The 113,794-nt window shown below is 58.8% G+C and carries 109 protein-coding genes (2 of these 109 running past the window's edge); 46 read left to right on the top strand and 63 right to left on the bottom strand.

Going from position 1 to position 113,794, the window contains the following annotated elements:
* Positions 1–416, top strand: the 3' portion of a protein-coding gene (locus tag JOE34_RS02555) for a hypothetical protein (protein WP_003392770.1). Its footprint begins 37 nt before the window's first position; only the last 416 of its 453 coding nucleotides appear in the window; the start codon falls outside the window, past its left edge; it ends in the stop codon at positions 414–416.
* Between the two features lie 212 nt (positions 417–628).
* Here the strand turns inward: JOE34_RS02555 and JOE34_RS02550 are convergent, their stop codons facing one another.
* The 4 genes from JOE34_RS02550 to JOE34_RS02535 form a co-directional block, all read right to left on the bottom strand.
* Positions 629–1,810, bottom strand: coding sequence for a glycoside hydrolase family 10 protein (locus JOE34_RS02550; RefSeq protein WP_003392769.1), 1,182 nt, complete (start codon positions 1,808–1,810; stop codon positions 629–631).
* A 219-nt stretch (positions 1,811–2,029) separates the two neighbouring features.
* Positions 2,030–3,325: a glycoside hydrolase family 68 protein gene (locus tag JOE34_RS02545; RefSeq protein ID WP_032661026.1), complete on the bottom strand. Its 1,296-nt coding sequence runs from the start codon at positions 3,323–3,325 to the stop codon at positions 2,030–2,032.
* An 11-nt stretch (positions 3,326–3,336) separates the two neighbouring features.
* Complete coding sequence (locus JOE34_RS02540) at positions 3,337–3,522, bottom strand: Com family DNA-binding transcriptional regulator (RefSeq protein ID WP_003317600.1); 186 nt, start codon at positions 3,520–3,522, stop codon at positions 3,337–3,339.
* Between the two features lie 510 nt (positions 3,523–4,032).
* On the bottom strand, positions 4,033–4,473 hold the full coding sequence (locus JOE34_RS02535) for an MEKHLA domain-containing protein (RefSeq protein WP_003347002.1): 441 nt from the start codon (positions 4,471–4,473) through the stop codon (positions 4,033–4,035).
* Between the two features lie 485 nt (positions 4,474–4,958).
* On the opposite strand from JOE34_RS02535, the gene trpC reads away from it, so the two are divergent.
* Positions 4,959–5,759 carry an indole-3-glycerol phosphate synthase TrpC gene (gene trpC / locus JOE34_RS02530; RefSeq protein WP_003317813.1) on the top strand — a complete coding sequence of 267 codons (801 nt, stop codon included), beginning with the start codon at positions 4,959–4,961 and terminating at the stop codon, positions 5,757–5,759.
* Between the two features lie 129 nt (positions 5,760–5,888).
* Here the strand turns inward: trpC and JOE34_RS02525 are convergent, their stop codons facing one another.
* The 7 genes from JOE34_RS02525 to JOE34_RS02495 all read right to left on the bottom strand — a co-directional run bounded on the left by JOE34_RS02525 (position 5,889) and on the right by JOE34_RS02495 (position 14,614).
* Positions 5,889–7,508, bottom strand: a complete 1,620-nt coding sequence (locus JOE34_RS02525) for a methyl-accepting chemotaxis protein (protein WP_024663906.1) — start codon at positions 7,506–7,508, stop codon at positions 5,889–5,891.
* Between the two features lie 264 nt (positions 7,509–7,772).
* Positions 7,773–8,765 carry a LacI family DNA-binding transcriptional regulator gene (locus tag JOE34_RS02520; RefSeq protein WP_003392762.1) on the bottom strand — a complete coding sequence of 331 codons (993 nt, stop codon included), beginning with the start codon at positions 8,763–8,765 and terminating at the stop codon, positions 7,773–7,775.
* 67 nt (positions 8,766–8,832) lie between these two features.
* Positions 8,833–10,347 (bottom strand): glycoside hydrolase family 32 protein, encoded by a 1,515-nt coding sequence (locus tag JOE34_RS02515; protein WP_209995088.1) that lies wholly within the window; start codon positions 10,345–10,347, stop codon positions 8,833–8,835.
* On the bottom strand, positions 10,344–11,489 hold the full coding sequence (ugpC, locus tag JOE34_RS02510) for a sn-glycerol-3-phosphate ABC transporter ATP-binding protein UgpC (protein WP_024663908.1): 1,146 nt from the start codon (positions 11,487–11,489) through the stop codon (positions 10,344–10,346). The genes JOE34_RS02515 and ugpC overlap by 4 nt, the downstream gene beginning before the upstream one ends.
* A 27-nt stretch (positions 11,490–11,516) precedes the next feature.
* Positions 11,517–12,359 (bottom strand): carbohydrate ABC transporter permease, encoded by an 843-nt coding sequence (locus JOE34_RS02505; RefSeq protein WP_003392758.1) that lies wholly within the window; start codon positions 12,357–12,359, stop codon positions 11,517–11,519.
* Positions 12,356–13,318: a sugar ABC transporter permease gene (locus JOE34_RS02500; protein WP_003392756.1), complete on the bottom strand. Its 963-nt coding sequence runs from the start codon at positions 13,316–13,318 to the stop codon at positions 12,356–12,358. The genes JOE34_RS02505 and JOE34_RS02500 overlap by 4 nt, the downstream gene beginning before the upstream one ends.
* A gap of 21 nt (positions 13,319–13,339) precedes the next feature.
* Positions 13,340–14,614: an ABC transporter substrate-binding protein gene (locus JOE34_RS02495; RefSeq protein ID WP_024663910.1), complete on the bottom strand. Its 1,275-nt coding sequence runs from the start codon at positions 14,612–14,614 to the stop codon at positions 13,340–13,342.
* A 167-nt stretch (positions 14,615–14,781) separates the two neighbouring features.
* On the opposite strand from JOE34_RS02495, the gene JOE34_RS02490 reads away from it, so the two are divergent.
* Positions 14,782–16,359 (top strand): carbohydrate porin, encoded by a 1,578-nt coding sequence (locus JOE34_RS02490; RefSeq protein ID WP_057445014.1) that lies wholly within the window; start codon positions 14,782–14,784, stop codon positions 16,357–16,359.
* A gap of 77 nt (positions 16,360–16,436) precedes the next feature.
* Here the strand turns inward: JOE34_RS02490 and JOE34_RS02485 are convergent, their stop codons facing one another.
* The 3 genes from JOE34_RS02485 to JOE34_RS02475 are packed head-to-tail and all read right to left on the bottom strand — an operon-like array spanning position 16,437 to position 18,594.
* Positions 16,437–17,453, bottom strand: coding sequence for an SMP-30/gluconolactonase/LRE family protein (locus JOE34_RS02485; protein WP_050511471.1), 1,017 nt, complete (start codon positions 17,451–17,453; stop codon positions 16,437–16,439).
* Between the two features lie 20 nt (positions 17,454–17,473).
* Complete coding sequence (locus tag JOE34_RS02480; protein WP_032661040.1) at positions 17,474–18,043, bottom strand: hypothetical protein; 570 nt, start codon at positions 18,041–18,043, stop codon at positions 17,474–17,476.
* A 56-nt stretch (positions 18,044–18,099) separates the two neighbouring features.
* The gene (locus JOE34_RS02475) at positions 18,100–18,594 is read right to left on the bottom strand and encodes a DUF1440 domain-containing protein (protein WP_003317801.1); all 495 of its coding nucleotides are present in this window, start codon (positions 18,592–18,594) and stop codon (positions 18,100–18,102) included.
* Positions 18,595–18,727: 133 nt separating this feature from the next.
* Here JOE34_RS02475 and JOE34_RS02470 point away from each other — a divergent pair, with 133 nt between their 5' ends.
* The 3 genes from JOE34_RS02470 (at position 18,728) to JOE34_RS02460 (ending at position 20,737) form a co-directional block, all read left to right on the top strand.
* The gene (locus JOE34_RS02470; protein WP_032661043.1) at positions 18,728–19,648 is read left to right on the top strand and encodes a LysR family transcriptional regulator; all 921 of its coding nucleotides are present in this window, start codon (positions 18,728–18,730) and stop codon (positions 19,646–19,648) included.
* Between the two features lie 157 nt (positions 19,649–19,805).
* Positions 19,806–19,961, top strand: a complete 156-nt coding sequence (locus tag JOE34_RS02465; protein WP_003317799.1) for a hypothetical protein — start codon at positions 19,806–19,808, stop codon at positions 19,959–19,961.
* A gap of 104 nt (positions 19,962–20,065) precedes the next feature.
* The gene (locus JOE34_RS02460; protein ID WP_010415660.1) at positions 20,066–20,737 is read left to right on the top strand and encodes a haloacid dehalogenase type II; all 672 of its coding nucleotides are present in this window, start codon (positions 20,066–20,068) and stop codon (positions 20,735–20,737) included.
* 32 nt (positions 20,738–20,769) lie between these two features.
* On the opposite strand, the gene JOE34_RS02455 is transcribed toward JOE34_RS02460, so the two are convergent.
* The 9 genes from JOE34_RS02455 to JOE34_RS02415 form a co-directional block, all read right to left on the bottom strand.
* Positions 20,770–21,213: a YetF domain-containing protein gene (locus JOE34_RS02455; protein WP_003317797.1), complete on the bottom strand. Its 444-nt coding sequence runs from the start codon at positions 21,211–21,213 to the stop codon at positions 20,770–20,772.
* Between the two features lie 14 nt (positions 21,214–21,227).
* Positions 21,228–21,755 carry a hypothetical protein gene (locus JOE34_RS02450; RefSeq protein WP_024663915.1) on the bottom strand — a complete coding sequence of 176 codons (528 nt, stop codon included), beginning with the start codon at positions 21,753–21,755 and terminating at the stop codon, positions 21,228–21,230.
* A gap of 193 nt (positions 21,756–21,948) precedes the next feature.
* Entirely contained in the window at positions 21,949–23,091 is a 1,143-nt protein-coding gene (locus JOE34_RS02445; protein WP_003423119.1) for a M20 family metallopeptidase, read from the bottom strand.
* A 12-nt stretch (positions 23,092–23,103) separates the two neighbouring features.
* The gene (locus JOE34_RS02440; protein ID WP_024663916.1) at positions 23,104–23,859 is read right to left on the bottom strand and encodes a glutamine amidotransferase; all 756 of its coding nucleotides are present in this window, start codon (positions 23,857–23,859) and stop codon (positions 23,104–23,106) included.
* Positions 23,856–24,971, bottom strand: coding sequence for a phosphotriesterase-related protein (locus JOE34_RS02435; RefSeq protein WP_024663917.1), 1,116 nt, complete (start codon positions 24,969–24,971; stop codon positions 23,856–23,858). Before JOE34_RS02435 ends, JOE34_RS02440 begins: the two co-directional genes overlap by 4 nt.
* Positions 24,968–25,987, bottom strand: coding sequence for an ABC transporter permease (locus JOE34_RS02430; RefSeq protein WP_010415637.1), 1,020 nt, complete (start codon positions 25,985–25,987; stop codon positions 24,968–24,970). The genes JOE34_RS02435 and JOE34_RS02430 overlap by 4 nt, the downstream gene beginning before the upstream one ends.
* Before the next feature lie 14 nt (positions 25,988–26,001).
* Entirely contained in the window at positions 26,002–26,778 is a 777-nt protein-coding gene (locus JOE34_RS02425; RefSeq protein ID WP_209995087.1) for an ATP-binding cassette domain-containing protein, read from the bottom strand.
* A gap of 10 nt (positions 26,779–26,788) precedes the next feature.
* Entirely contained in the window at positions 26,789–27,733 is a 945-nt protein-coding gene (locus tag JOE34_RS02420) for a substrate-binding domain-containing protein (RefSeq protein WP_003347042.1), read from the bottom strand.
* 258 nt (positions 27,734–27,991) lie between these two features.
* Positions 27,992–29,005, bottom strand: coding sequence for a LacI family DNA-binding transcriptional regulator (locus tag JOE34_RS02415; RefSeq protein ID WP_010415627.1), 1,014 nt, complete (start codon positions 29,003–29,005; stop codon positions 27,992–27,994).
* Between the two features lie 457 nt (positions 29,006–29,462).
* On the opposite strand from JOE34_RS02415, the gene JOE34_RS02410 reads away from it, so the two are divergent.
* The 4 genes from JOE34_RS02410 (at position 29,463) to JOE34_RS02395 (ending at position 34,177) form a co-directional block, all read left to right on the top strand.
* Positions 29,463–29,711, top strand: coding sequence for a hypothetical protein (locus JOE34_RS02410; RefSeq protein ID WP_209995086.1), 249 nt, complete (start codon positions 29,463–29,465; stop codon positions 29,709–29,711).
* Positions 29,711–31,819, top strand: coding sequence for an NUDIX hydrolase (locus tag JOE34_RS02405; RefSeq protein WP_209995085.1), 2,109 nt, complete (start codon positions 29,711–29,713; stop codon positions 31,817–31,819). Before JOE34_RS02410 ends, JOE34_RS02405 begins: the two co-directional genes overlap by 1 nt.
* Positions 31,820–31,924: 105 nt before the next feature.
* Positions 31,925–33,208, top strand: coding sequence for a cellulase family glycosylhydrolase (locus tag JOE34_RS26095; protein ID WP_348635365.1), 1,284 nt, complete (start codon positions 31,925–31,927; stop codon positions 33,206–33,208).
* Between the two features lie 165 nt (positions 33,209–33,373).
* The gene (locus tag JOE34_RS02395) at positions 33,374–34,177 is read left to right on the top strand and encodes a type III effector HopAI1 (RefSeq protein ID WP_010415618.1); all 804 of its coding nucleotides are present in this window, start codon (positions 33,374–33,376) and stop codon (positions 34,175–34,177) included.
* A gap of 94 nt (positions 34,178–34,271) precedes the next feature.
* Here JOE34_RS02395 and JOE34_RS02390 read toward each other — a convergent pair whose 3' ends face one another.
* The 13 genes from JOE34_RS02390 to JOE34_RS02335 all read right to left on the bottom strand — a co-directional run bounded on the left by JOE34_RS02390 (position 34,272) and on the right by JOE34_RS02335 (position 46,093).
* Positions 34,272–35,348: a chemotaxis response regulator protein-glutamate methylesterase gene (locus JOE34_RS02390; protein WP_003423093.1), complete on the bottom strand. Its 1,077-nt coding sequence runs from the start codon at positions 35,346–35,348 to the stop codon at positions 34,272–34,274.
* Positions 35,311–35,844 carry a chemoreceptor glutamine deamidase CheD gene (cheD, locus tag JOE34_RS02385; RefSeq protein WP_010415611.1) on the bottom strand — a complete coding sequence of 178 codons (534 nt, stop codon included), beginning with the start codon at positions 35,842–35,844 and terminating at the stop codon, positions 35,311–35,313. The genes JOE34_RS02390 and cheD overlap by 38 nt, the downstream gene beginning before the upstream one ends.
* Positions 35,841–36,650 carry a CheR family methyltransferase gene (locus JOE34_RS02380; protein WP_010415609.1) on the bottom strand — a complete coding sequence of 270 codons (810 nt, stop codon included), beginning with the start codon at positions 36,648–36,650 and terminating at the stop codon, positions 35,841–35,843. The genes cheD and JOE34_RS02380 overlap by 4 nt, the downstream gene beginning before the upstream one ends.
* Positions 36,651–36,659: 9 nt before the next feature.
* Positions 36,660–37,199, bottom strand: coding sequence for a chemotaxis protein CheW (locus tag JOE34_RS02375; RefSeq protein ID WP_010415607.1), 540 nt, complete (start codon positions 37,197–37,199; stop codon positions 36,660–36,662).
* A gap of 36 nt (positions 37,200–37,235) precedes the next feature.
* The gene (locus tag JOE34_RS02370) at positions 37,236–38,891 is read right to left on the bottom strand and encodes a methyl-accepting chemotaxis protein (RefSeq protein WP_010415605.1); all 1,656 of its coding nucleotides are present in this window, start codon (positions 38,889–38,891) and stop codon (positions 37,236–37,238) included.
* A 30-nt stretch (positions 38,892–38,921) separates the two neighbouring features.
* The gene (locus tag JOE34_RS02365) at positions 38,922–41,027 is read right to left on the bottom strand and encodes a chemotaxis protein CheA (protein WP_209995084.1); all 2,106 of its coding nucleotides are present in this window, start codon (positions 41,025–41,027) and stop codon (positions 38,922–38,924) included.
* A 46-nt stretch (positions 41,028–41,073) separates the two neighbouring features.
* Entirely contained in the window at positions 41,074–41,364 is a 291-nt protein-coding gene (locus tag JOE34_RS02360; protein WP_074956035.1) for an STAS domain-containing protein, read from the bottom strand.
* A gap of 23 nt (positions 41,365–41,387) precedes the next feature.
* Positions 41,388–41,756 carry a response regulator gene (locus JOE34_RS02355; protein WP_002553206.1) on the bottom strand — a complete coding sequence of 123 codons (369 nt, stop codon included), beginning with the start codon at positions 41,754–41,756 and terminating at the stop codon, positions 41,388–41,390.
* A 9-nt stretch (positions 41,757–41,765) separates the two neighbouring features.
* Positions 41,766–42,980, bottom strand: a complete 1,215-nt coding sequence (locus JOE34_RS02350) for a methyl-accepting chemotaxis protein (RefSeq protein ID WP_170963882.1) — start codon at positions 42,978–42,980, stop codon at positions 41,766–41,768.
* 438 nt (positions 42,981–43,418) lie between these two features.
* A complete protein-coding gene (locus JOE34_RS02345) occupies positions 43,419–44,717 on the bottom strand; it encodes an NAD(P)/FAD-dependent oxidoreductase (protein ID WP_209995083.1) in 1,299 nt (432 codons plus the stop codon).
* Positions 44,718–44,812: 95 nt separating this feature from the next.
* Complete coding sequence (locus tag JOE34_RS26090; protein WP_327188337.1) at positions 44,813–45,049, bottom strand: DUF3094 family protein; 237 nt, start codon at positions 45,047–45,049, stop codon at positions 44,813–44,815.
* A complete protein-coding gene (locus tag JOE34_RS02340; RefSeq protein WP_003317783.1) occupies positions 44,934–45,467 on the bottom strand; it encodes an MOSC domain-containing protein in 534 nt (177 codons plus the stop codon). The genes JOE34_RS26090 and JOE34_RS02340 overlap by 116 nt, the downstream gene beginning before the upstream one ends.
* Positions 45,464–46,093 (bottom strand): DUF1780 domain-containing protein, encoded by a 630-nt coding sequence (locus tag JOE34_RS02335; RefSeq protein ID WP_003345130.1) that lies wholly within the window; start codon positions 46,091–46,093, stop codon positions 45,464–45,466. The genes JOE34_RS02340 and JOE34_RS02335 overlap by 4 nt, the downstream gene beginning before the upstream one ends.
* A gap of 127 nt (positions 46,094–46,220) precedes the next feature.
* On the opposite strand from JOE34_RS02335, the gene JOE34_RS02330 reads away from it, so the two are divergent.
* The 3 genes from JOE34_RS02330 (at position 46,221) to JOE34_RS02320 (ending at position 49,016) form a co-directional block, all read left to right on the top strand.
* Positions 46,221–46,688: a hypothetical protein gene (locus JOE34_RS02330; protein ID WP_057405993.1), complete on the top strand. Its 468-nt coding sequence runs from the start codon at positions 46,221–46,223 to the stop codon at positions 46,686–46,688.
* A 290-nt stretch (positions 46,689–46,978) separates the two neighbouring features.
* Positions 46,979–48,451, top strand: a complete 1,473-nt coding sequence (locus JOE34_RS02325; RefSeq protein WP_074997850.1) for a tetratricopeptide repeat protein — start codon at positions 46,979–46,981, stop codon at positions 48,449–48,451.
* A gap of 106 nt (positions 48,452–48,557) precedes the next feature.
* Positions 48,558–49,016, top strand: coding sequence for a hypothetical protein (locus JOE34_RS02320; RefSeq protein WP_010415567.1), 459 nt, complete (start codon positions 48,558–48,560; stop codon positions 49,014–49,016).
* A 132-nt stretch (positions 49,017–49,148) separates the two neighbouring features.
* Here the strand turns inward: JOE34_RS02320 and yacG are convergent, their stop codons facing one another.
* The 5 genes from yacG to pilB are packed head-to-tail and all read right to left on the bottom strand — an operon-like array spanning position 49,149 to position 53,763.
* Positions 49,149–49,358 carry a DNA gyrase inhibitor YacG gene (gene yacG, locus JOE34_RS02315; RefSeq protein WP_002552020.1) on the bottom strand — a complete coding sequence of 70 codons (210 nt, stop codon included), beginning with the start codon at positions 49,356–49,358 and terminating at the stop codon, positions 49,149–49,151.
* Positions 49,355–49,978, bottom strand: coding sequence for a dephospho-CoA kinase (gene coaE / locus JOE34_RS02310; protein WP_010415561.1), 624 nt, complete (start codon positions 49,976–49,978; stop codon positions 49,355–49,357). The genes yacG and coaE overlap by 4 nt, the downstream gene beginning before the upstream one ends.
* On the bottom strand, positions 49,975–50,847 hold the full coding sequence (locus JOE34_RS02305; RefSeq protein ID WP_010415559.1) for an A24 family peptidase: 873 nt from the start codon (positions 50,845–50,847) through the stop codon (positions 49,975–49,977). The genes coaE and JOE34_RS02305 overlap by 4 nt, the downstream gene beginning before the upstream one ends.
* 1 nt (position 50,848) lies before the next feature.
* Positions 50,849–52,066: a type II secretion system F family protein gene (locus JOE34_RS02300; RefSeq protein ID WP_010415557.1), complete on the bottom strand. Its 1,218-nt coding sequence runs from the start codon at positions 52,064–52,066 to the stop codon at positions 50,849–50,851.
* Between the two features lie 2 nt (positions 52,067–52,068).
* Positions 52,069–53,763, bottom strand: a complete 1,695-nt coding sequence (gene pilB, locus JOE34_RS02295; protein WP_010415555.1) for a type IV-A pilus assembly ATPase PilB — start codon at positions 53,761–53,763, stop codon at positions 52,069–52,071.
* A 226-nt stretch (positions 53,764–53,989) separates the two neighbouring features.
* Between pilB and JOE34_RS26040 the strand changes: the two genes are divergently transcribed.
* Positions 53,990–54,421 carry a prepilin-type N-terminal cleavage/methylation domain-containing protein gene (locus tag JOE34_RS26040; protein WP_010415553.1) on the top strand — a complete coding sequence of 144 codons (432 nt, stop codon included), beginning with the start codon at positions 53,990–53,992 and terminating at the stop codon, positions 54,419–54,421.
* Positions 54,422–54,672: 251 nt separating this feature from the next.
* On the opposite strand, the gene JOE34_RS02285 is transcribed toward JOE34_RS26040, so the two are convergent.
* Positions 54,673–55,023, bottom strand: a complete 351-nt coding sequence (locus tag JOE34_RS02285) for a helix-turn-helix domain-containing protein (protein ID WP_010415551.1) — start codon at positions 55,021–55,023, stop codon at positions 54,673–54,675.
* A gap of 154 nt (positions 55,024–55,177) precedes the next feature.
* On the opposite strand from JOE34_RS02285, the gene gstA reads away from it, so the two are divergent.
* Positions 55,178–55,798, top strand: a complete 621-nt coding sequence (gene gstA, locus JOE34_RS02280) for a glutathione transferase GstA (protein ID WP_010415549.1) — start codon at positions 55,178–55,180, stop codon at positions 55,796–55,798.
* A gap of 96 nt (positions 55,799–55,894) precedes the next feature.
* Here gstA and JOE34_RS02275 read toward each other — a convergent pair whose 3' ends face one another.
* Complete coding sequence (locus JOE34_RS02275; protein ID WP_010415546.1) at positions 55,895–56,440, bottom strand: DUF1523 family protein; 546 nt, start codon at positions 56,438–56,440, stop codon at positions 55,895–55,897.
* A gap of 119 nt (positions 56,441–56,559) precedes the next feature.
* On the opposite strand from JOE34_RS02275, the gene JOE34_RS02270 reads away from it, so the two are divergent.
* The 13 genes from JOE34_RS02270 to JOE34_RS02210 all read left to right on the top strand — a co-directional run bounded on the left by JOE34_RS02270 (position 56,560) and on the right by JOE34_RS02210 (position 68,116).
* Positions 56,560–57,558 carry an ATP-grasp domain-containing protein gene (locus JOE34_RS02270; protein WP_010415543.1) on the top strand — a complete coding sequence of 333 codons (999 nt, stop codon included), beginning with the start codon at positions 56,560–56,562 and terminating at the stop codon, positions 57,556–57,558.
* 54 nt (positions 57,559–57,612) lie between these two features.
* Positions 57,613–58,752: a trypsin-like peptidase domain-containing protein gene (locus JOE34_RS02265; protein ID WP_032661074.1), complete on the top strand. Its 1,140-nt coding sequence runs from the start codon at positions 57,613–57,615 to the stop codon at positions 58,750–58,752.
* 66 nt (positions 58,753–58,818) lie between these two features.
* Complete coding sequence (locus tag JOE34_RS02260; protein WP_032661078.1) at positions 58,819–59,952, top strand: phosphoribosyltransferase domain-containing protein; 1,134 nt, start codon at positions 58,819–58,821, stop codon at positions 59,950–59,952.
* Positions 59,945–60,703, top strand: coding sequence for a haloacid dehalogenase (locus tag JOE34_RS02255; RefSeq protein WP_016567164.1), 759 nt, complete (start codon positions 59,945–59,947; stop codon positions 60,701–60,703). The genes JOE34_RS02260 and JOE34_RS02255 overlap by 8 nt, the downstream gene beginning before the upstream one ends.
* On the top strand, positions 60,696–61,790 hold the full coding sequence (locus tag JOE34_RS02250) for a cysteine protease StiP family protein (protein WP_010415526.1): 1,095 nt from the start codon (positions 60,696–60,698) through the stop codon (positions 61,788–61,790). Before JOE34_RS02255 ends, JOE34_RS02250 begins: the two co-directional genes overlap by 8 nt.
* Entirely contained in the window at positions 61,790–62,740 is a 951-nt protein-coding gene (locus tag JOE34_RS02245) for an HpcH/HpaI aldolase/citrate lyase family protein (protein WP_032661081.1), read from the top strand. The genes JOE34_RS02250 and JOE34_RS02245 overlap by 1 nt, the downstream gene beginning before the upstream one ends.
* Entirely contained in the window at positions 62,741–63,487 is a 747-nt protein-coding gene (locus tag JOE34_RS02240; RefSeq protein ID WP_003317765.1) for an HAD family hydrolase, read from the top strand.
* A gap of 46 nt (positions 63,488–63,533) precedes the next feature.
* The gene (locus JOE34_RS02235) at positions 63,534–64,127 is read left to right on the top strand and encodes a TerD family protein (RefSeq protein ID WP_010415514.1); all 594 of its coding nucleotides are present in this window, start codon (positions 63,534–63,536) and stop codon (positions 64,125–64,127) included.
* Positions 64,124–65,335, top strand: a complete 1,212-nt coding sequence (locus JOE34_RS02230; RefSeq protein WP_209995082.1) for a TerD family protein — start codon at positions 64,124–64,126, stop codon at positions 65,333–65,335. Before JOE34_RS02235 ends, JOE34_RS02230 begins: the two co-directional genes overlap by 4 nt.
* A gap of 51 nt (positions 65,336–65,386) precedes the next feature.
* Positions 65,387–65,836 carry a tellurite resistance TerB family protein gene (locus tag JOE34_RS02225; RefSeq protein ID WP_003317761.1) on the top strand — a complete coding sequence of 150 codons (450 nt, stop codon included), beginning with the start codon at positions 65,387–65,389 and terminating at the stop codon, positions 65,834–65,836.
* A gap of 26 nt (positions 65,837–65,862) precedes the next feature.
* Positions 65,863–66,897, top strand: coding sequence for a TerC/Alx family metal homeostasis membrane protein (locus JOE34_RS02220; protein WP_003345106.1), 1,035 nt, complete (start codon positions 65,863–65,865; stop codon positions 66,895–66,897).
* 27 nt (positions 66,898–66,924) lie between these two features.
* Complete coding sequence (locus tag JOE34_RS02215; protein WP_003317758.1) at positions 66,925–67,500, top strand: TerD family protein; 576 nt, start codon at positions 66,925–66,927, stop codon at positions 67,498–67,500.
* 37 nt (positions 67,501–67,537) lie between these two features.
* Positions 67,538–68,116, top strand: coding sequence for a TerD family protein (locus tag JOE34_RS02210; RefSeq protein WP_003317757.1), 579 nt, complete (start codon positions 67,538–67,540; stop codon positions 68,114–68,116).
* A 223-nt stretch (positions 68,117–68,339) separates the two neighbouring features.
* Here the strand turns inward: JOE34_RS02210 and JOE34_RS02205 are convergent, their stop codons facing one another.
* Complete coding sequence (locus JOE34_RS02205; RefSeq protein ID WP_209995081.1) at positions 68,340–69,416, bottom strand: TIGR00266 family protein; 1,077 nt, start codon at positions 69,414–69,416, stop codon at positions 68,340–68,342.
* Positions 69,417–69,463: 47 nt separating this feature from the next.
* Positions 69,464–70,312 carry a carboxylating nicotinate-nucleotide diphosphorylase gene (gene nadC / locus JOE34_RS02200; protein ID WP_003392665.1) on the bottom strand — a complete coding sequence of 283 codons (849 nt, stop codon included), beginning with the start codon at positions 70,310–70,312 and terminating at the stop codon, positions 69,464–69,466.
* A 354-nt stretch (positions 70,313–70,666) separates the two neighbouring features.
* Between nadC and JOE34_RS02195 the strand changes: the two genes are divergently transcribed.
* The 3 genes from JOE34_RS02195 to ampE all read left to right on the top strand — a co-directional run bounded on the left by JOE34_RS02195 (position 70,667) and on the right by ampE (position 74,529).
* Positions 70,667–72,922: a DUF1631 domain-containing protein gene (locus JOE34_RS02195; RefSeq protein ID WP_209995080.1), complete on the top strand. Its 2,256-nt coding sequence runs from the start codon at positions 70,667–70,669 to the stop codon at positions 72,920–72,922.
* A 206-nt stretch (positions 72,923–73,128) separates the two neighbouring features.
* The gene (gene ampD / locus JOE34_RS02190; protein WP_003414880.1) at positions 73,129–73,677 is read left to right on the top strand and encodes a 1,6-anhydro-N-acetylmuramyl-L-alanine amidase AmpD; all 549 of its coding nucleotides are present in this window, start codon (positions 73,129–73,131) and stop codon (positions 73,675–73,677) included.
* 15 nt (positions 73,678–73,692) lie between these two features.
* Complete coding sequence (gene ampE / locus JOE34_RS02185; protein ID WP_003345100.1) at positions 73,693–74,529, top strand: regulatory signaling modulator protein AmpE; 837 nt, start codon at positions 73,693–73,695, stop codon at positions 74,527–74,529.
* A gap of 35 nt (positions 74,530–74,564) precedes the next feature.
* Here the strand turns inward: ampE and JOE34_RS02180 are convergent, their stop codons facing one another.
* Both JOE34_RS02180 and cra read right to left on the bottom strand, forming a co-directional pair.
* Complete coding sequence (locus JOE34_RS02180; protein ID WP_209995078.1) at positions 74,565–75,365, bottom strand: TatD family hydrolase; 801 nt, start codon at positions 75,363–75,365, stop codon at positions 74,565–74,567.
* Entirely contained in the window at positions 75,362–76,357 is a 996-nt protein-coding gene (cra, locus tag JOE34_RS02175) for a catabolite repressor/activator (protein ID WP_122336216.1), read from the bottom strand. Before cra ends, JOE34_RS02180 begins: the two co-directional genes overlap by 4 nt.
* 354 nt (positions 76,358–76,711) lie before the next feature.
* On the opposite strand from cra, the gene ptsP reads away from it, so the two are divergent.
* Genes ptsP through JOE34_RS02160 form a run of 3 tightly spaced genes read left to right on the top strand, consistent with a single transcriptional unit; the run spans position 76,712 to position 82,278 of the window.
* Complete coding sequence (ptsP, locus tag JOE34_RS02170; RefSeq protein ID WP_074910309.1) at positions 76,712–79,582, top strand: phosphoenolpyruvate--protein phosphotransferase; 2,871 nt, start codon at positions 76,712–76,714, stop codon at positions 79,580–79,582.
* Entirely contained in the window at positions 79,582–80,523 is a 942-nt protein-coding gene (gene pfkB, locus JOE34_RS02165) for a 1-phosphofructokinase (protein WP_003392655.1), read from the top strand. Before ptsP ends, pfkB begins: the two co-directional genes overlap by 1 nt.
* A 12-nt stretch (positions 80,524–80,535) precedes the next feature.
* On the top strand, positions 80,536–82,278 hold the full coding sequence (locus JOE34_RS02160; RefSeq protein ID WP_032661087.1) for a PTS fructose-like transporter subunit IIB: 1,743 nt from the start codon (positions 80,536–80,538) through the stop codon (positions 82,276–82,278).
* Between the two features lie 39 nt (positions 82,279–82,317).
* Here JOE34_RS02160 and JOE34_RS02155 read toward each other — a convergent pair whose 3' ends face one another.
* From JOE34_RS02155 to dksA, 12 genes are all read right to left on the bottom strand, one after another.
* Entirely contained in the window at positions 82,318–83,496 is a 1,179-nt protein-coding gene (locus tag JOE34_RS02155) for an acetyl-CoA C-acetyltransferase (RefSeq protein WP_209995077.1), read from the bottom strand.
* Positions 83,497–83,603: 107 nt separating this feature from the next.
* Positions 83,604–84,470: an oxygenase MpaB family protein gene (locus JOE34_RS02150; protein ID WP_032661089.1), complete on the bottom strand. Its 867-nt coding sequence runs from the start codon at positions 84,468–84,470 to the stop codon at positions 83,604–83,606.
* Between the two features lie 383 nt (positions 84,471–84,853).
* A complete protein-coding gene (gene pgi / locus JOE34_RS02145) occupies positions 84,854–86,518 on the bottom strand; it encodes a glucose-6-phosphate isomerase (RefSeq protein ID WP_010415413.1) in 1,665 nt (554 codons plus the stop codon).
* 253 nt (positions 86,519–86,771) lie between these two features.
* Positions 86,772–87,623 (bottom strand): pantoate--beta-alanine ligase, encoded by an 852-nt coding sequence (panC, locus tag JOE34_RS02140; RefSeq protein WP_017278626.1) that lies wholly within the window; start codon positions 87,621–87,623, stop codon positions 86,772–86,774.
* Positions 87,620–88,420: a 3-methyl-2-oxobutanoate hydroxymethyltransferase gene (gene panB / locus JOE34_RS02135; RefSeq protein WP_003423024.1), complete on the bottom strand. Its 801-nt coding sequence runs from the start codon at positions 88,418–88,420 to the stop codon at positions 87,620–87,622. The genes panC and panB overlap by 4 nt, the downstream gene beginning before the upstream one ends.
* A gap of 228 nt (positions 88,421–88,648) precedes the next feature.
* Complete coding sequence (gene folK / locus JOE34_RS02130) at positions 88,649–89,155, bottom strand: 2-amino-4-hydroxy-6-hydroxymethyldihydropteridine diphosphokinase (RefSeq protein ID WP_003317735.1); 507 nt, start codon at positions 89,153–89,155, stop codon at positions 88,649–88,651.
* Positions 89,148–90,551: a polynucleotide adenylyltransferase PcnB gene (locus JOE34_RS02125; protein WP_003345072.1), complete on the bottom strand. Its 1,404-nt coding sequence runs from the start codon at positions 90,549–90,551 to the stop codon at positions 89,148–89,150. Before JOE34_RS02125 ends, folK begins: the two co-directional genes overlap by 8 nt.
* 698 nt (positions 90,552–91,249) lie before the next feature.
* Positions 91,250–92,683, bottom strand: a complete 1,434-nt coding sequence (locus JOE34_RS02120; protein ID WP_004415163.1) for a sigma-54 dependent transcriptional regulator — start codon at positions 92,681–92,683, stop codon at positions 91,250–91,252.
* A gap of 22 nt (positions 92,684–92,705) precedes the next feature.
* Entirely contained in the window at positions 92,706–95,660 is a 2,955-nt protein-coding gene (locus tag JOE34_RS02115; RefSeq protein WP_004415167.1) for a sensor histidine kinase, read from the bottom strand.
* A complete protein-coding gene (locus JOE34_RS02110) occupies positions 95,644–95,820 on the bottom strand; it encodes a hypothetical protein (RefSeq protein ID WP_002552060.1) in 177 nt (58 codons plus the stop codon). The genes JOE34_RS02115 and JOE34_RS02110 overlap by 17 nt, the downstream gene beginning before the upstream one ends.
* A gap of 98 nt (positions 95,821–95,918) precedes the next feature.
* Complete coding sequence (gene gluQRS / locus JOE34_RS02105; RefSeq protein ID WP_209995075.1) at positions 95,919–96,806, bottom strand: tRNA glutamyl-Q(34) synthetase GluQRS; 888 nt, start codon at positions 96,804–96,806, stop codon at positions 95,919–95,921.
* Between the two features lie 698 nt (positions 96,807–97,504).
* A complete protein-coding gene (gene dksA, locus JOE34_RS02100; RefSeq protein ID WP_003317723.1) occupies positions 97,505–97,945 on the bottom strand; it encodes an RNA polymerase-binding protein DksA in 441 nt (146 codons plus the stop codon).
* A 348-nt stretch (positions 97,946–98,293) separates the two neighbouring features.
* On the opposite strand from dksA, the gene JOE34_RS02095 reads away from it, so the two are divergent.
* Positions 98,294–99,466 carry a pyridoxal phosphate-dependent aminotransferase gene (locus JOE34_RS02095; protein ID WP_209995073.1) on the top strand — a complete coding sequence of 391 codons (1,173 nt, stop codon included), beginning with the start codon at positions 98,294–98,296 and terminating at the stop codon, positions 99,464–99,466.
* Positions 99,466–100,179: a DNA/RNA nuclease SfsA gene (gene sfsA, locus JOE34_RS02090; RefSeq protein WP_003345056.1), complete on the top strand. Its 714-nt coding sequence runs from the start codon at positions 99,466–99,468 to the stop codon at positions 100,177–100,179. The genes JOE34_RS02095 and sfsA overlap by 1 nt, the downstream gene beginning before the upstream one ends.
* A gap of 30 nt (positions 100,180–100,209) precedes the next feature.
* On the opposite strand, the gene JOE34_RS02085 is transcribed toward sfsA, so the two are convergent.
* On the bottom strand, positions 100,210–100,539 hold the full coding sequence (locus tag JOE34_RS02085) for a Rieske (2Fe-2S) protein (RefSeq protein WP_003345054.1): 330 nt from the start codon (positions 100,537–100,539) through the stop codon (positions 100,210–100,212).
* 241 nt (positions 100,540–100,780) lie between these two features.
* Here JOE34_RS02085 and deoC point away from each other — a divergent pair, with 241 nt between their 5' ends.
* Entirely contained in the window at positions 100,781–101,566 is a 786-nt protein-coding gene (gene deoC, locus JOE34_RS02080) for a deoxyribose-phosphate aldolase (protein WP_003392637.1), read from the top strand.
* Between the two features lie 356 nt (positions 101,567–101,922).
* Here the strand turns inward: deoC and JOE34_RS02075 are convergent, their stop codons facing one another.
* The gene (locus tag JOE34_RS02075; protein ID WP_003317715.1) at positions 101,923–102,267 is read right to left on the bottom strand and encodes a pentapeptide repeat-containing protein; all 345 of its coding nucleotides are present in this window, start codon (positions 102,265–102,267) and stop codon (positions 101,923–101,925) included.
* Positions 102,268–102,367: 100 nt separating this feature from the next.
* Positions 102,368–103,906, bottom strand: a complete 1,539-nt coding sequence (locus JOE34_RS02070; RefSeq protein WP_024661340.1) for a bifunctional aminoglycoside phosphotransferase/ATP-binding protein — start codon at positions 103,904–103,906, stop codon at positions 102,368–102,370.
* Positions 103,907–104,036: 130 nt separating this feature from the next.
* Here JOE34_RS02070 and mrcB point away from each other — a divergent pair, with 130 nt between their 5' ends.
* From mrcB to JOE34_RS02055, 3 genes are read left to right on the top strand one after another with little or no spacing between them, the layout of a single operon-like run.
* The gene (mrcB, locus tag JOE34_RS02065) at positions 104,037–106,358 is read left to right on the top strand and encodes a penicillin-binding protein 1B (protein WP_003427455.1); all 2,322 of its coding nucleotides are present in this window, start codon (positions 104,037–104,039) and stop codon (positions 106,356–106,358) included.
* Between the two features lie 17 nt (positions 106,359–106,375).
* The gene (locus JOE34_RS02060; protein WP_251007349.1) at positions 106,376–107,107 is read left to right on the top strand and encodes a hypothetical protein; all 732 of its coding nucleotides are present in this window, start codon (positions 106,376–106,378) and stop codon (positions 107,105–107,107) included.
* Positions 107,107–107,436: a YqcC family protein gene (locus JOE34_RS02055; protein ID WP_010415321.1), complete on the top strand. Its 330-nt coding sequence runs from the start codon at positions 107,107–107,109 to the stop codon at positions 107,434–107,436. Before JOE34_RS02060 ends, JOE34_RS02055 begins: the two co-directional genes overlap by 1 nt.
* A gap of 11 nt (positions 107,437–107,447) precedes the next feature.
* Here JOE34_RS02055 and JOE34_RS02050 read toward each other — a convergent pair whose 3' ends face one another.
* Entirely contained in the window at positions 107,448–107,864 is a 417-nt protein-coding gene (locus JOE34_RS02050) for a DUF4124 domain-containing protein (protein ID WP_010415317.1), read from the bottom strand.
* A gap of 397 nt (positions 107,865–108,261) precedes the next feature.
* On the opposite strand from JOE34_RS02050, the gene JOE34_RS02045 reads away from it, so the two are divergent.
* The 6 genes from JOE34_RS02045 to msrQ all read left to right on the top strand — a co-directional run.
* Positions 108,262–109,986: an acetolactate synthase 3 large subunit gene (locus JOE34_RS02045; protein ID WP_003317709.1), complete on the top strand. Its 1,725-nt coding sequence runs from the start codon at positions 108,262–108,264 to the stop codon at positions 109,984–109,986.
* Positions 109,987–109,988: 2 nt separating this feature from the next.
* A complete protein-coding gene (ilvN, locus tag JOE34_RS02040) occupies positions 109,989–110,480 on the top strand; it encodes an acetolactate synthase small subunit (protein WP_002552075.1) in 492 nt (163 codons plus the stop codon).
* Positions 110,481–110,527: 47 nt separating this feature from the next.
* Positions 110,528–111,544, top strand: coding sequence for a ketol-acid reductoisomerase (ilvC, locus tag JOE34_RS02035; protein ID WP_003427449.1), 1,017 nt, complete (start codon positions 110,528–110,530; stop codon positions 111,542–111,544).
* 146 nt (positions 111,545–111,690) lie between these two features.
* A complete protein-coding gene (gene pssA, locus JOE34_RS02030) occupies positions 111,691–112,536 on the top strand; it encodes a CDP-diacylglycerol--serine O-phosphatidyltransferase (protein WP_003317706.1) in 846 nt (281 codons plus the stop codon).
* A 69-nt stretch (positions 112,537–112,605) separates the two neighbouring features.
* Positions 112,606–113,619: a protein-methionine-sulfoxide reductase catalytic subunit MsrP gene (msrP, locus tag JOE34_RS02025; protein ID WP_010415271.1), complete on the top strand. Its 1,014-nt coding sequence runs from the start codon at positions 112,606–112,608 to the stop codon at positions 113,617–113,619.
* Positions 113,619–113,794: the start of a protein-methionine-sulfoxide reductase heme-binding subunit MsrQ gene (msrQ, locus tag JOE34_RS02020; RefSeq protein WP_010415268.1), read on the top strand. Its footprint extends 457 nt past the window's final position; only the first 176 of its 633 coding nucleotides appear in the window; its start codon is at positions 113,619–113,621; its stop codon lies beyond the right edge, outside the window. Before msrP ends, msrQ begins: the two co-directional genes overlap by 1 nt.

The following is a 113,794-nucleotide window of genomic DNA, read 5'->3' as shown; positions in this document are numbered from 1 at the left end:
CCTCGGTGGATGGTAAAGAACTGACGGTTAGCTTCGGCCAGCCCACCATTAAGCAAGTGCTGCATTACCGTAAAATGTACGACAAAAAACCGTTCCCCGATGCCGAAATTTATTACTACGATAATGGCACTTACAAACTGATTTCGCAGGGTGAAAACCACTATGGCGTTTACTCCATAGAGGGCAATGTAGATGAGGAAACTTTCACTGTGCGTTTCATTTCTCTGCCTTCTAGCGACTGGGGGAATAAAACGGCCTTTCATCAGTTGACGTTCGTTCGTGGAGACAAGCAAAATATATTCATCCAGAACGCGATTGTTGGTACCGGCGAGGCCCTTGCCCAGCAGAACGGCACTTATACCCAGGAAAAAAATACCGTCACAAATCCGGTGTCTACCACGTGGAAAAATAAATAATCTTCATGGAGCGTCTAGTCGTGGAGCTACGTCTATATCCAGCTGCCAGGAAAATTCACCATGACATCCGTTGCGCATCTCTCAAGAATGGAAACTTGAGGACGATTTCAACGAACGGTTGAGCCAATATTGCCTGTATTGAGCGGGCGAAATCCATTTTAAAAAAGCCTTATTACAAGGGCTTCCCCATTGCGCAGAAGCCCAACAAAAAATTAGACGTCGGTCCAGCGACGCTTCAGGTAGTCAACCACCTGCTGAGTCTGTGAGGCCCGCAGAAATATATGTCGAAAAAACATGCACCCGGACACCTCAGCCAGAGAATCATTCAGGTCAAGCTGACGGGTCATTTCAGGCACGCCTCCCTCAACCGTCCAGTCGGGCTCGGCTGCTGATGCCGTTCCCACTTTATACAGAGCCATACCAATATATAACGCTGTGCCGGTACCCCTCACGGTATCCGCCCACCACTGTGTGATGACGTCATAGCGGGCAACCTCCCGGGCAAACGGCCAGTAGACCTGCGGGGCGATATAATCAATGATGCCGTCAATGACCCATTTTCGCGTGTCTGCATACGCGAAATCGTAATTAGGTGCACCGGCCTGCGTATCAGACCCCAGCGGGTCGTTAGATTTATTCCGCCAGACGCCTGCCGGACTGATACCAAACAAGACATCCGTGTTAACGGCGGCTATTTTTTTATGGCATGCATCAACCAGCGAATACGTGTTATTCCGTCGCCAGTCGGCCTTTGTGGTAAAGGTCGTATTGTAGGTCTGGTAGGTCGCATCATCATTGAGCAGGGAATCTGCGGATTCATAATAAAAGTAATCGTCGAACTGAATGGCATCAACATCGTATCGAGTGACAATTTCTTCAACAATACGACTCACCCACGCCTGAACTTCAGGTATGCCGGGATTGAGCACAAAGCGCTTCGCTGATGTTCCTGTCCATTCCGGATGCAGTTTAAACACACTGGCCGGCGAGTCAGAGGATGAGTTATTCAACTCTTCTATTGTGGCATCACTGGTGTTCATTGATACGCGGTACGGGTTCACCCATGCGTGCAGCTCAATATGACGAGCGTGTGCCTGCTCAACAGCATAAGCCAGTGGGTCGAAGCCGGGATTTTTCCCGAGCGTCCCCGTCAGGTATTTCGACCATGGAAGCAGGTCTGATGCGTAGAATGCATCTGCGCAGGGAACAACCTGGAATATAACCGCAGTCATTTTCATGGACACAATGTCATCAAGAATGCGGGTCAACTCTTCTTTCTGTGTACTGACACGTACAGCCTCATCAGTGATGGCCAGAGATGAGACTGACGGCCAGTCAAGATTCGTAACGGTTGCGACCCAAGTCGCCTTGAGATTTTTCTTCGCGGTCGCCATTGCGGCTTCTCCTTTGTGCTGGGGTCTGAGGAAACGAAATACGCTGTCCATGCATGGGCATTTTGAAATGCCTGTTCATTAACGAGTACGACACCTTCCAAGACGCTGGTAGGTAACCATGGCCGAGCAGATCATCGCGATGAGCGAGTTGCTGGGCTGAACGCCTGAAGAACGCCTGCTTGCACAGGCGTTCTTCAGGCATCGTACGTGGACGGCGTGTCAGCTCAGTTGCACGTCTTTCATCGCAGGAATGTAACCGTAGTCATATTCTTCCTGCACGAACGAGCGATCCCCCTTCAACAGGATTCTCACCGTCGGCGCCTCGGTGCCGCCGATACGATAATCCTCACCTTCGGTGGGCACGCTGTCGATGAATGAAGTCACCAGGCCGTTCGGCATGACGCAGTGGGAATACGTCTGGAAAGGCTGCTCGGGCGGATTGCCGAGCACCAGGCCGGAAGCGTTCATTGGCCGGTACGGGCCGAACAAATGTTCGCCGACAAAACCGTAGACACCGTCTGGTCCTGTAATACCATCGGCATACGTAAACTTGTGACTGATGGTGAACAAGTAATACTTGCCGTCCTGAAAGACATAGTGCGGGCGCTCGGTCTGATCGTTCACGCCGACGGCTGTCACCAAGGGCGGAAGTATTTCCCACTCTTCACCCGTGAGATCTTTTGCGACCGCCAGGCCGATACAACCTACCTGGAATCTGGCCCCTCCCACGTCTTCATGACCTGGTGGCACAGGACCCAGTTCGACACTCCCTACTGTGTGCGAACCGCGTTCACCGGCGACGTTGCCTTCAAACACCATATACAACTTACCGTCATTGGGATCAATGAACGGGCTGGGGTCGCGAAAGTTCCAGGTCGAGTTCTGCGCTTCGGTTTGATAATAGGTGCCGTCGGCCTCGAACAGCTTTTTGACCTGGGTAAAGTCTTTCAACTCCACGCCCTGATCGGACGTCACAATACGGCCACGTACTTTGGCGATCGCTGCGCCGGGTGTGACGCAGGTGTAATAAAGATCAATATCGCCTTTGTCATTCAACAGTATGGGGGTGCCCGCCCACTCTCGGGTGGTGGGCGATACACCCTCGGCCATTACGCGACCACCAAAGATCCAGTCCTTGCCGGTACGCGAGTACCAGTAGCACATGCGTGCACGGCCATGACGATCTTCCCAGTCACGCTTGATGTCATAACGGCCATTGGCGTCGAGGTATTGCGGATCATTGGGGTGACGGTCAGCCGTCAGGGTCAGGATGACCGACCAGCCGTTGACCGAAACCACCGTGCCATCCAGTTCGCGCAGCGGCATGGTGTCCCAGATGAATACCGTATCACTCATGACAGGAAAGTCCGCACTGACCAGTGGCTGCGTGGTGGTCGGATCATTTTCATTGACCTTCAGCGCATCGGCGCGGGACCAGACAGTGGGAGCGTATTTGATGTTACCTGCTAGAGGACTATTTTTGTGCTGGATTACAGCAGAGCTGCTATTGGACATAATTGATACCTTTAAATAGCTTTGGGAGGCAGCAGCGACGCTGCTGTACCTCTTTCGCTCAAAGGCGATAACTCGAGGCTCGCGGCCTTCACATGATTCAGCGTCCCGCAGCGGGGGCACTTGATTTGGAGTTCGGTGTAGTCACCCATGCGAGCCAGCAGCTTCTTGCACTGTCCGCATCGGTAGTCTTTCAACATTTGCACGGGTCTCCTTGTATTTCGCCCAATGAAAAACCCCGCCGAGGCGGGGTTTGGGGTGGATCGCAATGTATCGGTTGGCGCTGTTAAAAAGCCCGTATCCGATGGCTGCCCTGAGGCGCAAATCGCATATCGTGGTGTCTTTTTACCCGCATCCGGAAAGTCTGGAAAGAAGCACTTTTGGGGAAGGTCGAGTTTGGCCGGAGTTCAACAAGAGTTCGACCACAGCTGCGCAATCGACCCGGATAAACGGTGCGAGACAGCGCTTTGATTGGAGGCGCGGTGCTTCAGGCGTGTACAAAGTCAGTTGATTCCAGAGCACGGGCGCAGCCATGAATGAAACGACCAGTTTGAGGTGATCGGACGTTTGACGGGGGATAAATCTGCACTGGAAAGCGGGGACTTCTGCGTCATCGAATCGGCAGGATGGAGCGTGGGGTGATGCTTCTGGACAAGGTGGTTGGTCAGGTTGTCTGCTCGAGCATGAGCAGACAACCATTCCGAAAAACCTTAATCCACAACGCCAATACGCTGCTCATCCGGCCAGAACAACGCGGCTTGCCCGCACGCCTGGCCCTGCGAATTCAATAAGGTCCACACCACACCTGCGTAGATCATGAACGGTTGATTATTCGCATCCACTCGCCAGCCGCTGTAGCCCTCAGCGATGCCATTGGCGGTGACTTGCTCCAGCAATACCTGACGCTGAGCACGATCGAGCTCCGAGGCGCTGAAACGTGAGGGCATGCCGATGAAACTGTCGCGCGGGTACTTGAAGCATTGCAGCGCGCATTCGTTCACGTAGGTAAAGCGCGGGTCCGTGGCGCCATCGTGGGCCAACAGGCTATAGGGAGCTTGTGTATGCAGCCAGGTGAGGCGTTGTTGCGAGTCCAGTTGCCGAGGGGACGGCAGTCCGTGGCCGGTCCAATGTCGGTAGCTTTCATCGAGCATCTGTATGAACTGTTCTTGAGACACCTGTCACCTCGCATCGTCAGTTGGAAACGTTTGCCCTTTGGTTGCCCACCATAGCGCGCGCAAGATCGCCACGATGCTGCCGGCCTCGTCGCTGCTCTTGGCCGCCAGGGGTGTAATCAACGAGCACGCAAAGAAAGCTTTTATTAGAGACTTTATTTTTGAGACAGTACGCTATATCCAGGCTGCAACGGTAAGTTGATGTTGTTTTGCCATCTTGGTCGCCTGGCTTCAATGAAGGAGTACATTACCGAGGAGCGTATGCTCTGGGTTTACATCATAATCCATTATGATATATTTAGAGTGCATGATATTTAAAGATTGATAAATTAAATTTAATTGTTATTTGTCGGTCAGTGAAGGTAGTCTGGTTTGAATGTTGCCAGAGGGCAAGGATGAGCGTTCTTGCGTCAAGCACCACAGGGATTAACGTAATAAACTGCCCGCTAATATGAGTGACTGTCATGAGTGATATTCTAAACAAAATAAAACATTACAAACTTCAAGAAATAGAGGCGGCGAAAGCTGACTTGCCATTCAGCCGCCTTGAACAGCGTGCCCTCGAACAGTCCAGCCCACGCGGTTTTTATAAAGCACTGAAAGCAAAGGAGCAGCAGGGTCTGATAGGCTTAATTGCAGAAATCAAAAAAGCCAGTCCATCAAAAGGTCTGATTCGCGAAGACTTCAACCCTCCTGAACTGGCGAAGGCTTATGAAACCGGTGGCGCCGCCTGTTTATCCGTTCTGACCGACACGCCAAGCTTCCAGGGCTCGCCGCAGTTTCTCATCGATGCGCGAAACGCTTGCGCCCTTCCTGTGTTACGAAAAGACTTCATGTTTGATACGTATCAGGTGTATGAGGCACGTGCCTGGGGCGCGGACTGCATATTGCTGATCATGGCCTCATTGAGTGATGACCTGGCTGCCGAACTTGAAAGTGCGGCCATGACGCTGGGGATGGACGTCCTGGTAGAAGTGCATGACGAACATGAAATGGAGCGTGCGCTCAAACTGTCCTCCCCGCTGCTCGGTGTCAATAACCGTAACCTGCATACCTTCGAAGTAGACCTCGGCACAAGCGAGCGACTGGCATCCATGGTGCCCGCAGGCAAGCTGCTGGTCGGTGAAAGTGGCATCGGCAACCATAACGATTGCCTACGACTCAAAAAATCCGGCATTACTACCTTCCTTGTCGGCGAAAGCCTGATGCGTAAAGAGGATGTTACTGCGGCGACAAGAACACTGCTGACCGGCAGTGCTGACTGACACGTATTAAGCTCCAGGCTCAGAGGAGCGGTTGTGCGCTCCTCTGACGAGTCATGTAGGCAATTGATTTGCCCTGAATGCTGTGGAATCAGTATCCACAGCATTCCGACCTGAAGCAGTAGAAACGCTTTAAAGCGAAAACCTCGCCACCAGCTTGTTCATGTCTGCAGCAAGTACTGAGAGCTCGGAACTGGCCGCCGCTGTCTGATTGGCCCCCGTTGCACTCTGAATGGAAAGATCGCGGATACTCATCAGGTTGCCGTCGACCGAGCGGGCGACTTGCGCCTGTTGCTCCGATGCAGTCGCAATCATCAGGTTCATTTCGTTGATTTCATTGATCGCTTTCGCGATCAGGGTCAGCGCTGCTCCGGCTTCATGAGCGATGGTGAGTGTGCCATCGGCCTGATCGCAACTTTCGCTCATGGCCTTGGTGGCCTGTGCAGTGCCCGTGAGGATGTCGCCAATCATTTTCTCGATTTCCTGAGTCGAGGTCTGAGTGCGATGTGCCAGCGCTCTGACTTCATCCGCCACCACTGCAAAACCGCGTCCCTGCTCACCTGCCCGGGCCGCTTCGATGGCCGCGTTCAGGGCCAGGAGATTGGTTTGCTCCGCAATCGTACGAATGACTTCCAATACCTTGCTGATGTCCTTGGACTGTACGGCCAGACGCTCTACATCGACACTGGTGCTCTGCACGGTCTTGCTCAGTTTCTCGATGGCGTCGACCGTGCTGGTGACTCGCGCTGCGCCGGTGCGGGTTGATTGATCAGAGGCTTTGGCTGCATCCGAGGCAGCGGCAGCATTACGCGCGACCTCATCAACCGCAGCGGTCATCTGGTTGACGGCGGTAGCTGCCTGATCGATTTCGTTATTCTGGCGCAGCAAACCTCTGCTCGACTCTTCGGTGACCGCATTCATTTCCTCGGCGGCGGACGCCAGTTGAGTGGATGAATCGCCAATCAGCCTGATCGTATCGCGCAGATTGTTTTGCATCACCTGGGTAGCGCGCATCAGGTCGGAGAATTCGTCTTTGCCCGTGACGGTAATCACGCTGCGCAGATCACCCTTGGCGATGGTGTCGTTGACCCGCAGCATGTCGCGCAATGGTGCAACGATACTTTTGGTAAACAGCACGGCCAGCACAATCGTCGCCAGCGTCGCGGCTGCAATAATGAAGATCACAAACGTCAAACCACTTTGGTACGACGCCTCGGATTCTTTTCCTGAGTTTGCGGCCTCGTCAATGTTCATTTGAACAAGTCCGTTTACAGCGTCGTCGAGAAGACGGGTAACAGGAGTGACGTTGGAGCTCAGGTAGGCCAGCGCTTCGTTGGCTGCGTTTTTACGGATAAGTGCAGTCACCTGATCGAATGCAACCAGTGCTTTATCGGTGTTTTCAGACACGGCCTTGAACAGTTGTCCTTCTTTATCGCTGGCGACAAACGGGGCGTAAAGGGCTACCTGCTTTTTCAACTCTTCGCTCAGCGAAGCGATCATGCCGGTCGTAGTGGCCATGTCCTGCGGATTGGTCTGGGACAGCATTCGGCGGACTTCCAGTCTCAGGCGCAACATTGAGGCATTGATCCGGTCGGCAACCACCACGCTGGCCAATGCGTCGTCTTCAAGGTCTCTGGCGGTCTCGCGAATGTCTCCCATTTTCCATACTGAAATCCCCCCCAAGGCGACCAATAGGAGCGCAATAAACATAAAGCTGAGTGCTGCGCGTGCAGATACTTTCAGGTTTCTCATTGCCACTGACCTCCTTGTAGAATTTATTTTTACGGTTTTAGAACTATCGGCGACTAAGGGTTTTACTTGAGGGTGGAGAGGTTAGTTGATTTATTAGTTGTGCGCCTTTTTGTGTTCTTGATTTTTTAGTGCGCTATTTTGGGGCGAGAGTTTATATAAGTGAGGGATGACTACAGCTTTCTTAATTTGAGCTATTCGTCAGCAGAAGCTTGAAAAATAAGGAAAAAGCTAAACTGTTAGGGTGGCCGGACGCCCACCCTTCAATCATAACGATTCTCTGACCACCAGTGGGCAGTCCACCGGCTGGGAGCCCGATACGTCAAGGCTGTCGATCAAGTGCCGGGCGGCGTTGCGACCGATCTCGTAATACGGCAGTTGCACCGTGGTCAGCGCAGGAATGAACAGCTCGGCGATGCCGATCATGTTGTCATAACCCAGTACGGCGACATCGCCAGGGATTTTCAGGCCTTGGCCCAGCAGCAGCTGGTAGGCACAAAAGGCAATGCGGTCATTGCCGCAGATCAGAATGTCGAACTGCGGACGGCCATCCAGCATGTGCCGGGCAAGGATGGTGGCGGTTTCCCAATAGGCGTCATGCTCGGACAGGTTGTATTGCAAGAGTTCGTCGCCAGCCAGACCGAATGCCTCGCAGGCACGCTGCATACCCGCTTGGCGGATTTCCCAGGCCAGGCTCTGTTTTGGCAGGTTGATGAACAGCGGGCGTCGATAGCCCTTGCTGAACGCGTGGTGCAAGGCACGGTACTGACCGGTTTCGTCGTCCGGCACATAACTGACCAGGCTGCTGTCATCGGCTACGCAGTTGGCGAGCACCAGCGGTTTGCTCTTCAAGCGCTGGGGGATATTCACTTTGCGTAAGCCCATGGCACTGAAGATCAACCCGTCGGGGCGGTGCGACAGCATCAGGTCGATGTTCTGGTCGGTGGGCGGGTTGCTTAGCAGGTTGAGGATAAATACGTTCCAGCCTGCCTGCTGCGCGGTCTGTTCGATGGACAGCAGCAGCTCGACCGCGAACGGCGTGGTTGCGGTGTCCAGGGCGAATACGCCGATGGTTCGTGTCTGCAGATTGTCGCCGCGAATCCTGCGAGCCGACAGGCTGGGTACGAATTGAAGCTCATCGATCGCGTTGCGCACTCGCTGATACGTCTCGGGGCTCAGTTTTCCCGGATCATTGAGCGCCCGAGATACCGTCATCAGAGACACACCGGCCAGTTTTGCAACGTCTTTAACTGAGGTCATGCGAGGCGGGGCCTGTCGGGTTGACTGATGATTATCATGCTACAGAGACCTGATTTTTTTCGCGACTTCAATGATTTACCGACAGGTATCCCGAGGAGAGTTGCCATGCGTCGGCAATGCAGACTCGGCCTCCGGTTCCATTGGCAATAAGCTTCACCCCCAGGCTGTCGGTCTGTGGATAAAGGCGGCTGCTGAAGCTGAAACTGCCGTTTTGCTCGAACACCTCAATGGATGAGCGATCAAGGAAGATCCGCAGTTCAAGCCGGTCCTGTTGTGGATCTATCGCTACGCTGCGCTGACCGCTGACGTGGGTACCCGACTGATCTCGGTCCAGGACCAAACGTTTTAGCGCCGCATCGTAGTAAAGCAGAGTCTGCTCCTGGCCATCCTGACTGCAGCGCAATGCCACGCCCAGGTGACCTTCGGTACAGTCGAGCAGGTCCAGATGCACGTGGATTTCCAGCATGTCGCCGTGTATGTCGGCCAGCCACTGGCTACCGGCTTCGCTCCACCAGGGAGTGCCTGGCAGTGACTCGTTGCGCAGCGCTGTCAGCTCGCGTGCGGGTTGTACGCAGAGGCGATTTTCGCGCACTTCAAGTTCTCGCGGCAGGCCGAGCATGCCGCGCCAGTGATGCGCTTCGGTTGGGGTCGGGCTCTCCCACATGTCGACCCACGCCCACAGCAGACGTCTGCCATCGGCAGCCACCAGCGTCTGCGCCGCATAGAAGTCGTGGCCGCTGTCTAGCTCGATAAAAGGCCCGCCGGTGAACTGCCATTGACTGTCGACCTGGCCCACTCGATAGCCGGTGTGGAACCTGTTCAGTCGTTCGTAGCGCAGTGCCGGCATGCCCTGGGGGGAGTAAAGCAGTATGTCGCGTCCATTGAGGCCAAACAGGTCCGGGCATTCCCACATATAGCCGTCGCCTTCGGCGCCTGTGGACACATAGCTGACGAATTCCCAAGCGTGCAGATCCGTAGATCGATAGATAGGCAGCAGCGGTTTGTCACCCAGACGTGCGCCGGCAATCAGGTACCAGTGGCCATCCTGTCGCCAGACCTTCGGGTCACGGAAATGAATCATCTCGTCTTGCGGCGGGGTGTCGATGACGGCGCCGTGTTTGACAAAACTGATGCCATCGGTGCTGGTGGCCAGGCACTGCACCTGACGGATAAAACGCTCATCGCCCACTTCACCCAGCCACGTGTGCCCGGTGTAGATCAGTGCCAGGGTATCGCCACACACCACTGCACTGCCGGAAAAACAACCGTCCCGGTCGAAGTCATCACCGGGTGCCAAGGCAATGGGCAGGTGCTGCCAATGGACCAGATCGGCACTCTTCGCATGGCCCCAGTACATCGGGCCCCATTTCGCGTCGAACGGGTGGTGTTGATAGAACACATGATATTCGCCACGAAAGAACACCACCCCGTTGGGGTCATTCATCCAGCCTGCCGGCGGGGCCAGGTGGTAACCGGGCCGATAATCGTGGGCGAGCTGCGACAGGCCCTCTTCCAGCGCATGGTGCGCGCGTTCGAGGGCGGGGGACATCGGGTTGCTCATGGCATTCACGGAAAAACTCATAGGGTGCCTGCTTGTACGAGGTGCGGTGTGGTGCCGGGTGTCAGGTGTTGACTGGCGTCTGTGTGGCGCTTCAGGGCCAGGCCATCGGCGTCGAACAGGTGCAGGTTGCTGTCGTCGAATTGCAGCGCGACCTGGTCGCCCACCTGCCAGCCGGCCTTGGCATCGCAGCGACAAATCAAGGGCTCGCTCGCCCCGGTAGCCAGGTGCACATAGACCTCGCTGCCCAGGTATTCGACACCGGATACCGTGACGCCAACGCCGTTGTTCGCAGCATTGAGGGTGATGTGCTCCGGGCGAACACCCAGGGTCAGTTGCGCATCCTCGGTCAGATTCGAGCTGTCGAAGGGCAGGGATTTCATGCCCAGTGCCGGGATATCGATCAGGCTGTTGCGACCCGGTGCCTGCAAGCTCACGGGCAGAAAATTCATTCTCGGCGAGCCCAGAAAACCGGCGACGAAAAGGCTGGCAGGGCGCTCGTAGAGTTCGCGTGGTGAGCCGACCTGTTCGACCTGACCGCCGTTGAGCACAACAATCTTGTCCGCCAGGGTCATCGCCTCTACCTGATCGTGGGTGACGTAGATCATCGTCGAGCCCAGCCGCTTGTGGAGCCGGGCGATTTCGTTGCGCATCTGAACCCGCAACGAGGCGTCCAGGTTGGAGAGCGGTTCATCGAACAACAGGATGTCCGGTTCCCGCGCCATGGCTCTGCCCATGGCCACACGCTGACGCTGCCCGCCGGACAGTTCCCGGGGCTTGCGCTGCAGCAGTTTGTCCAGTTGCAGGATCTGCGCGGTTTTCAGCACGCGTTCGCGCAGGCTGCTTTTTTCCGTTTTGGCCAGCTTGAGGCCAAAACTGATGTTGTCGTAGACGCTCATGTGCGGGTACAGGGCGTAGGACTGAAAGACCATACCGACACCACGCTCGCGTGGTTCCAGGTCATTGACCCGTCGTCCGTCGATCAGCAGGTCGCCAGCACAGATCGAATCCAGTCCGGCGATCAGGCGCAGCAGTGTCGACTTTCCGCAGCCCGAAGGGCCGACGAACACAACGAACTCACCTGCAGCGATCTCCAGGCTGACGTCGCGCAGAATACGCGTACCGCCCAATTGCTTGTTGATGTTGGCTAGCTTCAATTTCATCACGATGCTGTTCCTTGTCAGTTGTGTGCATCAACCTTTCAACGCGCCGGCAGTGAGGCCGGAAACGATGCGGCGCTGGAAGATCAGCACCAGAATCACCAGTGGGACGGTCACCAGCACCGACGCCGCCATCAACAGACCCCAGGGCAATTCGTGGGAGCTGCCACCCGAGATCAGGGCGATGGCGACCGGGACCGTTCGTTGCGCGTCTGTCAGGGTGAAGGTCAGGGCAAACAGGAACTCGTTCCACGCGGCAATGAACGCCAGCAGGCCGGTCGTGACCAGTGCGGGCCACAGCAACGGCAACAACACGCGGGTCAGCGTGACCCAGGGCGATGCGCCATCCATGATTGCCGCTTCTTCCAGTTCATGTGGCAGTTGCCCCATGAAGGTGGTCAGCACCCAGACGGTGAAGGGCAGGGTAAAAATCGTGTAGCTCAGGATCAGCGCCCACGAGGTGTTGTACAGACCCAGTGCGCGGATCACTTCAAACAGTCCCGACAGCACCGCGACCTGAGGAAACATCGAGACGCCGAGCACCATCATCAGCACCGTGCCGCGCCCTCGGAACTTGACCCTGCCCAAGGCATAGGACGCCGTCAGGCCGAGGAACAGCGCCAGCACCACCACACTCAGCGCAACCACCAGTGAGTTGGCGATGGCCTGCAGGAATGAAGCCTGGCTGAGGACCGCTGCGTAATTGGAGAAGTCGGCTTCGGTGATCCAGTAGCTCACTTCAAACAAGGCGCTGGACGGTTTCAGCGAGGTCAGGACGGCGTAATAGAAAGGGAAGATCGCGTACAGCAGCACGACCCCGACCAGGCCCCAGAAGGCCAGGCGCAGCAGCGCTTTCTTCAGTGTGCGCAGGTTCATGAGCGCACCTCCAGCTGGCGACGTCCGAGGTACAGGTAAAGCATGGCAATCACGGCCACGACCAGAAACAGCAGGGTGGAGGCGGCGCTGCCGTAGCCGACGTCCTGGAATTCCACCAGGTGCTGGCGGGCATAGACCGACATGCTCATGGTGCTCGAAGAGTTGGAGGTCAGTACGTAGATGACGTCGAAGACCCGCAACGAGTCGAGGATGCGAAAGATCGCGGCGACCAACAAGGCGGGCATCAGCAACGGCAAGGTGACACGCCAGAACACCCGCACCGGATGAATGCCGTCGACCCGGGCGGCTTCGTAACAATCGCTTGGCAGCATCTGCAGTGCCGCGAGCATCAGCAGGGTGACAAAGGGCACGGTCTTCCAGACGTCGACAATGATCACTGCCCACATCGACAGGTCCGCATCTGCCGTCCAGGCCAGCGGCGCGTCGATCAGGCCCAGGCCCAGCATCATGTGGTTGATGATGCCGAACTGGTCGTTGAGCATCCATGACCAGATCTTCGCCGAGACGATGGTCGGAATCGCCCACGGGATCAGAATCAACGCACGCACCAGCGCGCGGCCGGTGAACTTGACGTTCAACAGCAGCGCCACCATCAGTCCCAGAACCATTTCCAGCCCGACCGACACCACGGTGAAATGCAGGGTGTTGCGCACCGCGTTCCACCATTGCGGATCGACCAGAACGCCAGACCAGATGACGCCGTCGTAGAGCAGATAATTGCTCAGGCCCACGAATGAGCCACTGCCGGTATCCGACAGATCGGCGTCGGTCAGGCTGAACCAGAATGTGCGCAGCAACGGCCAGGCCGCCACCAGGACCAGGCACACCAGCATCGGCGTCAGAAACAGCCAGGCGGCGCGTAGCCTGCGACGTTGTACAGGCGTTTCCCGGGTGACGAGTTCTTCGTCTCCGGGGTAGTCGGTAGAAGAGACAGGCATGTTGATTTCCTTACGTGTGGCTTACCAGTTCCGGCGTTTGATGCGGGTCAGTTCGCGTTCCAGTTCGACCAGTGCCTGATCGACCGGTATATCGCCCGCCAGCACGCTATGCACCCGATCGAAGAATGCGTTGGAGACGCGTGGGTAGCCGTTGGCCGTGATGGCGGCGGGGCGCATGACCCCGTTGCTGAGGATGCTGTGCAACTGGGGGTAGTAAGGCATCGCCGCGAGCAACTCGGGGTCGGCATACAGGGACTCGATGACCGGGTTGTAGGCACCTGCCAGGGCACGCTGTTTTTGCTGTTGGGCGCTGGTCAGGTAGGCAACCAGTTCTGCCGCAAGTTTGGGGTTGCGGCTGTAGCGCGAAACCGCCAGTCCCCAGCCGCCGAGCGTTGAAGCGTGGGTGCCGTTCGCGCCGCCACTGGGCAGGGGCGCGACGCCGACCTTGTCTTTTATCGCGCTGTCCTTGCTTTGCACCAAGGCCCAGACGTAAGGCCAGTTGCGCATGAACAGCGCATTTCCCGACTGGAATACGCCGCGGCCTTCTTCCTCGGTGTAATTGAGGACGCCGGGCGGGGAGATGTCGCCGACCCAGCTTTTGGCCAGGGTCAGCGCGACTCGTGAGGCCTGGCTGTTGACCACGATGTCTCCGCGCGGGTTGACCAGTCCGCCGTCCGGCTGGCTGCTGATCCATTCCAGGGCGTTGCACGTCAGGCCTTCATAGGCGCGCCCTTGGAACACGTAGCCCCACATAGTGGCGTTCCCGGCATCGCGTTCGGCTTTTTGCACCTTTTTGGCAGTAGCGGTCATGTCCTCCCAGGTTTGGGGGACCGGCTGTTGGTACTTGTCGAGCAGATCCTTGCGGTAGTACAGCAGCCCCGAATCGGTAAACCAGGGCATCGACACCAGCCGGCCGTCGACGGTGGCGTTGTCCACCTGGGCCTGGAAATAGCCTTGTGTCGCAGTCGCCGGAAGCAGTTCGCGCAGGTCCGTCAGGTGTTTGGCGAGCATTCCCGGCCACACCATGTCGATTTGAATGATGTCGATGTCGGTGGACTGGGCACTGAGGATCTGCTGGTAGAACGACAGGCGCTCGGTCGCAGAGTTAGGCGTGGATACCACCTGAACGTTGTTGCCGGTCTGTTTCGACCAGCTATCGACTGCCTCCTTGCACAGTTGCAATTCAGCGCCGACGGCCCCGCACGAGATCGTCAGATCGGCTGCGTTCGACAGCGCAGAAAAACCGGCAGACAGGGTGAGCAGCGCGGCGGGAAGAAGAGATTTCAGCTGTTTCATAGAGCCCTCTTTATTTTTGTTTTTATAAAAGTTAACGTTAACATCGTCAATGTAGCAGCGTATTTTCGATGTGGCACCCTTTTTTCTTCGATTTGCACAATTTTTCGCTGAAGAGAAAAGGCTCGGCCAACGTCACGAAAACAATAAAAACAAAACAGGAAGTCCACATGCAGAACGCATCAAGATGGCTACTCGCAGGGGTACTCGGTACGTCGACAACCGTCGCCCAGGCCGCGACGCTGGAAGAGCGGATGGCCGCATTTGAAGCCCGGGCCAGCGCTGCGGAAAAACGTGCAGCCGCAGCCGAACAGCAGACCCAGGCGCTCGCCCGGGAGCTTCAGCAACTCAAGCTCGCCACCCCCGCTGTGCAGGCTGCCGCGCCCACTTCCACGCCGACTGTGGCAGCCAGTCCCCAGCCCGCTCTGGATGATCGCGTGGCAAAACTCGAAGCCCGCCAGCAAAGCATGGAGAAGCCAAGCGGTGCCGGACACCTCACCGACGGGTTCAGCTTCAAGGGCTATGCTCGCTCCGGTCTGTTGATCAACGACGGTTTGGGCGGCGGTCGCGGCGGGCCTTATACAACCCCCGCAGGTTCGGTCGGTGGAGCAGTCGGGCGTCTGGGTAACGAAGACGACACCTACATGCGCTTCGATCTGTCGAAAGAAATCTATGCGCGGAACGGCACACGCTCCAAGTTCACCGTCTCCATCGCCGATGGCGTTGAAAGCTACAACGACTGGACGGCTACCGAAAGCAAGCTGAACGTGCGTCAGGTATTTACCGAACTCGACCACATCGCCGCCTTCAAGGGTAATTCGGTGTTCGAGAACTCCACCCTGTGGGCCGGCAAGCGCTTCGACAGGGATAATTTCGATATCCACTGGCTGGACTCGGACGTGGTCTTTCTGGCCGGGACCGGTGGCGGTATCTACGATGTGCAGATGACCAAGGACTGGCGCTCGAACTATTCCCTGATCGGACGTAACTATGGAGATTTCAGTGAGGGCGGCGTCGATGCCGATGTGGAAAGCTACATCCTGACCTCCAACCAGTTCTTCGACAATGGTCAGTGGCAGTGGATGTTCAACGCCATTGGCGCAAAGAAAAACGACGTCGGTACGCGCACCAATCAAGCCGGTTTCGCACCCGCAGATTCAGGCTTGCACACCATGTTGGCCAATCACCAGAAGGACTTTTTCGGCCGCGAAGGCTTCTTCAAGACCGCGTTGCTCTATGGGCAGGGCCTGGGTGCACAGGTCAAGGACATTGGCTCGGATGGCGAACTGCTCGACGACGCCCGCGCGTTGCGTCTGGCCATGTATGGCGAGACGCCTATCGCGCCGGGATGGCGCATCGGACCGAGCCTGCTGGCCGAGCAGAGCAAAGACCGCTATGTCAAAGGCGACGACTACCGCTGGCTCACGCTGAACATGCGCCTGGCCAACGAGATCAACAGCAACTTCGAGATGGCCTACGAACTGAGTTGGCAAACCATGGACCTCAACCCCCAAGGCTACCTGCAACGCAATGCGGTCGACGGTAACTTCTGGAAGTTTACGGTTGCGCCGACCTTCAAGCCGGACATGGGTGACCTGCTCACGCGTCCCGAACTGCGAGTCTTCGCAAGTCTCATGAACTGGTCTTCGGACCTGGACCGCTACAGCACGACCGGCAACTTCGGCAAAAGCGACTTCAACGCCGGTGGTGTTTGGCAGTTCGGCATTCAGATGGAGACCTGGTTCTAGACATCGTATTCAAAGCCCGGCGCCGTGTGCCGGGCTTTGAATCGGTCTACTGCTACCCAATGAGCATCGAGGCAGTCTTACTGACCCGCAACGCTCTTCGTCACCTCCACCCTGAGCACCTTGTTGGCAGCGGTAATGTACGCCCAGCTTGTCTGCTCGCTGGAGCAGAACGTCAGGTTGCTGGTATCGGCAGCCGAGACCAGCAGTTTGCCGAGTGGCTTGCCTGCTGCGGAAAACACCTGAATACCTTCCTTGCTGCTGCTCCACAGATTACCAAGCGCGTCGACTGCGATCCCGTCAGGGATGCCGGGCTCGATGTCAGCGAACACTTTGCCGTTGATCAAGCGACCGTCGCGCACCTGATAGACCATGATTCGATGTGCCAGCTTCTTGTTGGTGAAGTCGTGGGCCATTTGTGAGTCGGCCACATAAAGCAGCTGTTGATCCGGCGAGAAGGCCAGGCCGTTGGGTGAGTGGACTTCGGGGGTGTCGAGCCGGGTGATTTCCCCGGTGTCGGGTACGTAGCGATAGATGAACTCGCCGCCTTGCTCGGGCTTGCCGCCATAGCCCTCGCTTTTGCTCAGCACCCCGAAGGTGGGATCGGAAAACCAGAGAGCGCCGCTCTTATCCGCCACGACATCGTTCGGGCTGTTCAGCCGTTTGCCCTGATAGGTGTCGACCAACGTATGCCACTCACCATTGAGCTCCTGCCGCACGATGCCACGCTTGCCATGCGAGGCCGCCACCACTCGGCCCTGGCCGTCGAGCGCATGCCCGTTTTGAAAGTCGGCCTTCTCCAGCCAGGTGGACACGCCGTCCTTTGCTTGCCAGCTGCTGACTTTGTTGGCCTTGATGTCACTCCAGATCAAACGGCCATCGGCCAGGCACAGCGGGCCTTCTGCCCACTTCGCCTGATCGGTCAGCAGCTCGACGCGGGCCTGGGGGGCAACCAGTTGATTGAAGGCTGGATCGATAACCACTTGCCGAACAGGGGCGACGGCGTCGGTTGCGCCTGCTGAACCTGCGGCCAGGAGCGCACCGCCCAATAACCATGAGGAGGGGCGCAGAAAGTATTTTTTACCGGTCGGTTTCATGTGTTCAGGTCCGTAGGCGATCAATAGGCACAGCTGCCGTTGGTACGTTTGTCAGCCGCACCCGGTTTAAGTTTGATGATCAGTTGAACATTGGGTTGATCACCCACGGTGCGCGTCAGGTGGCCTACACGCTCGTCATCCGGACGCGGCCGGGACCGGGTGTCGGCATTGAACTGCATCTCTCCCGGCCCTTGCACCAGCACACTGCCATCGGTGGTTTCCACTGACCATTGCCCCTGCAGGGTGACGACCCATTGTGGCCCCGGCGCGTGGTGCCAGTTGCCGACGTATCCCACCGGCAGCACCGCGTAGGCGATGCTCTCAATATCGTCAGGGGAGACGCCAACCCATTGCGGCGCGGCTGGCGGGGCATAGCTTTTGAACTCCAGGCCTTCCAGGCGGCAGTGGCCCACATGCGTGGCACCTTTTTCGTCAGCCCACAGCGTGGCATACGAAACAGGCGGTTGCAGTTGACCGTTGCTGTGAGTCATTTGCGTAGACTCTTTCGGCACCGATTTCACGTCGGCATTGGCACTCGCCATGCCCGCGCAGGCGGCGCAGGCCAGAGCCAGTGTGTATAGAGATTTCATCGGGTCACTCCGTTTACAGGGAAATTCCATGTGTCTGTCGCAAGGCAGCGCGCTGCTCAGGCCGGTCGGGTGTGAGGCAGCCAGCGCTGCTGCAAGTCCCGCCGTATGACTTCGATCACCCACATCCACAGCAAGTGCCCGAACGTTTCAGACAGCAACTCCGACGCGGGCAGCTCCCACAGCGGCGGTGCCCAATGAAACGCTGGCAGGATGACGCCGTGAAACCCCAGGGTCATCAACAGGCCGAAACCCAGACCCTGCCACAGGGCTGTGCGCGGATACCTGAGTACCAGCAGGCAATAGAACATGGCGAAGAAGATGGAAAAGCCATGGTGGACCAGAGCACTGCCGTAATTCACCACATGCTCGGAATACACATAAGTCAGCTGCTGAGCGTTGATGCCCAGCGAATCAAGCATCTCCACGGGCGGGACCGGGCGGTCCGGCGTGCGAGGCGGGAAGGGTATTTCCGTGCCCCATTTGATGAAACTGGAAACATTGCCCCCGACAAAGCCGGCCAGTGCGGCGACACCATACGCTCGCGTGTTCAAATCAGCGCCCCTTCTTCGATAGACCAGGCTGTGAGCGACCTCGCCCCTAGCCGTTGAACCATGAAGTATGTGCAACGCTCATTTATTTGTAACATACTAATTTTATAGCTCATTGATACTAAAAAAATATCAGATGATTGATTTGAAATTGATGCGTCAGTACGTGGTGGTCGCTGAAACCTTGAATTTTCGCAAGGCCGCGCAGCGCTTGAACATGTCACAGCCGCCCCTGAGCGTTGCGATTCGTCGTCTGGAAGAATGTCTGGGCGTGCAGTTGTTGCAGCGCAGTACGCGCTCCACGCAATTGACCGCCGCGGGCGTTGTGTTTCTGGCCGAGGCGCGGCAGACGCTGTTGCAGGCCGAACGGGCCTGTGAAATGGCACGTCGCTCAGCGGCAGGCATGATCGGTACGATTCGCCTGGGCTTTGTCGACAGCGTGGTCGATGGTTTACTGCCGGCGCTGCTGCGTCGCTATCAGGCCGCGAACCCGAACGTCGATATTCAACTGCAGGAGGCCACCCCACCCGAGCAGCTTGAAGGCCTGCGCAATGACCGGCTGGACGTCGGCATTCTGGTGTTGCCGGTCATCGACCCGGGCAACATCCAGATCGAGCCGTTGTTCGAGGACCGCATGGTTGCGGTGCTGCCGCAGGATCATCCCTTGGCCGAGCAGACATCCATCGGTCTTGCGGCGTTGGCAGACCAACCCTGGATTCTGTTCGCCCCGCATCATGGCCCGGGCATGCACTCGCACATTCTGCTGGCCTGCGCCAGTGCAGGCTTTACCCCTCGAGTCGTGCAACAGCCTCGCCAGATGCAGACCACGGCTGCGCTGGTGGCTGGGGGAATGGGCGTGGCGCTCATGCCGCAGCGCTATGCCCGACGACAGCCGGGGCGGTTGGCCTGTCGTGAGCTGACGGGCCCGGGTACACCTGTCGCCTATGTGCTGGCGCTGGCGTATCGCGAGCTGTCTCCGTGTGCGCAGTCCTTGCGCGAAGTGATCATGGAGCTGGTTCAGTCGCCGGCGTTCAAGCTGGCGTCCGCCGAGTCATGACACCGTCGCCTGGGCTCAGGCCCAAACCCGCTATTCGCATGCCGGTTCAAATGCACTGAACGCCTTGCTACGCCCTGACTCCAAATCTTGCCCCGGCGCTCAAACCCAAGCATCACGTCGATGGGTGTTCGAATCCTCTGCCAATCAAGGAATTCCCATGACCGATCCACGTAACGTTGCCCACGACAAAAAAGTCCAGCAAGAGAAAAAGAACCACGGCGAAGAAATCGCGCCGAATGCCGAGCATGCGCCTCAGCCAGGCATGAAGCCGGCACTCAAGCATGATGATGACGAGCAGGAAGAGCAGGCGTAAGCCAGTGATCTGATCGTGACCTTTGGCGGTGCTGGCTGATGTCAGCATCCGCTGGGCGCCGCCTTCGAGGTCAGCACTTCAGGCAGGCAACAGGGGCTCATAGCATGCTCAAACACATCATTTTTGACGTAAACGAGACGCTGCTGGATCTGGCCGCGCTCGACGCTTTCTTCGAGGGACTGTTCGGTGACAGCCGTTTGCGCACCGAATGGTTCCTGACGCTGCAAGAGTGCTGGATGACCAACACCATAACCGGCCAGTACCAGGCGTTTGGTGATCTGGCGCAGGGCGCTTTGAGAATGGTTGCCGCACGGCACCAGGTGGAAGTGGGCGACGATCAGTGCAAAGCCCTGGCTGCCGGCATCAAATCTCTTCCTGCGCACAAGGACGTTCATCAGGCACTGCAGTTATTGAACGACAACGGATTTGTGCTCATTGCCCTGAGTAATGGCGCGCTGGAGGCGCTGCAGCAACAGCTCGAATTTGCAGGGTTGACCGACTGCTTCGAGCACATCATGGCAGGCAGCGAAATCAGTCAATTCAAGCCAGCCGCGGCAACCTACCAAATGGTCGCACAGCGCCTGGGCATCGCCACCGATCAGATGATCATGGTCGCTGCGCACGCCTGGGACATCGCCGGGGCTGCCAAGGCCGGGTGTCGCACCGCGTTTGTCGAGCGTCCGGGAAAGGTGCTCAACCCGATCGGCACCCAGCCTGACTTGATCGGTAAAGATGTTCAGGATGTCGCCATTAAACTCTGCGCAGGTAAGTTTTAGCGCTGATTCGCGAGTCGTCCTCAAGCCGTCCCTTATTTAAAGGGGATGACCGATATCTCGCCATTCCTTTCAATGATCGCGTACCTGATGTCCTTCATCTCCACGATCCCTTGCGTGGTTCGTGCTGCCTCCATCACATCTGATTCACTGATGCGCGCCTCTCTCATCCGTTTGGTCAGTGGCTTGCCGTCTTCCACGATCACAGTAGGGCCGCCATCCAGAAACTTTGCCAGCCGCTTCGATCGACGTTTGGCCAGGGAAAAGCCGACGTCTATGGCGATAAGCGTGGAGATGATCAGTATCGCGTTAGTCACCGAAAAATCATCGCCCAGCAGCGCTTGCTGAGTGGCCTCGCCAATGATCAGCAACAAGACAAAATCGAAGGTGGTGAGGTCGGTAAGGGAGCGGCGTCCGGCAACACGAAACAAGACCATCAAGACAAAATAAATCGCTGCTGCTCTGAGCACGGCATCCATAAATCGCTTTCTCTCTACGGGTAGATAAACCTGGGCATCGGCAGCGTTTCGCCACCCAGCATATGCATTTGCCCTCGGTACAGTCCCACCCCGTTACTGCGAACAGTCAGGTACAAAGTGGCTAAACCGTCCCTGTCAGCCTGCATCGGAATGACCAGATCACGGCCTTCGCTGTGAAGGGGCGCAGGCTGGGGATTAAGTTTCTCGATCGACACGCCTTCGAGCAGCCCACTGCCAACGACCAGATAACGCATTTCGGAGGGGGCGCCTTTGGACGTGACAATCATATCGTCCTGACTGCCGTTGCGGCTGAAACGCTCGTAGCTCACCTGCAGTTTGCCGTCTGCCGTTTGAGGCTCGACCTGGCTCAACGGCCCTTTGGAAAACAAGCCGGCCAGGGTCAGCACTATCAGTACAATCAGGCCTGCCCAGCCGATGCGCTCAAAGCGCCAGACTCGACGCTGCTGCGCCATATCTTCCTGGACGGGATATGACCGGCTGCGGAACTCATGGTCGTCCGCCTCATCACCGCGTAGTGCCATTAACGTGCTGTCCATTAGGGAAATTTTGTAGGCACCTTATTACGCGTTCACCCCGTCCGCTGTCCAGAACGGTTTACATCCTTGTCATGGCTATGGCCGTTCCGGGTGAGTGGCCGCCTTGCGCAGCCGGTTCGAATGTGAGTCGAGCGAATGCCGACGAGGAGGGCTATGAAGGGCTGGTGAGAGTCTTGCGTCAGTCGTTCATCGGCGCGTGCATGGCTGTCCAGTCTTCGATCAATCCGGCATACAGCTCGACGCATTGGTGGAGTTTGTCGACTTCACAATACTCATCGACCTTGTGCGCCATGCTGGGCTCTCCCGGACCGAGAATAAGGGTGGGCGGATAGCCGATGGCGGGGAGCAGCACCGCGGCATCGGTAAAGTAGGGCACCGCCTTTTCCTCCAGAGGGGCGTCATGCAAGGCCTGACAGCGTGCAAAAACCTGCTGCACCCACGGCTCGTCGGGGCTGGCACAAATACCAGGCAGATCAATCAGGGTGCTCAGCTCCGCGCGGCTGCCCAGATGGGCCGCCAGCCGTCCGCGAATTTCATCGTGGTCCAGATTCGGTGCAGTGCGCAGGTCCAGGGTGAACGCTGCGTAGTCCGGCACCGAGTTGATGTTCAGGCCGCCGCTGATAGTGCCGACGTTCAGCGTCGGCTTGCGCATGAGTGGATGTGCAGGGCCTACTTCAAAGGTCTGCGCGCGGCCAATGTGTTCGGCGGCCAGGTAGATAGCGTTCACGCCTTCTTCCGGCATGGCGCCATGGGCCGTCAGGCCATGGCTGGCGCAGCGCAGCCATAACGCGCCTTTGTGCCCGAGTATCGGGTAGTTGGCCGTCGGCTCTCCGATCAGCAGTGCGCCCAGCTCACCGAGCAAATGGGGCGCGTCACTGCACAGGGCCTTGGCGCCGTCACAGCCGGTTTCCTCTCCGCCGGTGAGTATCAGCCGAACGCCGGGCCCGCGCCGAATGGAATCACGGCTGCGCTGGCAGGCCACGATGAAGGCGGCAATGCCCGCTTTCATGTCGCTGGACCCTCGCCCGTACAGCCGGCCATCGACGATCTCACCGGCAAACGGCGAGTGACTCCAAATGGCATTGCCGAGCGGTACGGTATCCAGGTGGCCGGTGAACCCCAGCGGTTTGCCGTGTCCGTCGCCCTCAAGCCAGGCGACCAGATTGAAACGGCGCTCACCGAAACGCTGCAGCTCGCAGACAAACCCGTGGCGGGTCAGCTGTTCGGCAAGAAAAGCCGCACACGCTTCTTCATCGCCCGGCGGGTTGAGGGTCTGGAACGCCAGCAGGGCTCGGGTCAGGGCTATCGGGTCATCAAGCATCGGAGCCTCCGGTCAGGTGCGGCGAGTCAGCCAGTCCAGGCTGTTGATCCAGAAGCGGCGATAGCCTTCCCAGTCGAGAAACGCTTCTGGCAGCCAGTGTTCGGAAAGGTCGCTGGTCCACGCCAGAGTGCGTCCGGCACCGACCTCACGCGCGGCGAGCAGCGGGTGCTGAGAGCCTTCGACGGTGGCCAGCAATTGAGCTTCGGGATGCAATTCAACTTCGTTGTAGCCAAGCAGGTACGGCCATTCGCCGCCCAGGCCTTGCAGTATCGGGTGACCACTGTTGATCTGCGGCAGAAAGCCTTCCGGCACTTCGACACGATCGTCGTAAGGCAGGCAGCGCACGGGCAAGACTTCCTCGACAGGCGTTCCGCGGTAGCGTGCGCCGCCGTTGATGCCTTGAAAGCTGAAGTAGCCGCCGACCATCATCAATGCGCCGCCCTGCAAAACGTACTCGCGCAGGGCTTTGAGCCGGTTGGGTGTACGCTTGCCACGCAGCCAGGTGTCCGGGTGCAGCAGCAGGGTATTGGCACCGATGTCGGAGAGGATCACCGCCTGATACTGACTGAGTGCTTCAACTGTGGCCGGAAAGTCGGTCTGGGCCTGATCGGCGCACATCTGCGTGATTTTATAGTCGCTGTCTGCCATCGCCGCGAGCAAGCGCCGCGCGCCATTGTGCGCAGTGACGCTGTCGAACTGATCGAAGCCTTTGATGTGGGTTGACGTGCTGACCCATGATTCGCCAGCCAGCAATACGGACTGTTTCATGACGTTGCATTCCTCTGCGATGAAAAAGGAGCCTGGAAGCCGCGCTGGAAGACCCGGCGCGGGTTGTCGATCAAAAGGTTTTCGAGCTGTTCACCGGTAACGCCATGACGGCGCAGGCGCGGGACAAAGTGTTTCAGCAGGTAGCCATAACCATGGCCGCCGTAACGGGTCAGCATGGTTTTCAGAAAGACGTCCTGAGACAGCAGCACCTGCGAGCCGAAGCCGTGCTCGATCAGGGCGACGATGGCCCGTGCGTTTTCTTCATCGCTGGGCGACTGTGCGTGCTCGTCGGCGAAGTAGTAACCCATGCCGATCATGTCGTATTCCAGAAACGCGCCGCGTGCCGCCAGCGCATGCTGATAGGCAGGGTCGCTGTGGCTCGGGTTCATGTGGCACAGCACTGTGTGGCGCAGGTCGGCGCCTTCTGCCTCAACGATGTCCAGTACCCGGTGGCCGAGACGCTCCCAGCCAGGCAGATGCACCGAGAGCGGCACGCCGGTCGCGGCACTTGCACGGGCTGCGGCGCGCAGTGATTTCTCTTCGTCAGCCGTGAATGCGGCAGAAACACCAATCTCACCGATCAGGCCGGCAATCACCTCCGGCTTCTCTGCACCGCCGCCCACGTCATGAATGATCTGCTCCGTCAGTTGTTCAACCGAGCGTTCGTGCACGTAATGCGGGTGCGAGGGCTCCAGATAGAAACCGGCACCCATGATGATGTTCAGGCCGGTCAGACGGGAAATCCGCTGCAAGGCCTGCGGGTCGCGGCCGATGCCCAGATTGGTCGGATCGACCACCGTTTCCCCGCCCAGCGCCCGGTACTTCAGCAGTTCTTCGCACGCGAGGTCGACATCGAACAACTGACAATTGTCGCGGCTGACCAACGGGTTCATGTGCAGCTCGCCGAGCAGTTCGATGCTCACCGGGCGCTCGGCCAGGTGCCGTTCGCCGCAGCAACTGGGTGCGACCCATTTGCCCGAAGCGTCGAGCAGAATGTGTTCGTGCATCAGGGTGACGCCAAGACGCTCGACCGGCACTGGCCCCAGCACGGTCATGGCATGGCCGCTGTCGACGCCGAGGGGCAGGGGGGAAGGATGACGAAACAGGCTCATGCTCCAGCCCTCCCGAGTGGGCGGCCGGTACGTAGAATGCGCGTGTTCAGCCAGATCGCCAGCAGTACGATCAGGCCCGTGGCGATTTGCGTGTAAAACGGTGAGACGTGGGCCAGAATCAGCCCGTTCTTGATTGCAGCCATGGTGAGCACCCCTAACAGTGTGCCGACAATCGTGCCGAAGCCACCGAACAGGCTGGTGCTGCCGAGGACCACGGCGGCAATCACTTCCAGTTCGAAACCTTCGCCCTGATTCGAGGAGCCACTGCCCAGCCTGGCCGTGACGATCATGCCGGCCAGGGCGGCCGCCATGCCACTGAGCATGTAGACCCGCAGCAGCACACCGCGATGATTCACCCCGGCGCGGCGCACGCTTTCAGCGTTGGCACCGATGCTCGTGAGGTAGCGGCCAAAGCGCATTTTGCCGAGCACCAGCACCCCGCCCAGTGTGACCAGCAAGGCCAGCCAGGCGGTCAGCGGCACGCCGAGAAACCAGCCGCGCCCCAGGGCCAGAAACGCCGTTTCCTCGCGTGGAACGGGGATCGAATAGCCTTGCGTCAGCAGCATCGCCAGGCCACGAATAATGGTCAGGGTGGCCAGGGTGACGATAAAGGCCGGGATGCCCGCGTAGGCGATGAAGTAGCCGTTCAGCGCGCCGATCATCGCGCCCACAGCAAGCCCGCCGAGCAGAACCAGCGGCCAGGGCAGGTGCCAGGCGTTGAGCGCCATGGCCGCCAGCGCACCGACCAGCGCCAGGGTCGAGCCGACCGACAGGTCGATGCCGCCGGTGGTGACCACCAGCGTCATTGCCACCGCGACAATCAGCAACGGTGCGTTTTGCCGGATAACGTTGAGCAGGTTGGCGCCGCTTAAAAAGTTATCGGTCACCAGCGCGAACAGCACAAAGCACAGGGCGAAAAACAGGCCGATGCTGACCACGCCGGGAAAATCGTGCAGCAGGCGCTTGAACAGCGACTGCGGCAGAATGCGTTGGCGCGTGAGATCGAGCGTTTTCATGGCGTCATATCCTTTCAGGCGCTAGCGGAGCGGGCAGTGAATTTATGCCCGACGATGAGTTCGACGACCTCGTTGAGGTCGGTGTCGGCGATCCTTCGCTCGGCCAGATTGGCGCCGTCATACATCACCATGAGGCGGTCACAGACCAGAAACAGGTCCTGCAACCTGTGGGTGATCAGAATCACGCTGACGCCTTGGCGGCTGATGGTACGAATCAACTCCAGCACCGCTTCGACTTCGGCTACCGCGAGGGCCGCGGTGGGCTCGTCCATGATCAGAACCTTAGGGCCGAAGGCGGCCGCACGGGCAATCGCAACGGCCTGGCGCTGGCCACCGGAAAGGTGTCGTACCTGCGCGCGGGTATCAGGAATGGTGATGCCCAATGCTTCGAGAATCTGCCGAGCTTCGTGGTGCATGCGCGTCTCATCGAGCAACGGCACGCCGAGCACGCGGCGCATCGGTTCGCGGCCCATGAAGAGGTTTCCGGCCACATCGACGGTGTCACACAGCGACAGGTCCTGATACACCATCTGGATATGGCAGCGCTGCGCATCTGCCGGGCCGCTGAAACTGACTTCCTCGCCATCGATGGTGATTCGTCCGCTGGTCGGTAACTCCGCACCTGACAGGATCTTGGTCAGCGTGGATTTGCCTGCGCCGTTGTCGCCCACCAGCCCCAGCACTTCACCGGGCTGCAACAGCAGATCGACACCGCGTAACGAGGCTATCGAGCCGTAGTGTTTGGTGATGGCACTCATCTGTACCCGAGGCACTTCGCCAGGCGTCTGCATGCTGAGCCCCTTATTTGAATTCGGCGCGATAGGCTGCCAGGTTGGCTTTGGTCACCAGCGTGACGGGAATACTCTGTTCGCGAGCCACGGTCTTTCCGGACAACAGCGCCAGTGCCGACTCCACCGCCGTCTTGCCCATGGCCTGCGTGTTCTGTTGCACCACCACCGCGACAGAGCCGTCATCCAGACCCTGCACTGCCTGAGAGGACAGGTCCCACCCGAAAATCCTGACCCGCTCGCCGGCACCTTGCGACACGCTCGCGGCAACCGAGCCAATCAGGGCGGGTTCGCCAGTGGCATAAATGATCTGCAGATCAGGGTTGGCGGTCAGCAGGTTTTCCGCCGCAGCCTGGGCGGTGTCCTGCACATTGTTACCGTCGACGGTATTGACGATCTTCGCCTGGCTCGCGGTCTTTGCCAGACCCTCGCGGAAGCCGTCCAGACGCAGATTCTGCACATAAGAGCCGAGGGCTCCGACCACGCCGATGCTGGCCTTGCCCGCCAGTTCGCGGTTGATGTATTCGCCGGTGTACTGGCCGATCTGTCGGGCTGCCTCGCGGTTATCCACGCCGACCTGCACGGCATTGTCACCATTGATCACAGCGTCGATTGCCACCACCGGGATTCCCGCCTGCGCGGCTGCGGTGACTGCCGGCTTGATACCGTTGACGTCGATGGCGCAGACCAGAATCGCGTCGACCTTGTCCTGGATATAGGCCTCGATGGCGTCGTTCTGGGCTGACGGGTTGTCATTGGCGTTGAACACCACCAGCTCTGCTCCGGCAGCTTTCGCCGCAGCCTGTGCGCCTTGAGTAATCTGGGTGAAATACAGCGCCTGTTGGTTGACCTGTACCAGAGCCAGACGTTTGCCGGTCTGGGCCTGAATGATGGGTGACAACGCCAAGGCCAAAACAACGCCGAGGGTCAGGGTGAAACGCTTGCTCAAACGCAGCATTGCCATCCTCCTAGCCTGATTGCCGGTGTGGCAAATCAGATCGGTAAACCGGTTTACCAGTCGTCTCAAAAAAAAGACAAATGAGCTTTGTCTTCAGGTTTAAGAACTGGAGAAAGCAGATTGTGTGCCATTTTTTTCGTGACGCCTTCCAGTGACCATACATCCTTGATGCGCCACAGTTTTCCGCAATCATCGGCTTTTCAGGAGGCAAACGGCAGTGCACTGATTTAATGCCGGGTGTTACTGGTTGCCCCGCAATCAGTCACTGCGCGTTGCTACCGTACCCCGGCAGACCAGCTCTACGGGTACGCGCACGACGTCCTGCGCACAGTCGCCGCCCGTCATTCGCTGCAGCAGTTGCGCCACACCGAGACGGCCAAGCTCTCTGGAGGATTGGCGGATGGTACACAGCGGCGGGGTCAGCAGGCTGGCGTAGACGGCGTCGTCGAAACCCACCAGCGACATGGCATCGGGCACGCTGATATTACGCTCACGCAGGACATCGAGCACGCCCAGGGCGATGAAGTCACTGGCGGCGAAAATCGCCTCCGGAGGGTGGGGCAGGGCGAGTAGCTGAGCGGTTGCGATACGCCCGAACTCACGGCTGTAATCCCCGAAGCACTGGTATTCCGGCACCTCTGCGATGCCCGCCAGCGCCAGCGCCTCCCGGTAGCCTGCATAACGTTCGCTGGCACTCATCAAGGCCGACGGCCCGGACACATGAGCGATGCGTCGATGTCCATGGCGGAGCAGATAGTCAGTCGCCAGTCGACCGCCCTGATGGTTGTCGGCGAAGACTTTGGGCTGCGACGTGCCGGGAACATCTTCGTCGAGCAGAATGATATTGCGGTAGCTCATCAGCTGGCTGGCCAGCGTGCCGTCATCCGGGCGGTTGCTGACCAGTAGCAAGCCATCGACGTTACGTGAATCCAGCCAACGCACAAACGTGCTTTCGCGCTCAAGCAGGTTGCGGGTGACACACAGCACCAGGTTGTAACCATGTGCGGACGCCTCTTCCTCGGCCGCGTCTGCCAGCTCGGCAAAAAACGGGTTGGCGATGTCCGGCAGCACCAGACCAATGGTCTCACTGCCGCCTTTGCTCAGGCGCCGGGCCAGACTGTTGCCCCGGTAGTCCAGCGCCTTGATCGCCGTATCGATACGCTTCGCGGTCTCCGGCGGCAGGCTGATGCTTCGGTTCAGATAGCGCGACACCGCAGCCTTGGAAAGACCTGCATGGTTGGCAACATCCTTGAGCGTTACGGGTCTGGTCATGGCGGTCGGCTTTGATGCCTGAAAAACGAAGCATTGAAGTGAAGTGCCGGTATCTTCTCATGCGTGCCCGAACAGCCCGACGATTTTCTCTGCGGGTTGCGTCGAAAAAATCCATGTGGGGCGTTGGTCCGCCAGCTACCGTTGACTTTTTGCACGGTTGCGACACGCTCTGCTGGAGCGAATGTGTGTCGTTTTGAGCTGTTGGTACGTAACTAACTATGGCGCATTATTTATATGTTGTCGTATGACTTATGTCTGATCACTTCACATACTACGGTCACGCAAGTAGCCCAGGTATTTCTTGCATTGGCTTTAAGACATTCGCCACGAATGTGATCACTTACAGTGATAGTTCTCCATTAAAGAAGCCCCTCTTGTGTGCTTAATGGAACCGCATAGCACACTGCGACACTCAGTTACTCAATTTTCCAGTAAATGCGGGCGATGAGTGTTTGCGATGAATGCCATTCAGCCAATTATAAGCGCTGCTTATTTTCAATATTCTCTCGGTGATAGCAACTGGCTGCTTTCTGGGGTCTCTTCATTATCAGCAGGCTTTATCCATGATTGGATCAACCCGAAAAGTGGCTATGTGCCTTGTGAGTATCGGCTGATGGCGTTCGAGTCTGATAACAGTCCTGATGCCTATCACTCCAAGGACGAATGTTCATCGCGTGCCCCAAGACGAACGCTCAGGAGGGCTTAATGATAAATCCCGTAAAACACAACTTCAGTCACCTTGGGTTTTCAAACGCTCAAAGTACCTCGGCACTGGGGCCTGCCAGTAATAAAGTGCCCAACTTTGTTTCGCGAGGGCGAGGCAAGGGAGTTCCAGTGGAGGAATTCAATACTGCCGAAGAGTGTCGTTTGGCGGGTCGGCAGGACAGCGTACTGGATTCGATAGACGGCAAAGAGTTCATGCGACTGCTGCAGAAGTACACGGCCTCTGAAACAACCGAAGAAGAATTTGCGGACCTGAGGGCCTCCATACCGCGCTACTCCATTGAGTTGGCCAAGTCGGATCACCCTAAAGTGCTTTATCGGGGGATATCTCTGGATGATGAGGCGGCGTCGCTGTTACTGAATACCTCCAAGGGTTACCGCAGTCGCGAAATAGCCCATGGTCTTATTCACGGCCTGCGCGTGGTTAAAGGCGTTTACACCGCGACTGGGGTGGCCAGCGCCTCGACAGTGTCAGCCGTTTCGCAAGGCTTTGCGCTGGTGAACGCGAACAGGAAAAAAGAAACACCGGTTCTTTTTGTACTGAAAGCGATGCCTGCCGTTCCCGCGCTCAACCACAGTGGTGCAAAGGGTGTGACACTCAGTGAGAGCCGGTTGCCGTTATCGGTGGCCAGCAAGAGTGAACATGAAGTCATTCTGGATATCACCAACCGGTACGAAATTACGCAGGCTCGCCGGAGCGGTGAGTTCATTGTCGTCGACATGACGGTTTTAGGGCGGTCCAAGAGGGGAGGTGAATTCGCCCTCGTCGAGACTGACAAATGGAAACAACTCTCTGGCGCCAAGGGCTCTAATCCAGGTGGATTGTTTCAAGCGCCCAATGGCGTTAAGTGGTATGTAAAAACCAACCCGTCTGCCAATAGGCTTCGAAACGAGGTGCTTGCCTCCAGGCTGTACCGTGCCGCAGGAATCGATGTTCCTGACATAGAACTGGCGTCCCGCAAAGGCAAGCCCGCACTGATTTCAAAACTGATAGTAGGGAACCCGAAAGACCTCGATACGCTGGCAAAAAATAGCCAGTTGAAGTGCGGCTTCGCGGTGGATGCCTGGCTGGCGAACTGGGATGTCATCGGTCTGACGGGGGACAATGTCATCTTCAATCACCGTAACAAACCTGTGCGCATCGACCTTGGCGGTGCGCTGGTCTTCCGCGCCCAAGGGGAGCACAAGGGTAATCAGTTCGGTACCACGCCCATGGAGCTGGTCACGATGCTGTCTCGTGAAGACAATTCGTCCAGTCGTGCCTTCCGGAAAATCGAGCGTAATGACATCCGCGAGGGTATTGCAGCGATAGAAAAAATACCGGACGCGCGTATTGCAGCACTGTGCGCAGAACACGGTCCTGGCAATCACAGCGAACGCGTTGAGCTCGGCAAGAGACTGATCAGTCGAAAGAAGTGGCTTGTCGATATGAAGCAGACGCTTCCTTATATTCATCGCCAAAAGAACGAGCGCGGCGATGTTGTCACTGTTAAAAAACCCACGTCACCCAGCGCGGTGGATACGTGGCGTGATCGATACGCAACAGCCGTTTTTGTACCTCACAGCGCTGTCCGTGGCAGCATGAACAACCTGCCGTTCAGATCATTTACACCCCCGAACACGATGGATGGCTGGCGCCGATTTACAACCCGGGCGGTCAACTTCACAGAGCCGGAATTCAAGCGTTCTCCGCACCTTGCTCCCGCCAGTGGAGCGATCATTTTTGAGCCCGACGGCAGGGTATGGATCACCGAGCCGACCAATCACCCGTTCGGCGCAACGCACGCTTTTCCCAAGGGAAAGCAGGAAGCCGGTCTGAACTTGAGGACCAATGCGCTCAAGGAAGTCTACGAAGAGACGGGGCTTCTGGTGGAATTCCACGGCTTTATCGGTGACTACGACCGAACGACATCCCGTACTCGTTATTACCTTGCCAAACGCATAGACGGCACACCGTCCGACATGGGTTTTGAATCTCAAAGCGTCAAGCTGGCAAACATTACCGAGGCCAAAAGACTGCTACCCAACGCCGTGGATATTGCCATCTTGCGAGACGCAGAACAGGCTTATCTAAAGGGCCCTTTCAAATGAATTTCATCTGCTTGAACGCGGAAAGACGATAAAGAGGATTTCTGAAACCCTGCACAAAACCCCGTTCACCCAAACGCGTCACCTCCACAAAAAAGGAGTAATGAAATGAGCATGAATACCTCTGTAAGCAACAACAGCCCGGGGTGGTCGCCTGTCTCACCGGGCGACCAGGCTCCGAGTCCGGACTATTCAGGTAAATCGTCGAGCAATGCCGTGCACTTTCTTCCTCCGGAAAGTACCCAGCGCTCGCCGAACACGGTGAGTTGGGGGAATGGCGCGCCGACAACCGCCACCACCGGGAATGGACGAGCAGGAGGGGGCGATCAAAGTGACTTGATCGAGGCGTTGACGACGCTGATTCAGGCGCTGCTGAAACGCTTGCTCGGTGATTCTTTCGCAAGTAACTCTTCTGCAAATAACCCTTCCGAGAACCCGTCCCCTGCTTCGTCCGGGCCAGGTCGGGCTTCTGCTTCTTCCGGCGGTGCTGCCAGTTCGACGCCAGACTCAGGACTGTCTGAGCAGCCAAATCAAGCCCAACCGTTCAATAACACTGGCTTGGGTTCTCATGGCGGCGCGAATACGGTTCCTGACCGGATTGCGTCTCCTGAGGCAGCGCAAAAAATGGTCGAAGATGTGAAAAATGCCGGAGGGGAAACACTTCGCATCCAGATGACCCATGACCAGATCAATGACCCGGCGCAAATGGCCAAACTCAGGGCGATGGTCGATGCCGGCGACAAACAAGGGGTCAAGATTCAGTTTACGTTTCGTGACAACGCCAATGGCGGTGGTGGCAATGTCTTGTCCGGCGACAAGCTCAAACAAGCCGCCGACGATGTCAAAAACGTGGTTTCTGCCCTTGGACACCATCCGAGTTTTGTACTCGATACGTTCAATGAGGGCGGCAAGAGTGCCACTCAAGGTTGGGCCGATATGCAGAGCACGTTGATCAAGTCAGCCCGCGACGCAGGTTACAAAGGCGACATCGTTCTGGAGGACAGCAATTGGGGTGGTGGTCTGACAGCCGGCGGGGAAAGCGGACTGGTCAAATACGCTGATCAGTTGAAAGCCGCCAACGGCAGCAACAACCCTGGCCTGATCGGCAGCATCCATGAGTACGCCAGCGGTGCCGATGCCTCCTCACGTTTGTCATCGGAGATCAAGGCGCTTACGAGCGCGGGCTTCAAGCCGCAAATCGGTGAAGTCGGTAACGCCAACTGGACCGGAGGCGGTAACTTCGAACAGCGCGACGGCGCCAACCAGGCCGTGAAAGACAACATGGGCGCCCTGAAAGCGGCCGGCGCCGATGTGCTGCCATGGATGGACCAGTTCGAGAACGGCAAGATCAAACACGATGTCGGTTTCTCGAAAGGCGATCAGTTTTCCTGATCCTGTTTCATGGAACCTGATTTGTCTGTTGACCACTCAGCGGGCAGCTATCTGTGAGGTCGTCAACGACCAGTGCAGAGCGGCGAGTTGGAGAGGTTGCACAGATGCTGCGCTGTCTGCGCAACCCCCTTTTTTCATGACCGATAAGTAGCAGGTATAAAAGCTATGCCTATCAACAGACCCGCCTTCAATTTAAAACTCAATACGGCCATTGCCCAGCCGACTTTGAAGAAGGATGCAGGTGCGGAATTGCACCGTTTGAATCAGAGCGAAGTGCGTGCCAACACACAGACACGTTTTGCCGTTAATCACCGTGCCCCCACTTATGACGTCGCGCAAAGCGCGCTGGGTGAAAATCACGGTGGCTGGACTGCCGCCAATCATTTCAAGATGACGGGGTCTGAGGTCTTCATCCATATGGATCGCCTGGAGCCGAACTGCAAGGGGGAGTTTGCCGGAGACAAGATCCACCTCAGCGTTGCACCTGAGGATGTACCGGATGCATTCAATGCGATAGGCAAAATACTGCAGGCGAGCGACAGCCCGGTTGACTCGTGGAAAGTGACTGACATGAAATGCCTGCAAGCAGAGATGCCGGCGGCAAAGCAGCGCGTGGCGCTGGGCGCTCAGTTCACGATCTACGCCAAGCCCGACCGTGCAGACAACACCTACAGCCCAGAGTACATGGGCAAAATGAGGGGGATGATCAGCAGTATCGAACAGGAGCTGAGCGCCGCCGGTGTAAGGCAGAGCAGCCATCGCCCGGACTCCGATGTCTCCCCGGGGCACTGGAGCTATGCGTCTTATCGCAATGAGCATAAAAGCAACAGATCAGGCACTTCCAATCAGCACAGGAACCTGGAGGCCGAGCCTTTTTTTCAGTTGGTCTCATTCTCTGACGGGGCTTCAGGGTCATCCAGGTCCAGCGCTGGCCATCAGGCTTTGCTGACACCATCGTGGGCCCGATAAGGCTGTTTTTCTGAGCGCTGCCGTGCGCCCGGGGTTTCTGTCGTGAAACGTGGGTGTCGAAAGAAACGCTGGCTGCACGGCTACAGCTTCGGGTTCACCGGTGCAGGATCGCCTGATGAATCTCCTGCAGCGGAATGATCCGCTGCGCCGCGTTCAGTTTGATCGCTTCCTTGGGCATGCCGAACACCACGCAGCTGGCTTCGTCCTGAGCCACTGTCGCGCTGCCGGCGTCGAGCATTTCCTTGAGCCCGCGTGCGCCGTCGTCGCCCATGCCGGTCATGATGATGCCGGTGGCGTTCTTGCCGGCGAATTTGGCCACCGAACGGAACAGCACGTCCACCGAAGGACGATGGCGGTTGACCAGCGGGCCGTCGATGACCTGGACGTGGTAGTAGGCGCCGCTGCGCGTGACCATCATGTGTTTGCCGCCGGGGGCGATCAGTGCGAGGCCGGGCAGGATGCGGTCGTTGTTTCTGGCCTCGCGCACCTCGATCTGACTCAGGCTGTTCAGGCGTTCGGCGAACGATGCGGTGAATTTCTCCGGCATGTGCTGGACGATGACCATGCCCGGGCACACGCGAGGCAGGGCCGTAAGCACCGCTTCGAGTGCCTGTGTACCGCCTGTCGAGGTGCCGATGGCGACGATGCGTTCAGTGGTCTGCGCCATGGCATGGCCGCTGGCAGCCGGCAGAATGGCATCGGCGGTCAGTTTGCTGGCCGGGGTCAGCACCGGGGCGGCGGTGCGCTTGCCGAGGTTTCTGACGTTGGAGTTGGCTGCTGCGCGTACTGCGGCAACCAGCTCGGCAGCCGAATCGATGAGGAAGTTCTTCAGGCCGGTGGTGGGCTTGGTGATGATTTCCACCGCCCCGGCAGACAGCGCCTGCAATGAGGTTTCCGCGCCTTTCTGAGTCAGCGACGAGCAGATCACCACCGGTGTCGGCCGCTCGCTCATGATCTTCTTGAGAAAGGTGATGCCGTCCATGCGTGGCATTTCCACGTCCAGCACAATGACGTCCGGCCATTCCTGAGCGAGCTTGCTCATGGCGAATATCGGGTCTGACGCCGCACCCATGACATGAATGTCGGGGGTATCGTTGAGAATGGCCACCAGTACCTGACGAACTACAGCCGAATCATCGACCAGCAGTACGCTGATTTTTTTGTTTGGCATCTTTTTCCATTGCTTCCATTGGTTGGTGCCTGACCCATACGTTTCCGTCCCACAGGTCGAAGATGATGCTGCGATGGCCGGTGCTGCCCAGGTCCTGAGCCATCAGTTTCAGACGGTTTTGTTCGGCCAGCGCAAGTGCCGCGTGAACGTTGCTGGCAGCGACGTTCTGCATGTGCGGGTCATGGCGATGAGCTGGAAACATTTCGCCACCGCCGAACAGCTTGACCTGATATTCCTCCGGCAGGGTGCCATTGGCCAGCGCATGGCGAATGAGTATTTCCATCGCTTCGTCAGCGTACTTGCCGTCCAGTGGCTGATGCCTGCGTATGCGCCCGGGCAGCATGAAGTGGCACATGCCGCCAATACGCCGCCACGGGTGCCAGAAGGTAATCGCCACGCATGAACCCAGCAACGTGCGCAGGCGGGTCGGCCGGGTCTGAAAGACCACTTCGCCAGGCCCGAGTACTATTTCGGCGACACCCACAGGCGTGTTCATGGTTTGCGGTAAATCGAAGGGGAGACCATTTTCAACATGTCATTTATACCGTTCAGGCTTTCTGAGTGGCTGATGATGAAATAGCCTCCTGGCTTGAGACGCGGAATCAACCGCGCGACCACTTTGCTTTTGGTTTCCTGATCGAAATAGATCATCACGTTGCGCAGGAAAATGACGTCGAACTCGCCCAGATCGGGCAGGGTGTCATTGAGATTGACCTGCACGAAACTGACCCGGCTGCGCAACGACTTGTCGATCAGAAAGGTCCCTTCCTGGCGACCTATGCCTTTCAGACAGTATTTGAACAGCAAAGGTTGCGGCAACGTTTCGGTGCGCTCCAGAGGGTAGTGCCCGCTGCGCGCTTTGCTCAGCACGCGGGTGCTGATGTCCGAACCGACCACTTCCCAAGGCGTGGTGCCCAGTTGTTCGGCCAGAGTCATGGCCAGGCTATAAGGCTCTTCGCCAGACGAACTGGCGGCGCTCCAGATACGGAACATTTTGCCGTGTGTGACCTTGGGCAGCACCTGCTGACGCAGAAAATCGAAGTGCTTGGGTTCGCGGAAGAAATACGTTTCGTTGGTGGTCAGCAGGTCCAGCGCTACTTGCAGCTCGCCGTTGCGCTGATCGTTCATGATCAGCTTGAAATACTCGCCATAGCTGTCCAGTTCGTAATGCTTGAGACGCTTGAACAGACGGCCGGCGACCAGCGCTTTCTTGGCCAGCGTCAGTTTGATGCCCGCAGCGTTGTACAGCCAGTTCTGGAACTGGCCGAATTCGCGATCGGTGAGCGACGCTGTATCAGGCATGTGCAGACCTCACGTCGCGTCGACGTCGGTCGGCAGCGACTGGCTTGCCTCGGCCAGGCTGGACATTTCATCGATGGACAACACGCGGTCGACCTCAAGAACGATCACGAACTTGCCGTCGACCTTGGCCATGCCGCTGATGAAGTCGGCGCGAATTCGCGCACCGAAGTTCGGCGGCGGCTCGATCTGCGACGCCGGAATCTCCAGCACCGCCGAGACATTGTCGACCAGCAGGCCGATGTCCTGCGGCTGGCCGTCCTCGCTGTTGGCCTCGATGATGATCACGCACGAGCGCCGGGTGATGGCCGAGTTCTGCCGCCCGAAACGCGCCGACAGATCAACCACCGGCACCACCGCACCGCGCAGGTTTATCACCCCGCGCACGAAGGCGGGCATCATCGGCACCACTGTCAGGCTGCCGTACTCGATGATTTCCTTGATGCCCAGAATGCCGATGGCGAACATCTCGCCACCGAGCATGAAAGTCAGGTACTGCGCCTCTTCTTCGACCGTCGCTGCGGCCTGCCGAGTCGTGACCAATGAGCCCATGTCGTTCTCCCCTGGAGTCTCTATCGAAGCCGGCAATCAGAAACGGGTAAATTCCGATTCGTCCGGTGCGCCCGCCATGCTTTGCGCAAATGCCTTGCGCGGAGCCTGTTGCGGTGGCCGCGGAGGCTGACGGTTCGGGCTGTTGCGGCTGTCGAAAGTAGCGCTCTGTGCGACGGCCCTTGGCGATGCGTCGAGGGTGAAGAAACTCATGGCCTGTTGCAGTTGTTCGGCCTGGCTGCTCATTTCTTCCGCAGTAGCCGCCAGTTCTTCGCTGCTCGATGCGTTTTGCTGGGTGACCTGGTTGAGCTGGGTCATGGCAGTGTTGATCTGCGCCACACCGGCTGCCTGCTCCTCCGACGCGGCACTGATTTCCTGCACAAGGTCGGAGGTCTTGTTGATCGAAGGCACCATCTCGTCCAGCAACTTGCCGGCCTTCTCGGCCATGTCCACGCTGCTCGACGACAGCTCGCCGATTTCCTGCGCGGCCACCTGGCTGCGTTCGGCCAGCTTACGCACCTCGGCGGCCACTACTGCGAAACCCTTGCCATGTTCGCCGGCACGGGCGGCTTCGATGGCGGCGTTGAGGGCGAGCAGGTTGGTCTGGTAAGCGATGTCATCGATGATGCTGATGCGCTGGGCGATTTTCTTCATCGCCACGACGGTCTGCTGCACCGATTCGCCGCCATCGGTGGCTTCCTTGGCGGCCTTGCTGGCCATGCCATCGGTGACTTTGGCGTTCTCGGTGTTCTGGTTGATGCTGGCGCTCATCTGCTCGACCGATGCGCTGGTCTCTTCGACACTGGCGGCCTGCTCGCTGGTGGCCTGGCTCATCGACTGCGCGGTGGCGCTGACTTCTTCCGAGGCGCTGGCCAGGTTGTCGGCGGCGTTACGCACTTCGCCGATGATGTGCGACAGCTTGCCGACCATGTTGCGCATGGCGTTGAGCACCATGCCGGTCTCGTCCTTGGAACCGTGGCCGATGTGGGCGTTGAGATTGCCCTCTGCCAGTTGCTCGGCGGCCGTTGCAGCCTCCTTCAGCGGGCGGGAAATGATCCGGGCGATGAACAGCGCCAGACCCAGGCCGATCAGCAAGGCTGCAATCAGTACCACGATGATCGAGATGCGTGCGTTTTCGTACAGCTTCGTGCCCTTGTCACCCGCGACAGTCGCACCGGCGTCGTTGAGCTCGACCATTTTTTGCAACTGGCCGGTCAATTCGTCGAAATGCGTTTTGGAATCGCCCTTCAGCATCGCTCGTGCCTGGGCTTCGAGGCCCTGACGGGACATGTCGAACAACTCGCTACTGCTCTTGAGGTACGCAGCCCATGTCGCTGTAGCGCTATTGAACAACTGGCGATCCTCATCACTGACCACCAGCTTGTCATAGGTGGCCAGGCGGGTTTCGAACTGTTTGCGAGCGTCCGCTGCTTCAAGCTCCATCTGTGCCTTTTCCTGGGCGGTGTCGGCTGCAATGTGGCGGTTTTCCTTCAGGCGATAGTTGGCCGCGAAGAAGCGCATGCCCGCGGCCGCACGCATCGACGGCATCCAGTTTTCCTTGATGTCCTGAGCGGCCTGGTTGACCTGGCCGAGCTGGAGGATGGCAAAGACTCCCATGGCCGCGGTCAACGCCAGAACCACCAGAAACGAGGTAATCAGCTTGGTGGAAATCTTCAGATCGTAGAACCATTTCATTGAAGTAACTCCTTGGGAATTGCGAATCCGTCAGCGAGAAGTGGGCAACAGGGATTGAGGCGCCTGGGTCGAGCGGGCCTCCATGTGTACGATCTGGTTGAGCAGGGCAGGTATGTCGAGAATCAACGCCACCGCACCACTGCCCAGGATCGTCGAGCCGCTGATGCCGCGCAGCGCGCCGAACAGCTTGCCCAGAGGTTTGATAACGGTTTGGAACTCGCCAAGCAGCTCGTCGACCACCAGCCCGGCCTTGTGCTCGGCGTAACGCACCACCACCACGTTCTGGCGCCTGGCGGCGGGGCCTTCATGATTGAAGTGGTCACGCAGGTAGACCAGCGGCAGCACTTCGCCACGCAGGTCCAGGTAGCCGCTGTCGCGGGTCAACTGCCGGTTGTGTTCGTCCAGCTCGATGCATTCCTGCACCATGTCCAGCGGGATCACGTAAGTCGACTGATCGATACCGACCAGAAAACCGTTGATGATCGCCAGCGTCAGCGGCAGGCGGATGCGCACGATGGTGCCCTGACCGGGCTGGCTGTCCAGATCCACCGTGCCGCGCAGCAAGGTGATGTTGCGCTTGACCACGTCCATGCCGACACCCCGCCCCGAAAGGTTGGTGACGGCCTCGGCTGTGGAAAAGCCGGGTTCGAAAATCAGGTTGTAGATTTCCTGATCGGTGAGGCTTGCGCCGGCCGCCACCAGTCCGCGTTGCTGGGCCTTGTCGAGGATGCGCTCGCGGTTGAGTCCGGCCCCGTCGTCGGCGATTTCAATGACGATGCTGCCCGAGTCGTGGTACGCGTTGAGGCTCAAATGACCTTTGGCCGGTTTGCCTGCCGCGCGACGTGCTTCGGCGCTCTCGATGCCGTGATCCATGGAGTTGCGCAGCAGGTGCATGAGCGGGTCGCCGATCTTTTCGACGACGGTCTTGTCCAGTTCGGTCTCCGCACCATTGATGATCAGGTCGATGTCCTTGCCCAGTTCCTGGCTGACATCGCGCACCACACGGCGGAAGCGATTGAAGGTGTCGCCGATGGGGATCATGCGCAGGTGCAGCGCGCCATCCAGGATCTGCTCGACCAGCCCCGATACGGTGGAACTGGCCTCCTGAAGCGGGTCGTTGTCGCACGACTTGGCCAGCAGGCTGGCGCCGGCGCTGGCAATGACCAGCTCGCCGACCAGATTGATCAGCTCGTCGAGCTTGTCGGCGTTGACGCGCACATAGCGGCCATCCTTGTTTTTCTGCTCGCTGCCCGAAGACGGGCGTTCTACAGCGGTTGCCGTTGCCGGCGTACGTGGCACTGCGCGCTGATCGCCCAGCAGTTCGCCGCTGGCCACTATAGGGCTGTGCTCGTGCTGCGAGACCAGTTCGGTGCCGGTGGGCTCGACGGGGGTTGGCGTCTCGTTCACCGCGGTGATTTCCACGGCGCAGTCTTCACGCACGAAATCGAAGACTTCGTTGATCGCGGCGTGCCCGGCAGCAGAGCGGAAATCGATCTCGAAACCCAAGTGGCAGGATTCCGGGTCCCACGCCTCAACTGCTGGAATACTGTCGGTTACCGTCGTGACCTGGACCATCTGCCCCAGGGTATTGAGATAGCGCAGGAACGACAGTGGGTCCATGCCGTTGCGAAACACATCCACGCCAAAACGTAGCGAGATATGCCAGAGCACTTCGGCTGACGGTTCATCATCACTGACGACCGACGCGCTCGCGCTGTCAGCGGCCCCGGCGCTGGCCGGTGCCTGGAAGACCTGCAACGCCTGACGCAGCGCTGCCTCGCGCTCCAGTGCAGGTTGCTGCATCTGCTGGCCACGGCTGGCGACCACGTCGATCAACTCAAGCATGTGATCGCCGGATTTGAGCAGCACGGCGATCAGCTCGGCGTTTACCGAAACGCTGCCTTCACGCAGACGATCCAGCACGTCTTCGACGATGTGAGTAAAACTGACGATAGGCGTCAGCCCGAACAGTCCGGCCGAGCCTTTGATGGTGTGCGCTGCGCGGAAAACCGCGCCGATCGCGTCCTGGTCGCCGGGCTCGCTTTCGAGTTGCAGGAGGGATTCCTCCATCGCCTGCAAAAGCTCACGCGCTTCAACGATAAACGTCTGCTGTGCCTGATCGAGATTAATACTCACGATGACTTCCTTGATCGATCACTGGGCAGTACTGCAAATGGACGCGCTACAGCACCACACCCGGATTACATAACTCGAAGGTTTCGCTGACCGCCTTGCTTTGCCCGGTCAAATGCAGCGAAGTCCCGGTCTTGCCGGCTTCGCGCTGAATCACTGCCAGCAGTTGCAGGCCGGCGCCGTCCATCTCGGTGACCTGTGAAAGATCAACCTCCAGGCGTGCCGCAGCGCCGATCTGTGGCAATAGCCTGGCGGCCAGTTCGGTCACGGTGTAGATCGTCAACTCGCCGTCTATCTGCACGCGTGTAGTGTCGGTAGCGTTTTCGTCTGGCGTGGGCATGCTGGCCTCCATGGGCCTGGGTCTCAGGGCAGGATGAGCTTGGAAACCGCTGCGAGCATTTGTGCCGGCTGAAACGGTTTGACGACCCACGCCTTGGCGCCTGCGGCCTGACCTTCGGCTTTTTTCGATTCCTGGGATTCGGTGGTCAGCATGATGATGGGCGTGAACTTGTAGCTGGCCAGCTTCTTCACTTCCTTGACGAAAGTGATGCCGTCCATGTTCGGCATGTTCACGTCGCTGATGATCAGGTGCACCTTCTGCCCGGTGAGCTTGCCCAGTGCATCCTTCCCGTCACAGGCTTCGATAACGTCGTATCCGGCACTCTTCAGCGCGATACCGACGACTTGCCGGACGCTGCTTGAATCGTCGACCACCAATACACTCTTAGCCATGATTTACTCCTAGAAAAACGTGATTTCCTGCGAATCCTGCTGTGCTGCCGATTCACCTCGGTGAGTGCGACGTTGCTCGTCGGTCGCGTAGGTGGACTCCATGCGCGCCAGCCATTGCCGGGCGTCGATGGCGACCGCCTCATCAGGGGATTGGCTGGCTTGCAGCAGGTGCGCGTGCAACGAGTCGATGTTGTCGCGTACGTGGGCGAGAATCTGGCTGACCCGGTCCTGAAACTGCAGGTTCACCAGGACCTCAGTCATTTCGTCGCGAATCCCGTAGCTCTCCTGCTTGAGCAGGTCGGCGGACTCGGCCAGGCGACCGGTGATGCTCTGGAAGCGCTCCAGAACGTTCTGAATGCTTTGTTCGGAAGCGGCCACCGAATGGCTGTCCTGATCGGCACCGCTCGATGCGGCCTGCACCAACTGGGTGATGGCGTTGTTGATGATGTCGACCTTGGCGGACATCTGCTGACCGGTTTCGCTGGATTTGCTCGACAGGCTGCGCACCGCATCGGCCACCACGGCAAAGCCACGGCCCGCCTCACCGGCACGCGCCGCCTCGATGGCCGCGTTGAGGGCCAGCAGGTTGGTCTGTGCGGCAATCGCTGCAACGTCGGCGGCCATGGTGCGCAATTCGCCGGTATAAGCGGTGAGGCTGCGGACCTGGGAGAGCGTCTGGTCGCGGCTGGCCTGAGTGGATTTGAGCGAGTCGATTACCCGGCTCAGTTCGCTGTCACTCTGCGACAACACTTTCAGCGCACCATCGGCGTTCTGACCGTCCAGTTCACCGGCAGCGTGCTGCGACGCCTGCACGGTTTCCTGCAGGCGCTCGGAAATGCCCATGAAACGCGTGCTCAGCTCGACAATCGCGGTTTCGGTCTGCTGGCGCGAGCTCTCGACCTGCTTGGCCCAGATCGGCATGGCACCTAGGAGGATCTCATTGAACTGGGCGTTGGATGCCATGGCGCTGCTTTGTGCGCTATGCGCCTGGTGATGATCCAGCGCCTGAGCCACTGCGCGGCGCACTTCGTTCTGCTGTGAACGGGCAGCCCAGGCACAGGTGCCGAGACCGATCGCCAGCAGTACAGCGCACGCCACCAGATTGGCCGTACCCGTGCCGAACTGCGTGAGAATCCAGGCAATGGCGGGTATGACGGGAATGAGTGAGAACCAGACGAAACGCGGATGATTTTGTGCAGGAGTACTACTGGATTGATTCGACATCATGGGTTCGATCCCTGAACAGTGCAGCGTTGTACACGACCCAATGGTTATCTGCGCGCCGCAGACAAACTTGATACCAGTACGAGAGCCTTCCGTCCGATTGCTTGGCGCACAACCCGATCCTGTTAAAAATAGCGGGTATTCGGGGCACCGCAAGTCGGCGCAGCAAACGCGTTGGCAGAACAGCCGAATTCACTTGGGAGAGGACGCAGAGCGTCCAGAACGGCATGCGACGCAGAGCGCCGCACGATAGTGAGGTGATCGCTCCTCACGCTCCAGCGTGGGCATGCGTTTCACGACGCTCTGCGTCGTCAAGAGGACGCAGAGCGTCCAGAACGGCATGCGACGCAGAGCGCCGCACGATAGTGGGGTGATCGTTCCTCACGCTGGAGCATGGGCACGAGAGTGCTCTCCCGTGCACTTCTCGTCTGGCGTGTCTTAGTGCAGCTTCATCCGCGGCTCGGTGCCTTTGCCGATCTTGCTGCCCAGCATCAGCATCAGGGTACGGAAAGTGCCGTACAGCGCCATCTGGTGCATGCGGTACAGCGACACGTAGAACATCCGCGCCAGCCAGCCTTCGAGCATCACGCTGCCCATCAGGTTACCCATCAGATTGCCGACGGCCGAGAAGCTCGACAGCGAGATCAGCGAGCCGTAGTCCTTGTAGGTGTACTCAGGCAACGTCTTGCCTTCGATCCGCAAGCGCAGCGACTTAACCAGCAACGACGCCTGCTGATGGGCGGCCTGAGCGCGGGGCGGGACATTGCGGTCGGTGCCTTTTTGCGGGCAGGCCGCGCAGTCACCGAAGGCGAAGATATTTTCGTCACGGGTGGTTTGCAGCGTCGGCAGCACTTGCAACTGATTGATCCGGTTGCTTTCCAGACCATCCAGTTCATGCAGGAAGGCCGGGGCACGAATACCTGCCGCCCAGACCTTCAGGCTGGCCGGAATGACCTGCCCGGTAGCGGTGATCAAGCCATCAGCCGTCACTTCACTGACTGCTGCATTGGTCAGCACCGTCACGCCGAGTTTTTCCAGCGTCTTGTGCACTGGCGCGCCGATGCGCTCGGGCAGCGCGGGCAACACCCGTGGGCCGGCTTCGATCACCGTGATGCGCAGGTTTTCCGGCTTGATCTGACCCAGCCCGTAAGCCGCCAGCTCATGCGCCGCGTTGTGCAGCTCTGCCGCCAGCTCGACACCGGTTGCACCGGCACCCACGATGGCCACGGTGATTTCCTGCGCGCTGTCGGCCCGACCGGCGTGGGCGCGCAGGTAGTGGTTAAGCAGTTGCTGGTGAAAGCGCTCGGCCTGCTTGCGGCTGTCGAGAAACAGGCAGTGCTCTGCCGCGCCCTTGGTGCCGAAGTCGTTGGTGGTGCTGCCCACGGCGATGACCAGCGAGTCGTAACCCAGGCTGCGTGCCGGAACCAGTTCTGCGCCGTTTTCATCCAGCGTCTCGGCCAGATGAATCTGGCGGCTGGCGCGGTCCAGACCGGTCATGCGCCCGAGTTGAAACTGAAAGTTGTTCCACTTGGCCTGAGCCACGTAGTTCAGCTCGTCCTCATACGAGTTGAGCGAACCGGCAGCCACTTCGTGCAACAGCGGTTTCCAGATATGCGTCAGGTTGGCATCAACCAGCGTGACACTGGCCGTGCCTTTCTTGCCCAGGGTCTTGCCCAGACTGGTAGCCAGCTCCAGACCGCCAGCGCCTCCGCCAACGATAACAATACGATGCGTCATAAGGATTACTCGGAAGGTTTAAGGAATTCGGGGGGAGCTCGATCTTCGCGAGCGCAAGGCAGCTCATAGCGTCAGAAGGCTCAATAATGGGTTCATCACGACACTGTCCGGGGCAGGAGCGGCCTGCGCTCGACTGGATGCCGGTGTGCCTGAAGGTACTCTTCGACACACCTTTGCGGTTCCGGGTTCAGGTGTCTGCTCAATTTATCCGTTGTCTCAGGCGTGCTGTCGGGCAGGGGGCCAGGGGTCGGTGATTTCCAGCGGCTCGACCTGCAGCGTGTCGTCCAGGCGGATGATTCCGCTTTGTAACACTCGCGCGGTGATTCCACCATGCCCGCGCACCGCCTGGAACGTCCCGTGACCAAGACGTTGCTCAAGTCGCGCACACGGCTGACACCAGCCGGTGGTTTCGAAAATCGCCTGACCGATCCGGAAACGTCGATTCTTCAGGCTGAACAGGTTGATGCCACTGATCACCAGATTGCGCCGCAAATCCTGCGGCACGATGGGATTATCCGCCGCGCGGTTCAGCAACGAGCCAACCACCGCCAGATGTTCCCACTGGATCAACGTCACCTGCCGCGCATTGCGCGGGCCGGGCCGCGAGTGATCGCCGGTCAGACCTGCTTCACGACGTGCTTCCACGGCATCCAGCTCGATCATCTCGACCCGCGATTGCGGACGCACGCCTATCCAGCGCACACGACCTTGTTGCGGCACATCGGCCAGCAGTTCCTGCAAGGGGCTCATAAACTGATTCCAACATCGAAAACGACACTGCGCCCCAGATTGGTACGCAGAAAATCCGGAGCGCCGGGATGCGCGAACAATACCCGAGCGAAGGTCGGCCCCACCAGCGACAACGAACGCCAGCCCTGACGCAGGTACTCGGTCGGTGGTGGAAAGTGACTGTTGAGGTCCAGCACCTCGCGCTTGAGGCTGGCGAAGGCGATGATATCCAGCCCGCCCAGATCAATGCCGCGTTCGCGATAGTTGGTGGATTTCTTGCGCAGGGTAGGGGCGAGTCGGTGCAGCAGTTCAGAGGCCGGAATGCGCTTAGGCTTGGCCTCCCGACGTACCAGCTGGCTCAACGAGAACGCGCTTCGTCGTCGCGCCAGCTCCTCGCGCCACTCGTCATTGAGACGCCGACCCTCATCCAGCACGAAAAACACCTCGAAGCGCCCGTCACGAAACAGCACATCCGGCGGCTCCTGACTGGCAGGCGTGAAGTCCTCATTACGATGCGCAATGTTCAGCCCCTGCAACAGGCGCTGACAAACCCAGCGCTCACGCTCCCACTTCCGCGCATTGGAAAGAAAGGCGTTGGCTTGTTCGGCCTGGATCGTCAACAGGCGCAGGTAGTCTGAGTCATCCATAGGGCCAAGCTTAGCGTTCAAGTTGCCATGACTGGAAGAGTGAATGCAGGGGTGTAGACTGGCAATTCATTTTTTGATCGCTTGCGATAAATGTCCGCAGGCGCTGCTTTATATCGAGGATCGACCTGTGAAGCTCCTGCCCATCCTGCTGCTGGCCTTGCTGCCCCTCACCGCCAATGCGCTGCAAGTCGGTGAGCGTCTGTCTTCCTGGACACTGCTCGATCAATATGACCAGCCGTACACCCTGAACAACCAGACACAAACCCTGCTGGTCGCACGCAGCATGGACGCCGCCAAGCTGGTTAATGCCGCCCTTCAGGACAAGCCAAAAGGCTTTCTGGAATCACGCCATACGGTGTTTGTCGCTGACATCCAGAAAATGCCAACCATCATCGCCAAAATGTTCGCCATCCCCAAAATGCGCGATTACAGCTACCGCGTGATGCTTGATCGAGACGCGCGCATCGTGCCGCAGTACGCAGGCGATGACGATAAAGTGCTGTGGTTACAGTTGCGCGACGGGCAGTTGGTCCGTCAGCAGCAGTTTGGCAGTGCTGAGGCGTTGAGGGCTGCGTTGGAGAAGCCTCAATTTTGACTGCGTGCTTGCGCAGTTACTTATACATGTACTGCGTTGGGGCAGATTCAGGTCGGTGTCAGAGCATGGGTTAGATAAGCCTGCCTGATCTGGGGTCGAGCATTCATAGGGCGCTTGCTCAACACTCAAGGCGACGGTTATGAAAATAGACTGTGCCGCTTTCAGTTTTTTTGCCGTATGTATAGCGCATGTTAGATTTCCATTCGGTCGCCTAAAGCTTTTCTGTCCTGTGCCGAAGGCATGAAAAGCCAGTCAAATGGTACTCAAAATATGCATTCGGGAATTGGATATTGAAAGCTAATGCACTCTTCGCCGGGCTTTTACTTTTTTGTCTTTCAGAGGGCGCATTGGCATCAATGCAGCAAGGCCTGAATGCGTACAATCAAGGACTGTATCAGCAAGCATTTTCTCTCTTCCAAAAGGAGGCTGCAAAAGGCAATGCTCAGGCCGAGTACTACATCGGGTTGCAGTATGAGGAGGGGAAAGGTGTATCCAAAGATGCGATAAAAGCCTTTGAGAATATCTCTGCCGCCGCACAGCAGCGGCTGGTGCTGGCTCAATACCGGTTAGGTTTTTTTTATGAAAACGGTGTTGGCACAGCTGTAAATCTAGCAAAGGCTGCTGAGTTTTATAAGGTCGCTGCGGAGCAAGGTTTGCCTGCTGCACAGTCCCGATACGCACTTATGCTTGGCGAAGGAAGAGGCGTAGAAAAGGATGAAGCGTCAGCGGTTGGCTTCATACAGCGTGCCGCTGACAGTGGTGATGCCGAGGCGTTGAATATTCTGGGTGTGGGATACATCGAAGGTCGTGGTGTCGACCGTGATGCGGCCAAAGGTTTTCGCTTTCTTAAATTGGCAGCCGAGAAGGGCAACCTCCTTGCGCAACGAAACCTGGCTAAAAGCCTCGCGGAAGGAAAGGGCGTCGAGAAAGATGAGCATGAGGCATTTAAATGGTATGAAAAATCTGCTGCCGGAAACGACCCTATAGGTCAACTGGCGCTGGGCCAAGCCTATGAGTATGGCGCAGGTGTAGAAAAGGACTATGAGAGCGCACTTGCTTGGTACCGGCGTAGTGCTTCAAATGGCTATGCCCCTGCGCAGTACAAGATCGGATATTTTTACAACGTTGGCAAAGGGACAGCGACGGACTACAAGGAGGCTCGTTATTGGCTTAGGCTCGCAGCAACTCAAGGGCTTGCCGTTGCGCAGGCGGATCTGGCAAGTCTTTTTGAATCAGGCCGTGGCGGTGCTGTTGATAACGCCACAGCTGCAAAGTGGTACCGATTAGCGGCTGCTCAAAATATGCCGCGTGCTCAGTATCAGCTTGCGCGCATGCTGAAAGAGGGGCGTGGTGTCGAACGTAACTATGCAGAAGCGCTGCTGTATTTTCGTGCGCTCTCTGCAGAGCGAATTGCCTATGCGGAAAACGAGTTAGGCAACATGTACAAACATGGTTATGGTGTTCCCCAGGATTACTCGAAAGCCATGGACTGGTACTGGAAAGCAGCGGAGCAGGACGACGACGCCGCTTTCGCGAACCTCAGCTTAATCTATGAGAAAGGTTTGGGCGTTTCGAAAAATTCAGTGATTAGCTATGCCTTGATGAAATGCGCGTCTAGCATCAATCCTGACAGCAAGGTCTACAAGGACGCGATAGATAAGGTTTCGGAGGAGATGGATCCCGAGAAGGCTATGGATAGAGACAGACTGTCGCACGAGGTTTGTAGAGTCAAGAGTGTTGCTGTTGATAACTATCTGAAATAGGCTTTTGTTTGCGCAGTTTATTAGCGAGCTGGTAGGAGCGTCATACTGTTCTGAAAAGGCTGGTGTGGTGGTAAAGGCGAAATGATTCTGGAACAGGGACCTGACAGTGCTCATTTTGGGTTTGGCGGTTTATGCGTTGGGCGGTGTAGGTCTTTATTATTTGGCCGGGCAGTTAATAGCTGCGGGTGAGGCAATGGATGCCATGTATGCCTGGGTTTTTCTCGACGCGGGAGTTCAGATATCGGTCTATCAGTTTACTTGCTTTGTGTGGTCGACAGTATGTCACGCTTGCTGGATGGCACTTTTCTCACGACGGGGTGTGGTGTGGGTGGAGCGTATAAAATTTTCAAACGTCGTTTATTTGTTTTTTAGAGTGCTCGGTTATTTGTTTTTCTGTCTTTTTATTCTGGGTATTGTTGGCGTGGGGGTTGCCAAGAGGCCATTTTCTGACTTTCATCAATTCTTTTCCATACTGGTTCCCTGTCTTTTGCTGGGCGGCTGGGTTTGGTCTGCACGAGATCTTCTGATTGCGGTTTCTGGGGGCAAGCAAAGGGACGTCAGGTGAATATACCCTCGAGAGGTTGAACACAGCCGCTTGGAGTCAGGCGACTGTGAGACAGCCTTCGTGAGCAATTCGGATCGTCGCTCCAGTCACTCGTCCGTTGGCAAGAAACAGAGTTGTCTGGGACTGCGTCGATCAATGCCCCCTATGCGGAGCCTCCAGATCACCCGAGAACAACTCATCCTCGGCATCCGGGCTCACCGGAATTGCATGCTCTTCAGAAGCCCAGGCCCCCAGGTCGATCAGTTTGCAGCGCTCGGAGCAGAACGGGCGGCTCGGACTGGCTGCGCTCCATTCCACCGGGGCGTCGCAGGTTGGGCATTGAACGGTCATTGGTTGGCTCATGATTGGCCTCCACGCAAAGTAAGGTAAAAGTGGTGCAGCCGCTCGACTTCGCTGGTGAGCCAGGCGTGATCGCGGTCGTTGACCAGCACATCATTGGCATGACGCAGGCGGTCTTCACGCTGGATCTGCACCTTGAGAATGGCTTCGACCTGCTCCTGGCTGGAGCTGTCGCGCAGCATGGTGCGTTCTATCTGCAGGTGCGCCGGAGCATCGATCACCAGCAGCCGCTGAACCATGCGGTATTGCCCGGACTCGACCAGCAGTGGTGAGACCAAAATGGCATACGGCGACTTGGCCTTGGCCAGATGGCTGACGATTTCCTGATTGATCAGCGGATGCAGCAGCGCTTCCAGCCAGCGCCGCTGCTCAGGGTTTTCGAAGATCAGCTTGCGCAGCGCGCCACGATCCAGCTCGCCGCTGGTCTGCAACACGCCGTTACCGAAGTGCGCCGCTATCTGCTCCAGCGCCGGGCGCCCGGGCTCGACTACCCAGCGGGCGGCATGATCGGCATCCACAGTGTCGACGCCAAGGTCGCTAAAACACTTCGCCGCTGCACTTTTACCGCTACCGATGCCGCCAGTCAGGCCAAGAATCCAGGGTTTTTCATCAGGGTGAGTCATCTGAAACCGGCAAACTGCATGTAAGAGTCGGTTATTTGACCACCCCAGAGCAAAGCGATCCACCCCGCAATGGCCAGATAAGGACCAAAGGGGATCGGCGTACCGCTTTCGACCCTGCGCACACGCATCATGATCACCCCAAGCACCGCGCCCACCAGCGACGATAACAGGATGGTCAACGGCAAAATCTGCCAGCCGCCCCACGCGCCCAGCATGGCCAGCAACTTGAAGTCGCCATAACCCATGCCTTCCTTGCCGGTCACCAGCTTGAACAGCCAGAACACCGACCACAGCGCCAGATAGCCGGCCACCGCTCCCCACAGCGCATCGTTCAGCGAGGTGAACAGCCCGAAGGCGTTGACGATCAGGCCCAGCCACAGCAGTGGCAGCACCAGAGAATCAGGTAACAGCTGGTGATCAGCATCGATCAGACTCATCGCCAGCAGCCCCCAGCCCAATACCAGCATCGCCGCCGCCTGCCAGCCGAACCCGAAATGCCAGGCCACGTATGCCGATAACGCTGCGCAGGTCAGCTCGACCAGTGGGTAACGTTTGCTGATCGGCGCCTTGCACTGCGAGCATTTGCCACGCAGCAGCAGATAGCTGATCACCGGCAGGTTTTCCCATGGGCGGATTTTGTGCGCGCAATGCGGGCAGCTGGAACGGGGGCGGTTCAGATTGAAGACGGGTTGATCGGGTTCAGCAGGCAGGCCGAGCAGTTCACGGGATTGGGCTTTCCAGTCGCGCTCCATCATTATTGGCAGGCGATAGACGACCACGTTGAGGAAGCTTCCGATGATCAGGCCGAGGATGCAGCAGGTGGTGACGAAGGCCAGTGGGGAGCTGGCCAGGAGGTCGAGGAGGGGCATGTCAGACGACGTTTCCGAGTTGGAAGATAGGTAAGTACATAGCAAGAACCAAACCGCCCACTACCACACCGAGTACTACCATAATCATTGGTTCCATTAGGCTGGTTAAACTGTCGACCATGTTATCTACCTCATCCTCATAGTAGGTCGCCACTTTGTCTAGCATAGTGTCCAGTGCGCCCGACTCCTCGCCGATGGCAGTCATCTGGATTGCCAGACTTGGGAATACTCCTGTCGAACGCATGGAAAAGTTTAATTGCATACCTGTTGATACGTCTTGCTTAACTTTATTAACTGCATTTCTGAACACGACATTGCCCGTGGCACCTGCAACTGAGTCCAGAGCTTCCACCAGTGGAACACCGGCCGCGAAAGTCGTAGCAAGCGTTCGCGCGTAACGGGCCACTGATGACTTGAAAATTAACGGACCAATGACTGGAAGCTTCAACATAAGCCTGTCGATACGATCTCTAAATTTTTGAGACCGCTTATACGCACGTTTGAATATGAAAAAACCGGCAAAAAATACACTAATTATTCCCAGCCACCACTGCTGTACAAACTCCGATAGACCTACAACCATTAATGTAAAAGTAGGTAGCGCTGCACCAAAGCTAGAAAAAACTGACTGGAATTGCGGTACTACTTTTATTAGTAATATACCAGTAACTATAGCTGCCACTATTAGCACGGCTGTAGGATAAGTCATGGCTTTTTTTATTTTAGCTTTCAGTTTTTCAGTTTTCTCTTTGTAACTCGCCACTCGGTCCAGAAGACTTTCAAGAGCCCCGGCTTGTTCTCCGGCGTCCACTAAGTTGCAATATAGATCGTCGAAATACTCAGGTTTTTGACGCAAGGCGGTCGCAAAGCTATTGCCGGCCGAAACCTCCTGCTTAAGGGAGTTCACCAGCGTTTGCATATTTGGATTCTCAGCGCCCTCGCTGATGATGTCGAACGACTGCAAAAGCGGTACACCAGCTTTCATCATCGTAGCCATCTGGCGAGAAAAAAACGCAATGTCCAGCGGCTTGATTTTCTTGCCCCTGCCAAAAATCGAAACTGATTTTTTGCGTACCTTGGTCGGGTTGATGCCTTGCTTGCGCAACTGCGCTTTTACAAGGGCCAGGTTATGGCCACTCAGTTCACCACTGGTTTTAGTACCTTTCTTGTCAACACCTTCCCAAGTGTAAACGATGACTTTTGCTGCCTTGCTGGCCATGTTTAATCCTTGGTCACTCGGTTGACTTCTTCAAGGCTGGTAATGCCCTGCATGGCTTTTGACAGGCCTGAGGTTCGCAGGTCATGGAAGCCGTCCTTGCGCATCTGCCTAGAAATCTCAAGTGAGTTGCCTTCTTCCATGATAATACGTTCCAGCTCCGCTGTTTTCTTGACCACCTCGTAAATGCCGACTCGGCCTCTATAACCACCATTGCAATGCTCGCAGCCCATCGGCCCATAGATCTTGAACGTACCGATCTTCGTCTCTGGAAAGCCTTCTTTAATGAGTGTCTCGCGAGGAATGTCTAGTTCTTTCTTGCAGTGGGTACACAGCTTACGTGCGAGTCGCTGCGCAATAATCAGGTTGATTGCTGTAGCAATGTTGAACGCTGCAACGCCCATATGATGCAGCCTAGTCAACGTTTCCGCTGCGCTGTTGGTGTGCAGTGTTGAAAGCACCATATGGCCGGTCTGCGAGGCTTTGATGGCAATTTCTGCCGTCTCCAGGTCTCGTATCTCGCCGACCATTATCACGTCGGGATCTTGACGCAAAAAAGCGCGCAAGGCTTGGGAAAAGTCCAGTCCTTGGCGCGGGTTGACGTTAACCTGATTGATGCCTTCCAGGTTGATCTCCACCGGGTCTTCAGCTGTGGAAATGTTGATGTCTACGGTATTAAGGATATTCAGGCCGGTATACAGGGACACGGTCTTGCCGGAGCCTGTCGGGCCGGTCACAAGAATCATACCCTGTGGCTGCTTCAACGCCTCCAGATACAATGCCTTTTGTTCTGGCTCGTACCCCAGCGCATCAATGCCCATCTGTGCACTGGTCGGGTCGAGGATCCGCATCACGATCTTCTCGCCCCACAGCGTGGGCAAGGTATTCATACGAAAATCGATGGCCTTTGTTTTGGACACCCTCAACTTTACGCGTCCGTCCTGAGGCTTGCGCCGTTCCGAGATGTCCAGGCTGGCCATGACCTTCAAACGTGCAGCAATACGATTGGCCAAGTGAATTGGAGGTCTGGCGACTTCATGCAGTATGCCGTCGGTGCGCAAGCGCACACGAAAAATCTTTTCATAGGGCTCGAAGTGCAGGTCTGATGACCCTAGCCGGATAGCGTCCATCAGCATCTTATTGACGAATCTCACGACTGGAGCATCGTCAGCGTCATTCTGAGTAGTTAGAGAGGTTTCCTTGCCATCGGCCGGTTCGATATCCAGGCCCAGATCGACATCCTCCAGATTGCCCAGGCCGCTATCACTGTCAAAAAAACGATCTATCGCTATGGTCAGCTTGTCATCTTCGACCAGAATCGCTTCGGTATTCAGGCCAGTGCTAAACTGGATATCGGTCACTGCTTGATGATTGGTCGGGTCCGAAATCCCGATAAACAGTTTGTTACCGCGTCGCCACAACGGCAATGCGTGATGTTGTCTAACCAGCTTTTCACTGACTAGGCCTTTGGGCTGACTTTCTTTGTCCAAGCCGGCGAGGTCCATAAAAGGCACGCCAAACTGCTCGGAAGCCATCTCTGCAAGCGTCAAGCTTTTGACCAGTTTGTTCTGAACCAGATGGCTCACCAACGAAATCTTGTCACGGCGCGCCTGTTGATACGCTTGCTGCGCAACAGATTCAGTAAGTAGCTCGGCGAGGACCAATTGTTTGGCCAAGCCAGTGAGGACAGCATCAGTCATAAACCCACCAGACACATACAATGTGTGGGTTATAGCGCAGTCGGGCGATGCTGCCAAATGGCAGAGAGCTATGTGACGAAAATTGTCAGTTTCTGCGGATTTCGGAGCATGAATTGCAGCTCATACGCGGGATTGGCAATGTTGACGACTGAAAAGAAGTTTTGGCACGACCTGTGCTTTCACGCTCCCAAGGCACCACCTAATTGACGCCCCTGGAGAAGTGAATATGAATGCCCAAAAAGGTTTTACGCTGATTGAACTGATGATCGTTGTAGCGATCGTTGGTATCTTGGCGGCTGTAGCAATTCCTCAGTATGGGGATTACACGTCTAGAGCCCGTGCATCGGCTACTGTAAATGATATCGCTTCTTACAAGCAGGCTGTTGGTCTATGTGCTCAAGAGACCGGAGCGTTGTTAGCTTGCGGAGCCGGCTCAAACGGCGTTCCAGCAGCAGTTGCAACGGTTAACACTGTTGGTCTAGCCGTCTCGAACGTTGGTGTTATCACGGGCACCAGTGCTGCTACTGCTACAGATGGCACACCTCTTACTTTTACTTACACTCCGACTTTCGGTGCTGCTGCTGCGAACATGACATGGGTCATGACTGGTACGATCTGCAACGCATCGCGTGGTCTCCGCCCGGGTCAAGGTTGCTAAATTAAACTTACCTTTTGCCCTAGAGTTAAGATATTCAGATGGCGCAGAACGTTAGCATGTAAAAGCGATGCGCTGATTCTTTAGGTTTTTTACTAGGGGAGATGCGCATTATGAAAAAGCCCAAACGTCACCGTTCGGGCTTCTTCCATTTCGAACGTAGACGGCATTCTAGGCTTGCGCAGGCCAAACTTTCCTGGAGCGAAGGGCTGATTACATTTGAGGTCATTTAGGTGGCTACTCTATATGTGTCTTCATTTCCCCCGCCCGGACTTTAACCGATACCCAATCTCCGCAATCGCCTCAATCGCAGGCAGCAACTCCAGCCCCAACTCCGAAAGGCTGTACTCCGCGGAAGGCGGCGAAGTCGCCAGCACAGTCCGAATAACCACGCCTTTCTCCTCCATCTCCTTAAGCCTTACCGACAGCATCTTTGCCGAAATGCCGGGAATATCAACGCGCAGTTCGCCAAATCGTCGAGGACCGGCACTCAAACTCCACAGTAGATTTGGAGTCCACACTCCGCCCAGCAACCACATGCACGCCGCCACCGCGCATTCCGGGACGGGATGGTCGACTTTGCTTTTGCGCATTTTCAGGGACATGGCGGGGTGTTCCTTTGTGGAGTCGCGAGTTTCCAGCGCGTAACCAGGTTACAGAATGGTAACCGGAGAATGAGAGTATCCTTAAGTTACCAGCTATACAAAAGTTATCTGGGTGCTAGGATCTGGTCATTCTCAACCACCGGAACAATCACCTATGAAGTTCTACTACTCTCCCGGATCCTGCTCGCTTGCCGCTCATATCGTGTTGCACGAAGCGGGTGTCGCTCACGAATTGGTCAAGGTCAATCTGCGACAGCACACGCTTGAATCCGGCGATGACTATTACGCGATCAACCCCAAAGGTGCTGTTCCTGCGCTGGGGTTGGATGGCGGTGCTGTTCTGACTGAAGGCGCTGCCGTGCTGCAATATCTGGGTGACCACTTCGTACCAGCGCTGGTGCCAGCCAACGGCACGCTGGAGCGTGCACGGCTGCAGGAGATACTCAATTATCTGGCTGCTGAATATCACAAGGCCTGGACACCGCTTTTCTATCTGGCGAAGGGGGCTGATGCCACCGACGCTCAGCGTCCGGTCATCGCCAGACAAACCTACTTGAATGGCCTGCTCGCGGATGGCCGTGATTACCTGCTGGGTAACGATTTCAGCGTTGCTGACACCTACCTGTTCGCGGTAACGCGCTGGTCTGTCAATTTTGGCATTTCGCTGGAAGCGCAACCTGCTTTGCAAGCGTTCATGGCCCGAGTCGAAGCACGTCCATCCGTCAAGGCTGTACTGAAATCGGAAGGTTTGCCCGAACTGTTCAACAAGGGCTGAGTCACTTAGGCCAAAGTCCAGATTCAATCTGTTGAAACGAAAACGCCCCGGCAGATTGACTCTGTCTGGGCGTGTTCATGTGATCACTGCTGAAAGTTACCTCGCCACCCCATCAACCCGCGCCCGCCCTTTAAACCTCCTCCTCACCCCAACCACAACCATCACTACCAACAACCCCACCACCACAAAAAAGATCGTGTTAAAAATCGGAAACGGCTGATCACGACTCGTCACCGCTTCAACTTCGGTCACGTTGGGAAACATCGACAGGATGGTTATCCGCCAGCCGTAGTAGCGAATCAAAGCCAGTTGCTGGGAATCACGCGAGTAGCCTTGGGCTTTGGCCTGGATGTCGGCGGAGTCGAATTTGAAGTACCACGGGAAGCTCCAGCCGGTGTCTTCGTTGCGGTAGACCACGACTTTCTTGCTGTCCGGGTCTTCGGTGTTGATGAAGTACACGTCGCGGGTCGGGCCGTCTGCCGGGTTTTCGGCGTTGATGACGCCGTCGGCGTCCATTCTTTTGACTTCCACGCCGGTGATCATCACGACATCATGGCGCGGCAGGACGTAGTAGAGGCTTAATGCGCCGATCCCCAGTGCAACGAATACCACAAGCCAAATCGACCTTCTCAGCCACTTCATACCAGCGTCCTCTGTTTAAAATTGCGTGACTTTGCCCTAATCCGAACATTTCGAAGCAAAACAGTTATTACAAAATTCGACAAGGCCGTTGCTGACGGCGTTGTCTCCCGGAGATTGACATGATTTGGTTCCTTGAAGGGCAATCCAGCCAGCGTGAAGTGATCATGGGGGCGCGCGATGCGCTACCTGCGTCGGTGCAGATCATCGCTTCGCATCGCCAGCAGCGCTCCGAAATCACCGGGCAGGCCGATGTGGCGCTGCAAGAGCCGGTCGATAACGACGAGCGTATCGACTGGGTGCTGCACACCGCTCGCTCGCTGGGCGTCAAGATTATTGTCGCCGGCCGGATAGGCAGCTTTTACGAAGCGCAGCGTGCGCGTTTTGTCGCTGAAGGGTTGGACCTCGTCACCGGCGGAACGTCCCTGCAGACCTTCATGGATGTCGATGACAAGAGTCGTTTCACGGCAGCGGCCGAGGCGGCGGGGCTGGCATGTATTCCGGGGATTGCCGTCAGCAATGCCGAGGAGTTGCAGGCGGCTTACGATGCGTTGGCGGTGTCTGGCGAGGTGTGCATCAAGCCGGTGGTCGGGATTTACGGGCGCGGCTTTTGGCGCTTCAAGACCGACGTTGACGATTTTCGTTGTTTCGCCAACCCCGATGCGCGTGAAACGACCTTTCAGGCGTACCTTAATGCTTATCGTCAGGCTGATGATGTTCCCGCCATGCTGCTCATGCCGTACATGCCGGGCAGTGAGTGTTCGGTGGACATGGTCTGCGAGCACGGCAATGCGGTTGCCTTCGTCGGGCGGCGCAAGGTTGGGCTCAATCAGACCTTCGAGCGTGACAGCGAAGCGGTAAAACTGGCAGTCCGTGCGGCGGAGCACTTTGCCTGCGACGGGCTGATCAATGTGCAGACCCGCGACGACGCGGATGGCAAGCCGCGCTTGCTGGAGATCAACCCGCGTTATTCAGGCGGCATTGGCTACACCCGTGAAACCGGCATCAACCTGCCGGGTATTTTCGCGGCACGGCGTCTCGGCTTGAAAGAACCGGAAACACATTGGCTGGAAGATATCCGCGTCAAGGCCATCACGGTCGCTGTACGGGCCTCGGTTTGATCGTGATAATAGATTTTTGCTATCACTAATCGCTCTTATCAGGGAGGATCGGGCATGAAGCTTCTTGCGCCAGGTGCAAACACTGCTTTAGCTAACGCCCACTGCTCCTGGAACCTGGAGAGCGGTAAGTCTTCGGTTTTTGGTGAGTACGCAGCGGTCGCCTTGCTGGCGGTCAACGACAAGCGCCAGCCGATGGGCGATCCGGCGCTGCTGCATCAGGAGCAGGGCTGGATGGAGTGGAGCGGCGGCCCTCAGGACGTTGGCTGCACGTTAAGGCTGGACAGGTTGCCGACGGGCAGTGATCGCGTGCTGCTGATGGTCTACGTCTACGCAGCCATGGGGCCGATCCGCGATATTGCCAGCCTGCACCTCAAAGTGGATGGTGATATCGAGCACCGCCTGGACCTGCTCGATAACGGTGAAGCGGCGATCATCATCGGCGAGTTCTACCAGCGCAATGAGCAATGGAAATTCCGCGCGCTGAGCGAAGGCTCGGCGTATGGACTGTCGGCGTTCGGGCGCAAGATCGGTCTGGACGTGGACGACCGTCATCCGCGCCGCCCGTCTGCGGGTTCGGGTGGCGGGCCACGGCATGAGTCGGCGACCGGCACGGCGTTCGTGGTCGGCCCGGCGCACGTCATGACCTGTGCGCATGTCATCGAAGACATGGGCGTGTTCTACATCACTTCACTGGAGGGCCGTTACAAGGCCGAGCCAGTGGTCATCGACCGTCGCAATGACATCGCGCTGCTGCGCGTGCAGGGCGCACCGCTGTTGTCTCCGGTTACATTCCGGGACGGGCAGGGCTGTGAGCCGGGTGATACCGTAGCGGTTTTGGGCTATCCACTGGCGTCCATTTCAGGTGGCGGGTTGCAGGTGACTCAGGGCGGGATCTCCGGTCTGTTCGGCCTGCACAACGATGCCAGCCTGTTTCAGTTCACGGCACCGATACAGCCGGGGTCCAGTGGCAGCCCGTTATTCGACAACGGTGGCGCGGTGATTGGCATGGTGACCTCAACCGTACCGGACGGGCAGAACATGAACTTCGCCGTGAAGTCCGCACTGTTGCTGGCCTTTCTGCAGGCGTGCCGCATCGACGCTGCGCATGCCCGCCCGGAAAGGTCCTACACCACCACAGAAATCTCACGCACCGCTCAGTCGTCGTTATGGCTCGTTGAAGCCTCTCGCCAATGAAGTTGGTGTTGCCTGGCTGGTCTGCAGGCGTCAGGGGCTGCGGCCCCGCTAATCAGGAATTTATCGATGGACAGCAGCGCAGCTTTTTCCAACCCTACAAAGCTTCGTGCTGATCTGCTTCGTGGTCGTCTCGATGTCAGCGTCGATTCGTCGACCATCGCTCCGGATTCACTGTTCGGCTTTGCCGAGCGGCGTAACCCCAAGCGCGCGTTTCTCTTCGTGTCCCGAGTGTTGGGACGCCACATCCCTGCGCGCCCGAGCGTGATGCTGAAAAGTTTTCAGGACCTGGCGCACAAGATTCCCGCAGACCTGCCCGGCCCGGTGCTGGTCATCGGCATGGCCGAAACCGCCGTGGGCCTCGGCGCCGGCGTACATCGTGCCTACAGCGCAACGCGCCCGGATGCCTTGTACATGGTCAGTACGCGCCATCCGACCGGCAGCGTGCTGTTCGCCCGCTTTGAAGAAGAGCACAGCCACGCCAGCGCTCATCTGATCCACCTGCCCGTTGATCCGGCGTTACGCGAGATGATGCTCGGCGCCCGTTCGCTGGTGCTGGTCGATGACGAGGCGTCGACGGGCAAGACCTTCATCAACCTGCATCAGGCGCTGGTCGAGGCGGGGTTGAGCAAGATCGAGCGGGTGGTGACCTGCGTGCTCACCGACTGGTCGGCGGGCGCGGTCAGTACCTCGATGGGCGCAGTGGCAGAGCAGGTCTCGCTGCTGCAAGGCTCGTACTTCTTTGATGAAGACCTAAGCGCGCCGCTGCCGGAGATGCCGGAAGTCGGCACCGTCGCCATGGGTGACTGGCCGCTGGTCACTGCTAACGACTGGGGGCGCATGGGTGTGCTGTCGGTGGCCGATACGCTGGCGCCCGGCATTACCGTCAAAAAGGGCGAACGCATTCTGGTGGTTGGCACCAGTGAATTCGTCTGGCGCCCGTTCCTGCTCGCCGAGCGTCTGGAGAAGGCCGGAGCCGACGTGCATTTCAGTTCCACCAGCCGTTCACCGATTGCACTCGGTCATGCCATCGACCATGCGCTGTCGTTCTCCGACAACTATGGCCTGGGCATCCCCAACTTCCTCTACAACGTGCGGCCGGGTCAGTTCGATCGGGTGCTGATCTGTACCGAAACCCCAAGGCAGGCCGTGCCTGCCGAGCTGATCGAAGCACTGAACGCCGAGGTCATCTGCGATGAGTAACGACCGTCCGCTGATCTTCGTCGATCTGGACGACACGCTGTTCCAGACCGCGCGCAAAACCCCGGCTGGCATTGAAAAGCATGTCGCAACCCTGGACATCACGGGTAATGCCAACGGCTACATGACCAACGTGCAGAAGTCGTTCGCGCACTGGTTGCTGGCGCATTCTGATGTGGTGCCGGTGACGGCGCGCAGTGTCGAGGCCTACAGCCGGGTCAAACTGCCGTTCACCGCAGGCGCGATCTGTTCCCATGGTGGGGTGATGCTCGATGTCATGGGGCGACTGGACCATGACTGGAATGAGCAGATGAAACAGACCCTGGCCAGCTACCAGTCGCGCCTGCATGAGCTGTCTGCGACGACACTGGCGATCGGTCAGGAGCTGGGGTTTTCACTGCGCGGCTGGGTGGTCGAAGAGGCGCAGCTGTTCCATTACGTGGTGACCAAGCACAACGAGAGCGATGACAGCATCCTCGGCAAAGTACTGGCCGAAGTGCAGGCGCGGGGCTTGCTCGATGGCATGCATATCCACGGCAACGGCAACAATCTGGCTTTCCTGCCCGAAGGGCTGGCCAAGCGTTACGCGGTCCAGGAGTGGCTGCGGCGCGACAAGGCGATCAATGGCGAACGCCCGGTGCTCGGTTTTGGCGACAGCATTACCGATCTGGGTTTCATGGACGAGTGCCACTGGTGGGCGACACCTGCCCGCAGTCAGTTGGCGAAAATGTTTGTCGGAGCAGCGCATGAGTGATCCCGTTCACGGGCTCTATACGGTCGGCAGCGGCAGTTACCTGCACGATGATGTGCATTTTCTGTTGCGCGGCGTGGCGCTACAGACCACCAGCGTCGAGGAGAAGGAGCGCCTGATTCAGACGCGACAGAAACACTATTCGGAAATGATCAGCGAAGAGTCGGCCCCCAGCGTCGCCCACAAGGCGCTGTATGAGCGGGCGCTCGAGCAGAATGGCGCGCGCATGGCCGACGATGTACAGGCCCTGGCCCAGGCGCTCGCCCGCGAGTGCGCAGGCGCTGAAATCATTCTGGTGTCGTTCGTGCGCGCCGGTCTGCCATTGGGCGTGTTGTTGCGGCGGGCTCTGATCGATCTGGGTCGCGAAGCGCACCACTACGGCATCAGTATCGTCCGTGATCGCGGCATTGATGCGGTGGCGCTTGAAGCCATCATTCAGGCCCACGGCGCGCAGAACATCGTGTTCGTCGACGGCTGGACCGGCAAGGGCGCGATTTCGGGGGAGATCCGTCGCAGTCTGGCGGGCGATACGCGCTTTCCGGATCAGCCACGGCTGGTGGTGCTGGCCGATCCGTGCGGCAGCGCCTGGCTGGCAGCGTCGGCAGAAGACTGGGTGATTCCGTCCGGCATTCTCGGTGCCACGGTGTCCGGTCTGGTGTCGCGCTCTATCTGGCCGGCGGACGGCGGGCTGCACGGTTGCGTGGTGTACGAGCAGTTGCTGGAGCACGACGTCACGCAGTCTTTTATTGAACAGATCGACAGCCAGCGTCGTCAAAACAGTTCTACGCTCACACTGACACCCTGGACGCTGGCTCAGCGAACCGAACTCAAGGCCGCCGCATCACAGGTGGTCGACCGTCTGGCCGAGCGCTTCAGGATCAATAACTTCAATCGCATCAAGCCGGGCATTGCCGAAGCCACCAGAGCGGTCATGCGCCGCGTGCCGGATCACGTACTGGTGCGCAACCTGGCTGACAGCGACGTGCAATTGCTGTTGCACCTGACCGAAAAAGCGGGGATCCCCGTCGAAGAAGTGGGCGATCTCCTGGGGCCCTATCGGGCCGTGACCATCATTCGGAGTCTGAGCTAATGGCCTTATTCTCGCCTTATGCGCTGGGGGCAACGCTGTATATGCCCGCGACCCGGCACGACATCGTCGATGTGGTGTTCGGTGAAAAGATTCCCGAGCTGCGTTCGCTGGTCGTCTGTCTGGAAGACGCCGTGGCGCTGACCGATGTCGACACGGCGTTGCTCAATCTTCGTCAGGTACTCACCCGTATCCGTGACCGTGGCGGTCGTCCGGCCAACGGTCCGCTGCTGTTCGTGCGTCCGAGGGACGCAGCGATGGCGCGCATTCTCAACGACTGGCCGCTGATGGCGCACGTCGACGGTTTCGTTGTGCCCAAGCTCTCGCTGAAAAGTCTGACGAGTTGGGAGCAGGCCGTCACCAATCCTTCGCTGGCGTTGATGCCTACACTGGAAACCCCCGAGGTGTTCAATCCGACCGCGATGGTCGAGTTGGGGGAAGCCTTGAAGGCCAGTCTGTACGAGCGGATCATTGCGCTGCGCATCGGGGGTAATGACCTGATGGGCTGCCTGGGGCTGCGCCGCAATCCGGCCATGACCCTGTACTCGACGCCGATGGGGTATGTCATCCCCATGCTGGCGGGTGTCATGGGTTCGCAGGGCTTTGCGCTTACCGCTCCGGTGTTCGAGCAGTTGGCCACTCCGGACATTCTGCAGCATGAACTGACGCTGGATATTACCAATGGGTTGGTCGGTAAAACGGCAATTCACCCCTCGCAGGTCAATATCATTCAGAATGCGCTACGCGTCAGTCTGGAGGACATGAACTCCGCCCGGATGATTTTGAACTCTGTGGCCCCCGCAGTGTTCAAGTACAACGACGCGATGTGTGAACCGGCTACCCACTACAAATGGGCAACCCACATCATGGAGCGCGCCAAATGGCATGGAGTGTTATCCGCACCCGCTTCGATCATGGATGCCAGCATTCGACTCGCTGAGGCAGTTAGCTAGATGATAGAACCTGACCTTGAAACCGCAGGACCTGATCTTGAGCCTGTAGGGCCCGACCTTGAAATCGAAGTGGAACAGCGCCTGCTGGCGGTCTTCGATTTCGACGGGACCATTACCCGCCACGACAGTTTTGTCCCGTTTCTCAAATTCGCCTTCGGGCAACGTGCCTTTTCGGTGCGCATGGCGCGGCTGGTGCTGCCCAGCATCGGCTACCTGGCCAAGCGCCTGACCCGCGACGAACTCAAGGGCCGTCTGATCAAGGCTTTTCTGAGCGGTGTTGAAGTGCAATGGCTGCAGCAGAAGGCTGAAGCGTTCTGCCAGTCGCACTGGAAACGCCTGATGCGTCCTGCTGCGCTGGAGTCCATCGCCGCTGAAATCGAGAAGGGCGCCATTGTCACGCTTTGTTCAGCATCGCCTGCTATGGTCCTGCAACCGTTCGCTGATCGCCTGAAAGTAGAGCTGATCGGTACCAATCTGGAAGTGATCGACGGCAAGTTGACCGGCTTGATCGAAGGCAGCAACTGCCGCTGCGACTCGAAAGTTGCACGGCTGGAGAGCGTCTATGGGCCGCTGACCCAGTTCCGGGTTCGCGCCTGGGGCGACACCCGAGGTGACCACGAATTGCTCGCCGCTGCTCAGGATGCGCACTGGCGTTTGTTCCATCCGACGTGGCGTCGAGGCCGTTATAAAGGCCCCGTTAACGCCAAGTTACACAATCCTGATGGCAAAGACGGGCCAACACGGTAAGGCTGTAACACTTTTATCCGAAATCCAACGTCACATGGAGCGAAAAATGGCACTCACTTTGGCAAAGAACCAGACGATCTCACTCGAGAAAACTGCTGGTACAGGCCTCAAGAAAGTCAGCATGGGACTTGGATGGGACCCTGAAAAAGCCAGTGGTTTCTTCGGTAAATTGCTCGGTGGTGGCGGCGGCGATATCGACCTGGATGCCTCGTGCATCATGCTCGACTCCGACAAAAAGCCCCTCGACCTGGTCTGGTTCCGCCAACTGCAATCGCGTGACGGTGCCATTCAGCATTCGGGTGACAACCGTACCGGCGAAGGCGCGGGCGACGATGAAACCATCAGCGTCGATCTGGAAAAACTGCCTGCCGCCGTCAAATACCTGGTGTTCACCGTCAATTCGTTCACCGGTCAGAATTTCGAAAAAGTCGCCAACGCCTACTGCCGTATTGTCGATCTGGGCAGCCGTAACGAACTGGGTCGCTTTGATCTGTCCGAAAAAGGTCAGCACACCGGCGTGGTGATGTCTTATCTGGCGCGCACGCCGTCGGGCTGGGACTTCACTGCAGTAGGCCAGGTCACCAACGGTCGCACTGCTGATGATCTGGTCGAGCTGGCGATCGGGGCTGTACGGGTATGACCCAACTCGTCCCGGGCGCCAACGCGCCGGTCGCTGCCGGCCCGCTGACGGTGGAAATTATCTACTCTCCGATCGCGGATGCTGATATCGACGTCTCCGCTTTTCTGCTGACCGCGTCCGGCAAGGTCCGTGGCGATCAGGACATGTGTTTCTACGGCCAGAAAAGCGTGAACGGCGGTGCGCTGCAGCAGACGGAAGCGTCGGCCGGACGTGCGGTGTTCAGTCTTGACCCGAGCCGTCTGGACTCGGTCATCGAGAAGGTTGCCCTGACGGCGACCATCTATGAGAACAAGGCCAGTTTTGGCAGCGTGTCACGCCTGGCCTTGAACATCACCGGCGGTATCGAAGCAGATATCCCGACCAGCGGCATGAAAGAAACCGCGCTGATTCTTGGCGAGTTCTACCTGCGTCAGGGGGCATGGAAATTCCGTTGCGTGGCCCAGGGTTTTGCCGGCGGCCTTGAGCCATTGGCGAAAAACTTCGGCGTTGAAGTCGCCGCGCCTCAGGATGAGCCTGCACCTGCACCTGCACCTGCACCTGCACCTGCACCTGCACCTGCACCTGCACCTGTTCCAGCACCTGCACCGAAGTCGACCGTCAGTCTGAGCAAGATTACGCTCGACAAGACCCGTGCTTCGATCAGCCTGGAAAAATCCAGTGCCGGTTTCGGTGAGATTCGGGTCAACCTGAACTGGAACCGTCGTAACGACAGCAAGGGCGGCGGCTTCTTCTCGATGAAGAAGAGCAATGCCATTGACCTTGATGTAGGCTGCCTCTTCGAAATGCAGGACGGTCTCAAAGGCGCTGTTCAGGCGCTGGGCAACTCGTTCGGTTCACTTAACACCGAGCCGTTCATCAAGTTGATGGGCGATGACCGTACCGGCTCGATCAGCGACGGTGAGTGGCTGCACATCAATGGCGCGCACTGGAGCAAGATCCGTCGCATTCTGGTCTACGCGTTTATCTACGAAGGTGCGCCGAACTGGAAAGAAACCGACGGGGTCGTCACCATTCACGCGCCGGGCCAGCCGCCCATCGAGGTTCGCCTCAATGAAGAGGGCGGTCGTCAGGGCATGTGTGCCATTGCCCTGCTGGAAAATGACAACGGTGCGGTCAAGGTGACGCGTCGTGTGGATTTCCACAACGGCCACAGCAACATGGACAAAGCCTACGGCTGGGGCATGCGCTGGGCTGCCGGTTCCAAGTAAACAATACCGTGGTATTTCTGGGCTGGCTGTGCCGCCTCATGGGAGATAGACATGCTGGACTGGTTGAAAACAAACGCAACAGCTGCTCGCGAAAAGCTGGCTTCGGAAGTCTCGAAGTTCAAGAATCGCGAATTCATGGAGGCTGTGGTTTCCGGCTGTGCTCTGGTATCGGCCGCAGACGGTGATATCAGCTCCAGTGAAAAGCAGAAAATGGCCGGTTTCATTCAGAACTCTCAGGAACTGAAAGTTTTCGACATGAAGGACGTCATCCAGGGCTTCCAGGAAGCCTGCTCCAAGTTCGAGTTCGATTTTGAAATTGGTCGCGCCGAGGCCTTGAAAACCATTGGCAAGATCAAAAAGAAAGAAGATGCAGCCCGTTTGCTGGTGCGCGTCTGCTGTGCTATCGGTGGCGCCGATGGCAGCTTCGATGAGAAAGAGCGGGAAGTCTGCCGCACCATCTGTCGAGAGCTTGGCCTCAACCCGTCCGATTTCGACCTGTAATTTTTTACCCTAAGGAACGCAGTTAAATGGAAAGCACCTCTCTAGGCTTCCCTCCACTCACGATGGCGGTTTTCGTCGGTCTGGCCGTTACGGCCATGGCTATCGACATGTTCTCCCACCGGGGAAACAAGCCAATCACCCTCGCGCAAGCCTCGGCGTGGTCGATTTTCTGGGTCGCCATTTCGCTGGCCTTCGCGGGTTTCCTGTATGTCCAGCACGGCTCTGAAGTCGCCACGTTGTTCGTGACCGGTTACGCGCTGGAAAAAGTGCTGAGCGTCGACAACCTGTTCGTGTTCATGGCGTTGTTCTCCTGGTTCAAGATTCCGGATGGCCTGCGCCACCGCGTTCTGTACTGGGGCATCATCGGCGCCATCGTCTTCCGCGGCATCTTCGTCGCCATCGGTACCGGCCTGTTGGCGCTGGGTCCATGGGTCGAAGTGGTGTTTGCGGTCATCGTTGCCTGGACAGCCATCATGATGCTCAGGGCGGGCGATGACGACGACGAAGAAGTCGATTACTCGCAACACATGGCTTATCGCTTCGCCAAGAAGCTGTTCCCGGTGTGGCCAAAACTGCACGGCAGCAACTTCTTCGTCAGCCGCTCGGTTCTGGAACAGGAAGTCAAAAAGCCTGAAAACGCCGGTATCACGCTGGCGGCCAAAGGTGCTCTGTTCGCGACCCCGCTGTTCCTGTGTCTGGTTGTGGCGGAAATCTCCGACGTGCTGTTCGCGTTCGACTCCGTACCTGCAATCATCGCCGTGAGCCGCGAGCCGCTGATCGTATTCTCGGCCATGCTGTTCGCGATTCTTGGTCTGCGTACCTTGTATTTCGTACTCGAAGCCCTCAAGCGCTATCTGGTGCACCTGGAGAAAGCGGTTATCGCCTTGCTGTTCTTCATTGCCTTGAAATTGGGCCTGAATGCTACCAACCACCTGTTCCATCACGGTTACGAGATCAGCGCCAATGCCAGCCTGCTGGTGGTAGTCGTCGTATTGATCATCGGTATCGTTGCAAGCCTGCTCTTCCCGGGCAAAGACGAATCCGCGGAAGAAAAAGCGTAAACACTGGATAAAGGAGATAAACGAATCATGGCTTTGACTCTGCAAAAAGGTGGCAACCTTTCGCTGTCGAAAACCGACCCTACCCTGACCAAAGTATTGATCGGTCTGGGCTGGGATCCGCGAGCCACTGACGGACAGGATTTCGACCTGGACGCCAGCGCATTCCTGTTGGCCGCCAATGGCAAGGTCCGCAGTGAAGCTGACTTCATTTTCTACAACCAGCTCAAGAGCGCTGACGGTTCTGTCGAGCACACCGGTGACAACCGTACCGGTGCTGGCGACGGCGATGACGAAGTGGTCAAGGTCGATCTGGCCCGTGTCCCTGCCGATGTGGAGAAAGTTGTTTTCGTCGTGACCATTCACGACGCAGACAGCCGTAAGCAGAACTTCGGTCAAGTGGGTGGCTCGTTCATTCGCGTATTGAATGAGCAGTCAGGCTCTGAAGTCGTTCGCTACGACCTGGCAGAAGACGCCTCCACTGAAACCGCGATGATTTTCGCCGAACTGTACCGCAACAATGGCGAGTGGAAGTTCCGCGCCGTGGGTAGCGGTTTTGCCGGTGGACTGAAAGCCGTAGCCAACTCTTTCGGCATGAATTTCTGATTCACGCCCAACCACTTTTCTGGAAAGGATCAAGAACATGGCAGTAAGTCTGAGTAAAGGCGGCAACGTTTCCCTGTCCAAAGAGGCTCCTGGCCTGACAGAAATCACCGTGGGCCTGGGCTGGGATCCGCGTGTGACCGATGGCACCGAGTTCGACCTGGATGCGTCGATCTTCATCGTTGGCGAAAATGGCAAAGTGCTGGACGACAACAGCTTCATTTTTTACAACAACAAGAAGTCGGCTGATGGCTCGGTCGAGCACCTGGGCGATAACCGTTCAGGCGCTGGCGAAGGCGATGACGAGTCGGTAACGGTCAAGCTCACTGGCCTGGCAGCGGCAGTGAAGAAGCTGGTTTTCGCGGTCACCATCCATTCCGCCGAAGAGCGCAAGCAAAGCTTTGGCCAGGTTTCCAACGCTTACATCCGCGTTGTGAACAAGGCTGACGGCAAGGAAATCGCTCGTTACGACCTGTCGGAAGATGCATCCACTGAAACCGCGATGATCTTCGGCGAGCTGTATCGCAATGGCGAAGAGTTCAAGTTCAAGGCCATTGGCCAGGGCTTTGCCGGCGGTCTGAAGCCGTTGGCAGAAGCTCACGGCGTGGCAATCGGCTAAACCCGAGCAGCGCCCAATAAAAACCCCCGCCAGCGATGGCGGGGGTTTTTTATTGGGTGCTGATTACCGCTATCGTTCCTCACGCTCCAGCGTGGGAGTGCAGTTCACGACGCTCTGCGTCGCAAGAGCACGCGGAGCGTCCAGAAAGGCATGCGACGCAGAGCGCCGCACGATAGTCGCCAGTGCGCAGCACAGTCTCCGGTCTAATAACGTAGTGCTGAAGTCAGCGTTCGCTTCTGCCCACACCCGATGGCCCTGCGGCCAGCATGCGCCCGGCCAGTCGAGAGAAGGGCAGACTTTGCAGCCATACCGTGCCAGGGCCGGTCAGTCTGGCGAAGAACACCCCTTCGCCGCCGAACAGCATCGACTTGATGCCGCCACCGACCATGCGGATATCGTAATCGACCGTCTGGGTCATGGCCGCCAGGCAGCCGGTGTCGACATCCAGCGCTTCGCCCGCCGCCAGTTCGATCTTGCGCACCGTGCCGCCCATATGCACGAACACCCAGCCGTCGCCTTCCAGCTTTTGCAGGATGAAACCTTCGCCCCCGAACAGGCCGGTGAGGATTTTCTTCTGGAACTGGATACCGATGGAGACGCCTTTGGCGCCGGCCAGGAAACTGTCTTTCTGACAGATCAGCTTGCCGCCGAAATCACGCAGGTTGAGCGGCAGGATCGTGCCGGGGTAGGGCGCTGCAAACGCCACGCGGCCCTTACCCGAACCCTGTTGCGAAAACACCGTGGTGAACAGGCTCTCGCCGGTCAGCATGCGCTTGCCTGCACCGAACAGCGAACCCAGCAGCCCGGACGATTGATTGCTGCCGTCGCCGAAGATGGTTTCCATCTGCACGTCGCAGGTCTTGTACATCATCGCCCCGGCTTCGGCAACGGCGCTTTCGCCAGGGTCAAGCTCCAGTTCGATGAACTGGGTTTCCGTGCCGTAGAGCTTGAAGTCCACGCCATCGATGGTCTGCGCCAGGCCATAGCCGCCGGAGGCGTTCGGGTCGGGCGTAAAGGAAGGGCGTCTGGCGGGTACAGAGACAGGCGCGTTTGTCGGGGCTGCCTGCGCGGGCAGCGCGGACGGCTTGGGCTGGATCATCTCCGGCATCGGATCAGGAAAAGGCGTCACACCGTCCTTCTTCATGGCGCGCACCTGCGGCACCTGATAGATCGGCTGCCAGTCCGGCATGCCTTGCTTCCAGCACCAGGCACCGGGCGACTCACGGGCGATCAGCCGCGCAGCATCCGCGTCCATCGGGCCGAGTTGCTTGCCCGCGTTCATCACAAACCATTGTTCCAAAGCGTCTACTCCCGAGCGAACAGTGACAGTTGGCTGTGCGCGATGTGTCAGAGGCTCAGGCGCATGGACAGGTCCACGGCTTTCACATCCTTGGTCATCGCACCGATGGAAATGTAATCGACACCCGTTTCGGCAATCACTCGAAGGGTATCCTCGTTGATGCCGCCGCTGGCTTCCAGACTGGCACGGCCTGCGGTGAGGCGCACGGCCTCGCGCATGTCATCAAGGCTTAGTTCATCGAGCATGATGATGTCGGCGCCTGCGTCCAGCGCCTGCTGGAGTTCACCCAGACTCTCCACCTCGACTTCCACAGGCTTGCCGGGTGCAATCCGGTGCGCCGCTTCTACTGCCTGAGCGATGCCACCACAGGCTGCGATATGGTTTTCCTTGATCAGAAACGCGTCGTAAAGCCCGATGCGGTGGTTATGACAGCCGCCGCAGGTGACCGCATATTTCTGCGCCATGCGCAGGCCCGGCAGGGTCTTGCGGGTATCCAGCAGTTTGACCTGAGTGCCCGCGACCATGTCCGCGAAGTACTGCGCACGCGTGGCCACTCCCGAGAGCATCTGCAGGAAATTGAGCGCGCTGCGTTCGCCGGTCAATAGGGAGCGGGCCGGGCCTTCTAGGTGAAACAGCGCCTGATTCGGGCTGACGCGATCGCCATCGGTCACTTGCCAGTGCACAGCGACACGCGGGTCCAGTTGCCGGAAGACTGCATCGACCCAGGCAGTACCCGCGATCACCGCTGCATCGCGGGAAATGATGGTGGCCTTGGCCAGTCGCTCTGCCGGAATCAATTGGGCGGTGATATCGCCGCTGCCGACATCCTCCAGCAATGCGCGACGCACATTGGCCTCGATCTCGGCGGTCAGGTCGGCAATTCGTAAATTCGGCATGGCGGGCTCCAGTAGCAAAGTCGTTCAAGTATAAGGCACCGCATTCCGCTTACCCACCTGCGCCATTGCCAAGGTGTTACCCCAGGAGACGTGCAGTTGGTCGGTTTGGCAGATTCGTTTGCGATGGAACGCGAATATCGCGGTCTATCGCTGCACACGAATGCCTTGCCGGTTCTTTCGCGAGAGTGAAAGAAAAGTCTCACTGGCGTCGATGACAAGTTTTGAAAGATAATCCGACTTGTAATTGACGCCATGGGTTTGACGTTGTGCAAGGTCAAGAGGGTCGCTTCACAGTGCGGGGGTAGCAAGCCACGTTTGTGATGGGGTTCAGGTTGTTTCCTGTCAGGGGGTGTAATGCCGAACGACGAAAAAGTAGTGCCGTTGAGCAAATCGTTCCCTTTGCAGGGGGCGGGTACTCCTTTGGCCCGATTACCTGTTGTGTTGTTGCAGGTTCGCGACAAGGCGGCCCAGCAGCTCAAGGATGCATTGCAGGCGTTGTTCGATAACGCTGACGATACGCTGTTCGAAATGGCTGACCGCGCCCGCAGCAACACTGAGCAGAACATCTTTTTTGAAGCCATGCGTGACCTGCGCCTCAAGCGCAAAAGCATAGAACGTGGTTTTCTCGACAAGTTTTACGAGTCTTTCCTGGTCCTGGGCCACTATCAGATTCAGGAACCCGTGCTTCCGGCCGCTGTGTCTTTCGACAAGCTGTCGTTGGTGCACAACGATGATCTCGAGAAGACCGTGGCCGTGGACGCCATGGTCAGCAAAGTCATGAGCCGTGACGCCCTCGCTCTGGGCCAGCTCACTGCCCGCCTGAACGTCCTCATTCCTCAAGCCATTGCCGAAGACTCCAACCCTCTGGGGCCGGCGATGCTCTGCAGATTCTTTCTGGAGGCAGGGCGCAGCCTTGGCGTCGAGATCAAGGTCAAGCTGATCATTCTCAAGCTGTTCGAGAAGTACGTCCTGGCCAATACGGACGATCTGTACAGCGAAGCCAATCAGTTGCTGATTGCCACAGGTGTATTGCCGGACATGAAAGCGTTGCCGGCCCGTCGCTCATCCGACCGGGCGGCACCCAGAAGTCGCTCCGCCGAGATGTCCGACCCTGCCCTGAACGAAGCCGCCGACAAGCTCGACAAGGGTGTGCAGGAGGTGTTCTCGGCTTTGCAGGAACTGCTGCTGCACGTGCGCGGCCACCTCGCGCCGCGTCATGAGCCCAATGCCGAAGTGCGTCCGATTTCCAGCCGGGACCTGCTGCGCCTGCTGTCTCACCTGCAGCAATATGTGCCGTCGCAGGACACTTCAGACGATTTCGACCTGCGCAATCAGCTGGAACAACTGCTGACGCGCGTCAACGTCAAGACCGGAAAATCCAGAATCGTCGGTGTCGGTGACGAAGATGTCATCAACCTGATCGCCATGCTGTTCGAGTTCATTCTCGATGACCGCAACCTGACGCCTTCATTGCGTGCTCTGATCGGACGCCTGCAGATTCCGATGCTCAAAGTGGCGGTCATCGACAAAAGTTTCTTTAGCCGCGGCAGTCATCCTGCCCGTCGCCTGCTCAACGAAATTGCCACTGCCGCGCTGGGCTGGGGTGGCCGTGACGACTATCAGCGCGACTCGCTGTATCAGCGCGTCGAGCAGATCGTGCAGCGCCTGCTCAATGATTTTGTCGATGACCCGGCGATCTTTTCCGAATTACTGGCGGATTTTCTGGCCTTCACCAGTGACGAGCGTCGCCGCAGCGAGCTGCTTGAGCAGCGTACCCGCGATGCCGAAGAGGGTCGCGCCCGTGCCGAACTGGCTCGGCAGCAGGTGCAGCACGAGCTGAATCAGCGCCTGCTGGGCAAAACCTTACCCGAGGTTGTTGTGCGGCTGCTGCAGGAGGCTTGGAGCAAGGTATTGCTGCTGACTTGCCTCAAGCATGGCGAAGAGTCCAGCGAGTGGCAGGCCGGGCTGGAGACCATGGATGAGTTGATCTGGAGCGTCGAGCTGCATGATGATCCGCAGGCCTTGCAGCGCCTGCTGGAGCTGGTTCCGGGACTGCTCAAGTCGCTGCGTGACGGCTTGAGCAGTGCCGCTTTCGACCCGTTTGCCACCAGCGAATTTTTCAGTCAGCTGGAGTCGCTGCACGTGAAAGCGTTCCAGCACTTCTCGCGCTTGCAGGAAAGTGAGGGCGACACTGCGCAAAGCGATGCCACGCAGGCAGACGGCCAGGCCGTAGAGGGCCCGCCGATGATGGAGGTGATCGAGGAAATCGTTCTGATTACCGCTGAAGAGCAGATGCTCAATGAGCCGGTGGTCCAGCTACCTGATGACGACGCAGGCCTGCAGATGGTCGACAAGCTGCGGGTCGGTTGCTGGGTCGAGATTCAGGAAGATGAAGAGCACAAACTGCGTTGCAAGTTGACCGCGATTGTCGAGCCGACCGGGCGTTATGTGTTCGTCAATCGGACCGGCATGAAGGTTCTGGAAAAGACCCGCACCGGTCTTGCCATAGAGTTTCGCCGCGGCGCGGTACGTATTCTCGATGATGCGCTGCTGTTCGATCGGGCCCTGGAGTCCGTCATCAGCAACCTGCGCAAGCTCAAGGGCGCCTGACTGGCGGCGATGTTGTCTGTCGCCAGACGCACATTTGACTGCGGTGCCGACGCCCCGCGTCGGCCTGCAGTCCACGCCGCGCCGCCAGGGATCCTTGGTGTCTACAGCGCGTTTCCTACATCGCGAATCCGTACCCAAGCCCCCACATTAGCTTCTGTCACGGGCATAATCAGCGCTACTTATTTTCCCCCCTTCAAGGAGCATTCATGCAACTGGACTCCGCAAGCGGCTGGTGCGACGGCGTGCAGCATTGCCCCTCGCCCAACTTCAATGCGCGACCCGAAGGCGAAATCTCGCTGCTGGTGATTCACAACATCAGCCTGCCCCCAGCACAGTTCAAGACCGGCAAGGTGCAGGCTTTCTTTCAGAACCAGCTCGACATCGACGAGCATCCCTACTTTGTGGGGATTGCCGATCTGCGCGTTTCAGCGCATTTTCTGATTGAACGTGATGGCGAGGTCGTTCAGTTCGTCTCTTGTCTTGATCGTGCGTGGCACGCCGGTGTTTCCAGTTTTCAGGGCCGGGAAGGGTGCAATGACTTTTCTGTCGGCATCGAACTGGAGGGGACGGATGACCAGCCTTTCACCGAAGCGCAATACGACGCGCTGATCGACCTGACGCGACAGTTGCGTCAGGCGTTCGAGGCGATCACCCCCGAGCGTATCTGTGGCCACAGTGACGTGGCGCCGGGACGCAAGACTGATCCTGGGCCCTGTTTTGACTGGGCCAGGTTTCGAGCGGCTTTGCTGGATTGATGTGAGGGACGAACAATGAGTTTTCTGGTGTTACTGCTGGCCGTTCTTATCGAAAAGTTTTCTGCCCTGCGTCAGCGCGTTCAGCGTGACGGGCCGTGGCTGAAAGAACTGGCAAAACTCGAGGCCAGCCCGCGTACCTCGACACGTCCCTGGGTAATGCTGGCGCTGCTGGTGCTTGTGCCCGTGCTGATCCTGCAACTGGCGCTGACCATTATCGGCTCGGTGGCCTATGGCTGGCTGGTTCTGCCCATTCACCTGCTGGTGTTGATCTACAGCCTTGGCCGGGTTGACCTGATTGCGGTGCTCGGGCCGTTTCGCGATGCCTGCCGACGTGGCGATGCGCAGGCTGCGGTGCACGTGGCCGAGCGCGACATGGGCGTGCAGGCGGACAACAGCGAGCAATTGCTGCAGGGTGTGCAGGGCTACCTGCTCTGGCAGGCGTTTCAGAGTTTCTTCGCCGTGATTTTCTGGTACTTCGTACTCGGCCCGGTGGCTGCGCTGGCCTACAGGCTATTGGCACTTGCCGCCGAGCACGGCAAGACACCCGCACTGGTGGAGCGCGCAGGGCAGTTGCGCCATGCCTTCGACTGGGTACCGGTCAGGTTGCTCGCCGCCAGCTTCGCATTGGTCGGCAATTTTGTGGCGGTCACCCGGGTGATGCTGCATGAACTGCTGAACTGGAACATCAGTGCTGCACAACTGATTACGCGCGTTGGCTGCGCCGCCAGCGAGGTTCCGCCTCCGATGATGGGGGCGCAAGGCGTTACCGGCCTCGACATGCTCTGGGAGCTGCTGGTACGTGCCGCGGTGGTCTGGTACGCAGGGTTCGCCCTGTGGACCCTTCTGCTCTGATCCGATCCTGGCCAGGCAGGCTCAAGCATGTGCCATCAGGTGTGTGACAGGCGAGGCCAGTCGAACAGTTCGCAGGCATTGTCCGTGCTCACCTGGGCCAGGCGCTCGGGGCTGATCTTCATCAGCCCCGCAAGGGCCTCGCAAATGTCGGGCAAGTGCTGCGGGCTGTTGCGCTGATAGGGATGCATGGCCGGCGCCATGTCCGGTGAGTCGGTTTCAAGCACCACACTGTCCAGCGGCAGTTCGGCGATGACCCGATGCATGCGCAGCGCCTGCGGCCAGGTTGCGGCTCCGCCCAGACCCAGTTTGAACCCCAGCCTGATGTACTCGCGCGCTTCTTCGCGGCTGCCGGCAAAGGCGTGAATGATGCCGCTGCGCTTTGGCCCGTGGCGCTTGAGCGTAGCGATCACCTCGGCATGGCTGCGGCGCACGTGCAGCAAGGCGGGCAGGTTGAAGTCGTTAGCCAACTGCAATTGCGCGTCAAAGAGCGCCTGCTGACGCGCCCTGTCCGGCTGCTCGACGTAATAATCCAGACCGATCTCACCCACCGCACACAGCTGCGGATGGCCTTTCAGGCGCGTCAGCCAGTCGCCCAACTCGTTCAGGTGTGCAGTGCGGTGCTCATCGATGTACACCGGATGCATGCCGAACGCCGCGTACAGGGCAAGGTTGGCCTCGGTCAGCTCCCACAGCCGCTGCCAGTTACGCTGATACACCCCGAGCACCACCATGCGCTGCACGCCGAGCGCCAGGCAGTTGTCCAGCACTTGAGCGCGGTCGGCATCGAAGTCCGCAAAATCCAGGTGGGTATGGGTATCGATCAGCGTCACCTTCACGCCTCGTGAATACGTTGCTTGAAGGCCCTGGCAATAGCGTGCACGCCCGGCTGGTAATCATCCTTCTCGATAGCGGCCAGCGCCAGTTGCAGGGCCTTATCGGCGATCAGCTGGTGTTGCTGGGCCATGGCGTTGACAGGCAGCGGCAGGAAGTCCAGCAATTGCGTGTCGCCGAAGGTACCCAGATGCAGTGGGGTCGATTGCAGTGCCTGACTTTGCAGCACATCGAACACGCCTTGCAGCAGTACGTAGGACGTGGTGATCAATGCGTCCGGAAAATGTCCCTGGCGCTGTAGCATCCCGGTCATCAAACGCTGACCACACTGGCGACTGAACGCTTCGCCGTGCTCGACGATGGTGGCTCCGGTAAATCCGTTGAGTGCGTGTTCGAAGCCAGCGGCACGCGCGCGACTGATGCTCAGTTCAGGGCGTGCACCGATCAGGGCGATGTGGCGCGGTCGGGTTTGCAGGAGGCTGTGGGTCAGTTGCAGGCAGGCGTCATGGTCGTCGCTGACCACTGAGCAGAAAAACTCGGGATTCATTTCCCGGTCGATGGCGATGATCGGCATGCCCTTGAGCTGCAATTCGCGGTAGCTGTCGTCACCGGGTGGCAGGCAGCTGGCGACCAGCAACGCATCGCAACGGCGTGCGCGGAACAGCTGCAAAAGCTGCAGCTCGCTGGCAGGGTCGTCGTCGGAGCTGGCAATCAGCAGTTGATAGCCGAGGCTGCGCGCGCCTTGCTCGAGCAATTTGGCGATGCGCGCATAGCTGGGGTTTTCCAGGTCGGGCAGGATGAAGCCCAGTGTCTTGCTATGGCGGCTGCGCAGGCCCGCCGCTTGCGGGTTGGGTCGGAAGTCGTGCTGCTCGACCACGGCTTTGACACGCTCGACCGTTGCCGGGCTGATACGCTGTTTTTCGGCCTTGCCATTGATGACGTAACTGGCCGTAGTGACAGAAACACCTGCCAGACGTGCGATATCGCTCAGTTTCACCCCGGAGTTTCCTTTTATTAGGTACGCGGCTCAGGACAATCGAATTATTTTTTTCATGGCGCTGATCTTTACACCAGACCGTAGGAAACTCCCAAGTACTTCACGTATTTTGGGAATTGTCCCACAGTGATCGCACCGTCCGGGCTTCAATGAATCCCCAGAATCGAGTAACGTGCCGGACAATTCTAGATTAAACGATTCAGCACGCCTGTTGTCTGCTGCAATCGAGATGAAAGTGATGTCCGATACGATACTCGGACGAATATCACCTTCATCCCCCCAAGCTGTCGATCACACGATCGCCATTAAAACAAGAATCAGGTGGCGCCTCGGCGCTGCACAGGAGTCAAGGCAATGCTCGAACTCACTCTGGAGCAAATATCCATGGCCCAGTCGGCTGTGGATAAAACTGCCGCACTTAAGCTGATTGCCGACCACCTGGTCGCTGATGGTCTGGTTGCCGAGGGCTACCTCACCGGGCTGATGAACCGTGAGCAGCAAGGCTCGACCTTCCTCGGTCAGGGCATCGCCATCCCACACGGTACACCCGAAACCCGCGACCTGGTGTTTACCACCGGTGTGCGTCTGATGCAGTTCCCTGAAGGGGTGGACTGGGGCGACGGACAAATGGTTTACCTGGCGATTGGTATCGCTGCCAAATCCGACGAGCACTTGCGCCTGCTGCAACTGCTGACTCGCGCATTGGGTGAAGAGGATCTTGGCCAGGCGCTGCGCGAAGCGAAGACCCCGGAAGACCTGCTCAAGCTATTGCAGGGCGCTCCGCAGGAACTGGCGCTCGACGCACAGATGATCAGCCTCGGCGTATCGGCCGACGATTTTGAAGAACTGGTCTGGCGCGGCGCACGCCTGTTGCGCAAGGCCGACTGCGTGAGTAACGGCTTTGCCGCCGTGCTCCAGCAAGTGGAAGCGTTGTCGCTGGGTGATGGCCTCTGGTGGCTGCACAGCGAGCAAACCGTCAATCGTCCTGGCCTGGCGTTCGTCACCCCCGACAAACCCATGCGCTATCTGGGCCAGCCGCTGACCGGTCTGTTCTGCCTGGCCAGCCTCGGTGAGGCGCATCAGGCGCTGCTCGAGCGTCTGTGCCTGTTACTGATCGAAGGCCGTGGCCACGAGTTGGGGCACGCCACCAATAGTCGCGCCGTGCTCGAAGCGCTGGGCGGCGAACTGCCAGCCGAGTGGCCGACCCGGCAGATTCAGCTGGCCAATGCCCATGGCTTGCATGCCCGCCCGGCGAAGATACTGGCGCAGTTGGCCAAGGAGTTTGACGGCGAGATCCGCATGCGCGTGCTGGAAACCGGCGAAGCCGCCGTGTCGGCCAAGAGCCTGAGCAAGTTGCTCAGCCTCGGCGCCCGCCGTGGTCAGACGCTGGAGTTCATTGCCGAACCGACCATCGCCGACGACGCGCTACCCGCCCTGATCGCAGCCGTGGAGCAAGGTCTGGGCGAGGAGGTAGAACCCTTGCCCGCCGTCTCGCAGGCCGAGACTGCGCCAGCGCCGACCCCGGCTGCTGCCAAACCGCTTAGTGCTCCGCCAGCCGGTAGCGTGTTGCAGGCTGTGTCTGCTTCACCGGGCATTGCCATGGGGCCGGCGCATATTCAAGTGCTGCAAAGCTTCGATTATCCCCAGCGGGGCGAGTCGGTGGCTGCCGAGCGCGAGCGCTTGCACAAGGCGATTGGCGAAGTGCGCAGCGATATCGAAAACCTCATTCAGCGCAGCAAGTCCAAGGCCATCCGGGAAATCTTCATCACTCACCAGGAGATGCTCGAAGACCCGGAACTGACCAGCGAAGTCGAAGCGCGCCTCAACAACGATGAAAGCGCGGCTGCTGCCTGGGCCACGGTTATCGAGACCGCTGCCGTTCAGCAGGAACAACTGCAGGACGCACTGCTGGCCGAGCGCGCCGCAGACCTGCGTGACGTCGGTCGCCGCGTGCTGGCGCAGATCTGTGGCGTCGAAACCGTTGCGGCCCCGGACGAACCGTACATTCTGGTGATGGATGAAGTCGGCCCATCCGACGTTGCCCGCCTCGACCCGGCGCAGGTCGCTGGTATTCTTACCGCACGCGGCGGTGCCACCGCGCACAGTGCCATCGTGGCGCGTGCGCTGGGCATTCCCGCACTGGTGGGGGCCGGAGATGAAGTGCTGCTGCTCAAGCCGGGCACCGTACTGTTGATCGACAGCCAGCGCGGACGGCTGACCGTCGCACCTGACGAGGCAACCCTACAGCGCGCAGTTCAGGACCGTGACGCGCGTGAGCAGCGTCTCAAGGCAGCCGCCGAAGCGCGCATGGAGCCTGCTGTGACGCGTGACGGTCATGCCGTCGAAGTCTTCGCCAATATCGGCGACAGTACGGGCACACCGGCTGCCGTGGAGCAGGGCGCGGAAGGCGTCGGCCTGCTGCGCACCGAATTGCTGTTCATGGCGCATTCCCAGGCGCCGGATGAGGCCACGCAGGAAGCTGAATACCGCCGCGTGCTGACCGATCTGGGAGGGCGTCCGCTGGTGGTGCGTACGCTGGACGTCGGTGGCGACAAGCCGCTGCCTTACTGGCCGATCGCCAAAGAGGAAAACCCGTTCCTCGGTGTCCGCGGTATCCGTCTTACCCTGCAGCGCCCGGATGTCATGGAAAGCCAGCTTCGCGCCCTGTTGCGTTCGGCAGACAGCGGCCCGCTGCGCATCATGTTCCCGATGATCGGCACGCTTGAAGAGTGGCGTCAGGCGCGGGACATGACCCAGCGTCTGCGCGAGGAAATTCCGGTCAGCGACCTGCAACTGGGGATCATGATCGAAGTGCCATCGGCGGCGCTGATCGCTCCGGTGCTGGCGAAGGAAGTGGACTTCTTCAGCATCGGCACCAATGACCTGACGCAATACACCATGGCCATCGACCGCGGCCACCCGACACTGTCGGCCCAGGCTGACGGCCTGCACCCGTCGGTGCTGCAACTGATCGACATGACCGTGCGTGCTGCGCATGCCAACGGCAAATGGGTGGGCGTGTGCGGCGAACTGGCTGCAGACCCGCTGGCCGTGCCGATCTTGGTCGGCCTGGGCGTGGATGAATTGAGTGTCTCGGCGCGCAGCATTGGCGAGGTCAAGGCCTGCGTACGTGAACTGACCCTGAGCAGCGCTCAGCAACTGGCGCAAAATGCGCTGACGGCGGGCAGCGCCGCCGAAGTCCGCGCGCTTGTGGAGGCTGTGTAATGGCGAAGATTCTTACCCTGACCATGAACCCGGCGCTGGACCTGACTGTGCAGTTGGGGCAGTTGGAGCTGGGCCAGGTCAACCGCAGCACGGCGATGCTTACTCACGCTGCGGGCAAAGGCCTGAATGTGGCGCAGGTGCTGGCTGACCTGGGCCATGACCTGACCGTTGCCGGTTTTCTCGGCGTCGACAATCAGCAAGCGTTCGAAGCGTTGTTCGAGCGTCGTCAGTTCGTCGACGAGTTTGTCCGGGTGCCGGGCGAAACGCGCAGCAATATCAAGCTGGCCGAAGGCAGTGGCCGCATCACCGACCTGAACGGCCCGGGGCCTCAAGTCAGCGAAGAGGCGCAGCACGCGCTGTTCACCCGCGTCGAACAGATCGCACAGGGTTTCGACGTGGTGGTCGTGGCGGGCAGCCTGCCGCGCGGCGTCACCCCGGAGTGGCTGCAAAAACTGCTGGTGATGCTCAAGGACCTCGGTCTGAAAGTGGCGCTGGACAGCAGTGGTCTGGCCTTGCGCGCCGGTCTTAAGGCCGGGCCCTGGTTGATCAAACCCAACACCGAAGAGCTGGCTGATGCGCTCGACGCACCGATCATCTCCATCGCTGCGCAAGCCGAGGCGGCTGCGCGTCTGCAGGCGCAGGGCATCGAGCATGTGGTGATCTCGCAAGGCTCCGAAGGCGTGCACTGGTTCAGCCCGAGCGTGGCGCTGCATTCGCTGCCTCCCAAGGTCACCGTGGCCAGTACGGTCGGTGCGGGTGACTCGCTGCTGGCAGGCATGGTGCACGGCTTGATCACCGGTCAAGAGCCGCACAAGACCCTGCGCACTGCCACAGCGATTGCCGCCATGGCGGTGACCCAGATCGGTTTCGGCATCACCGATGCCGCGCAACTCAAACGGCTTGAAGGCGGCGTCACTGTACGCAGCCTTTCAGAACAATAAGAGAGGATCGTCATGAAGTTAGCCATAGTTACGGCCTGCCCGAGCGGCAAGGTCAGCAGCGTACTCAGCGCACGATTGCTCGAAGCGGCGGCCCTGCGCCAAGGTTGGGAAACCAGCGTCGAAATCATCGATCACAACAAGGCCGATCAACAGTTGTCCGCCCAGGACATCGAAGCCGCCGATCTCGTTCTGGTGGTCAATACCGGTCCTGTGGACTTGAGCCGCTTTGTCGGCAAGCGCCTGTTTCAGGATTCGCCTGCGCATGCCTTGCAGGATGTCGACAGCTTTCTGCAGCGCGCCGAGCGAGAAGCGCAGGTACATGCAGCGTCCGAAGCAGCGGCGCCTCAGGCAAACGGTGATACTGGCGCGCAACCGCGCATCGTCGCGATCACGGCTTGTCCGACCGGTGTAGCACACACGTTCATGGCGGCCGAAGCGATCCAGCAGGCTGCCAAACGTCTGAATTACGACCTGCAAGTCGAAACCCAGGGTTCGGTAGGCGCGCGCAACCCGCTCAGCGCCAAGGCCATCGCCGATGCCGACGTGGTGCTGCTGGCGGCGGATATCGAGGTCAACACCGACCGCTTTGCCGGCAAGAAGATCTACCGTTGCGGCACCGGGATCGCGCTCAAGCAGTCCGAAGCGACCCTGAAAAAAGCCTTGGCGGAAGGGCAGGTGGAATCCGATGAGGCCGCCGCCAAGTCACCTGCCAGACAAGAGAAGGCGGGGGTCTACAAACACCTGCTGACCGGCGTGTCGTTCATGCTGCCGATGGTCGTGGCGGGCGGGCTGTTGATCGCTCTTTCCTTCGTGTTCGGTATCACCGCGTTCAAAGAGCCGGGCACGCTGGCTGCGGCACTGATGCAGATCGGTGGGGAAGCGGCGTTCAAACTGATGGTGCCGTTGCTGGCCGGTTACATCGCCTATTCGATTGCTGACCGTCCTGGGCTGGCACCCGGCATGATCGGTGGTCTGTTGGCGAGTACGCTGGGTGCCGGGTTCATCGGCGGTATCGTTGCAGGCTTCCTGGCCGGTTACAGTGCTGCGGCGATCAACCGCTACGCACGTCTGCCGGCCAGCGTCGAAGCGCTCAAGCCGATTCTGATCATCCCGTTGCTGTCGAGCCTGTTCACCGGTCTGGTGATGATCTACGTGGTCGGCAAGCCGGTTGCCGGGATGCTCGAAGCGTTGACGCACTTCCTCGACAGCATGGGCACCACCAACGCGATCCTGTTGGGCGTGGTGCTGGGCGCAATGATGTGCGTCGACCTCGGTGGGCCGATCAACAAGGCGTCCTATGCGTTCTCGGTCGGTTTGCTGGCATCCCAGAGCTATGCGCCGATGGCCACCGCCATGGCTGCCGGTATGGTGCCGCCTATCGGTATGGGCATCGCCACGATCCTGGCTCGCCGCAAGTTCGCCCAGAGCGAGCGTGAGGCAGGCAAGGCGGCGTTCGTGCTCGGGCTGTGCTTCATCTCGGAAGGTGCCATTCCCTTCGCTGCCAAGGACCCGTTGCGGGTGATTCCGGCCAGTGTCGTGGGTGGCGCGCTGACTGGTGCGTTGTCGATGTACTTCGGCTGCAAGCTGATGGCACCGCATGGCGGCCTGTTCGTGATGCTGATCCCCAACGCGATCAACCATGCGCTGCTTTATCTGCTGGCGATCATCGCCGGCAGTGTCCTGACCGGCGTGATCTACGCGTTGATCAAGCGTCCGGAGCCCGCTGACATGGAAGTGGCGCCCGCAGCCGCCTGATGACGCAAGGCGCGGGCTGTCCCGCGCCTTCTTCCTGCTCTAGCGTTCGAGCGCCAGAGCAACCCCCTGACCACCACCGATGCACAGCGTGGCCAGGCCCTTCTTCACATCGCGCCTGATCATCTCGTGCAGCAGTGTCACCAGCACGCGGCAGCCCGATGCGCCAATCGGATGGCCAAGGGCGATAGCGCCACCATTCACGTTGAGCTTTTGCGGATCCAGCCCCAGCTCCTTGCCCACCGACAGGGACTGTGCGGCGAAGGCTTCGTTGGCTTCGATCAGGTCCAGATCGGCCAGCGACCAGCCAGCCTTGTCCAGGCAGCGACGCGTGGCATTGACCGGGCCGATGCCCATGATGGCCGGGTCGACACCCGCGTTGGCATAGGCGGCGATACGCGCCAGCACCGGCAGGCCCAGTTGCTCGGCTCTGGCGGCACTCATCAGCATCACGGCGGCAGCTCCATCGTTCAGCGATGAAGCATTGCCGGCGGTGACCGTGCCGTCCTTTTTGAAGGCAGGCTTGAGCTTGGCCAGGGTCTCGGCGGTGGTGCCGGCGCGGGGCTGCTCGTCTGTTGCAAAGGACAGCGGATCACCCTTGCGCTGCGGGATCAGGATCGGGGTGATCTCATCGACGAAGCGTCCGGCTTCAGTCGCAGCCAGCGCTTTCTGCTGAGACAAGGCGGCGAACTCATCCTGGGCTTCACGGCTGATGTCGTACTGCTGCGCGAGGTTCTCGGCAGTGATGCCCATGTGGTAATCATTGAATGCATCCCACAGGCCGTCAGTGATCATCGTATCGACCATGCTGGCGTGGCCCATGCGCAGTCCGGTGCGTGCGCCCGGCAGCACGTAGTTGGACAGGCTCATGTTTTCCTGACCGCCGGCGATGATGATCTCGGCGTCGCCGCAACGAATCGCCTGGGTCGCCAGGTGCAGGGCCTTGAGGCCAGAGCCGCAGACCTTGTTCAGGGTCATGGCTGGTACCGAGAAGGGCAGGCCGGCCTTGATGGCTGCCTGCCGCGCGGGGTTCTGACCAGCGCCCGCGGTCAGCACCTGACCCATGATGACTTCATCGACCTGCGCGCCGTCCACGCCGGTGCGGGCAAGCAGTTGACGAATGACCGCTGCGCCGAGATCGACTGCGGCGACAGAGGCCAGTGAGCCCTGAAAACTGCCCACGGCGGTACGGGTGGCGGCGACGATAACGACGTCGTGCATGGTGCTGATCCTCATTGTTATTGAGCGCTCATGGTGGCACAGATAGGCAGACAGGTTCCAACCGTGAACCGCCCGGTCACGGTTTGCCGAAAACCGTCATGCCTCGTTCAAACGTCCATGCGGCGTCTGGCACGTTGCGCCGATCCGTCGCGCACGGCCCAGCGGAGAATGGGTGCAGTGCTGTTGACGCCCAGGCGGATCATTCGGCGTTTGCAGGGGCTTTGCGTGACGTCGAGCATGTCGCTGGCCCAGTCCGGCAGCAGCTCGATACCGGCGCGCATCATCAACACGCCAAACGGCTTGGCCAGCCAGTTGGGTGCAGGCGCATCGAGCAGCAGGCGCATTACTTCGCGGCTGCGCTGGTCACAGACCAGTTGGCCGCGAATGTCTGCCAGGTAGTCAGCAATGGCCTGACGGCAGCGCGGAACGTTGCGCGCGCCGAGTCGCTCGGCAACCAGCGCTGTTTCAGCGTAGTACGCGTCCTGAGCGGCGAGCGGCATGTCCGGGCTCAGATAGCGCACATGCGCTGCGAGGAAGCTGCTGACTTCGGCCACATGCACCCAGGTCAGCAAATCCGGATCGCTGGCGGCATACGGCCGGCCATCGGGCGCGGTGCCGACGATGTTGAGGTGAATGTTGCGGACCTTGTCGATCAGCCAGTTGGCATCTCGCGTTGAGCCATAGGTGGTGCCGGACAGAAACTGCCCGGTACGCCGCAGGCGGCCAAGCATGTCCTGACGAAAGTTGGAGTGGTCCCAGATGCCCGCCAGTGCCAGCGGGTGCAGAGTCTGCAGCATCAATGCGCTGATGCCGCCGACCAGCATGCTGGTGAAATCGCCATGCACTTCCCAGCACACCGCCTGAGGGCCAAACAGACCCGGGTCGCCCTTGGGGCTTTCCAGATCCAGTTGGCCTAGGGCCAGGCCGGTGAGGCTGATGACCTGGTTTTCGATGCGGGTGCGGATGAATTCCATGTCGTGCTCGGGCATCGGGGAGGGAAGTACGGCAAAGAGACTTTTGTGGTAACGGACCGTGCGACCCTTCGCTTGCTTGCGAAAGGGCCAGTACATCCGCTAAAGATGTATCACTCGAAATAAAGCTTTCGCGAACAAGTTCGCTCCTACAAGGAGAGCGTACATCCGCTGATGATGTACAGGGCTTCTGCCCGCAGGGCGTGGGAGCGAACTTGTTCGCGAAAGGGCCCTGTGCAGCCGCAGAAGTTTCTGCGTCTGACATAACGCCTTCGCGAACAAGGCGGATCGCCGCCCCGGTCGCTCCTACAAAAGCCCCGTTTCCCCTACTCATCAAGACTTCTGCGTAACGCTGAGCGCAGAGCGTGGGAACGAGAGGGAAACAATCAGCCGCGGTGACGGCCGCGGAAGTAGTTGATCAGGCCTTGGGTCGATGCATCGTCAGCCGGCTCTTCGGTGCCGCCGGTCAGGCGCTGGTACACCGCTTTGCCCATTTCCTTGCCCAGCTCCACACCCCATTGGTCGAAGGCGTTGGTGCCCCAGATCACGCTCTGCACGAACACCTTGTGTTCATACATGGCCACCAGCGCGCCAAGACGACGCGGGCTGATGCGCTCGACCACCAGCGTGTTGCTCGGACGGTTGCCAGGGATGACCTTGTGCGGTGCCAGCTTCTGCACCTCTTGTTCGTCCATACCCTTCTCGCGCAGTTCTGCTTCGGCTTCTGCGCGGGTCTTGCCCATCATCAGTGCCTGGCTCTGCGACAGACAGTTGGCGTACAGCCACTGGTGGTGGTCGGCAACCGGGTTGAAGCTGACGATCGGCACAATGAAATCGGCCGGAATCATCTGCGTGCCCTGGTGCAGCAACTGGTGGTAAGCGTGCTGACCATTGGCACCCACGCCGCCCCAGATCACCGGTCCGGTGTCGGTCGACGTCGGCGTACCGTCCTGACGGACGCTCTTGCCGTTGGATTCCATGTCCAGTTGTTGCAGGTGCTTGGTCATGTTACGCAGGTAGTGATCGTACGGCAGGATCGCGTGGCTTTGTGCGCCCCAGAAATTGCCGTACCAGACGCCCAGCAAGCCCAGCAATACCGGCATGTTCTGCTCGAACGGCGCGCTCTGGAAATGCTGGTCCATTGTGTAGGCACCGGACAGCAGTTCCTTGAAGTTGGACATGCCGATGGCCAGCGCGATAGGCAGACCGATGGCCGACCACAGCGAATAGCGACCGCCGACCCAGTCCCACATCGGGAAGATGTTTTCTTCACGGATACCGAAGGCTACGGCCGCAGCGTTGTTGCTGGACACCGCGATGAAGTGGCGATGCAGTTCGACTTCCGAGCCGCCCTGCGCCAGGTACCAGGCACGTGCCGCCTGTGCGTTTTTCAGGGTTTCCAGCGTGTTGAAGGATTTCGACGAGACGATGAACAGCGTGGTCTCGGCACGAATCTTCATCGACAGCTCATGGAATTCGCTGCCGTCGATGTTTGCCAGGTAATGGCAGCGGACACCTTTGTGCGCGTAGGCCACCAGCGCTTCGGAGACCAGCTCCGGGCCGAGGAACGAGCCGCCGATGCCGATGTTCACCACGTCGGTGATCGGTTTTTCGGTGTAACCGCGCCACAGGCCGTCATGGATGCGGCCGACCAGTTCGGTCATCTGATTGAGTACGCGGTGTACGTCCGGCATCACATCGACGCCGTTGACTTTCAACTTGTCGCCGACCGGTCGGCGCAGAGCGGTATGCAGGGCAGGGCGGCCTTCGGATGAGTTGACCAGCTCGCCATCATACTGAGCCTTGATCGCGTCTTTGAGGCCCACTTCGCCCGCCAGGCTGACCAACAGGTCGCGGGTCTCGGTGGTGATCAGGTTTTTGGAGTAATCGAGAAACAGGCCAGCGCTGCTGAGGGTGAATTGGCTGAAGCGCTGCGGGTCGGTGTTGAACGCTTCGCGCATGCTGAAGTTCTGCATGGTCTGGCGGTGTTTGTTCAACGCTTGCCAGGCGGGCAGAGCGGTCACATCGGAAGGAGTGCGGTAGTACGCCATCGCTGCGGGTTTCCTTTAACTGGTTCTGTCTTTGGATATTCTTGGAGCGAGGTCGCAAGCTTTCTCACGGGCTACACATCGCAGACTACCCTTCGCGTACCTGTTTGTCTGCGCCTCGCCTTACATGACCCCGGTACTTTTTCGCACACAGGCAACCGGGGTTTGGTCTCGAATACTGTCGGTTGTGGTTCAGGCAACCTGTACCGGTATGGCATTACCGGTGTGTCTTAGTTCATTGCCAGCGCACATCCTGTCAGCTTCTGGTCAGGTGCAGGTTGTCGATCAAGCGGGTTTTGCCCATGAACGCCGCTGCGAGGATGACCAGGTCGCGATTGTCGGCAGTCGTCGCCCGCAGGCTGGTGGCATCGCGTATCTCCAGGTAGTCGATACGAAAACCGGCAGCCTCCAGTTGCTGCTTCTTGCTTGCCAGCAGCGCGTCGAAATCCTGCTCGCCGGCCTTGATCGCGTCGGCGGTCTGGCGGATCGCCTGATACAGCGCGGGTGCCGCGACGCGCTGATCGTCGCTCAGATAACCGTTGCGGGAGGACAGCGCCAGGCCGTCGTCGGCGCGCACCGTCGGTTCGCCGATAATCTGGATCGGCATGTTCAGATCACGGACCATGGCCCGAATCACGGCCAGTTGCTGGAAGTCTTTTTCACCAAAGATCGCCAGGTCAGGCTGCACCATGTTGAACAGCTTGCTGACCACGGTCGCGACACCTTCGAAATGGCCGGGACGGCTGGCGCCACACAGGCCTTGCGACAGGTGCGGCACGCTGACCAGTGTCTGGTCGGCCATGCCGTGCGGATAGATTTCTTCGACGCTTGGGGTGAACAGCAGGTTGCAACCGGCCTGCAGGAGTTTTTCCTGATCGGCAGCCAGCGTGCGAGGGTAGGTGGCCAGGTCTTCGTTGGGGCCGAACTGCAGCGGATTGACGAAAATAGTGGCGACCACGAAATCGGCACGCTGCGCCGCCTTGGTGACCAGCGCGGCGTGGCCGCTGTGCAGGTTGCCCATCGTCGGGGTCAGCGCGATCCGCTTGCCTTCGCTGCGTGCCCGCGCAACAGCGGCGCGCAGGTCCTGTACGGTTTTTACTGTGTTCATGCCGAGAATCCGTGTTCAGTGGCCGGAAAGCTGACGTCTTTGACTGCGGCCACGTAGGCCCGGATAGCCGACTGGATATCGGGCTGACCGGTCATGAAATTTTTCACGAACTTGGGCACGCGTCCGGTGATGGACAGGCCGAGCATGTCGTGCAGCACCAGGACCTGGCCGTCGGTGGCGCTGCCCGCGCCAATACCGATGACCGGGACCTTCACCGCCTGGGTGATTTCCTCGGCCAGTTCGCTGGGTACGCACTCCAGCAGAATCATCGCTGCGCCCGCCTGTTCCAGCGCAATTGCATCGGCACGCATCTGCCGCGCCTGCGCCTCCAGCCGACCCTGAACCTTGTAACCACCCAACACGTTGACTGCCTGTGGGGTCAGACCCATGTGCGCGCACACCGGAATGCCGCGCTCGGCAAGCAAACGGATCGACTCGGCCAGCCAGGCAGCGCCTTCGACCTTGATCATGTGCGCGCCTGCCTGCATCAGCGTCGCGCTGTTGATCAGGGTCTGCTCCAGCGTCGCGTTGGCCATGAACGGCAGGTCGGCGAGGATCATCGCGCCCTGGTTGCCGCGTTTCACACACGCAACGTGGTACGCCGTTTCAGCCGTGGTAACAGGCAGGGTGCTGTCGTGACCCTGCAGGACCATGCCCAGCGAGTCGCCTATCAGCAGCACTTCTACACCCGCTTGAGAGGCCGTGTGGGCGAAGGTTGCGTCGTAGCAGGTCAGCATGGTGATTTTTTCACCTTTCTGCTTCATGGCCAGCAGCGACGTAACGGTTATGTTCGGCATGTAAAGTCCTCCATCAGGCGCTGTGAAGACGGGTGCTCAGCGCGTGAGAGTCATCCTGGAAAAGCAGGCACACCGTCGTGTCGCGGTGTTTTGCAAAGGCCTGTTTCGCACCCGTTCGCCTGTGGTGTGGCGGCGGGAGGCCTATCTTCGTGAGGAGGGGGCGTGAAGTCAATTGAAGGTGTTACCTGTGCGTCCGACCGGTTACACCGGCGCGGTAACAGACAGGCTTCATGCCTCGGCGGGCAGACGTTCAAGGCCTGTGAACGGGCAATCATCGAGCAGACGATTCAGTAGGCGGCCGTCGGCCAGTGTCAGCCCCGGAGCCAGCTCTGCCAGCGGGTACAGCACGAAGGCCCTGGCCTGCATGTGGTAATGCGGCACTTTGAGGCGTGGCTCGTCGATCAGGCGGTCGCCGAACAGCAGGATATCGAGGTCCAGCGTGCGCGGCCCCCAGCGTTCGTGGCGTTCACGGCCTTGATCCAGCTCGATGGCCTGTAGCGCATCAAGCAACGTCAGCGGCGCCATGCAGGTGTCGACTGCCGCGACGGCATTGGTGAAGCGCGGTTGACCGGGCAGTAGCGAGTCGCTGATATAGAACGACGATACGCCGCTCAACTGACAATCGGGCAATTGCGCAATGGCCTTGAGGGCGCTGCGCAATTGCTCGGCCGGGTCAGCCAGGTTGCTGCCCAGACCGATGTACACGCGTTCAGTGGCTAACAGCGGTTCATTCACCGCTTTGCGCCTCGCCCGTGGTGCGCTTGCGTTTGGCACCGCTGTTACGACGACGCTTGCGCGGGGCTGTGCCCGCCGCTTCAGGCTTGTTGCTCAGGTCGCGAATCATGTCGCGGCGTTCGCTGTCGTTGCAGTCCTGATAATCGGTCCACCACTGGCCCAGACCATCGGTCTGCTCGCCCGCCGTTTCACGCAACAGCAGAAAGTCGTAGCCGGCGCGGAACCGCGAGTTGTCGAGCAGCAGGTCGGCGCGCTTGCCCGAACGGCGCGGCAGGCGCTCCTGCATGTCCCAGATCTCGCGGATCGGCAGCGTGAAGCGCTTGGGAATGGCGATGCGCTGGCACTGCTCGATGATCAGTTCGTGAGCGGCTTCCTGCATGGCTGCGATCGGCGGCATGCCGCGTTCCTGAGCACGCAGCACCTTGGCCGGTAGCGCAGGCCAGAGCAGGGCAGCGAACAGGAACGCCGGTGTGACCGGTTTGTTCTGCTTGATGCGCAGGTCGGTATTGATCAACGCATTGCTGATCAGCGTATGGGTGTAGGTCGGGTTGTATTCCAGGGCCTTGGAGCTGGCCGGGAACAATGGTTCGAACAGTTCCAGGTCCACCAGCATTTCAAAGGTGGGGGCGGCATGCCCGGAGAGGAACAGTTTGAGCACTTCCTCGAACAGGCGTGCCGATGGAATGTCACGCAGCATCGGCGCCAGTGCGCGGATCGGTTGAGCACTGTGCTTCTCGATGCCGAAGTCCAGCTTGGCCGCGAAACGCACGGCACGCAGCATGCGCACCGGGTCTTCTTTATACCGCTGTTCCGGATCGCCGATCAGGCGGATCAGGCGGTTACGGATGTCGTGCACGCCGTTGGCGTAATCCAGAACGCGCTCGCTAACCGGGTCGTAGTAAAGCGCGTTGATCGTGAAGTCGCGACGCTGGGCGTCTTCTTCAAGCGTGCCGTATACGTTGTCACGCAGGATGCGTCCGCTTTCATTGCGCGAGGACTGGTTGCTGTCCTCTTCTTCGTCATCCTGAGGATGATTGGCGCGGAACGTCGCCACTTCGATGATTTCGCGACCAAAATGGATGTGCACCAGCTTGAACCGGCGGCCGATGATCCGCGCGTTGCGGAATTCGGCACGCACCTGTTCGGGCGTGGCACTGGTGGCGACGTCGAAATCCTTGGGCGTTATGTTGAGCATCATGTCGCGTACGCAACCACCGACCAGATAGGCCTGGTAGCCGGCATTCTGCAGGCGCTCGACGATATTCACGGCATAGCGGCTGAATTGACTGCGTTGCAGCGAATGTTGGCTGCTGTTGAGCACTTCAGGCGTGGTGCGCGTATGTTGCTGCGGTTTGCGCAGTGGGGAACGAAATGACTGGAACAACTTCTTCAGCATGGGATGCACTGTTTGAAGGAATATTCGGCCAAAAACGTGGAATGACCGCATGATGGGCGGGGATTCTAGCATTTAGTCGAGTGATGGTGTAGGAAGCTGTCGCGGAAGGGTAAACGATGGCGCGGATCAAGGCGGGGAAGCTACTGGGGGAGCCGAAGCTCCCCCAAAGTGTGTGCTCTTTATTATTGTTTTCTGCCTGGGCTTCTTGTTTTTGTTGAGTGCCCATTCACGAGACTTTCGTCTGTGAAACCTCCCAGTCGGGAGTCAAGAGCAAACGGATTGCTTTGGTCGCTGCGTTGCAATGATCATTCGATCCAACCAGTTCAGGCGCTACCTAAGGGTAGTTTTTGTTGTTCTCGGCCTGGTTGCGGGGCAAGCCCCAAATACAACTCCTCTCCAAAAGAATCAGTTAGCTGCGCCTCCGCCGTGTTGTTCTTGTTATGCGTGAGTCGATTCGTATTGTTTTTATTGTGGGTGTCGTACTGCTTGTTGTTCTTCTTGTACTAAGCATATAGCAGAAGCTGTGCCAACTTTTGCCAAGCCCCGTAAACCGGGGCTTTTCGGGCAACAGGCCGGTTTTGCGCACACAAAAAAGCCGGGCCTGCGTTACCGTAAGACCCGGCTTTTGTTACGTGAAACGCTTGAGGTAACAGTTTGTACCCGCCCTGCGCACCGCGTGCCAGAGCCTTGGGCTGGTTTTATGTCTCGCTGGCCACGCCCTTGCGCCGCGGGATACCCAGACGTTGACGGCGTTCCCACAGACATTTGCGACTGACGCCCAGTTTGCGTGCCAGCTCGGTTTCAGTCATGTGGTCCTGATGCTCCAGAACGAAGTGCTGAAAATAGTCTTCAAGCGACAGGTCTTCGGCGGGCTCGTTGCCCGACGAACCGGAAGAGCCCGGTAACGGTGCCATGCCCATGTACTCGTCGTCATCCAGCCCGTCGAGTTCAATGTCGATGCCCAGCAGGTCAGCGGTGATTTCCGGGTTCTCGCAGAGAATCACCGCGCGCTCCACCGCGTTTTCCAGCTCGCGCACGTTACCCGGCCAGCTGTAATGGCGGATCGCCTGTTCGGCGTCGTGTGCAAATTTGAGGTCGTCGCGTCCGACCTTGCTGCTCTGGCGGACCAGGAACGCACGAGCGATTTCCAGGATGTCGTTGCCACGTTCGCGCAGCGCCGGGAGTTTCAGGGCGATAACGTGCAGGCGATAGAACAGGTCTTCACGAAACTCGCCATTTTTGGCCAGCGTTTTCAGATCCCGGTGGGTCGCGGCAATCAGGCGTACGTCGACCTTTTGTGATTGCACCGAACCGACGCGACGAATCTCGCCTTCCTGCAATACGCGCAGCAGGCGAGCCTGGGCTTCCAGGGGCAGTTCGCCGATTTCATCGAGAAACAGCGTGCCACCGTCAGCGGCCTCGACCAGACCTGCGCGGCCTGCGCTGGCCCCGGTAAACGCGCCTTTCTCGTGACCGAACAGTTCGGACTCGATCAGCGATTCGGGAATGGCCGCACAGTTGACGGAAATCATAGGTGCCTTGGCGCGGCGTGAGAGGTTGTGCAGAGCGCGGGCGACCAGTTCCTTACCGGTGCCTGACTCCCCTTGAATCAGGACGTTGGAATCAGTCGGGGCGACTTTGCGGATCTTGCTGTAGAGATCCAGCATGGGCGGGCATGAGCCGATGATGCCGATCTCGCCGTTATGGTTCTGAGCCGGGCCTTTTTCAGCATTGCTGGTCCTGGCGGTGGCGCTGCGTTCGTCCTGAAGATGCTTGACCGTCTGCCGGTCACGCAGGATCCGCGAGACCGCCTGCAGCATTTCATCGTGATCGAAGGGTTTGGCGATGTAGTCCACCGCGCCCATCTTCATCGAATCGACTGCCGAGCGCAGGCTCGCGTAGCTGGTCATGATCAGCACCGGTTTGCCTTCGCCGAGCTTGATCAGTTCGGTGCCGGGCGCGCCGGGCAGGCGCAGGTCGCTGACGATCAGATCGAACGACGGGATGCTGAAGCGTTCCTGAGCCTCTTGAACGGAGCCGGCTTCACTGACTTCATACTGGTTGCGTTCAAGCAGGCGACGCAGGGCTGAGCGGATAATCGTTTCGTCTTCGACGATCAAAATATGCGGCATTGATTCAGTTCTCTCGACGGTCTCAGTTCGCGGTGGACGTCGCGTCGACATGGCGTGGCAAGGTCACCCGAATACGGGTTCCACGCTGTTGCTCGGGATCGGCCGGGCTGTCGATGGTGATTTGTCCATAATGCTCTTCAACGATGGAATAGACCAGCGCCAGGCCAAGTCCGGTTCCCTCGCCAGGATCCTTGGTGGTGAAGAACGGCTCGAACAATCGGTCCATGATTGCCTTTGAAATCCCACTGCCTTCGTCTTCGACGATCAAGTCCACAGTGTGCTCGGATACTTCGCTTCTGACCCTGACTGCGCTGCCTGCCGGGGAGGCATCACGGGCGTTTGAGAGCAGATTGATCAACACCTGCGCCAGCCGCTGCGAGTCGCCGACAGCCCAATGCTCGGGGTTGCACAGGTTGTAGAAGTGTACTTCGAAATTGCGCCGGTTCAGCGCCAGCAGACCAATAGCATCCTGGGCCACCACGGCCAGACAAACGGCTTCGTCGCTATGCTGATGAGCGCCCGCGTGGGCAAAACTCATCAATGACTGGACGATGCGCGAGACGCGTTTGGTCTGTTCGAGGATCTGGCTGCTGATCTCCTTGAGTTCGCCGTCTTCTTCGCGTTCTTCGCGCAGGTTCTGGGCGAGACAGGCAATACCGGTAATCGGATTGCCGATCTCGTGCGCCACGCCGGCGGCCAGTCGGCCGATACTTGCCAGGCGTTCCGAATGCACCAGCTTGTCTTCGAGCATCTGCGTGTCGGTCAGGTCTTCGACCAGCACCACCAGGCCGCTGTTGCCCGGCGCCAGAGGCTCGTTGATGGCGGCCTTGTGCAGATTGAGCCAGCGTGTCTGGCCGTCCAGACCGAGCTTCTGCTTGTGTAAATGCTCATCGGGCAGGCTGGTAAAACCGGTCAGCAGGCCCTTCCACGGCTCGGCAATGGTTTCCAGTCGTGAACCCACTACGCGCTGGGCGACGATGCCGGTCAATTCCTCCATGGCCCTGTTCCACATCAGGATCTCCTGATCTTCGGCCAGCGAGCAGACCCCCATTGGCAGTTCCTGAAGGGTCTGGCGGTGGTAGCGGCGCAGGGCATCGAGTTCTGCGGCAAGGCCGGTGAGGCGCGAGTGGTAGTCCTCAAGCCGGCTTTCAATAAAATGTATGTCTTCGGTGACGTATTTTTCGCTGCCTGATTTGTACGGCAGAAACGTTTCCACCATGTCCTGGGCAACGCTCGGCCCCATCAGCCCGGACAGGTTGGCCTCGATGCGGTCGCGCAGGCGGCGCAGGGCATAAGGGCGGCGCTCGTCGAACGGCAGGTAAAGATCGCGCAGCGCTTGCTCGACCTCTTTCTGTGCGGCTTTCGCGCCCAACGGCTTGGCCAGTTGGGTGGCGAACTCCTGTGGCGACACCGCGTGCAGTTCCCGGCGTTGCGGGCGGCGCACGTTGTCGACTGCGCAGGCCTCGGCGGCCCCGGCTTCTTCAGGGCTGGCATTGGTGAACAGCGAGATCAGGGTGAACAGCAAGACGTTGGCGGCCAGCGAGGCGATGGCTGCCATGTGCCAACTGGTGTCGTCCAGCACATAAATCATGTTCAGCCAGGGAATATAGAAGCCCTGCAGGTTGCCGATCAGCGGCAACAGCATGCTGACTGCCCAGACCGAAATGCCGGCCAGCAGCCCGGCGATGAAGCCGCGTCGGTTCGCGGTCGGCCAGTACAGTACCGACAGCACGCCCGGCAGGAATTGCAGGGTTGCAACGAAGGCGACGATGCCCAGATTGGCCAGGTCCTGCTGAGCGCCGAGCATCAGGTAGAAGCCGTAACCCAGCGCGATGATCGCCACGATCAGTCCGCGTCGTGTCCACTTCAGCCAGCGATAGATATTGCCCTCGGCGGGTGGCTGATACAGCGGCAGCACCAGGTGATTGAGTGCCATGCCGGACAACGCCAGCGTGGTGACGATGATCAGCCCGCTAGCCGCCGACAGTCCGCCTATATAGGCGAGCAGGGCCAGAGACTTGCTGTTGGCGGCAATGCCTATGCCGAGCGTGAAATATTCCGGGCTGGTGGTGGCGCCGAGCTTGAGCCCGGCCCAGAGGATCAGCGGCACTGCGAGGCTGATCAACAGCAGAAACAGCGGCAGACCCCAGCTGGCGCTGACCAGCGAGCGCGGGTTGAGGTTTTCCGTGAAGGTCATGTGATACATGTGCGGCATGACGATGGCCGAGGCGAAGAACACCAGCAGCAACGTGCGCCACGGGCCTTCCTGCAAAGGCGTGTGCAGCGAGGCGAGGGCGGTCTGGTTCTGCAGCAGCCACAGTTCCAGTTGTTGCGGGCCGTCGAACACGCCATACAAGGCATAAAGCCCGACGCCGCCCAGGGCGATCAGCTTGATCAGCGATTCAAAGGCGATGGCGAACACCAGGCCCTCGTGTTTCTCACGGGTCGCGATGTGCCGTGAGCCGAAGAAAATCGTGAACAGGGTGATCAGTGCGCAGAACGCCACCGCGACCCGATCCTGCACCGGCTCGCGGGTCAGAATGCCAATGGAGTCGGCGACCGCCTGAATCTGCAAGGCCAGCAGTGGCAGCACACCGATCAGCATGAATACGGTGGTCAGCGCGCCGGCCCAGGTACTGCGAAAACGGAAGGCGAACAGATCGGCCAGTGATGACAGCTGGTAGGTGCGGGTAATTCTGAGGATCGGGTAAAGCAGCACCGGCGCGAGGAGGAAGGCCCCGGACACCCCCAGATAACTGGACAGAAAGCCGTAGCCATACTGATAGGCCAGACCGACCGTGCCATAAAACGCCCAGGCGCTGGCGTAGACGCCCAGTGACAGGGTGTAGGTCAGCGGGTGACGAATGATCCAGCGCGGAATCAGGCCATGTTCGCTGACCCAGGCTACGCCGAACAGCACCAACAGGTAGGCGGCGCTGACCAGCAGCATCTGCGTCAGACTAAAGCTCATCGGCATCTCGCTGGCTCTGCAGAATGAACGTCACCACAATCAGGATCAGCCACAACATGTAGGGCCGATACCAGGCACCGGTGGCATCGATCCACCAGTCCATGATGGCTGGAGAGAACAGATAAATGCCGACCACCAGAAGCAAAACCAACCGGTATATGTACATCTGGTCTCCCTGCGCTGGTAGATGAGGAGCGGCATGTTAACGGATGCCGGATAACCTGCAAGTATCCTTGCGTCGCAGTTTGCGGCGACCGCTCTGGATCAGTCTATCCGGGCTTCCTCAATATTGCGCAGTCGGGGTATCAGGTCAGCGTTCCAGTGACGTATGCCCCAGGCGAGCACTTCCTGCGCGGTGCCATCGGTCATGTGCGCATCGAGCGGCTGCCCCAATGCGCGCAAGGCCCGAAGCAGCAGCGGCGTCGCCTGATCGGCCGGCAGTGGTGGGGAGCGATAGGACTTGCCCAGCTTGTGACCATCGGGTTGGGTGATCAACGGTACATGCAGGTAGCGCGGTTGGGGCAGGCCCAGCAGTTCCTGCAGGTACAGCTGGCGGGGTGTCGAGTCGAGCAGGTCGGCACCGCGAACGATATCGGTGACGCCTTGCCAGGCGTCGTCAATGACCACGGCCAGTTGATAGGCATACAGTCCATCGCGCCGGCGGATTACAAAGTCACCGCTTTCGCGCCCCAGGTGCATTTTGAAGGTGCCCTGAACCCGGTCTTCGAAGCGATATTCCAGCTCCGGAACGCGAATGCGGATTGCGGCGTTGTCCGGCGAATGCCCGGCATTGCGGCAGAAACCCGGATAGACACCCTGAAAGTCTTCGAGCTGTTTACGCGAGCAGGTGCAGGCGTAGGCCAGGCCATGATTGAACCAGCGCTGGAGGATCTCGGCGTAGGCGTCATGACGCTCGCTTTGCCGCACCATCTGGCCGTCCCATTCAAAACCGTAGCGCTCGAGTGTCTCGAGAATCCCCGCCTGCGCGCCGGCTACTTCACGCGGCAGGTCGAGATCCTCCATGCGCAACAGCCACTGACCGTCTGCCGCGCGCGCATCGAGATAGGAGGCGAGGGCTGCGACCAGCGAGCCAAAATGCAGGTAACCACTGGGAGTCGGCGCAAAGCGCCCGATATAGGCCGGTTTTTTCATGGGCGGGATGTTACGGGTGACGGGCTTGGGCGGGCAAGTGGAACGCTGGGGAGAGAAAAGGTGATCTGAGTCGTATCTCAATCCACCTGACAAAGAAAACCGCCGTGTGACGCATAGCCCCACGAACTGCATTCCCACGCGGAGCGTTGTAACGATGGTCAGAACAATCTCATGCCTTATCTGCAGCTGCTGCCAACGAAGTGCTTTTTTGATCGCGATGGCATGAACGACGCAAATTGCGACGTTAGTGACGGCTGAGTCCTGGCGCTGATCCGGGGGTAACTCGGCAAGGATGCCGAGTTAGCCGCACCGGGCCATGGATGGCCCGTTGCGGCGACCCCCGGATCAGTGTCAGGGCGAAGGGACCCGACGAAGTCGGGCCGGAAACAGGAGCGAGGGGGTTTGGTTACTTTGGCCCCATCAAAGTAACTCGCCGAGGGGCGAAAAGGTGACCTGAGTCGAACTCCAATCCACCTGACATCACGGAACCGCTGTGTGACGCAGAGCGTCACGAACTGCATGCCAACGCGGAGCATTAGCACGATAGTCAGTTAGATTTGTGTATAACACCGAGCGCAGAGCGTGAGGAACAAGAAGTGTCCGGAGAAAAATTTCCCTTGGCATGCGTTGCGCAGAGTGACTTCCACAGGCACAAAAAAAGACGCCGAAGCGTCTTTTCAGTCAAAGGCGGCCCCAGGTCATTTACCGACCTGTTTTTCCTTGATTTCTGCAAGGGTCTTGCAGTCGACGCACTGGTCTGCAGTCGGGCGAGCCTCAAGACGGCGGATGCCGATCTCTACGCCGCAGGATTCGCACCAGCCATATTCCTCGTCCTTGATCAGTTGCAGCGTCTTGTCGATCTTCTTGATCAACTTGCGTTCGCGATCGCGGGCACGAAGTTCGAGGCTGAACTCTTCTTCCTGACTGGCACGGTCGGCCGGATCAGGGAAGTTGGCAGCTTCATCCTTCATATGGTCTACCGTTCGGTCGACCTCTTGCATCAAGTCCTGCTTCCACTTGTTCAGGATCTTGGTGAAGTGCGCGCGCATCGGCTCGCCCATGTACTCTTCACCCTTCGTTTGCACGTAGGGCTCAAAGCCGCTGATTAGATGGTTCTGTTGCTTTTCTGGGGTGGGCATGTCTGGACCGCCTCTCACTCTTCTAATCTATTGCGCAGGATTGTTCCATCACCGACACCCGTCGGCCCTGCAGCTGCAAGCGGGCGAACTTACCAGATCAAATCGGAGTGCGCTACTCCCGGTTGTCGAGCATGACGACGCCGTCTTCTTATGGAGATGGCCATTTCGCATCTGCCCTGCATCTAAATGAACTCTAGTCGCTGCGCACCGTCGTAGCTTTCTTTTATTCAGCGTTCGGGGACCGGGTTTTTCAGTCCGCAAACACACCGTCGGGCGGGTGGTTGGGTAGAATCATGGCGCGCCGTGATGACAATCATGTTTTAACACCCGCCCTCCAAAGGAATATCCATGAGCCAGCCTTACAGTGCGCGCAGCCGCGCCATAGAACCTTTTCATGTCATGGCGTTGCTGGCGCGTGCCAATGAATTGCAGGCGGCGGGTCATGATGTGATTCACCTTGAAATCGGCGAGCCCGATTTCACCACTGCGCAGCCCATCATTAAGGCTGGCCAGGCGGCACTGGCAGACGGCAAGACGCGTTACACCGCCGCGCGCGGCCTGCCGCAGCTGCGCGAGGCCATTGCCGGGTTTTACGCCCAGCGTTACGGCGTCGACATTGATCCTCAGCGCATTCTGGTCACGCCGGGTGGTTCAGGCGCGTTGTTGCTGACCAGCAGTCTACTGGTCGATCCGGGCAAGCACTGGTTGCTGGCCGACCCTGGCTACCCGTGCAATCGCCACTTTTTACGTCTGATAGAAGGCGAGGCGCAGCTGGTGCCGGTAGGTCCCCAGGAGCGTTATCAACTGACCCCCGAGCTGGTGGCCAAGCACTGGAACCAGAACAGTGTCGGCGCGCTGGTGGCATCGCCCGCCAACCCGACCGGCACTCTATTGAGTCGTGACGAACTGGTAGCCTTGTCTCAGGCATTGAAAGCCCGCAATGGCCACTTGGTGGTGGACGAGATCTATCACGGCCTGACCTACGGTGTGGACGCCAGCAGTGTGCTGGAGGTGGATAATGACGCTTTCGTCCTCAATAGCTTTTCAAAGTATTTCGGCATGACCGGGTGGCGTCTTGGCTGGCTGGTCGCGCCAGAGGATGCGGTGGCCGATCTGGAAAAGCTGGCCCAGAACCTTTACATCAGCGCGCCGAGCATGGCGCAACATGCTGCGCTCGCCTGCTTTGAGCCGCAGACGCTGGCCATACTCGAGCAACGGCGTGCCGAGTTCGGCCGCCGCCGGGACTTTCTGCTGCCAGCGCTGCGCGAACTGGGGTTCGGTATTGCCGTCGAGCCGGAAGGGGCCTTTTATTTGTATGCCGATATCTCCGCGTTTGGCGGCGATGCCTTTGCCTTTTGCCGGCACTTTCTGGAAACCGAGCACGTTGCCTTTACACCTGGCCTGGACTTTGGCCGTTTTCAGGCAGGGCACCACGTGCGCTTTGCCTATACGCAAAGCCTGCCGCGCCTTGAACAGGCGGTCGAGCGAATCGCTCGCGGTCTGCGTAGCTGGGGCGTCTGATGCGTTTTTCTCCGCAGCTTGAACAGGGTCGTCTGCTGGTGCGTTATAAGCGTTTTCTCGCTGATATCGAAACCGATAGCGGTGAGTTGCTGACCATTCACTGCCCTAACACCGGTTCGATGCTCAACTGCATGATGCCCGGCGGGCGCGTGTGGTTCAGTCGCTCGAATGACCCCAAGCGCAAACTGCCGGGCACTTGGGAAATCAGCGAAACCCCGCAGGGTCGCCTGGCCTGTATCAATACCGGACGGGCCAATACGCTGGTTGACGAGGCCTTGCGCGCCGGGGTCATCAGCGAACTGACGGGGTTCACGGCGCTCAAGCGCGAGGTGGCCTACGGACAGGAAAAAAGCCGTGTGGACTTTCGTCTGGAGTATCCGGATGGCTACCTGTATCTGGAAGTGAAAAGTGTCACTTTGGGGTTCGATGGCTCCAGCGTGGCGGCATTCCCCGATGCGGTGACCCAGCGAGGCGCGCGGCACCTGCGCGAACTGGCGACGCTGGCGCGCGAAGGCGTGCGCGCCGTGCTGCTGTATTGCGTCAATCTCACCGGTATCGACGCTGTGCGGCCTGCGCAGGAGATTGATCCTGCCTACGCGGCGGCGTTGCGTGAAGCTATTGATGCCGGTGTGCAAATTCTTGCCTACGGTGCGCAACTGACGTCGGAAGAGATTTTTATCGACCGTCGCCTGCAGGTGCACGGACTGGATTGAGGCATCTGGCTACAGGCGGTTCAGACTCCGTCATGCCTCCAGATGCAGCGACACCCAGATGCCCTCGGCGTCTTCACGGCTTTTGATGACGGTCAAGGACTGGCCTTCGCAAGGCCCGGCAACGCATTCGCCGTTCTCGATCAGAAACAACGCCCCGTGCGTAGCGCACTGGATCAGGCTTGCACTGCTGTCCAGAAATTGATCGGGTTGCCATTCCAGGGGAATGCCGCGATGCGGGCAGCGGTTTTTGTAGACGAACACTTGGCCTTGGCGGCGCACGGCAAACAGTGCATGTTCGCCCAGCGCGAAGCCTTTGCTGTGGGCTTCGGGCAGGTGGCTTGAAGTGCAAAGGAATATCAAGAAGCCTCCATAGGCCAGTTGTTAGAGGGCCCGTTTTAGGGTGCCAGTTTTCAGGGGCGATGCCTGATCGGACAAGTCTGGCATTTTCTTCGGATTGATGCGCTGCGTTACGTTGAAGTCATTACAGGGTAAGTCGGTTCTTTCCTGTCTTTCTGTAGCTTTCGTCTCTAAGCGCATCGCCTACGCCTGTAGGCCTTGCAGCCATATATCGTCCGCTCATGTCTTGCAGAGCGGAAATACTATGAAAGAGATGACAGCAGATGATGAGCGACTGGCGCGTCAGGTCATCGGGCTGCTTGAGCTGTTCGCCCTCAACACAGACGACACGGAGCAGCGCATTGTCGGCATCTGTCGGCGTGCATGTACGCCTGTGGGGCCGGTTGCCGCGGTCAGCGTCCAGCAACGTTTCGTGTGTCTGGCACGCACCACGCTGGATCGCCTACAGGCTCGTCATATCAAGGTCGTCGCCGTGGTCAATTTCCCTCATGGCAGCAGCAATGTTCAGTCAGTCATCGCCCAGGTACGCGCTGCGCTGATGGCTGGCGCGGATGAGATCGACGTCGTGTATCCCTTTCGCGCGTTGCTCGGCGGAGATCGGCAGCCCGGCCTGGCGATGATTTCGGCGTGTTCGGCTTTGTGTGCCGGGCAGGTCAGGCTTACCGCTACCCTTGAAACCGGTGACTTGCGTGACTCGCAAATGATCCTCGATGCGTGTCGCGATGCGATTGTTTCGGGCGCTGACTTCATCAAGACCAGCACGGGCAAGGCCGCCACGCATGTCACGCCGCAGGCTGCACGGATCATGCTGGAGTCCATTGCTGACGTAGGCGGACAAGTGGGGCTCAAGGTTGCAGGCGGGATCCGTACGTTCGACGAGGCGCGTGTTTACATGGCACTGGTCCGCGCGCGATTTGGTCTGCAATGGATCAGCGCCGGACGTTTACGGCTGGGAGGATCGAGCTTGCTGGACGATTTGCTGGCAAGGCTCGGCCTGCTCGAATCCCATGGCGGCGGCGCTGGCTTTTGAATGACCGGTGGTTTTGTGCCGGGCAAAAAAAGACCCGGCAAAGAGCCGGGTCAAAAACCGTGATTAGCCTGATGAGGAGATAATCTGAAAGTCCGAACCAAGGTCTTTCAGGCTACCGTCCAGTCTCGCGACCGGATGTGATAATCATAACGATTCTCATTTGTAAGTCAACATTTCTTTTGGTTGCCCGGACGCCGGTTCCTGCGCCTGATTCAGCACGCATATTTGAGGGCTAAAAAGTGCTGAGCACAGCGAAGACCGGATTGCGCATGCAAGAGAAGGGGGGCATGAAAAGAGTGCGATACATCGCAAGCCCGCTATGCATCGCGCATGCAGGCTGCAACGTTTTTGCGGTATCAGTGGGTACGGTAGCGCAGGCGCGTGCCGAAATTCACCGACATCAGGATCTCGTCAGCCGAGAGTTCGGCCGGGAAGAACACCCCTGAAATCTGTGCGTGAGCGATGCTCGCACCTTCCATCGGCGTATTGCGCAGGTCCAGGCCGCGAAGGTCGGCAGAGCGAAAATAGGCGTCGGTGAAGTCAATGCCGGCTGTGTCCAGCTCGCGCAGGTCCAGCCCTCTGAAGTCGCCCCCGACCATGTCGATGGTGCCGGTTCGTGGTTTCTCTTGATTGAAACCTTCGACGTCATCTTTGCGCAGCAGCATATAAAGCGGTGAGTCGATCTGTTTGGGGTGGCTCATGATGGCCTCGGACATGTCGTTGCGTTGGAATTATGGCGCCAGTATATCGCCATCATCTTGAGGCCGTGAAGCATTAACCGCTCAACGGCCATGCGTCTGTTTAAAGGCCCGGCAGGCGCTGACGCAGGTTGTCGATAAGGCTGTCCAGGTCGCTGCTGACGTTGGTTGCAACCTTCTTGCTGCGCAGGATTTCGTCGGCGCCTAGCGGCTCGCGACTGGCCTGCTGAGCCTCGATGACTTCCAGTGTGGCGTCGGAGGGGTCGTTGTTCTGTGCCTGACGCTGCGCAAGCCAGCCAGCGATCACTGCCTGTGGTGCTTCGCAATCCAGAATCAGGAACGGTACACCGGTGTTTTCCGCAATCTTTGCCGCCGCATCGCGTTGCTCGCGCTTCAGGTAGGTCGCATCGATTACCACCGAGAAGCCCGCGCGCAGGGTTGCGGAGGCCAGCTCATGCAGGCGGGCATAAGTTGCGCTGCTGGCTTGCGCGTCATACAGATCCTGGCCCTGGCCGGCAAACAGGCGCTTGCGCTCTACGTCCGAGCGCAGGCGGATGGCGCCCAGCGATTCCACCAGACGCATTGCTACGTGGCTTTTGCCGACGGCAGAGACACCGTGGGTAATCGTCAGAAACGGCGAAGGGATAGCGCTGTAGCTCTCGGCCAGATTGGCATAATTGCGGTACTGACGAAGCGTCGCCGCGCGCTGCAAACCGTCGGCATTGGCCGGCTGGGTAAACAGTGCCACCTTGGCGCGTACCATTGCGCGATAAGCCTTGTAGAAGTTCAACAGCTCAAGGCCTGCGTAGTCGCCGGTGACTTCCAGATACTGACTGATCAAGCGCCGCGACAGCGATTTCAGGCCACGGTCCTCAAGGTCCATTGCCAGAAAGCCGATGTCGGCGTAGACGTCGGTTTTGCGGAACGGCTCGTTGAACTCGATGCAGTCGAACAGTACGACCTTGCCGTCAATCACCGTTGCGTTGCCCAGATGGATGTCGCCATGGCATTCACGGATGAACCCGTCGGCCTTGCGGTGAGCCAGCAGCGGCTTGAGTCGCGCAAAGCTCGACTCTGCCCACGCCTGCAGGGCATCAAGCTGTGCCAGGTCGGATTTTTCGCTCAGCAGCGGGCGAATCTGCTCGAAATTCTGTACCACCGGGGCCATCACGCTGTCAGGCGAGCCGAGTTCGCTTTCGGCCCCGACCTGCGGTGAGGTCAGGTGAAAGCCGGCAATCTGGCTCGCCAGTTCGTCGATGTGCGCAGTCGTCACTTCACCGTTGGCCTGCAGCGTGCTCAGCAGACCATCCTGCGAGAACTGCTTCATCTTCAGCGCGTACTCGATGGCTTCGCCGTCGCCGCCCAGTTGTGGCGCGTTCTCTGTGCCAGTGATCGGCAGGACTTCGATGTAGAGGTCGTCGGTCAGACGTTGATTCAGGCGCAACTCTTCTTCGCAGAAATGCTTGCGCAGGGCCAGCGTGGTGAAATCCAGAAAGCCGAAGTTCATCGGCTTTTTGAATTTGTAGGCATACGGACCCGTCAGCAGCACCCAGGAAATGTGCGTTTCGATGACCTGGAAACTCTCCACCGGATGGGGGAAGAGGGCAGGGTTCTGCAGGGCAGCAATCAAAGACTGGCTCACGGTCGATCCTTCAGGAATGTGTTCAAAATGTAAGTACACGATGCTGCCATTATGGCCGCTTGGCGCGAGGCTGCAAACCGCTGGCTCGGGCGTCTGTCGATCCTCGGTAAAGTGCGTATAATCCGCGCCCATGACTCGATCCCGCACCTCTCGTTCTGCAAAAAAACAACCTCCCCGCAGCCTTAACAAGTGGCTGGGCTGGGCGTTGAAGCTCGGTATTGTCGGCCTGGTTCTGCTCGGCGGCCTGGCCATTTATCTCGATGCAATCGTCCAGGAAAAATTCTCCGGCAAGCGCTGGACCATCCCGGCCAAGGTCTATGCACGGCCGCTGGAGCTGTTCGTCGGACAGAAGCTGAGCCGCGATGACTTTCTCATCGAACTGGACGCCTTGGGCTATCGCCGCGAAAGCGTGGCGAACGGTCCCGGTGCCGCAGCGGTGAACGGCAATACCGTCGACCTCAACACGCGTGGTTTTCAGTTCTACGAAGGCACTGACGCAGCGCAGCAGGTGCGCGTGCGCTTTTCCGGTGACTACGTAGCTGACTTGTCTTCGGGCAATGGTGCAAAGCTTGCGGTGGCGCGGCTTGAGCCGTTGCTGATCGGCGGCTTGTACCCGAAGAACCTGGAAGACCGGATTCTGATCAAGCTGGATCAGGCGCCGCCCTATCTGCTCGACGGGCTGGTAGCGGTCGAGGACCGGGATTTCTATCACCATTTCGGCGTGTCGCCCAAGTCCATTGCCCGGGCGATCTGGGTCAATACCTCGCAGGGGCAGATGCGCCAGGGCGGCAGTACGCTGACCCAGCAGTTGGTCAAGAACTTCTACCTGACCAACGAACGCAGCCTGACCCGCAAGCTGACCGAAGCCATGATGGCCGTTTTGCTGGAGATTCATTACAGCAAGCAGGAAATCCTCGAGGCCTATCTCAACGAAGTGTTCGTCGGGCAGGACGGCCAGCGTGCTGTTCACGGTTTCGGTCTGGCCAGTCAGTATTTCTTCAGCCAGCCGCTGTCCGAACTGAAAATCCATCAGGTGGCGATGCTGGTCGGTCTGGTCAAAGGGCCGTCCTTCTACAACCCGCGTCGTAATCCGGAGCGTGCTCTGGAGCGTCGCAATCTGGTGCTCGATCTGTTCGAGCAGCAGGGTGTCGCCACGCCGGAAGTGGTTGCCGCTGCGAAGAAAATGCCACTGGGTGTGACCAAGACCGGGACCCTCGCCGACAGCTCGTTCCCGGCGTTCCTGGATCTGGTCAAGCGTCAGCTGCGCGAAGACTATCGCGACGAAGACTTGACCGAAGAAGGGCTGCGGATCTTTACCAGTTTCGATCCGATCCTGCAGATGAAGTCCCAGGCTGCCATGGACGATACGTTCAAGAAGCTCGCCGGGCGCAAGGGTTCTGATGAGGTGGAGTCGGCCATGGTCGTCACCAACCCGGAAACCGGCGAAGTGCAGGCGTTGATCGGTGGGCGTGAGGCCGGGTTCTCGGGCTTCAACCGGGCGATCGACGCGGTTCGGCCGATCGGCTCGCTGGTCAAGCCGGCTATTTACCTGACGGCACTCGAACGGCCAAGCCAGTACACCTTGACCAGCTGGATCGCCGACGAACTGTTCCAGGTCAAGGGCGCCGATGGCCAGATCTGGAAACCGCAGAACTACGATCACAAGTCACACGGCAATATCTTCCTGTATCAGGGGTTGGCGCATTCTTACAACCTGTCGACCGCCAAGTTGGGTCTTGAGCTGGGCATTCCAAACGTGTTTAAGACGCTGGCCAAGCTGGGTGTGACGCGCGAATGGCCGACCTATCCGTCGATGCTGCTGGGTGCGGGTGGCTTGAGTCCGATGGAAGTGGCCACCATGTATCAGACCATCGCCAGCGGCGGGTTCAATACGCCGATGCGTGGTATTCGCAGCGTGCTCACCGCTGAAGGCGAGCCGCTCAAGCGTTATCCGTTCCAGATTGAACAGCGCTTCGATCCGGGTGCCATATACCTGGTACAGAATGCGATGCAGCGGGTCATGCGCGAAGGTACAGGCAAATCTGTTTACAACGTGTTGCCGAGCTCGTTGAATCTGGCGGGCAAGACCGGCACCAGTAACGACTCGCGCGACAGCTGGTTTGCCGGGTTCAGCCAGGACCTGCTGGCCGTTGTGTGGATGGGTCGCGACGACAACGGCAAGACACCGTTTACCGGTGCCACCGGTGCCCTGCAGGTCTGGACCAGTTTCATGCGCAAGGCCGGTCCGCTGCCGCTGGACATGGCGATGCCGGACAACGTCGTTCAGGCGTGGGTCGATGCGCAGACCGGTCAGGGTTCGGATGCAAGCTGCCCGAATGCCGTGCAGATGCCGTATATTCGCGGCAGTGAGCCCCAGCCTGGCGCGACATGCGGCGGCGCTCCGGCACCTGCCACTGAGGTGATGGACTGGGTCAAGGGTTGGTTGAACTAGGCAATCGAGGTTTTGAAGTGAATAAATGGTGGATTCCAGCTTTAACGGCACTGGCCTTGCTGAACGGCTGCGCCAGTGTGGAACGCGGCTCGATTCCGGTCGTGGATTCGAGCTCCAAGGTGTCCAACGGCGAACGTGCGGCAGCTTCGCGTCGCACCAACACCGCTCCGGTGCAACAGCAGCCGCAAGCTGTACCGCAGGACTCGGGCGTGGTGGTGATGGTGCCGGGCGCGGGTGGCGCTGATGCAGGACAGAGTTATTCTGCGCCCGCCATTCAGGCACCGTTCAGTGTCAACACTCCGCCTGTCGATGCCGCTCCTGTCAATCAGGCCCCGGTCAGTCAGGCTCCCGCGAACAACAGTTACAGCATGCCGGCCGCCTCTGCCCCGACCGGAATTCCGTCCAGCGGTGGCGGTCTGTCAGAGGACGAGCAACTTGACGGGCCTGTACTGGCATTGCTCACCACTGCACAGCAACAGCAGACCAGTGGCGATCTCAACGGCGCGTCGTCCAGTCTCGAGCGTGCGCAGCGGGTTGCACCGCGCGAGCCGCAAGTGCTTTATCGTCTGGCTCAGGTGCGTCTGGCTCAGGGCGATGCGGCCCAGGCCGAGCAACTGGCACGTCGTGGTCTGACTTACGCCAACGGGCGCACCAGCCTTCAGGCCAGCCTGTGGGGATTGATCGCTCAGTCACGCGAAAAGCAAGGTGATGCGGCCGGTGCTGCCCTGGCTCGTCAAAAGGCTCGCTGATGGACGGACGTTTGCCTGAGGTTGCCGAGCAGCTGTTGTTGATAGAGCGCGAGTTGCGCTTGCTGGGCTGGTGGGATGCGACACCGCCCAGCGAGCAAGCGCTCGCCAGTCAGGAACCGTTCAGCGTCGATACCCTGGAGTTCGCCCAGTGGCTGCAATGGATTTTCCTGCCGCGGATGAAGGTCATCCTTGAGCGCGACCTGCCATTACCCAATGCGTCCGGCATTCTGGAAATGGCCGAGATGGTCTATGCCGGGTGCATGACTGAAACCCGGCAACTGCAAGCGCATCTGGCGCGGTTTGACCAGCTGATTACAGCAGCGCGCTGATCGGCGCGCTTCTAGCGGCAGTACTCGCTGATAGCCCTGTTGGTTTCTTCGATACGCGTCTTGCGGTTCTCATCCGTAAGGCGCCTTGATTCCCCTCCAACCTGCTCGCGTACGCGCGGATTGTTCTGTAACTGCGCAAGATTGGTGCGTAAGGTTTCGCAATTTTCCGCGCGCTTGGCTTCCTGAGCCTTCACCTGGCTTTTGACTTTCTGGTCAATCTCGCGTTGCTGCGCAGCCCCGTCGTCCGCGGGCATGCCCGGTGCGGCAGCAGGTGGCGGTGTCTGCACATTGATTTCCTGCACCGGCTGGCCAGTGGGCGGCTGGGCATCAAAGTGCGTCACGCCCTGGGCATCCACCCACTTGTAGATCGAGGCGGCCTGGCTGGCTGCGCTGATGGCCAGCGCGGCGGCGAGAATCATCCAATGCATGTCGGGTCCTTGAAAGTCTGTGCATGCAGAAAGCTACCATAACAGTGCATTTCAGTCCGAAACGGTGCGATTTCACTCGTCGGGTGTCAAGAAAGCGCACGGATCGCTTGACTTGAAGGGGGGGAATCACAACAATCCAAAGTTCGCTGTAGAAGGACTGCCAGAAGCAGACCCTCTCGGTAGATCATGAGGCGCACACCCGCGCCGACCTGTAACACCCGCAACGCGTTACCTCGCGCTGGGTGGGAATGTTCCGCAACACTCAGGGACCTCCCAATACTTGCTCAGTCAGTGCTGACGTAGTCGGCGACCACCGTCGCTCATGCTCTGCTGGCAGTAAACCTATTAAGACCCGTCCCGGAGTGGGCGGTATTCTGGCGTTTTAGAGGTGAACAACGTGGAGCTTTTATCTGGCGCTGAAATGGTCGTCCGCTTTTTGCGTGACGAAGGCGTTGAGCATATCTATGGGTACCCCGGTGGTGCCCTCCTGCATGTCTACGATGCCCTGTTCAAAGAACCGGCGGTGAGCCACATCCTTGTTCGCCACGAGCAGGCTGCCACGCACATGGCCGATGGCTATGCGCGGGCTACCGGCAAGGCGGGCGTGGTGCTGGTGACCTCGGGTCCTGGTGCAACCAATGCCATCACCGGTATCGCTACGGCGTACATGGACTCCATTCCGATGGTGGTCCTGTCCGGTCAGGTAGCCAGTACGCTGGTGGGCACCGACGCGTTCCAGGAGACCGACATGATCGGTATCTCCCGGCCGATCGTGAAGCACAGCTTCATGATCAAGCACCCGTCGGAAATCCCGGAAATCCTGAAAAAGGCTTTCTACCTGGCGCAGTCCGGTCGTCCGGGTCCGGTGGTCGTCGATATTCCGAAAGACATGACCAACCCGGCCGAGAAATTCGAATACGTCTTCCCGAAAAAAGCCAAGCTGCGCTCCTACAGCCCGGCGGTTCGTGGCCATTCCGGTCAGATCCGCAAGGCTGTCGAGATGCTGCTGGCTGCCAAGCGCCCGATCGTCTACGCCGGTGGCGGGGTGATCATGGGCAATGCTTCGGCGCAACTGACCGAACTGGCGCAACTGCTCGATGCACCGGTAACCAACACCCTGATGGGGCTTGGTTGCTATCCGGGCACGGATCGTCAGTTCGTCGGCATGCTCGGGATGCACGGTAGCTATACCGCCAACCTCGCGATGCACCATACCGATGTGATCCTGGCAGTCGGCGCGCGCTTTGATGACCGTGTCATCAACGGCGCCAGCAAGTTCTGCCCGAACGCCAAGATTATCCACATCGATATCGACCCGGCTTCGATCTCCAAGACCATCAAGGCCGATGTGCCTATCGTCGGTCCTGTCGAAAGCGTGCTGACCGAAATGGTCGCCACCTTGAAAGAGATCGGCGAGACACCCGACAAGGCATCCGTTGCCGCGTGGTGGAAGCAGATTGACGAGTGGCGCGGTACGGGTGATCTGTTCCCGTACAACCGTGGCGATGGCACGGTCATCAAGCCGCAGGCCGTTATCGAAACGCTGTGCGAAGTTACCAAGGGCGACGCATATGTCACCTCGGACGTCGGTCAGCATCAGATGTTCGCTGCGCAGTACTACCGCTTCAACAAGCCGAACCGCTGGATCAACTCGGGTGGTCTGGGCACCATGGGCTTTGGCTTCCCGGCGGCGATGGGCGTCAAGCTGAACTTTCCGGATGCGCACGTCGCCTGTGTGACCGGTGAAGGCAGCATCCAGATGAACATCCAGGAGCTGTCGACCTGCCTGCAGTACGGTCTGCCGGTTAAGATCATTCTGCTCAACAACGGTGTGCTGGGCATGGTCCGCCAGTGGCAGGACATGAGCTACGGCGCGCGTCACTCGCACTCCTACATGGAGTCGCTGCCTGATTTCGTCAAGCTGGTCGAGGCCTATGGCCACGTCGGCATGCGTGTCACGGACCTGAAGGATCTGAAGCCGAAGATGGAAGAAGCCTTTGCCATGACTGACCGGCTGGTGTTCATGGATATTCAGGTCGATGTGACCGAGCACGTCTATCCGATGCAAATCAAGGACGGCTCCATGCGCGATATGTGGTTGAGCAAGACGGAGCGGACATAATCATGCGCCATATCATTTCCCTGCTGCTGGAAAACGAACCGGGTGCACTGTCGCGCGTCGTTGGTCTGTTCTCCCAGCGTAATTACAACATCGAAAGCCTGACGGTTGCGCCGACCGAAGACCCGACCCTGTCGCGTCTGACGCTCACCACCGTAGGTCATGATGAGGTGATCGAGCAGATCACCAAAAACCTCAACAAGCTCATCGAAGTGGTCAAGCTGGTCGACCTGTCGGAAAGCGCTCACATCGAGCGCGAACTGATGCTGGTCAAGGTCAAGGCCACTGGCGCACAGCGGGCCGAAATCAAGCGCACCACGGATATTTTCCGCGGGCAGATCGTCGACGTCACCGCCAGCGTTTACACCGTGCAACTGAGCGGCACGAGCGACAAACTGGACAGCTTCATTCAGGCCATCGGCACCGCCGCTATCCTGGAAACAGTACGCAGTGGCGTAACGGGCATTGCCCGTGGCGACAAAGTGCTGAGCATTTAAATCAATTAAGCAAATGGCCTGCGTGGCCAAGATAACAGGGGATTTCCATGAAAGTTTTCTACGACAAAGACTGTGACCTTTCGATCATCCAGGGCAAGAAAGTCGCCATCATCGGCTATGGTTCGCAAGGCCACGCTCAGGCGTGCAACCTGAAAGACTCCGGCGTTGATGTCACTGTTGGCCTGCGTAAAGGTTCGGCTACTGTCGCCAAGGCGGAGGCTCATGGCCTGAAAGTGACCGACGTCGCTTCCGCCGTTGCTGCTGCCGACGTGGTCATGATCCTGACCCCGGACGAGTTCCAGTCCCAGCTGTACAAGAACGAAGTCGAGCCGAACCTGAAAAAGGGCGCAACACTGGCGTTCTCCCACGGCTTCGCGATTCACTACAACCAGGTCGTGCCGCGCGCTGACCTCGACGTGATCATGATCGCGCCGAAGGCTCCAGGCCACACCGTGCGTACCGAGTTCGTCAAGGGCGGCGGTATCCCTGACCTGATCGCGGTTTATCAGGATGCTTCCGGCAACGCCAAGAACGTTGCCCTGTCCTACGCTTCGGGCGTTGGCGGCGGCCGTACCGGCATCATCGAAACCACTTTCAAGGACGAGACCGAAACCGATCTGTTCGGCGAGCAGGCTGTTCTGTGCGGCGGTACTGTCGAGTTGGTCAAAGCCGGTTTCGAAACGCTGGTTGAAGCTGGCTACGCGCCGGAAATGGCTTACTTCGAATGCCTGCACGAACTGAAGCTGATCGTTGACCTCATGTACGAAGGCGGTATCGCCAACATGAACTACTCGATCTCCAACAACGCCGAGTTCGGCGAGTACGTGACCGGTCCTGAAGTCATCAACGCCGAATCCCGTCAGGCCATGCGTAACGCTCTGAAGCGCATCCAGGACGGCGAATACGCGAAGATGTTCATCACCGAAGGCGCCACTGGCTACCCGTCGATGACTGCCAAACGTCGTAACAACGCTGCGCACGGCATCGAAATCATCGGCGAGAAACTGCGCTCGATGATGCCTTGGATCGCGGCGAACAAAATCGTCGACAAAGACAAGAACTAAGCATTCAGCTTCACAAAAAAACGCGGCCCATCGGTCGCGTTTTTTCGTTATGGGTCAGGCTCTGGTATAAAGCTGCAATTGTTTGCTGGCGAACCCTCGCTGCAGACCTGTGTCGAACCTTTTCATACCGCTGCAAGGTAATCTCCATGAGCGAACGTCCTGAAGAGCCCATCAAGGCCTCTGACGCTGAAAGTCTGCTACCGATCGATGAACATGTAGAAGAAGGGCATGATGCCGAAGGCCGGCAAGTCCGGCATCGCGGTATCTACCTGCTGCCCAACCTGTTTACCACTGCAAATCTGTTTGCGGGCTTCTATTCCATCATCAGCTCCATGAGCGCTCAAAGCGCGATGAGTGCAGGTGATACCGCCGGTGCGAGCAAGTATTTCGCATTCGCTGCGATTGCGATCTTCGTGGCCATGGTGCTCGACGGCCTGGATGGTCGTGTGGCGCGCATGACCAATACGCAAAGCGCGTTTGGCGCCGAGTACGATTCGCTGTCCGACATGGTTGCCTTTGGTGTGGCCCCGGCGTTGCTGGCGTTCGGCTGGGCACTGGGCGACATGGGCAAGGTGGGCTGGATGGTTGCCTTCATCTATGTAGCCGGCGCTGCATTGCGTCTGGCACGGTTCAATACTCAGGTCGGCAAGGCTGACAAACGCTACTTCATCGGCCTGGCCAGTCCGGCAGCGGCAGGTGTAGTGGCCGGCACGGTCTGGGCATTCAGCGATTTCGGGATTCAGGGCTCCAAGCTGTCGTTTCTCGTTGCGTTGCTGGTCGCCGCCGCCGGTATGCTGATGGTCAGCAACATCAAGTACAACAGCTTCAAGGAACTGGACTTGAAGGGGCGTGTGCCTTTCGTTGCGATTCTGGCGGTGGTCTTGGTGTTTGCTGTCGTATTCAGCGACCCGCCGCGCATTTTGCTGCTGATATTCCTCGCTTACGCTCTGTCCGGCCCCATTCAGTATCTATTACGTCGCCGCAAAGCCTAGTCAATGATCTAATTTCCACCATACTCCGTAGTCTATTGGTGCATCAGTTCCCTGGCCTGCGGAGTCATCATGCTAATCAAGCTTCCTTCTGCGTCCGACTCCAAAGAGTCGGACGTCACGCCTGAATCCATTTATCTCTCGCGACGCACACTGCTCGCCAGCTCGCTTGCAGGTCTTGCCGTCACGGCAATGCCGCGATGGGCCGGTGCCGCCGACGCTTCGCGGTATGCCGATGTCGAGCCAGGTAAAGCGCCGGGCTGGTTCGCGGACAAACTGCCTGCGACGAAATGGCAGGCGGTCAACGTCAAGGACGAGGCGATCACGCCGTTCAAGGACGCGACCCATTACAACAACTTCTATGAGTTCGGTACTGACAAGGGCGACCCGGCAAAGAATGCCGGCTCTCTGCAGACCGAGCCCTGGAGTGTCGTGATCGATGGTGAAGTCGCCAAGCCTGGCCGCTATGCACTCGAAGACTTCATGAAGCCTTACCAACTGGAAGAGCGGATCTACCGGTTGCGTTGCGTCGAAGCCTGGTCGATGGTCATTCCGTGGATCGGCTTTCCTATATCTGCGTTGCTCAAGCAGGTAGAGCCGACCTCCAAAGCCAAGTACATCCGTTTCGAAACGCTGCAGGACGCCAAGTCCATGCCGGGTCAGCGCTCTGATTTCGCACTGATCGACTGGCCTTATGTAGAAGGGCTGCGTCTGGACGAAGCGATGAACCCTCTGGCGATTCTGGCGGTGGGCATGTACGGGCGTGAACTGCCTAACCAGAATGGCGCACCGTTACGCCTTGTGGTGCCATGGAAATATGGTTTCAAGAGTGTGAAGTCCATCGTGCGTATCAGCCTGGTCAGTGAGCAGCCGAAGACTACCTGGCAAAGCATTGCGGCAAACGAGTATGGCTTCTATGCCAACGTCAACCCGACTGTCGATCACCCGCGCTGGACGCAGGCCCGTGAGCGTCGCTTGCCGAGCGGCCTGTTCAGCCCGAATCTGCGCGACACGAAGATGTTCAATGGCTATGAAGAAGAGGTGGGTGCCTTGTACGCCGGCATGGATTTGCGGAAGGACTATTGATGCGATATCCGTTTTTGCGTCTGGCTGTATTTCTTGCCGCTTGCATTGCGCCTGTGTGGTGGTTGTACCAGGCATGGATCTTTGCGCTCGGGCCTGATCCCGGCAAGGTCCTTGTGGAGAACTTCGGAGTGGCGACGCTGGTCATGCTGCTGATCACGCTCTCCATGACACCGTT

The organism is Pseudomonas sp. PvP028 (assembly GCF_017832255.1).
Taxonomy (GTDB): Bacteria; Pseudomonadota; Gammaproteobacteria; order Pseudomonadales; family Pseudomonadaceae; genus Aquipseudomonas; species Aquipseudomonas syringae.
This window is presented reverse-complemented; position numbering and strand designations above follow the sequence as displayed.

Excerpts from the sequence above, each read along its gene's own strand:
- JOE34_RS02095 (WP_209995073.1), top strand. The coding sequence starts at position 98,294 with ATGAGCCAGCCTTACAGTGCGCGCAGCCGCGCCATAGAACCTTTTCAT.
- JOE34_RS02465 (WP_003317799.1), top strand. The coding sequence starts at position 19,806 with ATGACCGATCCACGTAACGTTGCCCACGACAAAAAAGTCCAGCAAGAG.
- JOE34_RS02255 (WP_016567164.1), top strand. The coding sequence starts at position 59,945 with ATGAGTAACGACCGTCCGCTGATCTTCGTCGATCTGGACGACACGCTG.
- JOE34_RS02500 (WP_003392756.1), bottom strand. The coding sequence starts at position 13,318 with ATGCCTGTCTCTTCTACCGACTACCCCGGAGACGAAGAACTCGTCACC.
- JOE34_RS02345 (WP_209995083.1), bottom strand. The coding sequence starts at position 44,717 with ATGACGCATCGTATTGTTATCGTTGGCGGAGGCGCTGGCGGTCTGGAG.
- pgi (WP_010415413.1), bottom strand. The coding sequence starts at position 86,518 with ATGGCGTACTACCGCACTCCTTCCGATGTGACCGCTCTGCCCGCCTGG.
- ampD (WP_003414880.1), top strand. The coding sequence starts at position 73,129 with ATGCAACTGGACTCCGCAAGCGGCTGGTGCGACGGCGTGCAGCATTGC.
- JOE34_RS02485 (WP_050511471.1), bottom strand. The coding sequence starts at position 17,453 with ATGAAACCGACCGGTAAAAAATACTTTCTGCGCCCCTCCTCATGGTTA.
- JOE34_RS02455 (WP_003317797.1), bottom strand. The coding sequence starts at position 21,213 with ATGGATGCCGTGCTCAGAGCAGCAGCGATTTATTTTGTCTTGATGGTC.
- JOE34_RS02405 (WP_209995085.1), top strand. The coding sequence starts at position 29,711 with ATGATAAATCCCGTAAAACACAACTTCAGTCACCTTGGGTTTTCAAAC.
- JOE34_RS02210 (WP_003317757.1), top strand. The coding sequence starts at position 67,538 with ATGGCAGTAAGTCTGAGTAAAGGCGGCAACGTTTCCCTGTCCAAAGAG.
- JOE34_RS02370 (WP_010415605.1), bottom strand. The coding sequence starts at position 38,891 with ATGAAATGGTTCTACGATCTGAAGATTTCCACCAAGCTGATTACCTCG.
- JOE34_RS02245 (WP_032661081.1), top strand. The coding sequence starts at position 61,790 with ATGGCCTTATTCTCGCCTTATGCGCTGGGGGCAACGCTGTATATGCCC.
- JOE34_RS02235 (WP_010415514.1), top strand. The coding sequence starts at position 63,534 with ATGGCACTCACTTTGGCAAAGAACCAGACGATCTCACTCGAGAAAACT.
- JOE34_RS02335 (WP_003345130.1), bottom strand. The coding sequence starts at position 46,093 with ATGGATGACTCAGACTACCTGCGCCTGTTGACGATCCAGGCCGAACAA.
- JOE34_RS02480 (WP_032661040.1), bottom strand. The coding sequence starts at position 18,043 with ATGAAATCTCTATACACACTGGCTCTGGCCTGCGCCGCCTGCGCGGGC.
- JOE34_RS02550 (WP_003392769.1), bottom strand. The coding sequence starts at position 1,810 with ATGGCGACCGCGAAGAAAAATCTCAAGGCGACTTGGGTCGCAACCGTT.
- pilB (WP_010415555.1), bottom strand. The coding sequence starts at position 53,763 with ATGACTGATGCTGTCCTCACTGGCTTGGCCAAACAATTGGTCCTCGCC.
- ilvN (WP_002552075.1), top strand. The coding sequence starts at position 109,989 with ATGCGCCATATCATTTCCCTGCTGCTGGAAAACGAACCGGGTGCACTG.
- JOE34_RS02160 (WP_032661087.1), top strand. The coding sequence starts at position 80,536 with ATGAAGTTAGCCATAGTTACGGCCTGCCCGAGCGGCAAGGTCAGCAGC.
- JOE34_RS02215 (WP_003317758.1), top strand. The coding sequence starts at position 66,925 with ATGGCTTTGACTCTGCAAAAAGGTGGCAACCTTTCGCTGTCGAAAACC.
- JOE34_RS26040 (WP_010415553.1), top strand. The coding sequence starts at position 53,990 with ATGAATGCCCAAAAAGGTTTTACGCTGATTGAACTGATGATCGTTGTA.
- ampE (WP_003345100.1), top strand. The coding sequence starts at position 73,693 with ATGAGTTTTCTGGTGTTACTGCTGGCCGTTCTTATCGAAAAGTTTTCT.
- JOE34_RS02300 (WP_010415557.1), bottom strand. The coding sequence starts at position 52,066 with ATGGCCAGCAAGGCAGCAAAAGTCATCGTTTACACTTGGGAAGGTGTT.
- JOE34_RS02340 (WP_003317783.1), bottom strand. The coding sequence starts at position 45,467 with ATGAGCCCCTTGCAGGAACTGCTGGCCGATGTGCCGCAACAAGGTCGT.
- JOE34_RS02460 (WP_010415660.1), top strand. The coding sequence starts at position 20,066 with ATGCTCAAACACATCATTTTTGACGTAAACGAGACGCTGCTGGATCTG.
- JOE34_RS02490 (WP_057445014.1), top strand. The coding sequence starts at position 14,782 with ATGCAGAACGCATCAAGATGGCTACTCGCAGGGGTACTCGGTACGTCG.
- msrP (WP_010415271.1), top strand. The coding sequence starts at position 112,606 with ATGCTAATCAAGCTTCCTTCTGCGTCCGACTCCAAAGAGTCGGACGTC.
- JOE34_RS02285 (WP_010415551.1), bottom strand. The coding sequence starts at position 55,023 with ATGTCCCTGAAAATGCGCAAAAGCAAAGTCGACCATCCCGTCCCGGAA.
- JOE34_RS02075 (WP_003317715.1), bottom strand. The coding sequence starts at position 102,267 with ATGAGCCACCCCAAACAGATCGACTCACCGCTTTATATGCTGCTGCGC.
- JOE34_RS02195 (WP_209995080.1), top strand. The coding sequence starts at position 70,667 with ATGCCGAACGACGAAAAAGTAGTGCCGTTGAGCAAATCGTTCCCTTTG.
- JOE34_RS02155 (WP_209995077.1), bottom strand. The coding sequence starts at position 83,496 with ATGCACGACGTCGTTATCGTCGCCGCCACCCGTACCGCCGTGGGCAGT.
- JOE34_RS02230 (WP_209995082.1), top strand. The coding sequence starts at position 64,124 with ATGACCCAACTCGTCCCGGGCGCCAACGCGCCGGTCGCTGCCGGCCCG.
- JOE34_RS26095 (WP_348635365.1), top strand. The coding sequence starts at position 31,925 with ATGAGCATGAATACCTCTGTAAGCAACAACAGCCCGGGGTGGTCGCCT.
- panB (WP_003423024.1), bottom strand. The coding sequence starts at position 88,420 with ATGCCGAACATAACCGTTACGTCGCTGCTGGCCATGAAGCAGAAAGGT.
- JOE34_RS02420 (WP_003347042.1), bottom strand. The coding sequence starts at position 27,733 with ATGCTGCGTTTGAGCAAGCGTTTCACCCTGACCCTCGGCGTTGTTTTG.
- JOE34_RS02275 (WP_010415546.1), bottom strand. The coding sequence starts at position 56,440 with ATGAAGTGGCTGAGAAGGTCGATTTGGCTTGTGGTATTCGTTGCACTG.
- JOE34_RS02440 (WP_024663916.1), bottom strand. The coding sequence starts at position 23,859 with ATGAAACAGTCCGTATTGCTGGCTGGCGAATCATGGGTCAGCACGTCA.
- JOE34_RS02270 (WP_010415543.1), top strand. The coding sequence starts at position 56,560 with ATGATTTGGTTCCTTGAAGGGCAATCCAGCCAGCGTGAAGTGATCATG.
- coaE (WP_010415561.1), bottom strand. The coding sequence starts at position 49,978 with ATGACTCACCCTGATGAAAAACCCTGGATTCTTGGCCTGACTGGCGGC.
- JOE34_RS02505 (WP_003392758.1), bottom strand. The coding sequence starts at position 12,359 with ATGAACCTGCGCACACTGAAGAAAGCGCTGCTGCGCCTGGCCTTCTGG.
- JOE34_RS02445 (WP_003423119.1), bottom strand. The coding sequence starts at position 23,091 with ATGCTTGATGACCCGATAGCCCTGACCCGAGCCCTGCTGGCGTTCCAG.
- JOE34_RS02150 (WP_032661089.1), bottom strand. The coding sequence starts at position 84,470 with ATGGAATTCATCCGCACCCGCATCGAAAACCAGGTCATCAGCCTCACC.
- JOE34_RS02120 (WP_004415163.1), bottom strand. The coding sequence starts at position 92,683 with ATGCCGCATATTTTGATCGTCGAAGACGAAACGATTATCCGCTCAGCC.
- pssA (WP_003317706.1), top strand. The coding sequence starts at position 111,691 with ATGAGCGAACGTCCTGAAGAGCCCATCAAGGCCTCTGACGCTGAAAGT.
- JOE34_RS02515 (WP_209995088.1), bottom strand. The coding sequence starts at position 10,347 with ATGAGTTTTTCCGTGAATGCCATGAGCAACCCGATGTCCCCCGCCCTC.
- JOE34_RS02250 (WP_010415526.1), top strand. The coding sequence starts at position 60,696 with ATGAGTGATCCCGTTCACGGGCTCTATACGGTCGGCAGCGGCAGTTAC.
- JOE34_RS02115 (WP_004415167.1), bottom strand. The coding sequence starts at position 95,660 with ATGCCGATGAGCTTTAGTCTGACGCAGATGCTGCTGGTCAGCGCCGCC.
- JOE34_RS02355 (WP_002553206.1), bottom strand. The coding sequence starts at position 41,756 with ATGGCTAAGAGTGTATTGGTGGTCGACGATTCAAGCAGCGTCCGGCAA.
- panC (WP_017278626.1), bottom strand. The coding sequence starts at position 87,623 with ATGAACACAGTAAAAACCGTACAGGACCTGCGCGCCGCTGTTGCGCGG.
- ilvC (WP_003427449.1), top strand. The coding sequence starts at position 110,528 with ATGAAAGTTTTCTACGACAAAGACTGTGACCTTTCGATCATCCAGGGC.
- JOE34_RS02425 (WP_209995087.1), bottom strand. The coding sequence starts at position 26,778 with ATGCAGACGCCTGGCGAAGTGCCTCGGGTACAGATGAGTGCCATCACC.
- JOE34_RS02055 (WP_010415321.1), top strand. The coding sequence starts at position 107,107 with ATGGACGGACGTTTGCCTGAGGTTGCCGAGCAGCTGTTGTTGATAGAG.
- JOE34_RS02305 (WP_010415559.1), bottom strand. The coding sequence starts at position 50,847 with ATGCCCCTCCTCGACCTCCTGGCCAGCTCCCCACTGGCCTTCGTCACC.
- dksA (WP_003317723.1), bottom strand. The coding sequence starts at position 97,945 with ATGCCCACCCCAGAAAAGCAACAGAACCATCTAATCAGCGGCTTTGAG.
- JOE34_RS26090 (WP_327188337.1), bottom strand. The coding sequence starts at position 45,049 with ATGGTGGAATCACCGCGCGAGTGTTACAAAGCGGAATCATCCGCCTGG.
- JOE34_RS02240 (WP_003317765.1), top strand. The coding sequence starts at position 62,741 with ATGATAGAACCTGACCTTGAAACCGCAGGACCTGATCTTGAGCCTGTA.
- sfsA (WP_003345056.1), top strand. The coding sequence starts at position 99,466 with ATGCGTTTTTCTCCGCAGCTTGAACAGGGTCGTCTGCTGGTGCGTTAT.
- JOE34_RS02260 (WP_032661078.1), top strand. The coding sequence starts at position 58,819 with ATGGACAGCAGCGCAGCTTTTTCCAACCCTACAAAGCTTCGTGCTGAT.
- JOE34_RS02220 (WP_003345106.1), top strand. The coding sequence starts at position 65,863 with ATGGAAAGCACCTCTCTAGGCTTCCCTCCACTCACGATGGCGGTTTTC.
- JOE34_RS02410 (WP_209995086.1), top strand. The coding sequence starts at position 29,463 with ATGAATGCCATTCAGCCAATTATAAGCGCTGCTTATTTTCAATATTCT.
- JOE34_RS02470 (WP_032661043.1), top strand. The coding sequence starts at position 18,728 with ATGATTGATTTGAAATTGATGCGTCAGTACGTGGTGGTCGCTGAAACC.
- JOE34_RS02435 (WP_024663917.1), bottom strand. The coding sequence starts at position 24,971 with ATGAGCCTGTTTCGTCATCCTTCCCCCCTGCCCCTCGGCGTCGACAGC.
- yacG (WP_002552020.1), bottom strand. The coding sequence starts at position 49,358 with ATGAGCCAACCAATGACCGTTCAATGCCCAACCTGCGACGCCCCGGTG.
- JOE34_RS02415 (WP_010415627.1), bottom strand. The coding sequence starts at position 29,005 with ATGACCAGACCCGTAACGCTCAAGGATGTTGCCAACCATGCAGGTCTT.
- JOE34_RS02110 (WP_002552060.1), bottom strand. The coding sequence starts at position 95,820 with ATGTACATATACCGGTTGGTTTTGCTTCTGGTGGTCGGCATTTATCTG.
- gstA (WP_010415549.1), top strand. The coding sequence starts at position 55,178 with ATGAAGTTCTACTACTCTCCCGGATCCTGCTCGCTTGCCGCTCATATC.
- JOE34_RS02390 (WP_003423093.1), bottom strand. The coding sequence starts at position 35,348 with ATGCCAAACAAAAAAATCAGCGTACTGCTGGTCGATGATTCGGCTGTA.
- JOE34_RS02545 (WP_032661026.1), bottom strand. The coding sequence starts at position 3,325 with ATGTCCAATAGCAGCTCTGCTGTAATCCAGCACAAAAATAGTCCTCTA.
- JOE34_RS02125 (WP_003345072.1), bottom strand. The coding sequence starts at position 90,551 with ATGCTGAAGAAGTTGTTCCAGTCATTTCGTTCCCCACTGCGCAAACCG.
- nadC (WP_003392665.1), bottom strand. The coding sequence starts at position 70,312 with ATGCCGAATTTACGAATTGCCGACCTGACCGCCGAGATCGAGGCCAAT.
- JOE34_RS02450 (WP_024663915.1), bottom strand. The coding sequence starts at position 21,755 with ATGGCACTACGCGGTGATGAGGCGGACGACCATGAGTTCCGCAGCCGG.
- JOE34_RS02050 (WP_010415317.1), bottom strand. The coding sequence starts at position 107,864 with ATGCATTGGATGATTCTCGCCGCCGCGCTGGCCATCAGCGCAGCCAGC.
- pfkB (WP_003392655.1), top strand. The coding sequence starts at position 79,582 with ATGGCGAAGATTCTTACCCTGACCATGAACCCGGCGCTGGACCTGACT.
- deoC (WP_003392637.1), top strand. The coding sequence starts at position 100,781 with ATGAAAGAGATGACAGCAGATGATGAGCGACTGGCGCGTCAGGTCATC.
- JOE34_RS02375 (WP_010415607.1), bottom strand. The coding sequence starts at position 37,199 with ATGGGCTCATTGGTCACGACTCGGCAGGCCGCAGCGACGGTCGAAGAA.
- JOE34_RS02350 (WP_170963882.1), bottom strand. The coding sequence starts at position 42,980 with ATGTCGAATCAATCCAGTAGTACTCCTGCACAAAATCATCCGCGTTTC.
- JOE34_RS02380 (WP_010415609.1), bottom strand. The coding sequence starts at position 36,650 with ATGCCTGATACAGCGTCGCTCACCGATCGCGAATTCGGCCAGTTCCAG.
- gluQRS (WP_209995075.1), bottom strand. The coding sequence starts at position 96,806 with ATGAAAAAACCGGCCTATATCGGGCGCTTTGCGCCGACTCCCAGTGGT.
- JOE34_RS02540 (WP_003317600.1), bottom strand. The coding sequence starts at position 3,522 with ATGTTGAAAGACTACCGATGCGGACAGTGCAAGAAGCTGCTGGCTCGC.
- JOE34_RS02265 (WP_032661074.1), top strand. The coding sequence starts at position 57,613 with ATGAAGCTTCTTGCGCCAGGTGCAAACACTGCTTTAGCTAACGCCCAC.
- trpC (WP_003317813.1), top strand. The coding sequence starts at position 4,959 with ATGAGTGATATTCTAAACAAAATAAAACATTACAAACTTCAAGAAATA.
- JOE34_RS02535 (WP_003347002.1), bottom strand. The coding sequence starts at position 4,473 with ATGCTCGATGAAAGCTACCGACATTGGACCGGCCACGGACTGCCGTCC.
- ptsP (WP_074910309.1), top strand. The coding sequence starts at position 76,712 with ATGCTCGAACTCACTCTGGAGCAAATATCCATGGCCCAGTCGGCTGTG.
- JOE34_RS02520 (WP_003392762.1), bottom strand. The coding sequence starts at position 8,765 with ATGACCTCAGTTAAAGACGTTGCAAAACTGGCCGGTGTGTCTCTGATG.
- JOE34_RS02430 (WP_010415637.1), bottom strand. The coding sequence starts at position 25,987 with ATGAAAACGCTCGATCTCACGCGCCAACGCATTCTGCCGCAGTCGCTG.
- JOE34_RS02495 (WP_024663910.1), bottom strand. The coding sequence starts at position 14,614 with ATGAAACAGCTGAAATCTCTTCTTCCCGCCGCGCTGCTCACCCTGTCT.
- JOE34_RS02360 (WP_074956035.1), bottom strand. The coding sequence starts at position 41,364 with ATGCCCACGCCAGACGAAAACGCTACCGACACTACACGCGTGCAGATA.
- mrcB (WP_003427455.1), top strand. The coding sequence starts at position 104,037 with ATGACTCGATCCCGCACCTCTCGTTCTGCAAAAAAACAACCTCCCCGC.
- JOE34_RS02525 (WP_024663906.1), bottom strand. The coding sequence starts at position 7,508 with ATGAGAAACCTGAAAGTATCTGCACGCGCAGCACTCAGCTTTATGTTT.
- JOE34_RS02395 (WP_010415618.1), top strand. The coding sequence starts at position 33,374 with ATGCCTATCAACAGACCCGCCTTCAATTTAAAACTCAATACGGCCATT.
- cheD (WP_010415611.1), bottom strand. The coding sequence starts at position 35,844 with ATGAACACGCCTGTGGGTGTCGCCGAAATAGTACTCGGGCCTGGCGAA.
- JOE34_RS02225 (WP_003317761.1), top strand. The coding sequence starts at position 65,387 with ATGCTGGACTGGTTGAAAACAAACGCAACAGCTGCTCGCGAAAAGCTG.